This is a genomic window from Consotaella salsifontis, assembly GCF_900167365.1.
Lineage (GTDB): Bacteria > Pseudomonadota > Alphaproteobacteria > Rhizobiales > Rhizobiaceae > Consotaella > Consotaella salsifontis.
Map to the genome: position 1 here is coordinate 1 of NZ_FUXL01000008.1, position 110392 is coordinate 110392.

122 protein-coding genes and 1 tRNA gene (1 of these 123 cut by a window edge) are annotated in these 110392 nt (G+C 64.7%); 47 read left to right on the forward strand and 76 right to left on the reverse strand.

Annotated features, from left to right (window positions below; genetic code table 11):
- On the forward strand, positions 1–191 hold a 191-nt coding region (locus tag B5D38_RS12345), incomplete at its 5' end, for a type II toxin-antitoxin system HicA family toxin (protein WP_078708745.1).
- 11 nt (positions 192–202) lie between these two features.
- Entirely contained in the window at positions 203–601 is a 399-nt protein-coding gene (locus B5D38_RS12350; protein ID WP_078708746.1) for a type II toxin-antitoxin system HicB family antitoxin, read from the forward strand.
- Between the two features lie 12 nt (positions 602–613).
- On the opposite strand, the gene B5D38_RS22740 is transcribed toward B5D38_RS12350, so the two are convergent.
- From B5D38_RS22740 to B5D38_RS12365, 4 genes are all read right to left on the reverse strand, one after another.
- A complete protein-coding gene (locus tag B5D38_RS22740) occupies positions 614–745 on the reverse strand; it encodes a hypothetical protein (protein WP_280949389.1) in 132 nt (43 codons plus the stop codon).
- Positions 746–1195: 450 nt separating this feature from the next.
- Positions 1196–1786, reverse strand: coding sequence for a DNA cytosine methyltransferase (locus B5D38_RS22385; protein ID WP_245319170.1), 591 nt, complete (start codon positions 1784–1786; stop codon positions 1196–1198).
- The gene (locus tag B5D38_RS12360) at positions 1786–2133 is read right to left on the reverse strand and encodes a DUF6511 domain-containing protein (RefSeq protein WP_078708747.1); all 348 of its coding nucleotides are present in this window, start codon (positions 2131–2133) and stop codon (positions 1786–1788) included. Before B5D38_RS12360 ends, B5D38_RS22385 begins: the two co-directional genes overlap by 1 nt.
- The gene (locus tag B5D38_RS12365) at positions 2130–3176 is read right to left on the reverse strand and encodes a DNA-methyltransferase (protein WP_078708748.1); all 1047 of its coding nucleotides are present in this window, start codon (positions 3174–3176) and stop codon (positions 2130–2132) included. The genes B5D38_RS12360 and B5D38_RS12365 overlap by 4 nt, the downstream gene beginning before the upstream one ends.
- Before the next feature lie 239 nt (positions 3177–3415).
- On the opposite strand from B5D38_RS12365, the gene B5D38_RS22845 reads away from it, so the two are divergent.
- Positions 3416–3616, forward strand: coding sequence for a helix-turn-helix domain-containing protein (locus B5D38_RS22845; protein WP_078708749.1), 201 nt, complete (start codon positions 3416–3418; stop codon positions 3614–3616).
- On the opposite strand, the gene B5D38_RS12375 is transcribed toward B5D38_RS22845, so the two are convergent.
- The 17 genes from B5D38_RS12375 to B5D38_RS12455 form a co-directional block, all read right to left on the reverse strand.
- On the reverse strand, positions 3617–5017 hold the full coding sequence (locus B5D38_RS12375; protein WP_245319172.1) for a helicase: 1401 nt from the start codon (positions 5015–5017) through the stop codon (positions 3617–3619).
- 36 nt (positions 5018–5053) lie between these two features.
- The gene (locus B5D38_RS12380) at positions 5054–5320 is read right to left on the reverse strand and encodes a hypothetical protein (RefSeq protein ID WP_131829913.1); all 267 of its coding nucleotides are present in this window, start codon (positions 5318–5320) and stop codon (positions 5054–5056) included.
- Positions 5320–5775 (reverse strand): hypothetical protein, encoded by a 456-nt coding sequence (locus tag B5D38_RS12385; protein WP_131829914.1) that lies wholly within the window; start codon positions 5773–5775, stop codon positions 5320–5322. The genes B5D38_RS12380 and B5D38_RS12385 overlap by 1 nt, the downstream gene beginning before the upstream one ends.
- Positions 5775–6257 carry a siphovirus Gp157 family protein gene (locus B5D38_RS12390; RefSeq protein ID WP_245319174.1) on the reverse strand — a complete coding sequence of 161 codons (483 nt, stop codon included), beginning with the start codon at positions 6255–6257 and terminating at the stop codon, positions 5775–5777. Before B5D38_RS12390 ends, B5D38_RS12385 begins: the two co-directional genes overlap by 1 nt.
- A gap of 89 nt (positions 6258–6346) precedes the next feature.
- Positions 6347–7447 (reverse strand): RNA ligase, encoded by a 1101-nt coding sequence (locus tag B5D38_RS12395; protein ID WP_078708753.1) that lies wholly within the window; start codon positions 7445–7447, stop codon positions 6347–6349.
- The gene (locus B5D38_RS12400; protein WP_078708754.1) at positions 7444–8379 is read right to left on the reverse strand and encodes a phosphatase domain-containing protein; all 936 of its coding nucleotides are present in this window, start codon (positions 8377–8379) and stop codon (positions 7444–7446) included. Before B5D38_RS12400 ends, B5D38_RS12395 begins: the two co-directional genes overlap by 4 nt.
- 68 nt (positions 8380–8447) lie before the next feature.
- Positions 8448–10160: a DEAD/DEAH box helicase gene (locus B5D38_RS12405; RefSeq protein ID WP_078708755.1), complete on the reverse strand. Its 1713-nt coding sequence runs from the start codon at positions 10158–10160 to the stop codon at positions 8448–8450.
- Positions 10160–10504 (reverse strand): hypothetical protein, encoded by a 345-nt coding sequence (locus B5D38_RS12410; protein ID WP_078708756.1) that lies wholly within the window; start codon positions 10502–10504, stop codon positions 10160–10162. Before B5D38_RS12410 ends, B5D38_RS12405 begins: the two co-directional genes overlap by 1 nt.
- Entirely contained in the window at positions 10504–11004 is a 501-nt protein-coding gene (locus tag B5D38_RS12415) for a sigma factor (RefSeq protein ID WP_078708757.1), read from the reverse strand. The genes B5D38_RS12410 and B5D38_RS12415 overlap by 1 nt, the downstream gene beginning before the upstream one ends.
- Positions 11001–11930: a PDDEXK family nuclease gene (locus B5D38_RS12420; protein ID WP_078708758.1), complete on the reverse strand. Its 930-nt coding sequence runs from the start codon at positions 11928–11930 to the stop codon at positions 11001–11003. Before B5D38_RS12420 ends, B5D38_RS12415 begins: the two co-directional genes overlap by 4 nt.
- Positions 11930–12199, reverse strand: coding sequence for a hypothetical protein (locus tag B5D38_RS12425; protein ID WP_078708759.1), 270 nt, complete (start codon positions 12197–12199; stop codon positions 11930–11932). The genes B5D38_RS12420 and B5D38_RS12425 overlap by 1 nt, the downstream gene beginning before the upstream one ends.
- A gap of 2 nt (positions 12200–12201) precedes the next feature.
- Complete coding sequence (dnaN, locus tag B5D38_RS12430; RefSeq protein WP_078708760.1) at positions 12202–13269, reverse strand: DNA polymerase III subunit beta; 1068 nt, start codon at positions 13267–13269, stop codon at positions 12202–12204.
- A 129-nt stretch (positions 13270–13398) separates the two neighbouring features.
- The gene (locus B5D38_RS12435; RefSeq protein WP_078708761.1) at positions 13399–13992 is read right to left on the reverse strand and encodes a DUF669 domain-containing protein; all 594 of its coding nucleotides are present in this window, start codon (positions 13990–13992) and stop codon (positions 13399–13401) included.
- 183 nt (positions 13993–14175) lie between these two features.
- Complete coding sequence (locus B5D38_RS12440; protein WP_078708762.1) at positions 14176–14946, reverse strand: ATP-binding protein; 771 nt, start codon at positions 14944–14946, stop codon at positions 14176–14178.
- Positions 14947–15223: 277 nt separating this feature from the next.
- Complete coding sequence (locus tag B5D38_RS12445; RefSeq protein ID WP_078708763.1) at positions 15224–16567, reverse strand: hypothetical protein; 1344 nt, start codon at positions 16565–16567, stop codon at positions 15224–15226.
- Between the two features lie 2 nt (positions 16568–16569).
- Positions 16570–16845 (reverse strand): hypothetical protein, encoded by a 276-nt coding sequence (locus tag B5D38_RS12450; protein WP_078708764.1) that lies wholly within the window; start codon positions 16843–16845, stop codon positions 16570–16572.
- Positions 16845–17129, reverse strand: a complete 285-nt coding sequence (locus tag B5D38_RS12455) for a hypothetical protein (protein ID WP_078708765.1) — start codon at positions 17127–17129, stop codon at positions 16845–16847. Before B5D38_RS12455 ends, B5D38_RS12450 begins: the two co-directional genes overlap by 1 nt.
- 206 nt (positions 17130–17335) lie before the next feature.
- Here B5D38_RS12455 and B5D38_RS12460 point away from each other — a divergent pair, with 206 nt between their 5' ends.
- From B5D38_RS12460 to B5D38_RS22220, 7 genes are all read left to right on the forward strand, one after another.
- The gene (locus B5D38_RS12460; protein ID WP_078708766.1) at positions 17336–18133 is read left to right on the forward strand and encodes a LexA family transcriptional regulator; all 798 of its coding nucleotides are present in this window, start codon (positions 17336–17338) and stop codon (positions 18131–18133) included.
- A gap of 83 nt (positions 18134–18216) precedes the next feature.
- Complete coding sequence (locus B5D38_RS22060; protein ID WP_131829915.1) at positions 18217–18414, forward strand: hypothetical protein; 198 nt, start codon at positions 18217–18219, stop codon at positions 18412–18414.
- Positions 18411–18812, forward strand: coding sequence for a hypothetical protein (locus B5D38_RS12465; protein ID WP_078708767.1), 402 nt, complete (start codon positions 18411–18413; stop codon positions 18810–18812). Before B5D38_RS22060 ends, B5D38_RS12465 begins: the two co-directional genes overlap by 4 nt.
- The gene (locus tag B5D38_RS22555; protein WP_078708768.1) at positions 18812–19321 is read left to right on the forward strand and encodes an XF1762 family protein; all 510 of its coding nucleotides are present in this window, start codon (positions 18812–18814) and stop codon (positions 19319–19321) included. Before B5D38_RS12465 ends, B5D38_RS22555 begins: the two co-directional genes overlap by 1 nt.
- A complete protein-coding gene (locus B5D38_RS12475) occupies positions 19314–20183 on the forward strand; it encodes a hypothetical protein (RefSeq protein WP_078708769.1) in 870 nt (289 codons plus the stop codon). Before B5D38_RS22555 ends, B5D38_RS12475 begins: the two co-directional genes overlap by 8 nt.
- On the forward strand, positions 20180–20401 hold the full coding sequence (locus B5D38_RS12480) for a hypothetical protein (RefSeq protein WP_078708770.1): 222 nt from the start codon (positions 20180–20182) through the stop codon (positions 20399–20401). The genes B5D38_RS12475 and B5D38_RS12480 overlap by 4 nt, the downstream gene beginning before the upstream one ends.
- Before the next feature lie 917 nt (positions 20402–21318).
- Positions 21319–21903, forward strand: a complete 585-nt coding sequence (locus tag B5D38_RS22220) for a site-specific integrase (protein WP_165690850.1) — start codon at positions 21319–21321, stop codon at positions 21901–21903.
- 61 nt (positions 21904–21964) lie between these two features.
- Here B5D38_RS22220 and B5D38_RS12490 read toward each other — a convergent pair.
- Positions 21965–22039 (reverse strand) — tRNA-Thr (locus tag B5D38_RS12490).
- Positions 22040–22487: 448 nt separating this feature from the next.
- Here B5D38_RS12490 and rplU point away from each other — a divergent pair.
- The 15 genes from rplU to murA all read left to right on the forward strand — a co-directional run bounded on the left by rplU (position 22488) and on the right by murA (position 36116).
- Positions 22488–22901 carry a 50S ribosomal protein L21 gene (gene rplU / locus B5D38_RS12495; protein WP_078708772.1) on the forward strand — a complete coding sequence of 138 codons (414 nt, stop codon included), beginning with the start codon at positions 22488–22490 and terminating at the stop codon, positions 22899–22901.
- A gap of 33 nt (positions 22902–22934) precedes the next feature.
- A complete protein-coding gene (gene rpmA, locus B5D38_RS12500) occupies positions 22935–23204 on the forward strand; it encodes a 50S ribosomal protein L27 (protein ID WP_078708773.1) in 270 nt (89 codons plus the stop codon).
- Positions 23205–23333: 129 nt separating this feature from the next.
- Positions 23334–23909 (forward strand): GNAT family N-acetyltransferase, encoded by a 576-nt coding sequence (locus tag B5D38_RS12505; RefSeq protein WP_245319176.1) that lies wholly within the window; start codon positions 23334–23336, stop codon positions 23907–23909.
- Entirely contained in the window at positions 23906–24481 is a 576-nt protein-coding gene (locus tag B5D38_RS12510) for a DUF3833 family protein (RefSeq protein WP_131829916.1), read from the forward strand. Before B5D38_RS12505 ends, B5D38_RS12510 begins: the two co-directional genes overlap by 4 nt.
- Before the next feature lie 115 nt (positions 24482–24596).
- Positions 24597–25679 carry a GTPase ObgE gene (gene obgE / locus B5D38_RS12515; protein ID WP_078708775.1) on the forward strand — a complete coding sequence of 361 codons (1083 nt, stop codon included), beginning with the start codon at positions 24597–24599 and terminating at the stop codon, positions 25677–25679.
- Entirely contained in the window at positions 25676–26887 is a 1212-nt protein-coding gene (gene proB, locus B5D38_RS12520) for a glutamate 5-kinase (protein WP_078708776.1), read from the forward strand. Before obgE ends, proB begins: the two co-directional genes overlap by 4 nt.
- Positions 26880–28163, forward strand: a complete 1284-nt coding sequence (locus B5D38_RS12525) for a glutamate-5-semialdehyde dehydrogenase (RefSeq protein WP_425349332.1) — start codon at positions 26880–26882, stop codon at positions 28161–28163. Before proB ends, B5D38_RS12525 begins: the two co-directional genes overlap by 8 nt.
- 11 nt (positions 28164–28174) lie before the next feature.
- Positions 28175–28807, forward strand: coding sequence for a nicotinate-nucleotide adenylyltransferase (locus tag B5D38_RS12530; RefSeq protein ID WP_116002703.1), 633 nt, complete (start codon positions 28175–28177; stop codon positions 28805–28807).
- A gap of 86 nt (positions 28808–28893) precedes the next feature.
- Positions 28894–29301, forward strand: a complete 408-nt coding sequence (rsfS, locus tag B5D38_RS12535; protein ID WP_245319177.1) for a ribosome silencing factor — start codon at positions 28894–28896, stop codon at positions 29299–29301.
- Between the two features lie 122 nt (positions 29302–29423).
- Entirely contained in the window at positions 29424–29906 is a 483-nt protein-coding gene (gene rlmH, locus B5D38_RS12540) for a 23S rRNA (pseudouridine(1915)-N(3))-methyltransferase RlmH (protein ID WP_078708780.1), read from the forward strand.
- Positions 29907–30117: 211 nt separating this feature from the next.
- Positions 30118–31551 (forward strand): murein hydrolase activator EnvC family protein, encoded by a 1434-nt coding sequence (locus B5D38_RS12545; protein ID WP_131829917.1) that lies wholly within the window; start codon positions 30118–30120, stop codon positions 31549–31551.
- A complete protein-coding gene (locus B5D38_RS12550; RefSeq protein WP_078708782.1) occupies positions 31541–32893 on the forward strand; it encodes a S41 family peptidase in 1353 nt (450 codons plus the stop codon). The genes B5D38_RS12545 and B5D38_RS12550 overlap by 11 nt, the downstream gene beginning before the upstream one ends.
- Positions 32894–33000: 107 nt before the next feature.
- Positions 33001–34143, forward strand: coding sequence for a divergent polysaccharide deacetylase family protein (locus tag B5D38_RS12555; protein WP_078708783.1), 1143 nt, complete (start codon positions 33001–33003; stop codon positions 34141–34143).
- A gap of 68 nt (positions 34144–34211) precedes the next feature.
- Positions 34212–34718: an RNA pyrophosphohydrolase gene (locus B5D38_RS12560; protein ID WP_078708784.1), complete on the forward strand. Its 507-nt coding sequence runs from the start codon at positions 34212–34214 to the stop codon at positions 34716–34718.
- A gap of 87 nt (positions 34719–34805) precedes the next feature.
- Positions 34806–36116 carry a UDP-N-acetylglucosamine 1-carboxyvinyltransferase gene (gene murA / locus B5D38_RS12565; RefSeq protein WP_078708785.1) on the forward strand — a complete coding sequence of 437 codons (1311 nt, stop codon included), beginning with the start codon at positions 34806–34808 and terminating at the stop codon, positions 36114–36116.
- A gap of 50 nt (positions 36117–36166) precedes the next feature.
- Here murA and B5D38_RS12570 read toward each other — a convergent pair whose 3' ends face one another.
- Positions 36167–36760: a TetR/AcrR family transcriptional regulator gene (locus B5D38_RS12570; protein WP_165690851.1), complete on the reverse strand. Its 594-nt coding sequence runs from the start codon at positions 36758–36760 to the stop codon at positions 36167–36169.
- A gap of 69 nt (positions 36761–36829) precedes the next feature.
- Between B5D38_RS12570 and B5D38_RS12575 the strand changes: the two genes are divergently transcribed.
- Positions 36830–37306: a cupin domain-containing protein gene (locus B5D38_RS12575; protein ID WP_078708787.1), complete on the forward strand. Its 477-nt coding sequence runs from the start codon at positions 36830–36832 to the stop codon at positions 37304–37306.
- A gap of 85 nt (positions 37307–37391) precedes the next feature.
- Here the strand turns inward: B5D38_RS12575 and B5D38_RS12580 are convergent, their stop codons facing one another.
- From B5D38_RS12580 to B5D38_RS12630, 11 genes are all read right to left on the reverse strand, one after another.
- On the reverse strand, positions 37392–38096 hold the full coding sequence (locus tag B5D38_RS12580; protein ID WP_078708788.1) for an aspartate/glutamate racemase family protein: 705 nt from the start codon (positions 38094–38096) through the stop codon (positions 37392–37394).
- Positions 38097–38165: 69 nt separating this feature from the next.
- Complete coding sequence (locus B5D38_RS12585) at positions 38166–38570, reverse strand: F0F1 ATP synthase subunit epsilon (RefSeq protein WP_078708789.1); 405 nt, start codon at positions 38568–38570, stop codon at positions 38166–38168.
- Positions 38571–38603: 33 nt separating this feature from the next.
- Entirely contained in the window at positions 38604–40055 is a 1452-nt protein-coding gene (gene atpD, locus B5D38_RS12590) for a F0F1 ATP synthase subunit beta (protein WP_078708790.1), read from the reverse strand.
- A gap of 21 nt (positions 40056–40076) precedes the next feature.
- Positions 40077–40958 (reverse strand): F0F1 ATP synthase subunit gamma, encoded by an 882-nt coding sequence (locus B5D38_RS12595; protein WP_078708791.1) that lies wholly within the window; start codon positions 40956–40958, stop codon positions 40077–40079.
- Between the two features lie 40 nt (positions 40959–40998).
- Positions 40999–42528: a F0F1 ATP synthase subunit alpha gene (gene atpA, locus B5D38_RS12600; RefSeq protein WP_078708792.1), complete on the reverse strand. Its 1530-nt coding sequence runs from the start codon at positions 42526–42528 to the stop codon at positions 40999–41001.
- Positions 42528–43088 (reverse strand): F0F1 ATP synthase subunit delta, encoded by a 561-nt coding sequence (locus tag B5D38_RS12605; RefSeq protein WP_078708793.1) that lies wholly within the window; start codon positions 43086–43088, stop codon positions 42528–42530. The genes atpA and B5D38_RS12605 overlap by 1 nt, the downstream gene beginning before the upstream one ends.
- Before the next feature lie 243 nt (positions 43089–43331).
- Positions 43332–43727 carry an AGROH133_08824 family phage infection protein gene (locus B5D38_RS12610; RefSeq protein ID WP_245319178.1) on the reverse strand — a complete coding sequence of 132 codons (396 nt, stop codon included), beginning with the start codon at positions 43725–43727 and terminating at the stop codon, positions 43332–43334.
- 149 nt (positions 43728–43876) lie between these two features.
- Entirely contained in the window at positions 43877–44443 is a 567-nt protein-coding gene (locus B5D38_RS12615; RefSeq protein WP_078708795.1) for a hypothetical protein, read from the reverse strand.
- Between the two features lie 30 nt (positions 44444–44473).
- Positions 44474–46687 carry a primosomal protein N' gene (locus B5D38_RS12620; RefSeq protein ID WP_078708796.1) on the reverse strand — a complete coding sequence of 738 codons (2214 nt, stop codon included), beginning with the start codon at positions 46685–46687 and terminating at the stop codon, positions 44474–44476.
- Positions 46687–47844 carry an NAD(P)/FAD-dependent oxidoreductase gene (locus tag B5D38_RS12625; protein ID WP_078708797.1) on the reverse strand — a complete coding sequence of 386 codons (1158 nt, stop codon included), beginning with the start codon at positions 47842–47844 and terminating at the stop codon, positions 46687–46689. Before B5D38_RS12625 ends, B5D38_RS12620 begins: the two co-directional genes overlap by 1 nt.
- Entirely contained in the window at positions 47841–49124 is a 1284-nt protein-coding gene (locus B5D38_RS12630) for a cation:proton antiporter (protein WP_207552943.1), read from the reverse strand. Before B5D38_RS12630 ends, B5D38_RS12625 begins: the two co-directional genes overlap by 4 nt.
- Before the next feature lie 148 nt (positions 49125–49272).
- On the opposite strand from B5D38_RS12630, the gene B5D38_RS12635 reads away from it, so the two are divergent.
- The gene (locus B5D38_RS12635) at positions 49273–49581 is read left to right on the forward strand and encodes a PilZ domain-containing protein (protein WP_078708798.1); all 309 of its coding nucleotides are present in this window, start codon (positions 49273–49275) and stop codon (positions 49579–49581) included.
- A 53-nt stretch (positions 49582–49634) separates the two neighbouring features.
- Here B5D38_RS12635 and msrA read toward each other — a convergent pair whose 3' ends face one another.
- The 7 genes from msrA to B5D38_RS12670 form a co-directional block, all read right to left on the reverse strand.
- Positions 49635–50276, reverse strand: a complete 642-nt coding sequence (gene msrA / locus B5D38_RS12640; protein WP_078708799.1) for a peptide-methionine (S)-S-oxide reductase MsrA — start codon at positions 50274–50276, stop codon at positions 49635–49637.
- A gap of 166 nt (positions 50277–50442) precedes the next feature.
- Positions 50443–51663, reverse strand: coding sequence for an MFS transporter (locus B5D38_RS12645; protein WP_078708800.1), 1221 nt, complete (start codon positions 51661–51663; stop codon positions 50443–50445).
- Between the two features lie 207 nt (positions 51664–51870).
- Complete coding sequence (locus tag B5D38_RS12650; RefSeq protein WP_078708801.1) at positions 51871–52653, reverse strand: succinate dehydrogenase iron-sulfur subunit; 783 nt, start codon at positions 52651–52653, stop codon at positions 51871–51873.
- Positions 52654–52769: 116 nt separating this feature from the next.
- Complete coding sequence (sdhA, locus tag B5D38_RS12655; protein ID WP_078708932.1) at positions 52770–54599, reverse strand: succinate dehydrogenase flavoprotein subunit; 1830 nt, start codon at positions 54597–54599, stop codon at positions 52770–52772.
- Positions 54600–54607: 8 nt separating this feature from the next.
- Entirely contained in the window at positions 54608–54988 is a 381-nt protein-coding gene (gene sdhD / locus B5D38_RS12660; protein WP_078708802.1) for a succinate dehydrogenase, hydrophobic membrane anchor protein, read from the reverse strand.
- An 11-nt stretch (positions 54989–54999) separates the two neighbouring features.
- On the reverse strand, positions 55000–55392 hold the full coding sequence (gene sdhC, locus B5D38_RS12665; protein ID WP_078708803.1) for a succinate dehydrogenase, cytochrome b556 subunit: 393 nt from the start codon (positions 55390–55392) through the stop codon (positions 55000–55002).
- Positions 55393–55552: 160 nt separating this feature from the next.
- Positions 55553–56026, reverse strand: coding sequence for a GNAT family N-acetyltransferase (locus B5D38_RS12670; RefSeq protein ID WP_078708804.1), 474 nt, complete (start codon positions 56024–56026; stop codon positions 55553–55555).
- Positions 56027–56306: 280 nt separating this feature from the next.
- Here B5D38_RS12670 and B5D38_RS12675 point away from each other — a divergent pair, with 280 nt between their 5' ends.
- Positions 56307–57629 (forward strand): GGDEF domain-containing protein, encoded by a 1323-nt coding sequence (locus tag B5D38_RS12675; RefSeq protein ID WP_165690852.1) that lies wholly within the window; start codon positions 56307–56309, stop codon positions 57627–57629.
- Positions 57630–57764: 135 nt separating this feature from the next.
- On the opposite strand, the gene leuC is transcribed toward B5D38_RS12675, so the two are convergent.
- Positions 57765–59180, reverse strand: a complete 1416-nt coding sequence (gene leuC, locus B5D38_RS12680) for a 3-isopropylmalate dehydratase large subunit (RefSeq protein WP_078708806.1) — start codon at positions 59178–59180, stop codon at positions 57765–57767.
- 315 nt (positions 59181–59495) lie between these two features.
- Positions 59496–61325, reverse strand: a complete 1830-nt coding sequence (typA, locus tag B5D38_RS12685; RefSeq protein ID WP_078708807.1) for a translational GTPase TypA — start codon at positions 61323–61325, stop codon at positions 59496–59498.
- A gap of 444 nt (positions 61326–61769) precedes the next feature.
- Between typA and B5D38_RS12690 the strand changes: the two genes are divergently transcribed.
- A complete protein-coding gene (locus B5D38_RS12690; RefSeq protein WP_078708808.1) occupies positions 61770–62288 on the forward strand; it encodes a MarR family winged helix-turn-helix transcriptional regulator in 519 nt (172 codons plus the stop codon).
- On the opposite strand, the gene B5D38_RS12695 is transcribed toward B5D38_RS12690, so the two are convergent.
- Positions 62285–63406: a site-2 protease family protein gene (locus B5D38_RS12695; RefSeq protein WP_078708809.1), complete on the reverse strand. Its 1122-nt coding sequence runs from the start codon at positions 63404–63406 to the stop codon at positions 62285–62287. The genes B5D38_RS12690 and B5D38_RS12695 overlap by 4 nt on opposite strands.
- Before the next feature lie 39 nt (positions 63407–63445).
- Complete coding sequence (locus B5D38_RS12700; RefSeq protein WP_078708810.1) at positions 63446–64438, reverse strand: LLM class flavin-dependent oxidoreductase; 993 nt, start codon at positions 64436–64438, stop codon at positions 63446–63448.
- A gap of 204 nt (positions 64439–64642) precedes the next feature.
- Between B5D38_RS12700 and B5D38_RS12705 the strand changes: the two genes are divergently transcribed.
- On the forward strand, positions 64643–65023 hold the full coding sequence (locus B5D38_RS12705; protein ID WP_078708811.1) for a glucose dehydrogenase: 381 nt from the start codon (positions 64643–64645) through the stop codon (positions 65021–65023).
- 10 nt (positions 65024–65033) lie between these two features.
- Complete coding sequence (locus B5D38_RS12710) at positions 65034–67499, forward strand: pyrroloquinoline quinone-dependent dehydrogenase (protein ID WP_245319183.1); 2466 nt, start codon at positions 65034–65036, stop codon at positions 67497–67499.
- Positions 67500–67564: 65 nt separating this feature from the next.
- Here B5D38_RS12710 and B5D38_RS12715 read toward each other — a convergent pair whose 3' ends face one another.
- On the reverse strand, positions 67565–68605 hold the full coding sequence (locus tag B5D38_RS12715; RefSeq protein ID WP_078708812.1) for a sodium:calcium antiporter: 1041 nt from the start codon (positions 68603–68605) through the stop codon (positions 67565–67567).
- A 147-nt stretch (positions 68606–68752) separates the two neighbouring features.
- Entirely contained in the window at positions 68753–69973 is a 1221-nt protein-coding gene (locus tag B5D38_RS12720; protein ID WP_078708813.1) for an argininosuccinate synthase, read from the reverse strand.
- 183 nt (positions 69974–70156) lie between these two features.
- Here B5D38_RS12720 and B5D38_RS12725 point away from each other — a divergent pair, with 183 nt between their 5' ends.
- Complete coding sequence (locus tag B5D38_RS12725; RefSeq protein WP_245319185.1) at positions 70157–70534, forward strand: YidH family protein; 378 nt, start codon at positions 70157–70159, stop codon at positions 70532–70534.
- 75 nt (positions 70535–70609) lie between these two features.
- A complete protein-coding gene (locus tag B5D38_RS12730; RefSeq protein WP_078708815.1) occupies positions 70610–71251 on the forward strand; it encodes a LysE family translocator in 642 nt (213 codons plus the stop codon).
- A 27-nt stretch (positions 71252–71278) separates the two neighbouring features.
- On the opposite strand, the gene B5D38_RS12735 is transcribed toward B5D38_RS12730, so the two are convergent.
- The 8 genes from B5D38_RS12735 to B5D38_RS12770 form a co-directional block, all read right to left on the reverse strand.
- Positions 71279–71503: a BrnA antitoxin family protein gene (locus B5D38_RS12735; protein ID WP_078708816.1), complete on the reverse strand. Its 225-nt coding sequence runs from the start codon at positions 71501–71503 to the stop codon at positions 71279–71281.
- Between the two features lie 23 nt (positions 71504–71526).
- Positions 71527–71814: a DUF2218 domain-containing protein gene (locus tag B5D38_RS12740; RefSeq protein WP_078708817.1), complete on the reverse strand. Its 288-nt coding sequence runs from the start codon at positions 71812–71814 to the stop codon at positions 71527–71529.
- Between the two features lie 13 nt (positions 71815–71827).
- Positions 71828–72301: a hypothetical protein gene (locus tag B5D38_RS12745; protein WP_078708818.1), complete on the reverse strand. Its 474-nt coding sequence runs from the start codon at positions 72299–72301 to the stop codon at positions 71828–71830.
- Positions 72302–73555, reverse strand: coding sequence for a dual-specificity RNA methyltransferase RlmN (rlmN, locus tag B5D38_RS12750; RefSeq protein WP_078708819.1), 1254 nt, complete (start codon positions 73553–73555; stop codon positions 72302–72304).
- Between the two features lie 288 nt (positions 73556–73843).
- A complete protein-coding gene (locus tag B5D38_RS12755) occupies positions 73844–74350 on the reverse strand; it encodes an invasion associated locus B family protein (RefSeq protein WP_078708820.1) in 507 nt (168 codons plus the stop codon).
- A gap of 365 nt (positions 74351–74715) precedes the next feature.
- The gene (locus tag B5D38_RS12760; RefSeq protein ID WP_078708821.1) at positions 74716–75096 is read right to left on the reverse strand and encodes a YkvA family protein; all 381 of its coding nucleotides are present in this window, start codon (positions 75094–75096) and stop codon (positions 74716–74718) included.
- Positions 75097–75201: 105 nt separating this feature from the next.
- Positions 75202–75819 (reverse strand): RNA 2',3'-cyclic phosphodiesterase, encoded by a 618-nt coding sequence (gene thpR, locus B5D38_RS12765; protein ID WP_078708822.1) that lies wholly within the window; start codon positions 75817–75819, stop codon positions 75202–75204.
- Between the two features lie 178 nt (positions 75820–75997).
- On the reverse strand, positions 75998–76603 hold the full coding sequence (locus tag B5D38_RS12770; protein WP_245319186.1) for an arylesterase: 606 nt from the start codon (positions 76601–76603) through the stop codon (positions 75998–76000).
- Between the two features lie 110 nt (positions 76604–76713).
- Between B5D38_RS12770 and B5D38_RS12775 the strand changes: the two genes are divergently transcribed.
- From B5D38_RS12775 to B5D38_RS12790, 4 genes are all read left to right on the forward strand, one after another.
- Complete coding sequence (locus B5D38_RS12775) at positions 76714–77430, forward strand: ABC transporter ATP-binding protein (protein WP_078708824.1); 717 nt, start codon at positions 76714–76716, stop codon at positions 77428–77430.
- A gap of 74 nt (positions 77431–77504) precedes the next feature.
- Positions 77505–79991: an ABC transporter permease gene (locus B5D38_RS12780; protein WP_078708934.1), complete on the forward strand. Its 2487-nt coding sequence runs from the start codon at positions 77505–77507 to the stop codon at positions 79989–79991.
- Between the two features lie 218 nt (positions 79992–80209).
- Positions 80210–80983, forward strand: coding sequence for a Bax inhibitor-1/YccA family protein (locus B5D38_RS12785; protein WP_078708825.1), 774 nt, complete (start codon positions 80210–80212; stop codon positions 80981–80983).
- A gap of 115 nt (positions 80984–81098) precedes the next feature.
- Positions 81099–81662 carry a GNAT family N-acetyltransferase gene (locus B5D38_RS12790; RefSeq protein WP_078708935.1) on the forward strand — a complete coding sequence of 188 codons (564 nt, stop codon included), beginning with the start codon at positions 81099–81101 and terminating at the stop codon, positions 81660–81662.
- Between the two features lie 17 nt (positions 81663–81679).
- Here the strand turns inward: B5D38_RS12790 and B5D38_RS12795 are convergent, their stop codons facing one another.
- The 3 genes from B5D38_RS12795 to acnA all read right to left on the reverse strand — a co-directional run bounded on the left by B5D38_RS12795 (position 81680) and on the right by acnA (position 85924).
- Entirely contained in the window at positions 81680–82021 is a 342-nt protein-coding gene (locus B5D38_RS12795) for a DUF2794 domain-containing protein (RefSeq protein WP_165690863.1), read from the reverse strand.
- A gap of 188 nt (positions 82022–82209) precedes the next feature.
- Positions 82210–82986 (reverse strand): DUF1223 domain-containing protein, encoded by a 777-nt coding sequence (locus B5D38_RS12800; RefSeq protein ID WP_165690853.1) that lies wholly within the window; start codon positions 82984–82986, stop codon positions 82210–82212.
- A gap of 226 nt (positions 82987–83212) precedes the next feature.
- A complete protein-coding gene (gene acnA, locus B5D38_RS12805) occupies positions 83213–85924 on the reverse strand; it encodes an aconitate hydratase AcnA (RefSeq protein ID WP_245319188.1) in 2712 nt (903 codons plus the stop codon).
- Positions 85925–86245: 321 nt separating this feature from the next.
- Between acnA and ccmA the strand changes: the two genes are divergently transcribed.
- Positions 86246–86923, forward strand: a complete 678-nt coding sequence (ccmA, locus tag B5D38_RS12810; protein WP_078708936.1) for a heme ABC exporter ATP-binding protein CcmA — start codon at positions 86246–86248, stop codon at positions 86921–86923.
- Positions 86920–87579 carry a heme exporter protein CcmB gene (gene ccmB, locus B5D38_RS12815; RefSeq protein ID WP_078708829.1) on the forward strand — a complete coding sequence of 220 codons (660 nt, stop codon included), beginning with the start codon at positions 86920–86922 and terminating at the stop codon, positions 87577–87579. The genes ccmA and ccmB overlap by 4 nt, the downstream gene beginning before the upstream one ends.
- 216 nt (positions 87580–87795) lie before the next feature.
- On the opposite strand, the gene B5D38_RS12820 is transcribed toward ccmB, so the two are convergent.
- Complete coding sequence (locus B5D38_RS12820; RefSeq protein ID WP_078708937.1) at positions 87796–88188, reverse strand: excalibur calcium-binding domain-containing protein; 393 nt, start codon at positions 88186–88188, stop codon at positions 87796–87798.
- 167 nt (positions 88189–88355) lie between these two features.
- Between B5D38_RS12820 and tam the strand changes: the two genes are divergently transcribed.
- The 4 genes from tam (at position 88356) to B5D38_RS12840 (ending at position 90802) form a co-directional block, all read left to right on the forward strand.
- Positions 88356–89132 carry a trans-aconitate 2-methyltransferase gene (gene tam / locus B5D38_RS12825; protein ID WP_078708830.1) on the forward strand — a complete coding sequence of 259 codons (777 nt, stop codon included), beginning with the start codon at positions 88356–88358 and terminating at the stop codon, positions 89130–89132.
- A 98-nt stretch (positions 89133–89230) separates the two neighbouring features.
- Complete coding sequence (locus B5D38_RS12830; RefSeq protein ID WP_078708831.1) at positions 89231–89986, forward strand: heme ABC transporter permease; 756 nt, start codon at positions 89231–89233, stop codon at positions 89984–89986.
- 13 nt (positions 89987–89999) lie between these two features.
- A complete protein-coding gene (gene ccmD / locus B5D38_RS12835) occupies positions 90000–90179 on the forward strand; it encodes a heme exporter protein CcmD (RefSeq protein WP_078708938.1) in 180 nt (59 codons plus the stop codon).
- Positions 90176–90802 carry a DsbE family thiol:disulfide interchange protein gene (locus B5D38_RS12840; protein WP_078708832.1) on the forward strand — a complete coding sequence of 209 codons (627 nt, stop codon included), beginning with the start codon at positions 90176–90178 and terminating at the stop codon, positions 90800–90802. The genes ccmD and B5D38_RS12840 overlap by 4 nt, the downstream gene beginning before the upstream one ends.
- A 129-nt stretch (positions 90803–90931) precedes the next feature.
- Here the strand turns inward: B5D38_RS12840 and B5D38_RS22225 are convergent, their stop codons facing one another.
- From B5D38_RS22225 to B5D38_RS12860, 5 genes are all read right to left on the reverse strand, one after another.
- Positions 90932–91072 (reverse strand): VOC family protein, encoded by a 141-nt coding sequence (locus tag B5D38_RS22225; RefSeq protein WP_165690854.1) that lies wholly within the window; start codon positions 91070–91072, stop codon positions 90932–90934.
- Positions 91069–91299: a VOC family protein gene (locus tag B5D38_RS22065; protein WP_131829918.1), complete on the reverse strand. Its 231-nt coding sequence runs from the start codon at positions 91297–91299 to the stop codon at positions 91069–91071. The genes B5D38_RS22225 and B5D38_RS22065 overlap by 4 nt, the downstream gene beginning before the upstream one ends.
- A gap of 88 nt (positions 91300–91387) precedes the next feature.
- Positions 91388–92080: a helix-turn-helix transcriptional regulator gene (locus B5D38_RS12850; RefSeq protein WP_078708834.1), complete on the reverse strand. Its 693-nt coding sequence runs from the start codon at positions 92078–92080 to the stop codon at positions 91388–91390.
- A gap of 376 nt (positions 92081–92456) precedes the next feature.
- Positions 92457–93128, reverse strand: a complete 672-nt coding sequence (locus B5D38_RS12855) for a phosphoribosyltransferase (RefSeq protein WP_078708835.1) — start codon at positions 93126–93128, stop codon at positions 92457–92459.
- Between the two features lie 63 nt (positions 93129–93191).
- Entirely contained in the window at positions 93192–93869 is a 678-nt protein-coding gene (locus tag B5D38_RS12860; protein WP_078708836.1) for an orotate phosphoribosyltransferase, read from the reverse strand.
- Positions 93870–94099: 230 nt separating this feature from the next.
- Between B5D38_RS12860 and gnd the strand changes: the two genes are divergently transcribed.
- Positions 94100–95077: a phosphogluconate dehydrogenase (NAD(+)-dependent, decarboxylating) gene (gnd, locus tag B5D38_RS12865; protein WP_078708837.1), complete on the forward strand. Its 978-nt coding sequence runs from the start codon at positions 94100–94102 to the stop codon at positions 95075–95077.
- A gap of 94 nt (positions 95078–95171) precedes the next feature.
- Here gnd and B5D38_RS12870 read toward each other — a convergent pair whose 3' ends face one another.
- The 10 genes from B5D38_RS12870 to B5D38_RS12915 all read right to left on the reverse strand — a co-directional run bounded on the left by B5D38_RS12870 (position 95172) and on the right by B5D38_RS12915 (position 105568).
- Positions 95172–95789: a 2,3-bisphosphoglycerate-dependent phosphoglycerate mutase gene (locus B5D38_RS12870; RefSeq protein WP_078708838.1), complete on the reverse strand. Its 618-nt coding sequence runs from the start codon at positions 95787–95789 to the stop codon at positions 95172–95174.
- Positions 95790–95857: 68 nt separating this feature from the next.
- Complete coding sequence (gene dapB / locus B5D38_RS12875; RefSeq protein ID WP_078708839.1) at positions 95858–96667, reverse strand: 4-hydroxy-tetrahydrodipicolinate reductase; 810 nt, start codon at positions 96665–96667, stop codon at positions 95858–95860.
- Positions 96668–96742: 75 nt separating this feature from the next.
- Complete coding sequence (locus tag B5D38_RS12880) at positions 96743–98563, reverse strand: ABC transporter ATP-binding protein (protein ID WP_116002725.1); 1821 nt, start codon at positions 98561–98563, stop codon at positions 96743–96745.
- 19 nt (positions 98564–98582) lie between these two features.
- Complete coding sequence (locus B5D38_RS12885) at positions 98583–99605, reverse strand: glucokinase (RefSeq protein ID WP_078708841.1); 1023 nt, start codon at positions 99603–99605, stop codon at positions 98583–98585.
- Positions 99606–99691: 86 nt separating this feature from the next.
- A complete protein-coding gene (mepA, locus tag B5D38_RS12890) occupies positions 99692–100723 on the reverse strand; it encodes a penicillin-insensitive murein endopeptidase (RefSeq protein ID WP_078708842.1) in 1032 nt (343 codons plus the stop codon).
- 55 nt (positions 100724–100778) lie between these two features.
- A complete protein-coding gene (locus B5D38_RS12895) occupies positions 100779–101270 on the reverse strand; it encodes a bacterioferritin (RefSeq protein ID WP_078708843.1) in 492 nt (163 codons plus the stop codon).
- Positions 101271–101398: 128 nt separating this feature from the next.
- Positions 101399–102757, reverse strand: a complete 1359-nt coding sequence (locus B5D38_RS12900; protein WP_078708844.1) for a cytochrome P450 — start codon at positions 102755–102757, stop codon at positions 101399–101401.
- A gap of 273 nt (positions 102758–103030) precedes the next feature.
- Complete coding sequence (locus tag B5D38_RS12905) at positions 103031–103270, reverse strand: hypothetical protein (RefSeq protein WP_078708845.1); 240 nt, start codon at positions 103268–103270, stop codon at positions 103031–103033.
- A 289-nt stretch (positions 103271–103559) separates the two neighbouring features.
- Positions 103560–103769: a cold-shock protein gene (locus tag B5D38_RS12910; RefSeq protein WP_078708846.1), complete on the reverse strand. Its 210-nt coding sequence runs from the start codon at positions 103767–103769 to the stop codon at positions 103560–103562.
- Between the two features lie 314 nt (positions 103770–104083).
- Positions 104084–105568, reverse strand: a complete 1485-nt coding sequence (locus B5D38_RS12915; RefSeq protein WP_078708847.1) for a UbiD family decarboxylase — start codon at positions 105566–105568, stop codon at positions 104084–104086.
- Positions 105569–105687: 119 nt separating this feature from the next.
- Between B5D38_RS12915 and ubiT the strand changes: the two genes are divergently transcribed.
- The 3 genes from ubiT to ubiV are packed head-to-tail and all read left to right on the forward strand — an operon-like array spanning position 105688 to position 108128.
- Positions 105688–106227, forward strand: coding sequence for a ubiquinone anaerobic biosynthesis accessory factor UbiT (gene ubiT, locus B5D38_RS12920; protein ID WP_078708939.1), 540 nt, complete (start codon positions 105688–105690; stop codon positions 106225–106227).
- Positions 106224–107225 (forward strand): ubiquinone anaerobic biosynthesis protein UbiU, encoded by a 1002-nt coding sequence (gene ubiU, locus B5D38_RS12925; protein WP_078708848.1) that lies wholly within the window; start codon positions 106224–106226, stop codon positions 107223–107225. The genes ubiT and ubiU overlap by 4 nt, the downstream gene beginning before the upstream one ends.
- 3 nt (positions 107226–107228) lie before the next feature.
- Positions 107229–108128: a ubiquinone anaerobic biosynthesis protein UbiV gene (gene ubiV / locus B5D38_RS12930; RefSeq protein WP_078708849.1), complete on the forward strand. Its 900-nt coding sequence runs from the start codon at positions 107229–107231 to the stop codon at positions 108126–108128.
- Positions 108129–108158: 30 nt separating this feature from the next.
- Here ubiV and B5D38_RS12935 read toward each other — a convergent pair whose 3' ends face one another.
- Both B5D38_RS12935 and B5D38_RS12940 read right to left on the reverse strand, forming a co-directional pair.
- Positions 108159–109469: an arsenic transporter gene (locus tag B5D38_RS12935; protein WP_078708940.1), complete on the reverse strand. Its 1311-nt coding sequence runs from the start codon at positions 109467–109469 to the stop codon at positions 108159–108161.
- 122 nt (positions 109470–109591) lie between these two features.
- A protein-coding gene (locus B5D38_RS12940; protein ID WP_245319191.1) for an ATP-binding protein crosses the window boundary here: on the reverse strand, positions 109592–110392 show its 3' portion. 474 nt of this gene lie beyond the right edge of the window; only the last 801 of its 1275 coding nucleotides appear in the window; its start codon lies beyond the right edge, outside the window; its stop codon occupies positions 109592–109594.

The window sequence follows — 110392 nt, forward strand, 5'->3', positions numbered from 1 at the left end:
AAATGCCGAAGTTCGAAGACAACCGCCGCAAGATCGTCGCCCGGCTCCTCTCTGAGGGTTGGACTAGCATCGGCGGCGGCGAACATGAGAACTTTGTCAAAGACGGCCTCCGGATGATCCAAGTGCCTCGGCATCGCACCCTCTCGCAGGGCGTCGCCCGTTCGATCGCCAAGGCCGCTGGCTGGAAATAGGAGAGCTCACCATGACCACTCGATATCTTGGACTGCTCGATGGCGGGGACGGCGCATACGGCATTGCATTCCCCGACGCTCCAGGATGCACCGCGATGGGCAAGACGATCGACGAGGCGATCGCCAATGCCGCTTCGGCTCTTGCTGAATGGGCATCTCGTGAAGGCGCCCCGGCCGCTCGCACTGCGGCTGAAATGAAAGCCGATCCCGATGTCGTCGAGCAGTTGGAAGGCGGATCGGCCTTCGTGGTGGTTCCGTTGATCGCCGAAAGCGGACGGTCCGTGAGGGCCAATCTGTCGATCGATGCCGGCTTGCTGGCCGCAATCGACGAGGCGGCGAACGCGGTCAGGCTCACCAGATCCGCTTTCTTGGCGAGCGCGGCACGGGCAAAAATCCTTTCTGGGGTTTAAGCTGACAGTTGGTCATGCTGCCAACTTATCAGCTATGCCGTTGTCGTTGGCTGGGGCGAGTTCTTCGGCTTCAAGGAACGCCGCGATGAAGTCGCGCGTGGCTTCCGCGTCGACCGCGTTGCCGTAGGCGCGCAGTCGTCCCACTCGGGAGGGAGCCCCATGAGCCAGCGGGAATGTGCCGGGTTCAACTGGCCGCCACTTTCCATCCCGGCAGAAGAGCCAGTCAGCATCTCGCCAGAAGCCGTTAGTCGGGCCGGGCTCGCCATATCGGCAGCGGTCGGAAGGTTGCTCGGCGTCGCTCGGCCTTCCCGTAGCATCCGCGCTTCCTGTCGTTCGACGTTGCTGGTGCAGTCCAGAGCTTTCGGCGTTGGCCAGCCTGCCAGATGCACCGCCTGATTGTTCAGTTGTTCGCCCTTCTTCCCGCCACCTCTCTCCGACCACGGAAGGGCATTCGCGTGGCGGTAGTCGCGCTGTGTCGGCGTCGCCCATCCCGTCATCGCCGCATCCGCTGGCAGCGCTCCGCCCGATTGGTTCGGGCCGCCGTTCGATCCATCCGTCGCGCGGGGCGTGTTCCAGCCGGTCAGTTGCGCCGCGTCAGCTGGATTGAGGCCAAATCCCTTCGCCTTCCTCGCATCGGCTGTCTCGCCCTGACCGTGGTTTGTCACAGTTGGCGTCGGCCAACCGCTTCGCCGCGAATCGCAGTCTTTGCCGGATGTGCGGGGCGCCACTGCCCGCAGAGCAGGTATCGACCGCCCCGAAGGCGTAGCCCGCTCCTTCCATGTCAGCCGATACAAGGTCGAGCCAGCCAAGGCCGTCCTTGCTCGCAACCTGCTCGCCAAAGACGATTGCAGGGCGGCACTGGCTGATGAGGTGGAACCATGCGGGCCATAGGTGCCGCTCGTCAGCAAACCCGCCGCCTTTGCCTGCCGCGCTGAAAGGCTGGCAAGGACAGGAGCCGGTCCATACAGGACGGTCGTCGGGCCATCCGGCGTTTCGGAGAGCGTAGGACCAGACACCGATTCCGGCGAAGAAGTGGCACTGAGTATATCCAGAAAGCTCGTCTGGACGGACATCTTCGATGCTCCGCTCGTCAACGTCGCCCGGCGCGATGTGCCCGGCGGAAATAAGGTTGCGCAGCCATTGAGCCGCGAACGGATCGATTTCATTGTAATAGGCGTGAGGCATCAAAACGGCGCCTCCCCCTCGCTGAGCGTCTTGTGCAGCCGATCAGCGCAGCCGCGCCAGATCGTGCCGACGAACCGCAACACCTGATCTTCAGACCATTCGGAAAGGTCGGCGCCGAACTCCTCCACGAGCGGCGCGGCAGCATCCATGCCGCCCTCGCGCGCCTTCATCTCGTATGGATCGAACCGCCGCACCTCGCGGATGCGCTCCAAAAGCGTGAGGCATTCAGAGCACAGATAACGCGGATCGCCGGTAGGCTTGCCAATGCCGATGCCGACGGCATGCATGCCGCAGACATGGCAGACGGTCGGCGTGCCATCCTTGGCCGCTGTTGGAGTGAAGGTCACGCCGCCGCCCTCGCAGCGCCGTTGTCGTTGTCAGCCAAATGATCGAATAGATCGGCGGCTGGCTGCTTGGGCGTGCCAAGCGCGGCGATGTTTTTCGCTGCCTGGCGGAAATAGCTCGGCTTGAGCTCGAACCCGACGCCGCGCCGGCCCATCTCGACAGCGCTATAGACCTCGCTGCCGATGCCAAGGAACGGCGTCAGCACCGTCTCGCCGGGTAGTGACCAAAGGTCGATGCACCGCTCGATGACGTCGAGTTGCAGCGGCGAGATGTGCTGTTCGTCTTGCTCATCGCGAGCAGACCGATATTGCAGCGTACGCGTCTGGCGAATGTCGGACCAGACCGGCGAGGCGTAGCGCTGCCAGACCAACACCGACTTCCACATATCGAACGGCCAAGGCTTGCGGCCATTTGCGATGGTCTCGGCGGCGTGCCGGTCGTAAGCCTCGCGGCTGATGTCGAGGCTGCCGTCTCCGACCCACTGCTCAAGCATGCCGGCCACGGGCGCGTCGTTGTCGCCGGGTTTGCGAAAGCTCACGATGTAGTCGGCCAACCCCTGCCCCGAAATGCAACTGTCCCTCGTGAGCTGCTTGTGCAGGAGCCGGATGCTCTTCGTGCGCTGCTGGGCGACGACGGGATCTTTCCAAATGCAAACCTCGCTGTGGAAGATCCACCCCGCATCCTGATAGGCCCTGATGATCTCGCCGCGGAAGTCGCGCATACCGATGAAGCCGTCGCGCCGCTTGCTGGCCGGCAGTTGCATGCAATGGACGGAGTGGATTCGGCCCGGCTTGGTGACGCGCAGTAGCTCCTGAATGAGGAAGGCGTAGTGCTCCCAAAAGGCGCCGCCCTCATTGTTGCTGATGTCGCGGTCGGAAGCGCTGAATTTGTAGAGCCCCTCGAATGGCGGGGAGTGAATGCCGAAGTCGACGCTGTCGCCCGGCACCGCGCGAATGAGCTCGCAGCTATCGCCCTCGTAGATGGCATACTTGTCCGTCACGACCTGGTTGACGGCGCAAATGTCGGCTGTGGTGGTGGTCAGCATGGATTCTCCATCAAACGGCTTGACACTGTGACGTTGGCACAGTAAATTGAACCCAATAGAGCAAAGGGAAAGTCGATGTCTCCCCGGATGCAAATCGTTTGGTCAGTCCTCGAAGCCGCCAAAGACGCAGGTGATGAGCTGATTATCGCTGCGTGCCGCCGGATCATCGTGGCGGATCGCATCGGGTGGAGGAAGCATGGCAACCCCGCTGATTATCGGCTGGTGTTGGACTTCTACGGGTGAGCCCCGATGATTTTCGGTCTTGGCGTGAACGGCTGAATCTCACCCAGGCGCAAGCGGCGATGGCCCTCGGCCTCGCCCTGACCAAAGACGGCACAACCTCAGATGCGGTTCGTCATTATGAGCGAGGGAGCCGCGCAATCCCTGAGACCGTGGCGAAGCTCTGCCGATATATCGAACGGTATGGCGTTCTCGACTGATCATGCGGCAGCCCCAAGCCAATTGGGAATTTGCATCGGCATAGTCGGGCTGTAGACTGCCACGTCGCGGGCCTGAGCGTTGATGATGCCCTTCGTGATGTTGGCGGTATGGAGCACCATCGCCGCCGCCATGCGCTCGGCGTCGGCCTCCTTGCGCTTGATGTTGGCGACGACGGCGCCTTCGGTCTCGGCCGCGATGAAGTGGGCCGTTACCTCGCACTCCTGGCCAAATCGCCAGAAGCGGCGGACGGCCTGATAGATTTGCTCAAAGCTATCGTTGAGCCCGACAAATCCGGTATCGGCGCAGTGCTGCCAGTTCATTCCGAATCCGCAAATCGAAGGCTTTGTGATCAGGACGCGGATGCGACCTTCCGAGAAATCGACAAGCTTGCGCTCCTTATCGTCGTCTCGATCCGATCCCCTGACCTCGACAGCGCCGGGAATGGCCTTGGCCAGCGCCTCGCTCTCGGAATTGAGGTTGCACCACCAGACGAACTGACGATCCGTCGGCGTGATGCTGGCGGCAAATGCCACGCGATCGTCGACGCTCTCTCGCCGCGCCCTGATGCGCTCTTGCAGCGTCGCCGCCCGGCCGCCGAGAAGATAAGGCGCAAGCGACGGAACTTCGACAGTGTGATGGATCTGGTGAAGCGCCGGCAGCTGGTATGCGCCATCCTCGTAGCCAAGATCTGACGGCTTGCGCAGCATGACCGACCATGACGCCATCCACCGCCAGAAATCGTTCTCGGCGTGGCCCTTGAGCCGCCATTTCTGCGTCTCACCGCCGTCGTGGGTGAAGAACGTGGATAGCATGTCGGTGTAGCTCATCACGCCCAGGAACTCGGCGTGGTTGCCAAGCTCCATGAAGTCGTTTGGCGCCGGCGTCGCGGTTGCGGCCAGCCGAAACGGCACAGCGGAGCATACCGCGATGAGGTCGGTGCGATACTTGCCGGTCTCCGACTTTAGGATGCTGCTTTCGTCGAGGATGACCGCGATAAACTCGGCGAGATCGAAGTGTTCAATCTTCTGGTAATTGGTCACGTTGATGCCGGGACCGCAGTCGGCCTGGCATCGCACGAGCCGGGCCGGGATGCCGAACTTTGCGGCCTCGCGGATGATCTGCGTCGATACGGCCAGCGGTGCGAACAGCAAGACCATCCCGCCGTGCGCCGCATGGATGGCCGAGCCCCACGCCAACTCCATCAGCGTCTTGCCAAGACCGGTGCCAGCGAATAGCGCGGCGCGTCCGCGCTTGAGCGACCACCGCACGATGTCACGCTGGAACGGGAAAAGCGCCGACGGCAGGTCTGGGATGTCGGCCAGTCCGGTTGGCGGATCGACCATAGCTTTCTTGGCGAGGAACGCCGCATAGGCATCCTCGGCTGGCATGGTGGTGGTCATGCAGTCTCCTCGATGTGGTGGTTAGGCGGCGGGCGGCTAGATCAAATCCCACATGCCACGATGAAGCTTGTGGTCGTGCGGCACGGCTCGCCAATAGGTGTCGCCGCACCCTCCGAGCCCGCCCTTGTCGTTCATGGCGTTGGCGATCCTTTCCGCGAGCTTTCCAGAACGAACGTCCCGGCAAAGGATGAAGTCATCGACCGAATCGCGGTTGAAGTTATCCACGCCGATTACCATCCACCCCGTACCTGCTCGCTGTTCATCGTTGAGGCCGAAGGGTTCTGGTGGGGATTCATCGGACATCACGCGGCCTCGCGGGTGGCGTTGGGGTGAGACACGACGACATATTCGTCATTGCGCATGGCGCTCGATGTTCGACACGTGAAGACGAGCCCATGTGCCGCTTGCCATTCATCGCATGCTGCCTTGATCCGCGACGCTAGATCGACTTCTTGCTCGTGAGAGCATTCGAAGTACGGTCCTTCGTCGCCTTCATATCCCGTGCGGTCGCTCTCGCTCAGGTCCTCTTCGGCGCGCTCGATCAAGCATTCAACGTCGATCCAATCGGCCAGCCGCAGCGGATCGTTACGAGCCTCGACGACATGAACGCCGACCTTCCAGACGCCATCGGCGTCTTGGAATTCTCCCCCAGCGTCTTCCCGCCCCGCGTTGACGGCCTCTTCCTTGGTGTCGAAAGGCCCCCAAAGCATGGTTTCTTCGTCGTAACCAGCCCACCAATTCCAGCCATCGTTCGCCATCACGCCGCCCTCACACTGAGGACCTCACCAGGCTCACTCATTTTGGCGCCGCGCACTTTCTCGCCGGCATCGAGGGCTGACTTGATTGCGGTCTTGTCGGGTGTCGTCGTAACCTTCATGAACCGCTTCGGGACCTTCGTTTCATCGACGATCTCGACTGACGCGCGGCCCTTGCCGATCGACAGCGTCGCTTCTGCCAAGTTGACCTTGCTGAGAGCTCCGGCCTTCATCAGTCGAAACAGTAGCGCGCGCATGGCGTCCTTGCGCCGCTCGTATCGCGCTTTCCGCACTTGAAGGTCTTTGACGCGCTCGCCGACGGCCGCCATCATGCTGTTGGCGTCGCGCTCGATCGCCACGATCTTCGAAAGAACTCGGTGCGCGTCGGTCTCGCCCTCGATGGTGTCAGCCCGCAGCGTCTCGTCTTCGACGAGTTCGGGATATGCGGCGAGCAGGTCGGCGAACTCTCGCTCGAGCAGCGTCACGTCGTAGGCGAGATAATTGGGATTGGGCGCACGATTGTCGTTGGCCGGCATGGTGTCGGATCTCCTCATGATATGGTAAAATGGTGATTTTAGGCGCACCAACGCGCGCCGTGCAGAGTGCGGCATTCGTCCACGCCGCTTTGGCTGGTTGCCCTTGCGATCAGCCGTGCGCGGATCGCGGTGTCTGCGTTCATACCGCGCCGCACGAGGAAGGCGAGCGAACGCAGTTCTGGAGCGAGCAACTGAACAGGCCCAGTCGCAAAATCCTTCTGCGGCAGGTTGTCATTCGCCGCCACGAACCCGCAGAGTTCTGCGGCAGTGCGCCGGATGCCGGCCATAACGTCATCGCGATAGCGCCTGGCAGCATCGGCGTCGGCGTCATCAAGAAGGGGCAGAACGTCATCAAGCCCACCGCCGAGAACGAGCGCCAGGATGTTTTTCTCCTGCAAGATGCCGTCCTTAGCCCGGTGCTTGAGCACGTAATCTTCGCCCTTGGCCTTGACCATCGTGCCATCGTCCCACCGCACGACGAAGCCTTCCTTGCCGACGACGGCGCGTGCGAAGGCGATGAAGTCGGCGGCGGTGGAGTAGCTGGACTGGAAAACCGGAGCGCACGGCATGCCGGTTCGGACAATCGCGTCGTGTGGCCAATATGATCCGTCGACCGTGTTGCGCACAGCCAGCAGCGTCAGCGCGCTTTTCTCGTATCGCACGACGATTCGGTTGTCGGGCGCGGTCCATTCGAAGATCGGCGTCGCGCCGCCGAGCAAAAGGCCGCAGCAGAATTCACGGACGCTTGGCGTCAAGTGCCGCTCGGCTTTTTGGGCATGCTCGGTGCGCCCCATGCGCGTCATGAGCACAACCTCGCCATCGATGATGGCCGGGTGGATCATGGTGCCGTCGAGCTTCTCCAGGACAGTGTGTGGCCGGCTAAAATCAAGCATGCGCGGCAGTGTTTCGCGCCGCTCGCCGACGTTGAAGAACTTGTGGAGCGGCCGCGCCAGAACCGAACCGTCTGGCGAGAATTTGATGCCGCGGCACTCGCCCCGGATTGGATCGTCGAAACTGTCGTCGATCGCAAAGACGTAATCGATCACGGTGTAGTCGCCCTTGTCGGCGACAACGAACTCGGGGCGACCCTCAACATGGGGCAAAACGTCGTTGATGTGGCGGATCTTCGGAAAGGTCATGCGGCTGCCCTCATCCCAATCCCGCGAAGATCCACCACCGCCACATGCGGCAGGCCGTCACCGGCCAAAATGTCTCGCAACGCCGATTGCATCCGCTCGTGGTGAGCCTCGATCAACGTCTTGTCGCCAACCATCACGTCGTTGCGCCATCCGCCGTCGCGCGCCTTCTCGGCGAGCGGCCGGTCGATCACGATGTACCGCACACCAGCCCCAGCCGGCGCGAGAGCCACGCACGCCAGACGATCGCGTCGCCGTAGGTTGGTCGCGTCGATAGTAACCGGCAGACCGCTGTCGAGCCGCGCCTTAGCGATGCGATGCAGTGCCGTAAAAACGTCGTCATTGCGCGATTGGTCGGCGATGGACCCGGTGTAGTCGTAGCGGAGAAGATCGCTCGACAAGTATCCGGCCATGTCGCGAGCATAGCTCGTCTTCCCTGCCCCGCTCGGCCCCACCATAACGGTGAGCAGCGGGTTGCAAACCGGCGCGATAATGCGGCGATCGCCATCCCAATCGGCCACGACTTGAAAACACGGCACGCCCTCGGCGCGCCACATATCGACGATCCGTTGCCGGTCGTCATAGACGAGATCGGGTCGACAGTATTCTTGATTGAGCCAGAATCGCTTGAGCTCGACATCTGGCGTATTGTCCCATATCGCCCGCATGTGTCGGAGTAAGGACGGGTCGATCCCAACAGACGCGAGCCATGATTTCGTTTCGTCGCGAACGATGGCCGACCTGGCCGACCAGATCTCGACACGATGACCGGCGGCGATGTGCGCACGCAAACTGTCGATGACATGCGGCACCGGCAGATCGTCGACGCACGCTTTGAAGAATGCATCCCAATCAGGCTTGCGCGTGCCTCGCACGAAGTGGACGCGATGGCCGATATTGGCGATCGTGCCGTCGAGATCGAATATGACGAACACCGGTGCTCTCCTCAGTGGCAATGGGGTGGCGATTTCCTTACCCTATTACAATTTCACCATTTCGTCAATCAAAATGGTATCTCGTCAGCATCGTTCCACGGTACGTTGTCGTTTGCCGCGTCGTCGCCGACGACGCGCGCGCCTGGTCTATGCCCCTTGACATCGGGATATTTGCTCGACTGAGAGTAATCGAGCTGGATCTCGGCCGTTGGCAGAAGTTCGCCTTGCCTGCTCAGCCATTCGTCAACCGCCGTCGGGCAAGGCAATGCGCCGCCATGCTGACGCCAGAAGCGGTCAGCCTTGGTCTTCGGGAACTGCCGGCTGCGCGGGTTGGGATGCTCCATGTGCTGAGGGCACACCCACTCGTTTACCGTCTTCATTCCCACCATGTACGTGACCTTCACGCTTGGCGGGTTGCTCTCGATCTTGGGTGGGTGAAATCTGAAAGTGCGAGACTTGACGGTCGCCCACGCCGCGCCCTCGGTCGAAAGCACCGGCACATATTCGGCCTCGCGCGAAAGCTTCTCCTCCTTCTCCGGCTCGGGGAAGATGAAGCCGCAGTCAACGCACACCCTCGCGCTGGCGTGGTTGATCGAGCCGCATCCACATCTGCCGGTCGGATCGGTTCCGTCACGCGGGCAAAGCCGTACAGGCGCTTCGCCGGTGCCGCTGCGCGGCGCGCTTGGCGTCACCGCATCGATCGGCCCATGCTTGGAGACGTTGCCGGCGAAATCCAGCACAAGGCAGTTCTCCTTCCCTGGCGCCAGCCTGAGGCCGCGCCCGATCATCTGGACGTACAGGCTCGCCGAGAGGGTCGGGCGCATCATCGCGAGCAAGTCGATTCCAGGGATGTTCGTGCCGGTCGTCATCACGGCGTTATTGGTCACGGCCCTGATGCGTCCCGCCTTGAACTCTTCCAGGATGCGGCGGCGCTCATCCGATGGCGTCTCGCCGGCAACCGTCTCGCAGCTGATGCCGCGCGACCTGATCTCATCGCGAACGTGATATGCGTGCTCAAGTCCAGAGCAGAAAAGCAACCACGTTTTGCGGTCGTGGCCATAAGCGCAGACTTCGTCGATTGCCGCCCGCGTCACCTCAAACTTATCGACGGCGGCCTGCAGCGCATTCTGCTTATAGTCGCCGCCGAGCTTGCCGACGCCGGTCAGATCGTATCTGGTGGCCATGCCTTTGCTGATCGGGCGAGACAGCCATTTTTCCTCGATCATCTCGCCGATCGGCTTTTCATAGGCGATGGCGTCGAAGATTGCGCCATCGCCCTCCGTGAGCAGCCCTTCGCCGAGCCGAAATGGCGTGGCCGTCATGCCGACCAACCGCAAATCCTGGTTGATGGACCGCAGACCTGCGAGCAGCTGGCCATATTGCGTCTCGGCGTTACGCGGCAAGAGATGGGCTTCATCGACCATGACGAGATCGAAATGGCCGAGATTCGTCGCCTTGCGCGAGATCGTTTGAACTCCGGCGAAGAGGATCTGCGCATGGGCATCCCGGCGGCCGAGCCCGGCAGAGTAGATGCCGGCTGGCGCCAGTGGCCAGATGCCGACAAGCTCGCGGTAGTTGCTCTCGATCAGCTCCTTGACGTGCGTCACTATCATGATGCGCATGTCTGGATAATCGCGGATGAGCTCCTGGCAAATCGTGGCCAGGATGAGGCTCTTCCCGCCGCCAGTCGGCACGACGATGAGCGGCGAACCGCCTTCCCGACCCCAATAGTCATAGAGGGCATCGATGGCGTCTCGCTGGTAGTCTCGCAGCTTGAGCATTATTCGCCCCCTGCCTCGATACGCGCCATGAACTGATCGAAGTGCTCGCTCTCGCGCCGGCCTTCGCGCCACATGCGCAGGTACTCAGTGCGCGCGATCAAAAAATCTGGATCGTCGCGGCGGCTGTTGAAATAACGCGCGAGCGTCCGACGCCTGCGGGCGCGGTGCGCTGCCGCCCACTCTGGATCTTTTGACGCTTTCTCGCGCTCTCGCTCTTTGCGGCGCCTTGCGATGGCCGCCCGCTCATCTGGCGTCATCGCCGCATATCGCCTGGCCATCCGCTCGCGCGTAGCGGCACGCTCGCGCTCGCGGTGTGCATCGGAATATCCACTGCGATCGGCCATCAGGAGGCCATCCCAATCAGCCGGCGGCGCTCCTGCTTAATGACATAGCGAACGCGCGTCGGCGCCGTGCCATGCCTGTCGGCTATTTCTGCGTAGTGATCACCCATGGCCGACGCCATGAGCATGTCTCCGGGCACCCCCGACGATCGGCCCGCGATGATCGAAAGGTCTGCCGCTGCCTCTTGCGCTGGATTGATCGAGACGACAGTGGCTATGGCGTCATCCATGCTGATTGTCGTGATGGATTTGCGCCGCCGCTGGTTAGACGCGATCCCCCGCATGGTCACGGATAACCACGCCCAAAAACCGATATCCGTCGGGGAGCCGCGGAAATTCACCCACCGCTCACAGACGAGCGCGACCGTGTCGTTGACCAGATCATCGGCGTTGTGCGGGGCGATCCGCTTGGCCAGCCGCCGCAGGCCGGGCAAATAGGCGACAAGGCGATTGTCAAACTCGGCGGGTCGATCTGATGGGATGTTGTCGTTGGCGCTGATCATGACTTTCCCTCTCCGTCCACCCACGTCTCACCGTTGCGAAGGCGGTATGTGATGGTCTCGGATTCTTCGTTGACGTCGACTTGTTCGCCGGGCACGAGCGAGGGGATAAAAAGGTGGGCCTCGCATGCAACCTTCTGCTCATCGAATGAAAGCGGCTTGGCCCACCGCGCACATGACCAGTGTGCGTCTCCGCACGTCTCCGGCGTCGAGTGAATGCACGACCGGCACGTCACGCGTGGCCACGCGCCATCGTGGCAGGCAGATCGATGCTTGCAGAACAGGCACGGCGGGATGTCCGGGTTGTCGCTGACACGCGATGGCGGCTCTGGCGTGTTGATGATGCGATCGAGACGCGCCAACAGCCGCAGCGTGAATTCGGCGTCATAGGTGATGCGCTCGGCATAGAGGGTGTCGTCGTTCTTGCAGCTGACGAGGTATAGGCACCGCGACAGGCCAAAGGCGTGCATTCCAAGCTGGCACTGGCCAAAATGGAGAGGCTTCGCCTTCTGGCATCCGTGCTTGATGATCTCCTTCATGCCCTTCTCGTTGGAGCTCTTGAACTCCAGCAAGTGCTCGGTCTTCGGCGCCTCCGGCAGACCAGTGACCTTGCCGTCGCACTTGCCACGGACGTGGGAACCGACGAGGCGGATGCGGTCTTGCTGACCGTAAACATCGACGCCGATCCGCCGCAGATCATCGACGAGACGATCCTCTTCGATGTTGCCGGTCTCAAAGAGGCGCAGCTGGCGGCCGTGGTGCTTTTCAAGTGGCGATGCCCACCGGAAAGAGTACCAGAGCTGCCGATCGCATTCGGCGTTGGCCTCGCCGACCGATATGCCCAGGCTGTCCCATGATTCGGCCGCCGCCTCGTAGGCCGCGTAGATCGCGCGTACTGTCGAAGCCTGCGGCTTGGGAAGCGGGGCCATTAAGGCCGCCCCCGCTTCTCCTGCATCGCCGCTTGATAGGCGTGTTCGGCCGCAGACGAATCCATAAACTTCGGCGCGAACTCGCGATCAAGAGCAATGATGGCGTCATCGATCCGCCCCGCCCTTAAGTCTGCAATGGCGTCAATGACGACGGCGTCATTCCGGAGGTTGTAGCCACGGCGCGCAGCGGCGGAGACCAATTCGTCAGTGGTCATCTCCCGGATAATGTTGCTGAGCTTCGTGTTGATCGAGATGTAGCGGTCGCCCATCTTCACACCCTCATCGGCATGAGGACGCCGAGCCATTCCGGATCGGCCTGGCTGGTGAAGAGTGCTGGCGCTCCACCGTCGTCGAGCGCAATCTGAACGGGTCCTTCGGGAGCCGCGGCCAGCATCTCGCTCAGATACCGACTGGAAAAACCAATGCCGATCTCACTACCGCTGAATGCGATCGCGATCGCGTCCTCGGCGTCTCCGTCACCATGAGACGACAGAGCGCATTCATCGGATGCGAACGCGAGCTTAATGCCGCTCCCTTGTTGCTTTGACACCACCGAGACGCGATCGACCGCGGCGACGAGGTCGTCACGATCGACGGTTGCCACGCTCTCATTGTTGCGCGGGATAACGCGCTTGAAGTCAGGGTATGTCCCGTCGACCAGCCGCGAAGTGATGATGGTGCTGCCGGATGTCAGCCGAATCCTGGATTCGCTGACCGCAACGGTAATCCTCCCCTTCGGGATGAGCTTCAGCGTCTCGCGCGGGACAATGATCCCGGCGGACAGAACGCCTGGCGCAATCTCGCCGGCGGCAATCGCGTTGCGAGCCAGGCGGTGGCCGTCAGTTCCAACCGTGACGATCTTGCCTTCGTCGTGGTGAAGCAGCACGCCGTTGAGGTAAAAGCGGGTTGAATCCGTCGAGACCGCGAACGCCACCGGCGCGATCAAAGCCGCGAGGTCGATCTCGAATTCAGCGTCGAATTGCTGATCCGCGATATCCGGGAAATCCTCGGCAGGAAACGTCGGCAGCTTGTACCGGCTTCTGCCGGACTTCAGAATGAGCTGCGAATCCTTCAGCTCCAGGGTGATGGTCTCCGACGAGACCTTGCGCACGGCATCGGTGAGTGTCTTCGCGCTGACACAGACGGCGCCAGGTTCGCACTCAAGCGCGATTGAATTCTTGATTTCCACGTTCAGATCGGTTGATCTGATTTCCAATCCTTGGAAAGTCGCATTCAGAAGCACCGTCGCAAGGATTGGAATGGTGTTTCTCGACTGGACAACCAAAGAATTCGATGTTAACAGACGCATGAATTCGGTGCGCTCTATCTCAATTCGCATCGATTCTCCTCAGGGTCTAGCGGCCCTATGTGGTGAGACGGGGTAGGTCGTGGTGGGCTGATCCGTCAGGAATACCGGGCGACGTTTCTCGTGGTGGGGAAGCGTCGCCCTTTCATTATGGGTGAATTGTCACTTCCCCCATGGACGCTTCTTGGCCGGGCCTGATGAGGCACCCGCCTGCGCCGCGCGGCTGGCTGACTGACCATGGCGGGCCGGTGGTGTGGCGCCGCCATGGCTTGAAGGTCGCTCAGCCGCAGGCGATGCTGCCTCAGGTTCAGGCACATTACCCTCATCGGGGTAGAAGTAGCGCTTCACCTCGGCGCGCGCCGGGTACCTTGGATTCCCGCTTTCGTCCTTCTCCTTGGAAGGCTTGCCGAGGCCGATCTTTACGACGTAGCTGCGGAAGTGCAGCTCCTCGCTGTCCTCAACCTCAACCACGCCGATGGCGCGGCAGAGCTGGGCGAACTGGCGCTGGCCGATCTCCTGCGCCTGCGGGTTGCTGTGTTCGAGGTTGAAGGTGTCGAAGAACTTTCGATCCTTGAACTCTTCGGGGCGGAGGACGACCGCCGTCGTCTTCAGGATCGTCCCGTTGCCTTTTGAGTTTTCCTTGACTTCGGAAGCCTCGATTTCGAGCTCGTAGATGCCATCGGGCAATTCATCGTACTGCCCATGCGAGTCGGTATCGTGCTCGCTGGCATCGAATTTTCTGCCAAGATTTGCCATTTTCTCTCTGTGGTCTAGCGGTGATTGTGGTGGTTCGTGGTGGGTGGATAGGCTGTGGTCTGGTGATCGTCGTGGTGGTTGATGGTGTCCTAAAGTCCGCCTTCCTTATAGCAGCATGACCGTAGGTCACTTCGCGTTGCGCGCGTAAAAATCAAGTCACGGCTAACGATCTTTAGACGGCTGTTACTGGGCGCCAGTGGGATGGGGGAAGTGCTGGCAGAGCTTCGAGTAGCCCTCCCCCTTTCGGTATGGAATCACGTCCGGCATCCCGTACCGGTTCTTGGCCGTGAAGCCGGCGCGCTCGGCAAGATGGATCTGTCGCTCCTGCCCACCCTCGGCGTGCGCGACTTTTGTCTGCCGCGCCACTTCCTTTTCTTTGATGCTAATGCGGTAGTTCATGAAGGCGACGATGTCGGCCTTTTCGCGCACGAGAGCATTCGCCCGCTTGTGTAGCTTGATCCCATATCTGCTGTATGGATCGCTGATCGGACTGTCGAAGCGCACAATCTCGGGGTGCGCCAGTTGCACGACAGCAACACCCCTCGATTTCAGCGCCAGCACAGCCGACAGGTACTCCAACCATTCGGTATCGGCCTCGACATACCCCTTGCCGAATCCGGGCTCCTCGATCGACGATACGCCAAGCCGGCGGCACGTGGCCTGCCAGACGAGATTTTCCAGGCCGTCGAGGCTATCGACGATGGCGGTCTTGCGGTCGTGCTCCTCCGTGAGAAGCTCGGCGAAAAGATTGAGCAGATCGTCGAAACTCTCGATCGTTCCCGGTGTTGGCATCTCGATATCCGACGGCGGCTCCTCGCCTTCCGTCGGCAGGTAGATCGGATCGGGGAACTCGGCGGCAAGTGATGTCTTGCCGACACCATCGACACCGTAGATCAGGAACACGGGCGGCTTGTCGCTTTTGGTGGTCTTCATTCCGGCAAGGCTGATGGCCATGATGCCCTCTTGATTGGCTCTCGTAGTGGACTTTACGCCGGCACCGGCGAGCGGGGATAAGTCAGCCGAACGATCGACCGATCAGAACTCCTGCCCCATAGAAGGCAAGAAAAGACACCGCAGACACGGCGGCTATTCCCACGGCCACAGTGCGACCGACCATTTCGAAGCTGGCGGCGTGTCGTCATCGTCAGAGATGAAGTCTTCCAACGTGCATCCTCCGGTCCTGCCGGCAAGGCCGGCAGGGTTGATGGATTGATTGGGGTGGATTGGGTGATCAGGCGGCTTCGCGCTTTAGCCAATCATCTACGGCGTCTTTGGTCGTCGCGAGGCCCATGCCCGTCATCGATCGCAGCATCTTGATCGCTTCAATCTTTCTGCCGCACGCTGCGAGACGCTGCCATTCGTAATCATAGGTCTTTTCGACCTTGCGATTGGCGACCATCTCGAACACTGCGAACTCGGCGCCCTTGATCACGTTCGCCAGCCGGCTAGCTTCGGCTTCAGCCGCCGACTTCGATGGATGGACGCACGGGTGCAGCGACGGCTTGGGCTGTGTGCCGTCCATCTTGGCGACGATCCAGACAGGGCTGATTGCCGCCGCATCGTCATCGACGATGTCGAAAATTTCATTGTACACGAGCCGTTCGTCGCCGTCGTTGTCGCGGAAGAAGGCGCAATCTCCATTAACTCGTGTGATGGTAAGGACGTCTCCGGCGACATAGCCGTTGCACCAATCGCTATCCTTGGCGCGGATTTTCATGCCGACGCGGAAGGCGCTCACCGCGGGATCGGTCGGTTCGTTGTCGTTGGCCGGTGCCCTGTCCAGGCGGCTGGCAGGCAGCCACCACCCAGAATAGTCTGGCGTCTTGCCGCCACCAGAATGGCCACCAGTCCAGCCGTCGAAGCTGATCAGGTAAGACGAATAATCGACCTCGACGACCGTACCGACAGCGTCAGTCGGGTCGCCATCCCTGGATTTCACGCGATCGCCGACGCGGAATGTCGTGCCCCCGCTGGTCGCACCATCGCTGGCCAGCACGGGCGCGGCGATTCTTGGCATCACATACCATTTGCCGTCGCCCCTGATCTCCCTGTCGAAGCGAACGAGCAGAATGCCGGATTGGGTGATGTCGACGACCTCGCCCTCGTCACCCTCGGCTCCGAACCCGCCATTGTCGGCCGTCAGCCGAACGCGATCGCCGATCTTGAACGCATGATCAGGCCCTTTGTCCCACCCGACAAACGGGTCAACGACGTCGATATGCTTGTCGTCGACCCATCCGATCATGCCGGCGATATCGACGCCATAATTTATGCCGGAGCCTTCATCGCAGACAACAGAGATCACGCCGTCCTTGTGGTCCGTATGCGGCCCAAAGAACCAACTGCTAGAGCATTCGTCGGTGAATTTGACCTTTGCGCCGACCGGCAGAGTGACGGGCTCGAAGCAGTAGGTCGGCTGGCGGGTTGGGTCGCCGTCGTCGTCTGCAACGACGACCACGCAATTGTCGATATCGACATCTCCGACCTTATAGATCTTGCCTTCGGTGAACCATGAGATATCAGCCCTGACGCATCGCACGAGATCGCCGGACTTGAATTCGGTGTCGTTACCCATGCTTATGCTCTCCCCGTCGCTCGCACCTTGGCGAGATCGATGACGTTGTTGGATTCGCGATTGCCTTGGTCGATCGTTCCAGCCGCGTCAGCGGCGATCGGGGATGCAGTTGGCATCAGCTCGACGTCTCTGAACCAGATCTCCATCGTGGTTCCGGCGATACGGACGAGGTATTCGCATCCCCAGTCCCGTTCGTTGATGACCTGGCCAGTGACCATGCCTCCGTAGCCGACGAGATGCACCATCTCGCCGCGGAAGAACCCTTCATTCTCTTCCATCAGGCAGCGGCCCCATCTTCAGCGACGCCATCAATGGTCGGGACGCGTCGAAGGGTTACGGGAGCGAGGCCGGATGCGGTCGAGCATCCTCCGTTGAACGGCACGACCCGCGTCACGACATTGCGTCTGTCGATGTTCGAATTTGCTGCTACCGAAGGTCGCTTGGCTTTCCGCTGGCCGCCGAGGCGGTAGAACACCGCCTGGCGCGTGATCCCGGCCGATTGCGCGATATCGGCCAGCGACACGCGCATGCCTCGCATGCGGCGCATCTCCGCAGTTTGCATATGCATCTCCTCATGATGTGTGGCGCGACAACGGCTAATATGGTGGGCCGTCATCTGGTAAATTGGTAACGTAAACGCCCCACGTCGGGCAAGTGGGGAAAAATATCACGTGTGGATATCGCGTCGCGGGTAGCGCTGGACGGCCCTTGACCTCGCTCCAAACCACAGCCATCTACCATTGCAGTACAATGTTACGGGATATTCCGATGACCACTCGCTTGGCGGCCATGCTGCGTGATAGAATGAACGAGATGGGTCTCAGCCAGACTGAGTTGGCGGCCAGGATCGGATCAGCGCAACAGGCGATCAGCGCCCTGCTGAACGGCGATGTGGCGGCGCCCCGCAAGTGGCGCGATATCGCTCGAATCCTTCAGATCCCAGAGGAGCAAATGCGGGCCTTGATGATCGAGGCGGCGAGGGACACGGACAAAAACACTCGCATCCCGAAGTCGCTGAAGAGCAGGGAGTTTCTTCAGGTCGTTCCCACCCCTCCGCTCGGCGGCAATGTCGTGCCGTATCGCGATGATCGACGCGATCTTGCGAAGGCCGAGAAGAGCCGCAACATGGCTCGGCGGCTCAAGACCACGCCGCTAACGGAATGGGGCCGGGTGCAGCTACCCGTCCTCGGGCAAGCCGTCGCCGGCAGCGATGGCCGATACATCTTCAATGGCGACATCGTTGATTGGGTCCCGATGCCTCCTCAGCTCGACGGCGTCAAAGGCGCGTATGGCGTCTATGTCGATGGTGAATCGATGACGCCAAGGTATATGCCAGGTGAATTGGTGCACGTTCATCCAAACCGCCCGCCGCGACGCGGAGATGATGTTGTCGTGCAGGTGGCGTGTGACGACATGGAACACGGCGGCGCGCCGTGGGGCTTCATAAAGCGGTTCGAGGGCTTTTCCGGGAGTAAGCTCGTGCTGTTTCAATACAACCCCGCCATGACGCTCGAGTTCGATCGCGATGACGTCGTGAGCGTCCATACCATTGTCGGCCGCATGTAGCTCGCCTCTAAACGGTAAAATGGTATTGCATTTGTAAAATGGTGATCCTATAGTGAGGTCTCCCACCACGACGGAGATCCACTATGAGGACGTCCATCCCACCGAACGCAACCACCATCGAAGATGTCGTTCGCCACGCCATTCCGTGGTGGCGGCTCGCGGCTGTCGCCAACTGGCATTCAGCGCGCGCCGACGCTCGCGGCACCCGACGTAACTTCGATCTTGCACGGTACTATCGACGGCTGGCGGACGAGGTTCGCGGCGCCGGAACCCGGCCATGAGCAATGATCTGGTAGAGCGGCTGCGCGCTCGGGCAGACCGCTACATGCGGCTCATGGGCAACTGGTACATCTATTCAGGGGCCGACGCAGAGCTTGACCGCGAAGCCGCCGAAGCCCTCGCCCGCCCTGTGGCGGAGGGGTGGCTGCCGTCAAAGGCGGAAATCGAGCGTGCTCTGGCCGAAACTTGGCATCAATGGGGCGGCTGGCACGCGACCGAGAGCGGCTTGGTCAATATGACGGGGGTTTTGGCGGACAGCATGCTTGATCTATTCGCAGCGCCAGCCCCGGCAGCCGGGGAGAGGCAACTCCGCATTCTGACACCGGCAGAAAGAGACGGAATGGAAGAAGCCCTGTACGCATCTGCCGCCCCTTCCGCCCCGGCAGAGGGGGAGCGGTGATGATCGAGCTCCGGCCAATCACGCGTGACGAGGCGCAAGCTTTTGTCCGTGAGCATCATCGTCACCACGGCGCCCCGGTCGGCGACATATGGCGGCATGCCGTCCACGATGACAGCGGCGTTCTAGTGGGCGTCGCTATCGTCGGGCGACCGGTAGCGCGCGGCCTGGACGATGGACTGACCGTCGAGGTGACGAGGCTCTGCACGGTGGATGCGCCAAACGCAGACAGCATGCTCTATGGAGCGGCGCGGCGCGCGGCTGATGCGAAGGGGTACCGCCGTGGTCTGACGTACATCCTGGCAAGCGAATGGGACCGCCTCGACGAGGCAGGCCGTCGCATTGGCGGAGTTGGGGCACGAGCTGCCGGATACCGCTTCCTGTGGAGAGTTCGCGGCAGAAGTTGGGATTGCCCGTCTCGTCCGCGCGCCGACAAGCATCCGACCGAAGACAAGGTCGCGCTCGGCTGGGGCGCCTGGCCTGCACAGATCGAGGAGCCTCGCCATGACTGAAGCCATCAAGCAGGCCCGCGAGGCGCCGGAGCCGTTCGCTGACGCTTGGAAGCATTCAGAAAACGACTATACCGCGTCCAGGCCACGCCTGGAGCCTGTTACCGATCCGGAAGCATACGTCGCGGTTCTATCCGCATTGACCGCGATCGACGCCGCCCTCTCTGCCGAGCCGGGGGCGGGGCGGGTGATCGAACTGACCCTTCCAGAGGCTCCCAAAGGCTGGCCGACAGCCACAGACCAGCATCGCAAGCAGGAATCGTTCCGCTGGCTTCCGATCGTTGTAGCCCGCCCGACTGGCGTTTCTGATTATCTGGTTCTCACCCCAGACGGTACCCAGACCATTATCAGTGATGAAGACTACGAAGCGTCCGTTCCTATGGAGCCCAAGCCAGCGCGAGAGCCGGACACCGATGACCTCCTCGCCATCGCATACCAGCAAGGGTATGCCGAGGGTAAGGCGCGGGCAAAGCAGCCGGTGGCGGGCGAATGGATCGAATGGTGGCAGGGCTCCGGCCCGGAGCGGGGCGACCACATCATGCGGCTCAAGCCAAGCGGTCTCGGCTATGCCGGCGAGGTGGCATACATCGGAGACCAGCACCATGACGCAGCAGGTGCGATCGTAGCAGCGCACAACGCGGCCATCAGCGCCGCCGAGGCAGAGATAGCCGCGCTGAAGGAGGCGGTGGAGCGGCTGAAGCGTGAGAAGACCGCTGGCGCGGCTGAAGCTTTCGACGCTCTCGATGTAGCCGACCGGATCATTGGCCACGCCTACGGAACGGACACTCCTGCCGAATGGCATCGGGCTTACCGCAAAGTAGCCCGCGCCCGCGCCGCCCTCGGCAAGGGAGGCTCCCCAGAATGACCCCGAAGCAAATCGAGGCCCTTCGCGCAGTCGAGGCCGGCGAGGTCTATCAGCACAATTGCGGATCGGCGGCATGGCGCATCTTTGGCGCAAGCCCAACCGTCGTTGGCCGGCTGACCTCAATGGGGCTCGTACGGTGGACGAAGGTAATTGGCGGCAAAGCCGAGTTGACCGACGCCGGCAGAGCCGCCCTCGGCAAGGGAGGGGCAGAGGGATGAGCGACCTTGTGGAACGTCTCAAGAAAACTCGCGTCTGCATCCGATGCAAATGCCCCGACTGCACGAGAGGGGGATTCGGAGAGCTGCATGATCATGTCTGCACCGATGGTCCGAACTGCATCGAGAGCAGAGAGAAGCTTCGGGAGCGCGTCAAATATCTGCGGTGGTTGTGCTCTCAGGCGGCCGAAGCCCTCGGCAAGGGAGGCGAGTGAGATGGATCACGACGACATTCCCATGACGCTTGATCAGGCTTGCGCTGAGGTGTTCTCAGGGGCAATCCGTCCAGCAACATTGCGAGCCGAAGCGTCGCGGGGCAATTTGATCATGGAGAGAGTCGGCCGCCGCTACTTCGTGACCAGAGCCGCACTTAGAGAAATGAGAGAAAAATGCCGCGTCCAGCCAAAGGAATCCGGTTGTGGGCAGACAAGGCCGCCGGCTACTGGGTCATCCGAGATGGATCGCGCAAGCGCGGCACAGGCTGCCGCCTTGAAGAGCGCGAAGGCGCTGAGAAAGCCCTCGCAGAGTACATCGCGGAGCGGTACGAGCCGCCAAGCGACCATCGTGCGTCCAAGCTTCTCGTCGCGGACGTTCTGACCTATTACGCTCGCGAGATCGCCCCAGGGCAAAAATCAAGCGCTACGAGCTACGCCGTCGAAAACCTGATCGGCTGGTGGAAGTCTCGCCCGCTATCCGACGTGAGGCGATCGACATGCCAAGCCTATGTGATGCATCGAACATCGCAACCAATCCCCCAGGCGAAGACGGAAGAGGCCAAGAAGCGCAAGGTGAGCGCGGAGACAGCCAGGCGAGAGCTGACGGTCCTTCGCGCCGCCATCAACGCCTATCATGCAGAGACGCCGCTTGATGCATTGCCCGTAGTCACGCTACCGGAGGCATCCCCCCCACGAGACAGATGGATGACGAGGCAAGAGGCTGCCTCTCTCCTCCGCGCGGCTCGCAAACTGGATGACCGGGATTCCGGCCGCGCCTTGGCCCGCTTCATCATTCTCGGGATCTACACCGGCTCACGCTCTGGGGTGATTCGACGGCTCGGCTGGTTGCCGAACACCATCGGCGGGTGGATCGACTTGACGTCTGGTGTCATCCACCGCCGCGCCGACGGGGAGACGGAAACGAAGAAGCGAAGGCCGCCGGTCCGTATTCCTGGTAGGATGATCGGGTTCCTGAGGCGCTGGCGCGCCGAGGACATGCGTCAGTCAGAGGACCACAAGCCTATTCCGTTCGTGATCCACTACCGGGGAAAGCCGGTGGATAAGCAACGCAAGGCATGGGCCGAGGCCTGCCGCGTTGCCGGTCTTGGTAATGACGTGATGCCGCACATTCTTCGCCACACCGCCGTGACCTGGATGATGCAGGCTGGCAACGACCCATGGGACGTGTCCGGATACGTCGGGATGAGCCTGAAAATGCTTGAGGATGTCTACGGGCACCACCATCCCGACCATCAAAAAGGCATCGCTGGCCGCATCGGTCGGAAGTGAGTTTCTGTCAGGGTTTCTGTCAGAGGCAATTTGAGCGAAGCGCTGAAAACCCTGAAAGAAATGGTGCTGCGAGAGAGGATTGAACTCTCGACCTCTCCCTTACCAAGGGAGTGCTCTACCACTGAGCTACCGCAGCCCTTAACATGGTCGCGGCCAACGCCGCCGACCAGGATGCGTCTACCGCCCGAACCTTGCGCGAAAGCTTCGCTCCCGGCCATCGGTGGCGACGACGGATGGCCTTCTGCCACAGAGCGGGGACCGTTTCAAGGCGATGATCCATCGAAGCGTCGGAAATTCGGCGGGCATTGATCCACTCCCCCCACGTCCACCATACCCTCAATGCGAAGCCGCCGAAGGCGCCCCCGCGACCTTGCGCGGCTTGACGCTCGGCGCCACCTCCTGTAACAGGCGCGACAAAGGCACGGGAAACCGCGCCTCTTTTTGCGTGGGCACAGCGCCTCGCGCATTGGGCTGGCGACAGCCCGTTTCCTTCCGTCCGGCGCCTTAGCGGGACGGGCAACGAAACCGACTGACAAGAAGACGGCCCGGTCATTTGCCCGAGAGCCGGACGAACGAGGACCAGAATGTTCGCAGTCATCAAAACCGGGGGCAAGCAGTATCGCGTTGCGCCCGCCGACGAATTCACCATCGAGCGCGTTCCTGGCGAAGCCGGCGACAGCATCACCTTCAGCGAAGTGCTGATGGTCGATTCGACCGTCGGAGCACCGCTGGTGGACGGCGCCTCCGTCACTGCCGAGATCATCGAGCAGACCCGTGGCCCGAAGGTCATCTCCTTCAAGAAGCGCCGTCGGCAGAACTCCAAGCGTTCGCGCGGTCATCGCCAGGATCTGACGCTGATCCGCATCGGCGAAATCCTCACGGGCGGCGCAACGGCCAAGGCGGCCGCGGAGACGTCTGCCGAGGGCGAGCCCGCCAAGAAGCCGCGCGCCCGCAAGGCGAAGGCCGCCGAGAGCGAGCCCGCCGCAGCGGAAGAATAAGCCGGTATTTCGAAGAGATCAGGAGACTGAACCATGGCACACAAAAAAGCAGGCGGCTCCTCGCGCAACGGTCGCGATTCGGAATCCAAGCGCCTTGGCGTAAAGAAGTACGGCGGTGAAGCCGTTATCGCCGGCAACATTCTCGTTCGTCAGCGCGGCACGCGCTGGCATCCGGGCGTGAACGTCGGCATCGGCCGCGATCATACGCTGTTCGCCAAGGCCGACGGCAAAGTCAGCTTCCAGACCAAGGCCAATGGCCGCACTTTCGTGTCCGTCGCACCAGTGGCCGAAGCCGCCGAATGACGCCTGGCATGATTGCGCCGGCGTCCCAAGGCCCCGGCGTTTGAGTCAGCTTCGGATAGGCTGACTGAAATGGCTCGAAAGGGGAGATGGGACGCCGTCTCCCCTTTTTCGTCTTTAGGATAGCCCCCCGTGACCGAGGATGAAGTCGACCGCACCGAAACGATAGAGCTGCCGGTCCTGACGACCGAAAGGCTGGTGCTCCGCCCGCTTGTCACAGCCGATGCGCCTGCCATGGCCGCTCTGGCGAACGATCTGCGAGTCGCGGAAATGGTCGCTTCCATTCCCCATCCCTATAGCGAAGATGACGCCTTGGACTTCATCGCCAGCGTCGCCGGCCACCCCGCCTTCGCCATCACCTCACGGGACGAGGGAAGGCTGATGGGCGTCGTCAATCTGCGGCCCTGTTCCACGCCCGGCGCCGCCGAACTCGGCTATTGGCTCGGCCATGACTATTGGGGCGAGGGCTACGCCACAGAGGCAGCGCACGCGATCATCGACTTCGGCTTCCGCCAGTTCGGCCTGCCGCTGGTCGAAGTTGCCTGCCGCGCGGTCAACAACGCCTCGCGCCGGGTCATCCAGAAGTGCGGCTTCCAGTATATCGGCACGGGCATGACCCGCACGCTCGCGGCCGGCAGCGTCGCCACGGAGCGCTACCGCATGGACAAGCGGCTTTGGCAGGCGATCAAGGCGTGGGGTCGTTCGTGAGTTCGTTGCAGCACGTCCGTTGGCTGCGCCGCGCGGTGCTCAGCCTGTTCGCCTTCGTCATGCTCGCCGCCACGGCTGGGGCCAATGCAGCGGATTCGCAGAATGCGCCGTTCCGGCCCGAGACGTTTTTTCTCGGCATCACCCGCAGTACGGGCGAAATCCACACGCTGGGCTTCATTCGCCGCCCCTTCACCGCGCGCCTGAAGGGCCACATGGCGGGACACTGGCTGATCCTCGACGAGCGCTTCGCCTTTCCTGACGGCAACCGCCGCCAGCTCTGGCGGTTGAAGCGCGTCGGCGATGCCTATGAAGGCACGGTCCGCACGGAGACCGAAAACGGCGTGCTCGCGCCCGCTGTTCCGGTCAAAGGGAAGGTCACGGAGACAGGCGTCGTCCTCACCTACGAGGGCAGGTCTCCCGGCGGCAGCACGCGTCTTCATTTCCGTCACGAGATCGAGACCACCGGTCCAGGCAAAGCCAGCAACCACGTGGTGATCTCGCGCTTCGGGCTACCGATCGCCAGCGCCAACGTCACGTTTTCGAAGCCGAGGCATGGACGACCGCGACGCTGACGCCATCCGGTCCTCAAGCCGCCCCTGGCGGATCGATTTTCTGCCGCGATCCCTTTAAGACGAAGCCGAACAAGACGGCACTCGGGATCGCGAGCCTCCTCACAGAAGGAAGACCATGAAGTTCCTCGACCAGGCCAAGGTCTATGTCCGATCGGGCGACGGCGGCGCCGGCTCGCTCTCGTTCCGGCGCGAGAAGTTCATCGAGTTCGGCGGCCCCGACGGCGGAGACGGCGGACGCGGCGGCGACGTCGTGATCGAGGCTGTGGCCGGCCTAAACACCTTGATCGACTATCGCTATCAGCAGCATTTCAAGGCCAAGACCGGTGGCCATGGCATGGGGCGCAACCGCTCGGGCGCCCGAGGCGCCGACGTGATCCTGAAGGTTCCGGCCGGAACCCAGGTCTTCGACGAGGACAACGAGACGCTGATCTGCGACCTCACCGAGGTCGGCCAGCGCTTTGTCGTCGCGGCGGGCGGCAATGGCGGCTTCGGCAACGCCCACTTCAAGACCTCCACCAACCAGGCTCCCCGGCGCGCCAATCCCGGCCTGGAAGGGAAGGAGCTGACGCTGTGGCTGCGCCTGAAGCTCATCGCCGATGCCGGGCTCGTCGGCTTGCCCAATGCCGGGAAATCAACCTTCCTCGCGGCGGTGACGGCCGCCCGCCCGAAAATCGCGGACTACCCGTTCACGACGCTTCACCCCAATCTCGGCGTTGCCTCCATCGATGGCGCGGAGTTCGTCATCGCCGACATTCCAGGCCTGATCGAGGGCGCGCATGAGGGCGTGGGCATCGGCGACCGCTTCCTCGGCCATGTCGAGCGCACCCGGGTGCTGCTGCATCTCGTCTCCGCCGTCGAGGAAGACGTTGCCGGCGCCTATGCCACAGTGCGGAGCGAGCTCGAAGCCTATGGCGGTGGCCTCGAGGAGAAGCCCGAGATCGTCGCGCTTTCCCAGGTCGACACGCTCGATGAGGAAACCCGCTCGGAGAAGCTCGCGGCTCTTGCCAAGGTCTGCGGAAGCACGCCCCTTACCCTTTCAGCCGTGAGCCGAGAGGGCATGACGGAGGCTCTGCGCGCGCTGCGGCAGGCCATCGAGGGGATCAAGGCCGAAGAGGCCGACGATACGCCGGACCCGCGCTGGACTCAGCCGTCCTCGGGGGGCTTGAACCTTGATGCCTTCGAGGATGACGATCAATGATCGACAGTCTCGCCTCCTATCGCCGGATCGTCGTCAAGATTGGCTCGGCACTGCTGGTCGATCAGGCGCGCGGCCTCAAGACCAACTGGCTTTCTTCCCTCGTCGCCGATGTGGCCCGCCTTGCGGCGCAAGGCAGCGAAGTCATCATCGTCTCCTCCGGGTCGATCGCGCTGGGCCGCAAGATCCTGAAGCTCGGGCGCGGCGCGTTGAAGCTGGAGGAGAGCCAGGCGGCGGCCGCGGTTGGCCAAATCGCACTGGCGCGGGCCTATTCGGAGTCGCTCGGCGGCTTCGGCCTCAACGCCGGACAGGTGCTTCTCACCCTGACCGACACCGAGGAGCGGCGGCACTATCTCAACGCCCGCGCCACCATCGGCACGCTGCTAGCCATGAAAGCGGTGCCGGTGATCAACGAGAACGACACCGTGGCGACCACCGAGATACGCTACGGCGACAACGATCGGCTGGCCGCGCGCGTCGCCACCATGATGGCGGCCGATCTTCTCGTGCTCCTGTCCGACATCGACGGCCTCTATACGGCCCCTCCGGCGCTCGATCCCGACGCGAAACATATTCCGGTGATCGATCGAATCACTCCCGAGATCGAGGCGATGGCGGGCGACGCGGCCTCCTCACTGTCGCGCGGCGGCATGAAGACCAAGATCGAGGCGGGCAAGATCGCCACCGGCGCCGGCGTCGCAATGATCATCACCGCCGGCGAGCGCATGTATCCGCTCCAGGCGATCGAGTCCGGCGAGAGGCACAGCCTCTTCCTGCCGTCTGGCGATTCGGTCACGGCCAGGAAGCGCTATATCGCCGGGCACCTCACCACGGCGGGACGGCTCGTCATCGATGCCGGCGCGATCCGCGCGCTGAAATCGGGCAAGAGCCTGCTGCCGGCGGGCGTGAAGCGGGTGGAAGGACGGTTTTCGCGCGGCGATACCATCGACCTCGTGAGCGAGACCGGCCTGACCGTCGGCTGCGGCCTTGTCGCCTATGACGCCAAGGAGGCGCGGCAGATCGCCGGGCTGCGGACGGAGGCCATCGCCGACGTTCTGGGTCACGAACCGCGCGCCGCGATGATCCACCGCGACGATCTCGTGCTCGCTCCGGCGCTACGGCTGCCGGGTGGAAGCGGCGCGGCGGATCGTGCCCCGGCCTCGGAACGGGCGACCCAGACGGCAGAGGAAGGGAGAGAGCACCATGGATGACGGTATGATCGCGAGCGAGGCGCTTTCCCGGCTCATGCTGGATATGGGCCAACGTGCCCGCGCCGCGGCGAGGGTTCTCGCTCTCGCCGACACAGAAACCAAGAACAAGGCGCTTATCGCCATGGCCGAAGCCGTCGAGGCGGCGGTGCCGGCGATTCTGGCTGCCAACGCGGCGGACCTCAACGAGGCGAAGGCGCGTGACATGGCAGCGTCGTTCATCGACCGCCTGACGCTAACGGAAGCGCGCATCGCCGCTATTCCGGAGGGACTGCGCGCCGTCGCCGCCCTGCCCGACCCCGTCGGCTCGGTCATCGCCTCGTGGGAACGGCCAAACGGCCTCAGGATCGACCGCGTGAGGACGCCGCTCGGCGTCATCGGCGTCATCTACGAAAGCCGGCCCAACGTCACGGCGGACGCCGGGGCGCTCTGCCTCAAGGCCGGCAACGCCGTCATCCTGCGCGGCGGCTCGGACTCGGCCGCCTCGTCGGGGGCCATTCACGAGGCGCTGCAGAAGGGGCTGGCGAGCGCCGACCTGCCGGAGGACGCGATCCAGCTCGTTCCGACGCGTGATCGCGCGGCCGTCGGCGAAATGCTGAAGGGTCTTGCCGGCGCTATCGACGTTATCGTGCCGCGCGGCGGCCGCTCGCTCGTCGCCCGTGTCCAGGAAGAGGCGCGCGTTCCGGTTTTCGCCCATCTAGAGGGTCTCTGCCATGTCTATATCGACGCGGCGGCTGACCTCGACATGGCAGTGTCGGTGACGGTCAACGCCAAGATGCGACGCACCGGGATCTGCGGCGCGGCGGAAACCCTGCTCATCGATCGCGCGGTGCTCGGCACCCACCTCGTGCCGATCCTGTCGGCGCTCGAGGACAAGGGCTGCGAGATCAGGGGCGACGAGACCATTTGCGCGATCTATTCCGCCGCCAAGCCGGCCACGGAAGAGGACTGGCGCACCGAATATCTCGACGCCATCATCTCGGTGAAGGCGGTCGACGGCGTCGACGGCGCGGTCGAGCACATCGAGCGCTATTCCTCGCACCACACCGAGGCGATCATCACCGACGACGCGGCGGCCGCGGAGAAGTTTCTTTCCTCGATCGACTCCGCGATTCTCCTCCACAACGCTTCCACCCAGTTTGCCGACGGCGGCGAATTCGGCATGGGCGGCGAGATCGGCATCGCCACCGGCAAGATGCACGCGCGTGGCCCCGTCGGCGTCGAGCAGCTGACTTCGTTCAATTATCGTGTCCACGGCTCGGGTCAGGTCCGCCCGTGAGGCATCGGGACGTGACTGTGACGGAGGGCGTTCCCGCCGACGCCCTCAAGCTTCCCCATACCGAGCCCGGCCTTCGCGTCGGGCTCTTCGGCGGCTCGTTCAACCCGCCCCATGCGGGCCATCTGCTCGTCGCCGAAACCGCGATGAGAAAGCTCGGGCTCGACCGCCTATGGTGGATGGTGACGCCTGGCAATCCGCTAAAGAGCCATGGCGAGCTCGCGCCGCTGGCCGAGCGCCTTGCCGCCTCCAGGATCGTCGCGCGCAATCCTCGCATAGATGTGACCGCGTTTGAGGCGGCCCACCGCATCCGCTACACCGCTGATGCCCTCGCCCTGATCAAGGCCAAAAAGCCGGATATCGCATTTGTCTGGATCATGGGGGCGGACAGTCTGGCCACCTTCCATCTCTGGCAGCGCTGGCGCTGGATCGCGAGAACCTTCGCGTTGGCTGTGGTCGATCGCCCCGGCGCGACGCTGTCGTTCCTGTCCTCGCCGATGGCGGTAACGTTTCAGCGATCGCGCGTCGACGAGGAGCAGGCGGCCTCCGTTCTCTCGCGCGAGCCGCCGGCCTGGGTGTTTCTACACGGCCCGCGCTCCGCGCTTTCTTCCACCGCCTTAAGAAAGAGCAACGTGCGACACTCTTGAAACTGTCATACTTCACTGCCACACTTAATACTGGCTGGTGGTAGACACCCGCCATTGCCACGAAAGGGGAAATGACACTGCGAGAAATGGCTGAAGCGAAGGTCGTGACCAAAACCACACCTTCTGAAGCGCCCTCCGTCGACCGCGCGTCGGCCGAAAACGCGCTCGAAACCGTCCTAGCCAGTCTGGAAGACTCCAAGGGCGAGGATATCGTCTCCATCGACATGAACGGAAAGTCGGCGCTGGCCGATTTCATGGTGGTCGCGTCCGGCCGCTCGCACCGTCATGTCGGCGCTGTCGCCGAAAGGCTCCTGCGCGACCTCAAGGACGCCGGCCACAAGACCAAGGTGGAAGGCCTCCAGAACGGCGATTGGGTTCTGATCGACACGGGCGACATTATCGTCCACATCTTCAGGCCCGAAGTGCGCGCCTTCTACAACATCGAAAAGATGTGGTCGGTCGGCGGCATGGGCGAGGCGGCGACGATCCATTGATCGAGGGCGTGGCCGGGGCCTGCCCGGAGCGGTCCTCCTGACGCTTGAGCTTCAAGCGGAAATTTGACCCGGAAAGCCTCTGCTTTCCGGTGAGCCGCGTTTTGCGCGGCACGAGCGAATTAATGAAGTTGACCATCGCGGCGGTCGGCCGCATGAAATCCGGCCCCGAGCGCGAACTGGCAGAGCGATATCTGGCGCGTCTGAAGAAGACCGGCGGAGCGGTGGCGCTCGACTATGCCGGTCTCGTCGAACTGCCCGAGGGACGCGGCGGCACGGCCGACGAGCGCAAGCGCGACGAGGCGGCGCGGCTCGCCGCAGCCGTGGGCGAGAGCGCCGTCGTGATCGCCCTCGACGAGCGGGGAAAGACCTTGTCCTCCGAGGAATTCGCCAGCGACCTCGCGGGCCGGCGCGACGCGGGGGCCCGCGATCTTGCTCTTTTGATCGGCGGCCCGGACGGTCTTGCCGATAGCCTGAGGCAGCGCGCTGACCTCACCCTCTCCTTCGGCCGCATGACCCTGCCGCACCAGCTGGTGCGCGTGGTGCTCGCCGAGCAGCTCTACCGCGCTGTCACTATTCTTTCCGGCCATCCCTACCACCGCGCCTGATTCGATCCCGCGCCGGCAAGGCGTGGCAGCCGCGCCACAGTGCGGCGAAATCGGCACGGATCACTCCCAGCCATCCGAGTTCCGCCGCATGGTTGATGTTTCATTAGGCGGTCGATCTCTATCCTCGCCCAGCAATGCGGGAGTTTGTGTGACCGAGGCCAAGCGGAGAGTGGGCAAGCCGTTTTGTCGCCGTGCGCGGGGCCGCGCTGCGGTGCTCTTGGCGTTCGCCATCGCTTTGGCCACGCCAGCCGCCTCGCCCATGGCCAAGGCCGCGCCCGCCGACACCGAATCACTGGCCGCCGTGCTCGACCGCCTCTCCCTCATCGAGGAGCAGCGCGCGGCCCGCTCGAAGGAACTCGATCAGCTTTCCGAGGAGCTGACGCTCACCGGCGAAACCGTGCGCAAGCTCGACGAGGAAGTCGCCGCGCTCGCCGAGGACCGGGAGAAGATCAGAACCGCCATCATCGATGCCGCCGCTGCCCAGCAGCAGGCCAGCGCCAGGATCGGCGAGAGCGAGCAGCGAATCGGCGAACTGGCCGGGCAGGAGGCGAGCCTCAAATCATCCCTTCTGGAACGCCGCGGGCTTCTGGCCGAGGTTCTGGCGGCGCTGGAGCGGATGGGCCGCGCGCCGCCCCCGGCCCTCCTCGTCAAGCCGGATGACGCTCTCGGATCGGTGCGCAGCGCCATTCTTCTGGGCGCCGTTGTGCCGTCGATCCGCACCGAGACGCAGAAGCTGGCCGACGATCTTTCCAAGCTCGCGAGCGTACGCCAGGACATGGAGGTCGAGCGCCAGCGCTTCGTGGCCGCCCTGACGCGCCAGCGCGAGGAAGAGGCGCGCCTCAAGAAGCTCTCCGAGGAAAAGGAACGGCTGGAGGCGGAAAGCCGGGATCGGCTCGGCAATGCCAACCGCCGGGCGCAGGACCTCGCCGCCAAGGCGACCAGCCTCAACGAGCTCATCGCCTCCCTCGACGCCGACCTCAAGAAGACGCGGGCCGCCGAGGATGCCGCGCGCCAGCGCGCCGAGGAGGCGCGCCTCAAGGCCGAGGAAGAGCAGAAGCGACGCGAGGCGGCGGAGAAAGCGGCCGGTTCCGACACCAACGATGCGCGGCCGGAGCCAAGCGCGGAAGGGGAAGAACCTTCCTACGATATCGCGTCACTTCGGCGTGACATGATGCGCATTGACGAGCCCGCCGCCCCATTTTCGACATTGAAAGGCCGTTTGTCGGCACCGGTGACAGGTGGATTGCGCAGTCGCTTCGGCGCCGAGGACAGCATGGGACGGCCGGCTTCCGGCGAAACCTATGCGGCGGCGCCAGGTGCTCTGGTGACGGCGCCGGCCGATGCCTCGGTGCTTTATGCCGGTGCGTTTCGTTCCTACGGTCAACTCTTGATCCTGGACGCGGGCGACGGGTATCATATCGTCTTGGCCGGGTTGGACGAGATCGACGTGGACGTCGGCCAGTTCGTGCTCACCGGCGAGCCCGTGGGCGCCATGGGCGCAAAGCGGTTGGCGAGCGCGGCAAGCGATGGGTTTGATGCGGCCACGCCCTCGCTTTATGTAGAGTTTCGCAAGGACGGGAACCCGGTCGATCCGTCCCCCTGGTGGACGGCAGGACCTTCTGGAAGGACGAGGAATGATCCGTAAGCTCTCGATCTTGTTCGCTGGCGCGCTGATGGGCGCGACGGCGATGACCGTCATCGCGACGGAGCAGTCGGGCGTCGCCAATGCAGCCGGCTCCGACACCTATCGCCAGCTTGCGATCTTCGGCGACGTCTTCGAGCGCGTGCGTGCCCAGTATGTCGACCAGCCCGACGACCAGAAGCTCGTCGAGTCGGCCATCAACGGCATGCTCACCTCGCTCGATCCCCATTCGAGCTACATGAACGCCGAGCAGGCGGCCGACATGCGCACCGAGACGCGGGGCGAGTTCGGCGGACTCGGCATCGAGGTGACCATGGAGAACGAGCTGGTCAAGGTCGTCTCCCCCTTCGAGGGCACCCCGGCCGACAAGGCGGGCATCCTCGCTGGCGATCTCATCGCCGAGATCGACGGGCAGCAGGTGCGCGGCCTCACCCTTTCCGATGCCGTCGACAAGATGAAGGGCGACATCGGCACCAAGGTCGAACTGACGATCCTGCGCGAGGGCGCCACCAAGCCCATCCGAATCAGCCTCGTCCGCGACGAGATCAAGGTGCCGTCCGTCCGCCACTCGGTGGAAGGCGACGTCGGCTATATCAAGCTCATCAAGTTCAACGAGCAGACCACCGTCGGCCTCGAGGACGCCATCAAGGACATCAAGTCCAAGCTGCCGGGCGACAAGCTCAAGGGCTACGTCCTTGATCTTCGTCGCAACCCCGGCGGTCTTCTCGACGAGGCGGTGAGCGTTTCCGACGCCTTCCTGAAGAGCGGGGAGATCGTCTCGACGCGGGGCCGCAACCCCGAGGAGACCCGGCGCTACAACGCCCGCTCGGGCGACGACATCGACGGCAAGCCGCTGGTGGTGCTCGTCAACGGCGGTTCTGCCTCGGCCTCGGAGATCGTCGCCGGCGCCCTTCAGGATCAGCGCCGCGCGACCGTGGTCGGCTCGCGCTCTTTCGGCAAGGGCTCGGTGCAGACAATCATCCCGCTCGGGGCCAACGGCGCGCTCCGCCTGACGACGGCGCTCTATTACACGCCATCCGGCCGCTCCATCCAGGGCCGCGGCATCGAGCCGGACATCGCCGTCGAGCAACCGCTGCCCGACGAGATCAAGAAGCAGATGGGCCTTGATGCCGATGAGCAGGTCGTGCGCGGCGAATCCTCGCTGCGCGGCCACATCACCGGCGAAAGCGAAACCGAGGAGGGCTCCGGGTCGCTCGACTACGTGCCACCGGAGAAGAAGGACGATCTCCAGCTTCAGTACGCGCTGGACCTTCTGCGTGGCGTCAAGACCAATGCCGCCTTCCCGCCCCATGGCGACACGGCAGAGGCGACAACCGCCAACTGACGGTCAATTCCTGACGAGACATTCCGCCCCGGCCTTTCCTCGCGAAAGGTCGGGGCTTTTTGCATTCTGGTGAGGCTCGCGCCAGTTGGTTTGTCTAAAGAACGATCATGCCGATTGATCTCTACCGCCCTCTCGGCCTCGAAGAGCCGCAGCCGCCCCGCCCTCCCCGCCGCTTCACCGCGAGGGGTGTCGGCGTGGCCGTGCTGTTCGTGATGCTCGCGGCCGGATCGGCGGCGACAGCCCTTCTGCAGCCGGAGCGGCGCGAGGCGCGCTACGACCCGACGGCGGCATCGGCAACGCCCGTCGCGGTGGAACGCGAGGCGATGCCCTCGCTTCCCTCGACGCCCGTCCCCACCATCCAGCGCGGCCCGGAGGATATCGGCACGCCGGCGGTCGGTGCGGCACCCCTCGTGGTCAGCGAGCCGGGTTCGCTGCGGCAAGCCCCACAGCAGGCGCACATCCCGGACGACGCTCTCATCGAATCCTCGCCCTTCGGGCCGCTGCCGGTGCGCGGACCGGACGGCCGACGCCCTCTGGACGTCTATGCCGGCGCGCCGGCGCAAAACCTTGGCACGAGGATCGCCATTGTGGTCGGCGGCCTCGGCATCAGCCAGACCGGCTCCCAATATGCCATCAACCGCCTGCCAGCGGGTGTCACCCTAGCCTTCGCCTCGGCAGGAAACAGCCTTTCCCGCTGGATGCAGGACGCGCGCCGGGAAGGCCACGAGCTCATCCTTCAGGTGCCGATGGAGCCCTTCGGGTATCCCAATGTCACGCCCGGCGAGCACACCGTGACGGTCGACGACGTCAACGCCGGGCAAATGGACGATCTCGACTGGTCGCTCGGGCGAATGACCAACTATGTCGGCATCATGCCCTTCATGGGCGCGCGAGTGACCTCTGACGAGGCAGCCACGAAGGCGCTTCTGGACGAGACGGCGCGCCGGGGGCTTCTGTTCTTCGACGACGGGGCTTCCGCGCGCAGCCTTGCCCAGGAAACCGCGGTCAATGAGCAGGCGCCTTTCGCACGGGCCGATATCCAGATCGATCAGAGCCGCACGGCGGCCGACCTCCAGTCCCAGCTCGACGCGCTGGAGCGCACCGCCAGGGCCAAAGGCTCGGCCATCGGCATCGCCTCCGCCTTCAGGGAGTCGGTGGACGCCATCGCATCCTGGATCGACGAGGCGCGCGAGCGGGGCGTCGAGGTCGTGCCGGTCTCGGACCTCGCTCTCGACCCGGAACGGCGCTGACGCCTGTCTTTCCTTTGTGACGGCGGCGCTATAAGTCCGAGGGCACGTCGTTCAAAACCGGTTCATTCATGCCCGCCACCCAACTCCCCTACCGCCCCTGCGTCGGCATCATGGTCCTTAATCGTGAGGGGCTCGTCTGGGTCGGCCGCCGGAAGGTCGGGGAACAGCACGAGCTGTCGGGCTCGACGCAGCTCTGGCAGATGCCCCAGGGCGGCACTGATTCAGGCGAGGAGCCGCTCGTCGCCGCCAAGCGCGAGCTCTACGAGGAGACCGGCATCCGCTCCGTCGAGCTTCTGGCGGAAACCAAAGGCTGGATCAATTACGATCTGCCGCCGGAGCTGGTCGGTGTCGCGCTGAAAGGCCGGTTCCGTGGACAAACCCAGAAGTGGTTCGCTTTCCGCTTCCATGGCGAGAACAGCGAGATTGAGATCGATCCACCCCCCGGCGGCCACGAGACGGAGTTTCAGGCCTGGGATTGGAAGTCGATGGATGAGGTCCTGGAGCTGATCGTGCCGTTCAAGCGCCCGGTCTACGACGCCGTCATCGCCGAATTCCGCCATCTGGAGCACGCATAGCAAACCGCCAACCGGTCCGGTCGCGGCGCGCCCCATCGGCCGCCCAGCGCCTCCCGATTCTCAATTCCGGAAACGACGTCGCTCCACATGGCTGTTCCCAAACCCGCAGAGAGAATTGAGTACATCGTCGAGGGCGGTCATCGCCTCTCCGGGTCAATCGAGCCCTCGGGCAACAAGAATGCGGCCCTACCCATCATCGCGGCCGCCCTGCTCACGGATCAGCCGGTAGAGCTCTCCAACGTGCCGCGGATCCGCGATGTCGAGGCTCTGGTGCAGTTGTTGTCCTCGCTCGGCGTCGAAGCGGAATGGACTGGCAGAAACGCCTTACGCGTTCATGCGCGCGAGGTTCACCCAACGGACCTCGACCCGGATCTGTGGTCGCGCATCCGCGCCTCCATCCTCCTCGCCGGCCCGGTTCTGGCCCGCTGCGGCCAGATTACGTTGCCGCCGCCGGGCGGAGACGTGATCGGCCGGCGGCGCCTGGACAGCCATTTCCTCGCGCTCCGTCAGCTCGGGGCCGAGATCAACCTCGAAGGCGTATACAATTTCCGTGCGGGCAAACTCGTCGGCGCGGACGTCTTTCTCGACGAGCCGTCCGTAACGGCGACGGAAAACGCGATGTGCGCCGCCGCTGCCGCCGAGGGAACGACCGTCCTGCGCAATTGCGCGTCGGAGCCGCACGTGCAGGACCTGGCCCTCTTCCTCGTTGCGATCGGTGTGCGGATCGAAGGCATCGGCACCAATTGCATGACGATCCACGGAGGCGGCCAGCTGTCGGGAGCAGCATACAGGATCGGTCCCGACCACATCGAGGTGGGGTCGCTCATCGGTTTGGCGGCCGTGACCAATTCGGAAATTCGAATCACCAATGCCGGCGTACGCCACTTGCGCTCGACCCTGATGGGATTCGAGCGGCTGGGAATCGTGTGCGACATCGATGGCGACGACTTGGTCGTCCACGCCGACCAATCGAAAAAGATCGTGCCGGACTTCGGGGGCCACGTGCCGAAGATCGAGGATCAGCCTTGGCCGGCTTTTCCAGCGGACACCATGTCGATCGCCATCGTCACGGCGACGCAATGCGACGGCATGGTGCTGATGTTCGAGAAGATGTTCGAGTCGCGAATGTTCTTCGTCGACAAGCTGATCGCAATGGGCGCGCGCATCGTTCTCTGCGATCCGCATCGGGCGGTCGTTTCGGGCCCCACCCAACTGAAGGCGGCTCGCCTGGAAAGCCCGGACATCCGTGCCGGAATGGCGATGCTGATCGCGGCGATGGGCGCGGAAGGCACGTCGACGATCAACAACGCGCAACAGATTGAGCGGGGTTACGAACGTATCGAGGAGCGGCTGAACGCCATCGGCGCGCGAATCAAACGCGTCCCGGCTCGCCAATAGAGCATCTAAGGGAGGCCAAAGCCCGCGCGGCTCTTGCGCGTTCGCGCGGTTCACCCGCCGGCGCGGCACTGGGCCAGGACAGCACGCGTCAGCCAGCGCGCGGTTGCGTGGATTTCCTCCTCGTCCAGACCGCAGACGTCTTTGAAGACGATGATCGTCTCGATGCCGACGGTCAGCGAGAGAGCATTCACGGCACGCGCGAATGCGGCCTCTCCCAGCGCTTCACGCATCGGCTCCATCGCCTCCTTCAGCCATCCGATACGGCGTGCGCCTCGGCGTCGGGCAGAACCGCTTCCCAACGTCACGCCGAGGTAGGTGCGGAACATTTTCTCGTTTTCGATGACCATCCCCAATACCGAGGAGACGACTTCTTCCACCCGCGTCTCGGCATCTTCGATCCGCATGACGGAGCTCAGGTCGACCTTCTCCAGCTCGCCCGCGATCGCGTCGAGAACGGCCTCCTCCGCCAACTCCTCTGGGTTGGAGAAATAGCGATAGGCCGTGGCCCGTGAGATTTCGGCCCGGTCGGCCGCTTCAGGAACAGTCGGCTGATGTCCCTCCGCCAGGAGCTCCCGTGTGGCGGCCAGGAGGGCGCTGCGGGTACGGCGCTTCTGCGCCACACGCTCGCCGGTGACTTGACTCATGCTGCTCATCCAGTTATGAGACGATTGTCTCGTTAAGCGACATCAATATCATAACGTAAGGAGCAGGTCATGACCATCGCAGTCTCATACGCTCCGCCCAAGGTCGGAGACATCGTCCATCTTCTCGGAACCCTCATCACGTTCAAGGCCACGGCAGCGGAAACGGAAGGCGCGTTCTCCCTGGTCGAGGTAAAGACCGGCACCGGCCAGGGAACCCCTCCCCACCTCCAGCGCGACGACGCCGAGGCCTTCTATGTCCTGGAAGGGCACTACCGTTTCTTCCTGGACGGGAAGACGCGCGTGGCCGGGCCGGGAGAGTTCATCTACGTCCCGCGCGGCACCCCGCACGGCTTCTGGAACGATGAAGACACGCCTTCGCGCATGCTCATCATCAATGTGCCCGCTGGCATTCACGACCGCTTCTTCATCGAGGCGGGTGATCCGGTCGAGAGTGCTGATGCCGCCCCGCCGATGGCCCCGCCCGACATCCCGAGGCTGATGACAGCGGCGGGCCGGTACGGAATCGAGATGCTGCCTCAGGAGTAGCAGGCGACGCTCCGGCGAGGACGATCCGCCGGAGCGCCCAGTGCGGGACGCGTTCGCGCGGTTCGGAAGCGACGGGCATCGCCTTTCAGTCAGTCGTTGCGCCAAGCGCCATCTCAACCGCCGCCTCGGCGTGGAGCGTCGTCGTATCGAAGAGCGGAACGGCGCTGTCCTCCGGCTTCACCAGCAGCATGATCTCCGTGCATCCAAGGATGATCGCCTCGGCGCCCTCTGCGATCAGTCGCTCAATGATCTCACGATAGATCGACCGCGATTGCGGGTTCACGATGCCGGCGACGAGCTCGCGATAGATGATCTCGTGAACGCGCGCGCGATCGTCGGCTTCAGGAACTAGCACCTCCAGTCCGTGAGAATCGGTAAGGCGATCCTTGTAGAAGGGCTGCTCCATGGTAAAAGCCGTGCCGAGCAAACCGACTCTGCGAAGCCCGGCCTTGCGGATCGCTTCGGCCGTCGGGTCGGCGATATGGAGCAGCGGAATTGCGACCGCCGAGGCAACCTCCTCGGCCATTCGGTGCATCGTGTTGGTGCAGATCAGAAGGAAATCCGCCCCACCGCGCTCCAGCGCCCGCGCCGCGCTGACCAGCTCATCCGTCAGGGCGGACCAGTCGCCGGCATGTTGCAGCCGCTCGATCTCGCCGAAATCGACCGACAGCATGAGGCTGCGCGCCGAATGGACGCCGCCGACACGTTCGCGCACGCGGCGGTTGATGATCCGGTAGTATTCGGCCGAGCTCTCCCAGCTCATTCCGCCGATCAGGCCGATGGTCTTCATGTCAAAGCTCCCAAATGCAAAAGGCCGGCGCTAGGCCGGCCCTTCTCACGCTTCGTTATTGAAGCCGCGTCACATGCCGAGAACATCGCGCACGTTGCGGAGCTCGGCAAGCTGAAGCTGCGCCTTCATGCGCGCCTCGTCCGTCGCGGCGTCGGCGACATCCTCTTCGGTGTCCCGGATCTGCTGCTCGATATCGGCCTCGCTGAACTCCTCCATCGGGACCGCCTGCTCGGCAAGCAGAGTGCAGGACTCCAGCGTCACGTCGGCGAATCCACCGCGCACGTAGAACCGCTTCTCTCCACCGCTGGCGAGTGTGCCGACGACAAGCCCCGGCTTCATGGTCGCGATGAGCGGCTGATGATGCGCCATCACGGTCATGTAGCCCTCGCTGCCGGGGACGATGACCGCCGTCACGTCCTCCGACAGAAGCAGCCGCTCGGGAGACACCAGCTCCAGACGAAACGCATCAGCCATCGGTGTTCCTCCGTAGCAGCGCCGCAGCCGCCATTAAGCCGCCTCGGCGGCCAGCTTCTGGGCCTTTTCCACCGCCTGCTCGATTGTGCCGACCATGTAGAAGGCAGCCTCGGGCAGGTGATCGTACTCGCCGTTCACCAGTCCCTTGAACGAGCGGATCGTGTCTTCCAGCGGCACGAGCTGACCGGGCGAGCCGGTGAACACCTCGGCGACGAAGAAGGGCTGCGAAAGGAAGCGCTCGATCTTGCGGGCGCGCGCGACGGTGAGCTTGTCCTCTTCCGACAGCTCGTCCATGCCCAGAATGGCGATGATGTCCTGCAGAGACTTGTACTTCTGAAGCGTCTGCTGGACCTTGCGCGCCACCGTGTAGTGCTCCTCGCCGAGGATCATCGGCGAAAGGATGCGCGAGGTCGAATCAAGCGGGTCCACCGCCGGGTAGATGCCCTTTTCCGAGATCGCGCGCGACAGCACCGTGGTCGCGTCCAAGTGCGCGAAGGAGGTCGCCGGCGCCGGATCGGTCAGATCGTCGGCGGGCACGTAGATCGCCTGAACCGAGGTGATCGAGCCCTTCGTCGTGGTGGTGATCCGCTCCTGCATGTCGCCCATGTCGGTGGCGAGCGTCGGCTGATAGCCCACCGCCGAGGGAATGCGGCCGAGAAGCGCCGACACCTCGGAGCCCGCCTGGGTGAAGCGGAAGATATTGTCGACGAAGAAGAGAACATCCTGTCCCTGGTCGCGGAAATGCTCCGCCACAGTGAGGCCCGAGAGAGCGACACGGGCGCGGGCCCCCGGCGGCTCGTTCATCTGGCCGTAGATCAGTGCGGCCTTGGAGCCCGCCGCGGAGCCATGCTCGTGGGGATCCTTGTTCACGCCCGATTCGATCATCTCGTGATAGAGATCGTTGCCCTCGCGGGTGCGCTCACCGACGCCGGCGAATACCGAGTAGCCGCCATGGGCGCGCGCGATGTTGTTGATCAGTTCCTGGATCAGCACCGTCTTGCCGACGCCGGCGCCGCCGAACAGGCCCACCTTGCCGCCGCGGGCGTAGGGAGCAAGGAGGTCGATGACCTTGATGCCCGTTACCAAGATCTGCGATTCTGGCGACTGCTCGATAAAGGCAGGCGCCGGCTGATGGATGCCGCGCTTCTCGGCCGCGTTGATCGGCCCGGCCTCGTCGATCGGCTCGCCGATAACGTTCATGATGCGGCCGAGGGTCTCGTCGCCCACCGGCACCAGGATCGGGCTACCGGTGTCCACCACCGGCTGACCGCGCACCAGGCCCTCGGTGAGGTCCATGGCGATGGTGCGGACGGTGTTTTCGCCGAGATGCTGCGCGACTTCCAGCACCAGACGACGGCCGCCATTGTCGGTCTCGAGCGCATTCAGAATTGCGGGCAGATGATCGTCGAACTCGACGTCAACGACGGCGCCGATGACCTGGGCCACACGGCCAGTCGCTACGCCTTTGGAAATCGTGTCAGCCAAGGCTGGCCTCCTTCTCAAACGTCAGAGCGCTTCCGCGCCCGAGATGATCTCGATGAGTTCGGTGGTGATCTGCGCCTGACGCTGCCGGTTGTACGAGATCGTCAGCTTGTCGATCATGTCGCCGGCGTTGCGGGTGGCGTTGTCCATCGCGCTCATGCGCGCGCCCTGCTCGGACGCGGCGTTTTCCAGGAGCGCGCGGTAGATCTGGATCTTGATGTTGCGCGGAATGAGATCTTCGAGGATCGCGACAGGATCGGGCTCGTAGTCGTAGACCGCGCCCCCTGCCGTTGCCGTCTGCGGCGCCTCCTCCGTCTCCACCACCGCCGGGATCACCTGCAGCGCCGTCGGCACCTGCGTGATGACGTTCTGGAAGGTGGCGAAGAAGATGGTGCAGACGTCGAACTCCCCGGCGTTGAATCGCTCGATGATGCGGCTGCCAATCTGGTCGGCGTTCGAAAAGCCGATCTGCTTGACCTCGCGCATGTCGGTGCGGTCGACGATCTTGTCGGTGAGGTCGCGCCGCATCAGGTCGAACGCCTTGCGTCCGACAGCGACGAACTTCACCGTCTTGCCCTCCGCCTCGAGCCGGCGCTGGTGCGCCCGCGCCAGCTTGACGATGTTGGCGTTGAAGCTGCCGGCCAGACCGCGGTCGGAGGCGAAAACGACCAGAAGATGGGTGTCGGACTTGCCCGTCCCCGTCATCAGCGTCGGCGCGTCCCCCTCCATGGCGCCGGCGATATTAGCCAGCACCTTGGCCATGCGTTCTGCATAGGGCCGCGCCGCCTCGGCCGCTTCCTGGGCACGGCGGAGCTTGGCCGCCGCGACCATCTGCATGGCCTTGGTGATCTTCTGCGTCGCCTTGACCGAGGCGATGCGGTTTCGAAGGTCCTTTAGCGAAGGCATGGCGAGGTGCCGTCTCCCCTTTGAGCTGCAGGTTCAGCGATCAGCTGAACTTCTTCGCGAAGGAATCGATCACCTTCTTCAGACGCGCGCGAATGTCGTCGGTGAGCTGCTTCTCGCTGGCGATGGCGTCGAGCACGTCCTTGTGCTCGGTCCGCAGCATGGAGAGCAGACCCTGTTCGAACGCGCCCACCTGGGAGACCTGAAGCTTGTCGAGGTAGCCCTGCGTGCCGGCGAAGATCACCGCCACCTGCTCCTCCGTCTTCAACGGAGAGAACTGAGGCTGCTTCAGGAGCTCGGTGAGGCGCGCGCCGCGATTGAGAAGACGCTGCGTCGCCGCATCGAGATCCGAACCGAACTGCGCGAAAGCCGCCATCTCGCGATACTGCGCGAGCTCGCCCTTGATGGAGCCGGCCACCTGCTTCATCGCCTTGATCTGCGCGGCGGAGCCGACGCGGCTGACCGACAGGCCGACGTTCACCGCGGGACGAATGCCCTGGTAGAACAGATTGGTCTCCAGGAAGATCTGGCCGTCCGTGATCGAGATCACGTTGGTCGGAATATAGGCCGACACGTCGTTGGCTTGGGTCTCGATCACCGGAAGCGCGGTCAGCGAACCGGCGCCGTTGGCATCGCTCAGCTTGGCGGCACGCTCCAGAAGGCGCGAATGGAGATAGAAGACGTCGCCCGGATAGGCCTCGCGCCCCGGCGGGCGGCGCAGAAGCAGCGACACCTGACGATAGGCAACCGCCTGCTTGGAGAGATCGTCATAGGCGATCAGGGCGTGCATGCCGTTGTCGCGGAAATACTCGCCGATGGCGCAGCCGGCGAAGGGCGCGATGTACTGCAACGGCGCCGGATCGGACGCCGTCGCGGCCACGACGATGGAATACTCCATCGCACCGCGCTCCTCGAGCACGCGAACGAGCTGCGCGACCGTCGAGCGCTTCTGACCCACGGCGACGTAGATGCAGTAGAGCTTGTCCTTCTCGCGATTCTCGTCGTGCGCCGGCTTCTGGTTGAGGAAGGTATCGAGGATGATCGCGGACTTGCCGGTCTGACGATCGCCGATCACCAGCTCGCGCTGGCCGCGCCCGATGGGAATCAGCGCATCGATGGCCTTGAGGCCGGTCGACATCGGCTCGTGCACCGATTTGCGCGGAATGATGCCCGGCGCCTTCACGTCGACGCGGCGGAACTCGGCCCCTTCGATCGGGCCCTTGCCATCGATCGGATTGCCGAGGCCGTCGATGACGCGGCCGAGCAGGCCCTTGCCCACCGGCACCTCGACGATGGCGCCGGTCCGCTTGACCGTGTCGCCTTCCTTGATCTCGCGGTCAGAACCGAAGATGACGACGCCGACATTGTCGCGTTCGAGGTTGAGCGCCATGCCGCGCACGCCGCCGGCAAACTCCAGCATCTCGCCCGCCTGACACTGGTCGAGGCCATAGACGCGGGCGATGCCGTCGCCGACCGAGAGAACCTGACCAACTTCCGAAACCTCGGCCTCCTTGCCGAAGTTCTTGATCTGGTCCTTCAGGATTGCGGAGATTTCCGCAGCGCGGATATCCATCAGCCGACCTCTTTCAGTGCGAGCTTAAGGGAATTCAATTTGGTGCGAATCGAGGTGTCGATCTGGCGCGAGCCAACACGAACCACGAGCCCGCCGAGAATATCGGGATCGACACGCTCACGAAGCGTGACGGACTTGCCGGAATAGGCCGCGATGGCCTCAGCCAGATCCCGGCGCTGCACATCGGTGAGCGCCTCGGCGCTGACGACCTCCGCCTCGGCCTCGCCCCGGCCCTCGGCTGCGAGGCGGTGGAAAGCCTTGATCATGGAGGGCAGCGCAAAGAGGCGCCGATTGGCGGCGATGACCTTGAGGAAGTTGCTGGTCAGCTCGCTCGAACCGATCTTGACGGCGATAGCCGAGACGGCGCGAAGCTGCTCCTCGGAAGAGAAGACAGGACTTTCCACCAGACGGCGGAAATCCTCGCTCTCTTCCACCAGCCGACCGAACGCGTCGAGTTCAGTCTCGACGGCACTGATCCTGTTCTCGTCACGAGCGAGTTCGTAGAGCGACTGGGCGTAGCGTTCTGCAACTCCCGATACCGGAGAGGATGACTGTGACACGGACGATCGTTTCTCTTCATTCCATCCCAGGCGCCACCTCGTCGAGCGGAAGTGACCGACCAGCGCCTTGAAGCCTCGACCCTTTTTCCGCCTTCCGACTGCCAAGTGGGCATATTCTCTTACGGAAATGAGGACCGTCTAGCATAGGCATTTGCCCGCGACAACACGCCAAAAGCCTCATCCAACAGGCTCTTGGTGCAGCTGGCGCGATCATGCGTCAGGCCGTTGCCAGATGCGCTGAAATCAGACCGGAAGATAGCCGAGCGGCGGGGCGAGACTGAGACCCGCCAGGGCGAGACTGACGAGCAGCCGAACGGCGTTCTCGAACGCGAAGCTGCGGTCCGCGGCCAGCGAGACGAGGCGGCCGAAGGCAGCGATCAACCAGCCCGCGCCGAGGGCGAGCTGGAGAAAGGGCTGGTCGTACATGGCCAGAACCATCAGCCCGACGCCGAGGTGAAAGCCGCCGATGTCACCCCGTGCGCTCGCGAGGGAGCGGGCATGATAGCGGCGGTCGCGCTCGCCGATGGTCTGGAACGCCATGCCCGGCGCGATCAGCACCCAGAGTCCGTAGAGCACCGTCACAAGAGCGGCGGCGAAAGGCAGCCAATCGGCCAAGGACTGAGGCAGCACGAATTGCATGGCGTGACGCATCCTTCACGATCATGAGCCGGGCCGCTCAAAGGCAAGGGGCGGCATCGACGCCGTCTTCGGCGGGTCGCTTATAGCGGGCTTCCTGACACAAAAGGAAGGCGCCCGTCGGCGCTGTGACGCTAGCGCGTTCGAAGCCCTCAGTTCTGGCAGCGGCCGAGAACGTCGAGCACCTCTTTCTTGTCGCCCCAGAAGAGCGTCATCTGTCCCTTGAAATTCACCACATTGCCGGATTTTCCGTCATCGATGAGCTTCATGTTGACGTTGATGCGCGGCTCGCCAGCGCTTCGCCAAACGGTGACGGTGTTGCCCTCGCCATCGGGGGCCGACTTCACCTTTTCCAGCTCGCGCAAGAGCCCGTTGGTCATGACGTAGCCGTGTTCAAGCGGCTGGGCGTCGCCTTTCGCGCCGCGCGTCTCACGCATCGTGATGAAGACGAACTGCCAGGTGTCCGGCTGATTCTCGGCGAAGGCCGCGTGCCCGTCGGCGGTAAAGAAGGTGCACGCGGCATCCACGGGATACCAATGGATCTGACCGATGGCGAGCGGCCCGGTGGCCTGTCCCTCGTTCGTCGGCTGCTGCTCCTGCCCCGGCTTGGCCGCCGCATCCTGAGCCGCCGCCGGCAGCGCCGTCATGTTTGTCATCAGGAACGCCGCCATGGCGCTCGCCGCCCATCCGATTCGCATCACGCTCGCAATTCGCCGCATTGGTCCTCCGCCCTTTCTGGCGCGACCATCTCATAGAAAGCTCTGTGGGTCGACATCGATCGCCACGTCCACCGAGCCGCGCGGGCGCGGGGCCTGCCGGATCATGGCGCGCAGGTAGGCCTGAAGAGGCGCCTTGCGAGGCGCCTGGCACAGGAGGCGAAAACGATAGCGCCCGCGCAGCAGCGCCAAAGGAGCCTCCGCCGGGCCGAGAACTTCGATGCCCTCGACCGTCGGCGCGGCTTGGCGCAGGGCGCGCGCTTGTTCCTCGGCTTCGCGCCGGCTGCCGGCGGAGACGATGAGGCTGGCGAGGCGCCCGAAGGGTGGCAGACCGGATCGCTGGCGCTCCGCGATCTCGCGGGCATAGAAAAGCTCGGGATCGCCCGAGGCGATCGCCTGCATCACCGGATGCTCCGGCTGAAAGGTCTGAATGAGGCCGCGGCTTGCCCGCCCGCTTCGCCCGGCGCGCCCCGTCACCTGATGGAGAAGCTGGAACGTGCGCTCAGCGGCGCGCGGATCGCCGTTCTGAAGCCCGAGATCGGCGTCCACGGCCCCGACCAGCGTCATCTTGGGAAAATGATGCCCCTTGGCGACGAGCTGGGTCCCGACGACGATGTCCGCGTCTCCCTCCGCGATCGCCTCCAGCTCCCGCCGCAGCCGCCGCGTACCGCCCGGCAGGTCCGACGAGAGGAGAATCGTGCGAGCATCGGGGAAGAGCTCCAGCATCTCCTCCGCCACCCGCTCAACGCCGGGGCCGCAAGCGACGAGATGGTCGAGCGTGCCGCATTCCGGGCAGGCCTCGGGGCGCGGCGTGCTGTAGCCGCAATGGTGGCACTGGAGCTGGCCGCGCAGGCGGTGATCCACCAGCCAGGTCGAGCAGTTGGGGCATTCGAAGCGGTGGCCGCAGACCCGGCAGAGGGTCAGCGGCGCATAGCCGCGTCGATTGAGAAACAGCAGCGCCTGCTCGCCCCGCGCGATCGTCTCGCCGATGGCGGTCGTCAAGACCGGCGAAATGAACCGGCCGCGCGGCGGCGGCGAGCGGCGCATGTCGACGAGGCCGAGATCGGGCAGCGCCGCCTCGGCATAGCGCCCCGACAGGCGAACATGGGCATAGCGGCCCGACGAGGCGTTCACCCGGCTTTCGATGGAGGGTGTGGCCGAGGCGAGAATCACCGGAAAGTCGGAGAGCGATCCTCGCACCACCGCCATGTCGCGCGCATGATAGATGATGCGTTCTTCCTGCTTGTAGGCAGGGTCGTGCTCCTCATCGACGATGACGAGACCGAGATTCTCGAACGGCAGGAACAGCGCGGACCGGGCACCCGCGACGACGCGCACCCGCCCTTCCGTCACCTGACGCCAGATTCTTTCGCGCGTTCTGGGGGCGATGTCGGAATGCCATTCGGCGGGCGGCGCGCCGAAACGGGCATGGAAGCGGTCGAGAAAGCTCTGCGTCAGTGCGATCTCCGGCAAGAGAATGAGCACCTGCCGCCCCTTCTCCAATGCCTTGGCCACCGCCTCGAAATAGACCTCGGTCTTGCCGGAGCCGGTGACACCCTCGAGGAGCGTCACCGAAAAGCCGTCGTTGGCGACCGCATCGGCGAGTCTTGAGGCCGCCTCCCCCTGCTCCCCGCTCAGCTCCGCCCGGCCATAGGAGACGTCGGGAGCCGCAACCACCGGCGGCGGCGGCATTCTGACCCGCTCGAAAGCCCCCGCCCCGATCAGCCCGTCCACCACGGAGGCGGAAACGCCGGCGGCGTGAACGAGGCCGAGGCGTGACCAGGAGGGTGCATCTTCGGCCGTGTCGAGAACCCGGCGCCTTGCCGCCGTCAGCCGCTCGGGCACCGCGCCGGTCAGCCGCAATCCCTCGATCCAGGGTTCGGGATCGAAGGCCGCCGGGGCGCGCAGCGCCATGCGCGCCACCAGACCCGGCGGCGAGATCGTGTACTCGGCCACCCAGTCGATGAAACGGCGCATCGACTCTGCCAGCGGCGGGCAATCGAAGACCTGGGTGATCGGTCTCAGTTTCTTGGGATCGACCTCGTCACCATCGCCATCCCAGACGATGCCGGCCACCTGGCGCGGCCCGAGCGGCACCTGGACGATGGAGCCCGGCACGACCGTCATGCCTTCCGGCACGGCATAGGAATAGGGCCGCTCCGTCGGCAGGGGCACGAGCACACGCACCGTCGCCACGGGAGAAGGCGCGGGGTCACGATCGAACAACTGGGAATCGGGCGGATGCATTATCCGGAGGTGTCACGGCCGCGCGCCGATACGCAAGCCCTTTGGTATTTTGCGAGGAAAACGCCGTCGAGCCGGCGCTTCCACCATCCCATCGCCCGCCCAGGAAACCACAGCCGACCGCGGAGGGCGAGGCCCGCGCCGTCGCCGAGGTCGAGGATCGACAGGAAACGGCGCTGCGGCCGATAGGAGCGAAGGGGGGCGCCGGAAAGGCTGGAGAGGAGATTGGCGAGGAGGACCGGCGCGGCACGAACGCCATAAACGCCAACCTTGGGAAGCGGATGGCCGTCGATTGCAGCGCAGTCGCCCGCCGCGAAGACACGCGCGTCGGCAAGGGAGGCGAGAGTGGGCGCGACGAGAAGGCCGCCGGCGGGATCGACCGGCAGTCCCAGCCGGCCGACCAGCGGCGCGGCGACCAGGCCCGTTGCCAGCACACAATGATCGAAGGCCAGCGCCCCGCCATCGTCCAGAACCACCCGCTGCCCCTGAACCGAGTCGACCTTTCGGCCAAGGACGAGCCGGCACCCTCCCGCGCGCAACCGCCGCTCCATATAGGCACCGGCGCCGCTCGGTGCCGAGGGGAGGAGCCGCTCCCCCCGCCCCACTAGCGTGATGTGAAGGTCGAGGCGCCGACGCTCCGCGAGTCCGGCGAGGTTGGCCGCAATCTCGCAGCCGCTGGCCCCGCCTCCGACGACGATGATGGAGATGGGCCGGCGCGCCGCCTCCAGGGCCTGGCGCAGCCGCAGCAAGCCAGAGACCGGCTTCACCGGCCAGACATTGTCCGAGCGGACGGGAAACGGCGCGCCGACGACGCTGCCGACATTGAACGAAGCCAGATCGTAGCCGACCGGTTGACCCTCCTCAAGGAACACCGTCCGCTCACGACCGTCGAGGCCGACGGCCCGCCCCGTTATCAGGCGAACCCCACAAGCGGCGCACAGCTCTCCGATGTTCACCGTATCTTCGTCTGCCTCGATCGTGCCGCCGAGGAGCGCGGAGGCGCGGCCCGAATACCAAAAGCGTCCGGGATCGACGATCACCAGTTCGGCGCCGGCTGAGCGGAAGCGATCGGCGGCAAGGATCAGCGCGAGATGCGCATGCCCCGCTCCGACCAGCACGACGCGACGCGCATCTGGCTTGGCCTTGGACGCGACGTTCAATGCGCTGCGGCCGCTTCGCCGCCCTCATCGGGACGGACCACGCGGCGCACCAGGCGCGCCAGCGTCAATCCCTGAACAAGGATCGAGAAGATAACGACGACATAGGTGGCCGTGACGATCAGATCGCGCTCCGGCCCGCTCGGCAGCGACAAGGCGAGTGCCACCGAGATACCGCCGCGCACGCCGCCCCAGACCAGCACGGCGACCGTGCCGGGGGAAAAACTCTCGCGAAGCCGCACCACCTGGAACGGCAACAAGACCGAGAAAAAGCGGGCCAGAAGCACGATCGGGATGGCTGTCAGCGCCAGGTAGATACGCCCGATCTCGAACTCGATCACCAGAAGCTCCAACCCGATGAGCATAAAGAGAAAGGCGTTGAGGATCTCGTCGATCAGCAGCCAGAAGCCGGTGATGTAGCGCTGGGTGGTCTCGCTCATGGCGTAGGCAAAGCCGCGCTCGCCGATGAGCAGACCCGCCACGACCACCGAGATCGGCCCCGAAAGATGCAAGCTTTGTGCGGCCGTATAGGTGCCCATCACCAGCGCGAGCGAGATCAGGACCTCGACCGCGAACTCGTCGATGGCATGCATCATCCGGTAGGCGATATAGCCCATGGCGAATCCGAACGCCGCTCCTCCCAGTGCCTCGACGACGAAAAGCTCCGCGACGTCCGCCACCCCGGGCGTCTCGCCGGTTGAATCAGCCGTGGCGAAGGTCAAAAGGATGGTGAAGACCACCACGCCCACGCCATCGTTGAACAGTGATTCGCCGGCCATATCGAGTTCGAGGCGCTTGGGGACCTGAACCGCTTTAAGCGTTGCGAGCACCGCGACCGGATCGGTCGGGCTGATCAGCGCGCCGAAGACCAGAGCCCAGGAATAGGAGATGGGCACCCCGGCAAAGCTTAGGATGCCGTAAAAGGCCGACCCTACAATGACAGTGGAGATCAAGACGCCGAAGGTGGCCATGAGCCCGACCGAGAGTCCCCTGCCCTTCAACCCCTGCCAATCGACGTGCAGCGCCCCGGCGAAGAGCAGGAAGCCGAGCATCCCATTCATCAAGGTCTCGTTGAAATTGATCGCGTCGACCGTCCGCGCGAGGTCGGTGGGAAAGCTGAGGCCGGGCGCGAGCGCGTGGAGCGCGACCAGAAGAAGCGAGGCCGAGAGCCCGAGTACCAGCAGCCCGATACTGACCGGCAAGCCGATGAAGCGTCGGTTGGCCCAGGCGAGGACGGCCGTGATGGTCAAAAGCAGGGCGATGAACTGATTGAGCGACAGCATCAAGCCATGATGGCGCTATCGACGGGACTCTCAAGGAGCATCAGCCCAAACGCAGCCGCTCGTTAAGCCTTCCGAAGGGTTCGGCTTGCCCGCTCGCGGCTGATCCGTATCATCGTCAGCCGACGAACGAAATTTAGGTCGTAAGCCCATGCTGGAACGTCGCCGCAGAGATCGCCGCCGCGTCTGCCTCGGCGCGACCATGACCACTTCGCTCGCGGGACCGCCGATCACCGTCAGGCTGCGCAATCTCAACGAAAAGGGCGCCGAGGTGGTGGTGCCCGGAGGGACGATCGACGCCGAGGAGGTGGAGATCAAGCTGCCCAACGAGGATCGCGTGCGGCGCGCCCGGGTTGTCTGGCGGCGGCTGGATCATTTCGGCCTCAAGTTCCTCAGCCTCTATGAGGAGGCCAAGGAGGACGAGGCGTTCGAAACGCTTTCGCTGAGGATGTCCGACTGATCAGGCGCGAGTGAGCACAATCGCGCCCTCGACAAGGGGGACGGCAACGGGACTCAGCTTCCGTGGTTCTGAAGCCCGAGATGGGCCTTGTCGCCCCAGAGTTCCTTGATGCGCTGGTCGCGCCCGCAGTTCCAGCGATAGTATTTGTAGCGCAGCGGGTTCTTCTCGTAATAGTCCTGGTGATAGTCCTCGGCCGGGTAGAAGGCGCCCGCCTTGGTGATTGTTGTCGCCACCGGCTGCTTGAGCTCGTTCTCGATCGCCTTCTTGGAGGCCTCCGCCTCCTTCAGCTGCTCGTCGTTCTCGGCAAAGATCGCCGTGCGGTAGGACGCGCCCCGGTCGCAAAACTGGCCGCCAGCATCCACCGGATCGACCGAATGCCAGAAGGCCGTGAGCAGCTGCTCGTAGCTGACCTTCGAGGGATCGAACGTCACTTCCACCGATTCATAGTGACCCGTGCCGCCGGCCGAAACCTGATGATAGGTCGGGTTCTTCAGGCTGCCCCCGGTGTAGCCAGAGATCGTCTTGAGGACCCCAGGGACGCGGTCGAAGTCCGATTCCACGCACCAGAAGCAGCCGCCGGCGAAGATCGCCTTTTCGGAGGCCGCGAGCGCGGGACGAGACGAGAACCCGCCAAAGGCCGACACCATGGCGGCGGCAAGCGCCAGCGCGCCTATCCTGCTTGCGTGAAACCTCATGCGGCTCTCCCTTGGCGCTGCGGCGGCCGGCAGGTTCTGAGCCCTGCGTTCCGCGAAGTTGGAGAAGAAAACGTGCCGCGCCCTCGCCACGAGAACAAGTCACGGCTGCGCGCGGCTGGTGACGCTTTCGTGAGGGAACCCCGGATGCGGTTGCCCCCGCCCGGCATCAAGCCGCAACGCGCTCCGCCATGAGCCGGCGGGAAACCAGCGCCATCAGCGCGGCGGCGGCGAGGCTGTAGATTCCCATCACAGCCAGCTGGAACTCGAAATCGACGCCGATATCGATGAGCCAGCCCGTGAGGCCGGGGCCGATCGCCGTGGCGATCACCATGGCGGAAACCACGAGCGAGCGGATCGCTCCGAGATGCCGGGTGCCATAGATTTCCGGCCACATTGCGCCGGAAAGGGTCGAGGAAAAGCCATAGCTGATGCCGAGCAGAGCCATGAACAGGAAGATGGTCCAGTCCGCCTTCATCCATGCGACGACGAAGCAGGCGAGCGCCATGGGCAGCAGAAACGACGGAAGAAACCGCACCGACGAATAGCGGTCGATCAGCCAGCCCGACAAGAGCGAGAAGAACACGTTCGTCACCGACATCACCGCGAAGCCGGCGGCAAAGAGCTGGAGGGACCAGCCCTTGATTTCCGTCAGATAGACCTGATGGAAGAAGACGGTCGTGCCGATGAAGGCCGGGGCGAGGACGCCGAGGCAAATCGCATAGAATTTTGGGTCTCGCAGCACTTCGCTCGCCGTCCAGTCCCTGGCGCTCAGGTGTTCGTGCGAACTGGCCTCCCCCTTGGGATTGCGCTCCCGCCGAACCAGCCAGCCGATCAAGGGAAGCGCGAGCGCCAGCACCGCCACTGCGGCCGCAAGCCACGCGTTGCGCCAGCCGATCGCCGCCGCCACCGCGACAAAAACGAAGGGGAGCAGGCCTTCCCCCGCCCTTTGCCCGAGCGTGGCGAGCGCGACCGCGCGGCCCCTGTTGGCGGCAAACCACCGCCCCGTGGCGGTGAAGGCGATCTCGGTCATCATGCCCTGGCCGAACAGGCGAAGGAGATAGAGCGCGAAGACGAGGCTCGGAATGCTCCAGACCAGACCGAGGGCAAGTGCCGCGGCGGCCAGCGCGATAAGCGAGCCGACCGTCACGGCGAAAGTTGAATACCGATCGAGAAGACGACCCATGAAAGGCAGCGTCGCGGCACTGCAAAGGGTCGCGATCATGTAGAGGCCGCCGAACCCGCCATTGCTGAGCGCAAAGGCACTCCGGATTTCGGCGTTCGACAGGGCGATAAAGAATGTCTGCCCGACGGACGAGAAGAACGTGAGAAGAAATCCGGCGGCGATCCAACGCAGGTTGATCACCACGAAGCGGCCGAAAGATTGCATCGAATGCTCTTGAGATGGTCCGCGCAATGCGGCCTCGGGAAAAGTACACCTGGCTTAGATTGGCCGCATGGCATTCCGTCAAGGGTTGGGTCGACGCTTTCTTCCGATCTTCCGCTTCGCTCGATTGTTCTCCCCGCATCTCTCAAACGAAAGAAGCGGCCACCAGGGCCGCTTCTTCGGTCTTGATCGTCTGCCGGAGACCTGCGCTCAGAAAGCGCTGCGCTTGACCATCATGGCGCGGATGGCGTTGATCGCCAGCGCCGGGTTCAGCCCCTTCGGGCAGGTCTGCGTGCAGTTCATGATGTTGTGGCAGCGATAAAGACGGTACGGGTCCTCGAGGATTTCGAGGCGCTCGCCGGTCGCCTCGTCGCGGCTGTCCGCCAGCCAGCGATAGGCCTGGAGCAGAATGGCCGGGCCGAGATAACGCTCGGGATTCCACCAGTAGGACGGGCACGAGGTCTGGCAGCAGAAGCACAGGATGCACTCGTAGAGGCCATCCAGCTTGGCGCGGTCCTCATGGCTCTGGCGCCATTCCTTTTGAGGCTCCGGCGTCTCCGTCTGGAGCCAAGGCTGGATCATGGTGAGCTGCGCGTAGGGCAGCGACAGATCCGGCACCAAGTCCTTGATCACCGGCATGTGCGGCAGCGGATAGATGGTGATCGTTCCCGACACCTCTTCCATGCCCTTGGTGCAGGCCAGCGTGTTCTCGCCGTCGATGTTCATGGCGCAGGAGCCGCAAATGCCCTCGCGGCAGGAGCGGCGCAGCGTCAGCGTCGGATCGACATTGTCCTTGATCCACAAAAGGGCGTCGAGGATCATCGGCCCGCAATCTTCGGTGGGCACGGTGAACGTGTCCATCCGGGGATTGGAGTCGTCGTCCGGCGACCAGCGGTAGATCCGAAACTCGCGCGTCTTCGTGGCACCGGCCGGCTTGCCCCAGACCTTGCCTTCGGTGAGCGTGGAATTCTTGGGAAGAGTGAACTCGACCATCTGTCTTGCCTAATCCCGTTTGGTTTGGCGTCCGCCGGGAGACGGCGCCATCTTCGCCCCTCACCCCGGCACTCGAAAACCTGCCGGCGCTCCCAAAAGAGCGCCGGTCGGCACGCTCAGTAGACGCGTTTCTTCGGTTTGATGTACTCGATCTCGTTGGACATCGTGTAGGTGTGCACCGGCCGGTCTTCGAGGCGGATGGCCTTGTTGTCGGTGTCGCAATAGACGAGCGTGTGCTTCATCCAATTGGCGTCGTCCCGGTCGGGATAGTCCTCGCGGGCGTGGGCGCCGCGTGATTCCGTGCGGGCCTGGGCTGAATCCATCGTCACCACTGCCTGGATGATGAGGTTCTCATATTCCAGGGATTCCACCAGATCTGTGTTCCAGATCAGGGAGCGGTCGGTGGTGGCGATGTCGTCGGACCCCTGCCAGACCTTGTGGATCAGCGTGTGGCCCTCGTCCAGCACCTCGCCCGTGCGGAAGACGGCGCAGTTGGACTGCATGGTCTTCTGCATGTCGAGGCGAAGCTTGGCCGTGGGCGTGCCACCGGAAGCATAGCGCACCCGGTCGAGGCGCGAGACTGCCAGATCGCCGGCGCCGGCGGGAAGCGGAGCCTGCTCCTCGTTGGCGTCGATAGTCTCGGCGCAGCGCTGACCTGCCGCGCGCCCGAAGACGACGAGGTCGATCAGCGAGTTGGAGCCAAGCCGGTTGGCTCCGTGGACCGACACGCACGCCGCTTCGCCCACCGCCATCAGGCCGGGCACGACAGTGTCGGCGTTGCCATCCTTCTTGGTCAGAACCTCGCCGTAATAGTTCGTCGGGATGCCGCCCATGTTGTAGTGGACGGTCGGCAGAACCGGGATCGGCTCCTTGGTGACATCGACGCCGGCGAAGATCTTGGCCGACTCCGAAATGCCCGGCAGACGCTCGTGCAGGATCGCCGGGTCAAGGTGGTCGAGATGCAGGAAGATGTGGTCCTTGTTCTTGCCAACGCCACGACCCTCGCGGATTTCAACCGTCATCGAGCGTGAGACGACATCGCGCGAGGCAAGGTCCTTGGCCGAGGGCGCATAACGCTCCATGAAGCGTTCACCCTCGGAATTGGTCAGATAACCACCCTCGCCGCGCGAGCCCTCGGTGATGAGGCAGCCGGCGCCATAGATGCCGGTCGGGTGGAACTGGACGAACTCCATGTCCTGGAGAGGCAGGCCGGCACGCAGCACCATCGCGTTGCCGTCGCCCGTGCAGGTGTGGGCCGAGGTCGCAGAGAAATAGGCGCGGCCATAGCCGCCGGTGGCCAGGATCGTCTGCTTGGCGGCGAAACGATGGAGCGTCCCATCCTCGAGGCAGAGCGCGACGACGCCGCGGCAAGCGCCCTCCTCGTCCATGATCAGGTCGATGGCGAAGTATTCGATGAAGAACTCGGTCGAATAGCGCACCGACTGGCCGTAGAGGGTGTGCAGCATGGCGTGGCCAGTACGGTCGGCGGCCGCGCAGGTGCGCTGGGCCGGCGGCCCCTCGCCGAACTCGGTGGTCATGCCGCCGAAGGGCCGCTGATAGATGCGCCCGTCCTCGGTCCGCGAGAAGGGCAGTCCGAAATGCTCCAGCTCGTAGACGGCGGCCGGCGCGTTGCGGACGAGATATTCAATGGCGTCCTGATCGCCCAGCCAGTCCGACCCCTTGACGGTGTCGTACATGTGCCAGCGCCAGTCGTCCCGACCCATGTTGCCGAGCGAGGCGGCGATGCCGCCCTGTGCCGCCACGGTGTGCGAGCGCGTCGGGAAGACCTTGGTGATACAGGCGGTCTTGAGGCCCGCCTGGGCGCAGCCGAGAGTGGCGCGCAAGCCGGCGCCGCCCGCCCCCACGACCACGACGTCGAAGCGATGGTCGACAAAGGGATAGGCGCGGCCGTTGATACCGGGCGTGGAACCGGCGGAAGACTTCATCTCAGCCATCACAAAACTCCGAAGCTCATCTTGATGAGCGCGAACAGGCAGGCGGCGGCGATCATGAGACAGAAGCCGGTGTTGGCCAGGGTCAGGCCGAGCTTCCATGTCTTGGGACCGTATTCCATGATGACTTCCTGCGCCCCGATATACATGTGGTAGACGAAGGAGATCACGGTGAGCGCCATCCAGCCGCCGACGAGCGGATTGGCGAAGGTAGCCCTGACTTCAGCGTAGGTGCTGGTGGCCAGTGTCAGCAGGATGAAGATCATGCCGATGGCCAGCACGAGGCTGGTGACGGAGGTGACGCGCTGGTGCCAGAACTCGCCGACGCCGTGGCCTGCGGCGCCCATGCCGCGGGCGCGACCCATTGGGGTGCGAATGCTCATGGTAAACTCCTTCAAGCGACGATCAGCACGACGAGCCACAGCAGGATGGTGATCGCGACCGATGCGATGATCGTGCCGATCGCCCACCGCATCGACGCTTCCTTGGAAAGCCCGATGCCCAGATCCCAGATGAGATGGCGCACGCCACCGACAGCATGGTGGATAAGGCCCCAGGAAAACCCGAGCATCACGATGTAGCCGAGGAAGGAGCCGAAGAACCACGAGGCCCAGCCGAAAGCATTCGGGCCCGATGCCGCCGCCACCAACCACCAGGTGAGGAAGACCATGCCGAAATAGAGGGCGAGGCCGGTCGCTCGGTGGAAGCCCGACATCAGCATGGTCATGCGCAGCCGGTAGATCATGATATGCGGCGACAGAGGCCGCGGCTTCTGAATTTGGGACATGCAAACCTTCCCGTCGCTATGCGGCCTAAAACGATTTGGGCTGCCATATACGGCCCATTCGCTTTAGCCGACCTCCGTTACTGCGCAAGGCGCGCCTTCCGCAAGTACGCCAAATGTTCCATTTTGTCCCACCACTCCTCTCAGCGGCGAGACACCCCCATCAATTCGGCTCGCGATCGACGAAGCGAATCACATAGGTTGTCCAGTCTGCCGGCTCAGCCACCCGCGCGTAAAGGTTGCGCGCAATTCCGGGATGGCGCGGCGAACGCAGAACGAGGCGCGACCATCCGCGACGATCGGCCTGCTCCGCCAGAAGATCGATCATCGCCTTGGCGATGCCCATGCGCCGGTTCTTGTGCTCGACGAAGATGTGCTCCGCCAATCCCGACCGCATTCCGGTCCAAGGGTCTGGAAGATCGTAGAACATCAGAAAGGCGACGAGGCGTCCATCGAGGCGCGCGCCAAGGATTTCGGCTGCGGGGTCCTGGAGCAGCGCTTCGGCGTAATAGCTGTCGGGCGCGGGCGGCGCACCGCGGAAAATATCCTGATTGTATGCCGAAAGAAGAGGCGCAAGCTCTCGTGCGTCGTCCAAACGCAACAAGGCGATCTCGATATCGGGCGCAACTCGTTCCATGGAACACGCCTTTCTCGCGGATTCCGCTCCGCGTCAAGCCATGCCTTCGCCGCAGGGCTGTCGCGAGACGCATCGTTTGCGCGCAAGCAGGAGCGCGCGGCATCGAAATAGAAATCTGCGAGAATTTTATCCGTCCGGCAGTCAAATCCTATCGGCTTCAACGATTGCGACTTGCCATCATTGCGCGCGGGCGATTATTTGCTTGGCGAATCGATTGGCAGTCTGCTCGATCGGTTATCCTATGACCGAATCGGGTTGCCTCCCGCCTTGGGAGAAAGCGATGAGCCAAGCCGAAATTCTTGCCTGGACACTGCCCGCGGCGTTCGTGGGAATATCGCTGATCTTCTTCCTCGTGCATCTCCAGGTGCGCGGCGCCTTCTGGTGGGGTATTGCCTATATCGTCGCCGCTGCGGGCTTTGCCGTGCTGATCACCGATCTTCCGTCGGTGGACGACGCCAAGTCCGTCACCGAGGACGTGCTGCTGCTGAGCGCGCTGGTGGCAATGGCACGGGGGATTTCGCAGCGATTCGACAGGCCGTCACACGACGGCCTTCTGCTCGCCTTGGTCGCGGTCACGGGCGTCGGGCTGGCAGTCGCGTTGTTCAAGTATCATAGCGATCCGGCGCAATACGTGATCGGCCAGCTTTGTGCGGGGATCATTCTTCTGTTCTGCGCCTGGCAGATGCGCGGCGGGCTGCGGAAGACGATCAACAAGGCGCTCTTCGTCGTCATTCTGCTTCTGGCCATGAGCATGATCCTGCAGCAGGGCTACTATCTCATGTCGCCCTTCGACACGCTGCTGGACCCGAACTGGCGCAAGACGCAGTGGATGTTCTTCTTCCAGTTCGGCTCGGGGCTCTTCGGCCTTGCCTTTGCCTTTCTCGCCCTCATCGCAATCTGCCTCGACGCGATCGAGAGCTTCCGCACGTCTGCCCGCACCGACCCGTTGAGCGGCCTTCTAAACCGGCGCGGCTTTGAAGAAAGGATCGATCAGCTTCCAGCTCTGAGCGCTACGGTTGCCTCGGTCGCCATCGTCGACATCGACCACTTCAAGAAGATCAACGACACTTTTGGCCATAACGCCGGCGACATGGTCATCGTGGCACTGGGCACACTGCTGAGCGAGCTCGTCGGGCAAGGCGGGTCCGTCGCGCGGATCGGCGGCGAGGAGTTCGCGCTACACTTCAAGGACTTGGACGCGCAGAGTGCCGCAGAGGCAGCCCAGACCATTCGCCGCGCCTTCGCGGCGATCGAATGGCCGCGGCCCCTCACAGCCCAACGCCTGACGGTCAGCGCGGGCGTGGCCGAGATCGCAAGCGGCGGAACCCTGGCGGATGCGCTCGGCCGCGCCGATGCCTGTCTCTATCAGGCAAAGCGCGGCGGGCGCGACCGCGTGGTGGCGGAGCGGCGCGCAGATCGCGAAAATTCCGAACGCTCGTCACTGCGATCCGACGGGGCATCGGCCAGCGGCGACCATTCCGCCACGGACGGGCGACCGAGCCTTTTCAATCCGTTCCCAATCCTGGGGCGTCTTCTCGGAAAATCGCTGAGCGTCACGCCCCGGCGTCGTTCCGGTGACCTGACGTCCGGCCAAGCGCTCTGATGGGTCTCGGACGAGCGCCGCATGATCGCGGCGGCTATAAGGCCGGCAGGGAAAAGCCCCGCCGGCCGAGGTGCGCCATCTCAGAGAGGCAGCAAAAAGCACGGATGCGGTGAGCTGTGCCGCGTTCTCAAGCCCTCAACGCCACTCCCTGACGTCGACAAAGCGCCCCGCGATAGCGGCCGCCGCCGCCATGGCGGGAGAGACGAGATGGGTGCGGCCCTTGTAGCCCTGCCGCCCCTCGAAATTGCGGTTGGAGGTGGAGGCGCAGCGCTCGTGCGGCGCGAGCCGGTCCTCGTTCATGCCGAGGCACATCGAACAGCCGGGCTCACGCCAGTCAAAGCCGGCATCCTTGAACACCTTGTCGAGGCCCTCTGCCTCGGCCTGCGCCTTCACGAGGCCCGATCCGGGCACCACCATGGCCGAGACGCGCTCGGCGATCTTCTGGCCACCGATCATCGCTGCGGCGGCGCGAAGATCCTCAATGCGCCCGTTGGTGCAGGAGCCGATGAAGACGCGATCGACCGGAATGTCGGTCATCCTCGTTCCCGGCTTCAGCCCCATGTAGTCGAGGGCGCGCCATTTCGACGCCCGCTTGACCTCGTCCGCGATATCGTCCGGATTCGGCACGACTCCGTTGACGGACACGACATCCTCCGGGCTGGAGCCCCAGGAGACGATCGGCGGCAGGTTGGCGCCGTCGAGGCGCACGATCTTGTCGTAATGGGCACCCTCGTCGCTCTTCAGCGTTCGCCAATAGGCCAGCGCCTTCTCCAAAGCGGCGCCCTGGGGGGCGCGCGGCCGCCCCTGGATATAGGCGAATGTCGTCTCGTCCGGCGCCACCAGGCCGGCGCGCGCGCCGCCCTCGATGGTCATGTTGCAGACGGTCATGCGCCCTTCCATCGACAGCGAACGGATCGCCTCGCCGGCGAACTCGATAACATGGCCGGTGCCGCCCGCCGTGCCGATCTCGCCGATGATGGCGAGAATGACATCCTTGGCGGTGATGCCATCGGGCAGCGCGCCATTGACCTCCACCAGCATGTTCTTCGCCTTGGCCTGGATCAGCGTCTGGGTCGCGAGCACATGCTCGACCTCGGACGTGCCGATGCCATGGGCGAGCGCGCCGAAAGCGCCGTGGGTCGAGGTGTGGCTGTCGCCGCAGACGATGGTCATGCCCGGCAGCGTAAAGCCTTGTTCGGGACCGACGATGTGGACGATCCCCTGCCGCCGGTCCGCCTCGTTATAGTATTCGATGCCGAAATCGGCGGCGTTCTTCGCCAGCGTCTCGACCTGGATGCGGCTTTCGTCGTTCTTGATGCCGAACACGCGAGAGGGATCGGTCGGCACGTTGTGGTCGACCACCGCCAGCGTGCGTTCCGGCTGGCGCACCTTGCGGCCGGCGAGCCGCAGTCCCTCGAACGCCTGCGGGCTCGTCACCTCATGGACGAGGTGGCGGTCGATATAGATGATGGAGAGGCCGTTTTCCTCGCTGGAGACGACATGGTCGTCCCAGATCTTGTCATAGAGGGTGCGGGGCTTTGCCTGTTTCATGGGAGGCTGTCCTTCCAACGCCGGCTCCTCGAGCCGGTCCTTCAGCAGTCGTCAAACCAGATGGATGGATACGGGCCGCAGCGCGGCCGCTATCCGGTCAGGCGCTGCCGGAGGCAATGAAGCGGTAGAAGAAGCGGCCCGGCAGACGCGCATGGTCCGACAGCGGGGCAAAGCCCTCGCTGGTCGGCAAGCGTCGGCGCGCCTTGTTTTTTCGGACAGCCGTCATGAGCGACAAAATAGCAATGGATCGCCGTCGCGGCAACGGCGGCGGGAGACCCGCCGCCGTTGCTTCCGTAAAAGGCCGAAGTTCGGCGCTTATCCCGCCTGACGCGTCTTTTCGAAGCGCTTTCTCTCGTGGGTGTCGAGATAGATCTTCCTGAGGCGCATGGACTTCGGCGTCACCTCGACGAGCTCGTCGTCCTCGACCCAGGCGAGCGCACGCTCCAGCGTCATGCGGATGGGCGGGGTCAATCGCACCGCTTCGTCTTTGCCGGCGGCGCGGACGTTGGTGAGCTTCTTGCCCTTGAGGACGTTGACCTCGAGATCGTTGTCGCGGGTGTGGATGCCGATGATCATGCCGGCATAAACCTTGACGCCCGGATCGATCAGCATCGGGCCGCGGTCCTCCAGGTTGAACATGGCGTAGGCCACCGACTCGCCCGCCTCGTTGGCGATGAGAACGCCGTTGGTGCGCCCCATCAGATCACCTTTGTAGGGCTGGTAATCGTGGAAAAGACGGTTCATCACCGCCGTGCCGCGCGTATCGGTCAAGAGCTCGGACTGATAGCCGATGAGGCCCCGCGTCGGAGCATAGAAGACGAGACGCTGGCGCCCGCCGCCCGAGGGACGCAGCTCGACCATCTCGGCCTTGCGCTCGCTCATCTTCTGGACCACGACGCCGGAATGCTCCTCGTCGACGTCGATCACCACCTCTTCGATCGGCTCCAGCCGCTCGCCGTTCTCGCCTTCACGGAAGACGACGCGCGGACGCGACACGGCGACCTCGTAGCCTTCGCGCCGCATCGTCTCGATGAGGACGGCAAGCTGCAGTTCGCCGCGGCCTGAAACGTAGAAGGAGTCCTTTTCCTCGGTTTCCTCGACCTTGAGAGCGACGTTGCCCTCCGCCTCCTTGAGAAGGCGGTCGCGAATGACGCGAGACGTCACCTTGTCGCCTTCCGTACCGGCCAGCGGCGAATCGTTGACGCGGAAGGTCATGGTGACGGTCGGCGGGTCGATCGGCTGGGCGTGCAGGGGCTCAGTCACCTGCGGGTCGCAGAACGTGTCTGCCACCGTTCCCTTGGCAAGCCCGGCGATCGCGACGATGTCGCCCGCCTCTGCATAGTCGATGGGCTGGCGCTCCAGGCCCCGGAACGCGAGAATTTTCGAGATACGGCCGTTCTCGATGAGGTCGCCGTCACGCGAGAGAACCTTGACCGACTGGTTGGAGCGCAGCTTGCCCGACTGGATTCGGCCGGTGATGATGCGGCCGAGAAAGGGATTGGCCTCGAGGATCGTGCCGATCATGCGAAACGGCTCGTCGACGGAGCCGGTACGAGGCTCCGGCACGTGGGAAAGGATGAGGTCGAAGAGCGGCTGAAGCCCACGGCTTTCGTCCATCCCGCTCGGCTCCTCGGCCATCCAGCCAGCGCGGCCCGAGCCGTAGACCACGGGAAAGTCGAGCTGCTCCTCGGTGGCGTCGAGCGAGACGAAAAGGTCGAAGATCTCGTTCAGGACCTCCTGGTGGCGCTCGTCGGGCCGATCGATCTTGTTGATCGCGACAATGGGCCTCAAGCCCACCTTCAGCGCCTTGCCGAGCACGAACTTGGTCTGCGGCATCGGACCTTCGGAGGCATCGACCAGGATGATGGCCCCGTCCACCATGTTCAGAATGCGCTCCACCTCGCCGCCGAAATCGGCGTGACCGGGCGTATCCACAATGTTGATGCGCGTGTCGTTCCACACCACCGAGGTCGCCTTGGCGAGAATGGTGATGCCGCGCTCGCGTTCGAGCTCGTTGGAGTCCAGCGCGCGCTCGGCGACGCGCTGATTATCGCGCACCGCGCCGGACTGCGCGAGGAGCTTGTCCACCAGCGTGGTCTTGCCATGATCGACATGCGCGATGATCGCGACGTTGCGAAGGTTCATAAATCACCGAAAAAAGGTTAGCGCGCTCAACAGGAGCGTACGGGGAGCCGAAAGCCATGCGGCTCGCAAATCGAGACCGACATACCGGTTCTTCAGCGCCGGCGAAAGCCCCGACGATGCATGGCAGCCTCCGCGCGATGTGAAGTTTTTGCATCCACATTCCCACCCCGTGAATAAGTATGGAGCCGTGAAATAGAGGCAACCTTCATATTCTCGCCGGGACGGGCCGCGACACACAAGCGTGTGAATACGTATTCTCACGTACTTTTATTCATCGCGCTTCAAGAATTATAGCATGATATTCAGAGGACCACGCCCGTTCACGAGCCACGTGGCCGACCGAAATCGGGCTGAACCTTGAGGACCGACAGTGCGTTGACCTTTAGATTGCGCCGCGCAGCCCGGCGGCGCCAAGTACTCGAAAGCCATTCCAGGAGGAAAATCATGAGCGATCATCTACCCAACAACAATTCCTTCGGCTTCCTCCTGACCGACGTCTCCCGCCTGTTCCGGCAGACCTTCGAGAAGGCCATCATGGAGGCCGGCATTGACCTGACGCCGGGCGAGGTGCGCGCCCTCGCCCATGTGGCGCGCGCCCCTGGCTCGCGACAGGCGACGATAGCCGAGCGCATGGGCGTCGAGCCCATGACGCTCTCGGCCTACCTCGATCGCCTGGAATCGCGGCGCCTGATCAACCGCGAGACCGATCCGAGCGATCGCCGCGCCAAGATCGTGACGCTGACGGACGAGTCCGAGGAGGTTTTCAAGCGCGTCCAACCGGTCGCCGAGGCGATCTACCGCCAAACGGTCGATGGCATTGATCCGGCCGTTCAGGACGCCGTGGGCGCGGCACTGGCCCGGATGCGGGGCAATCTGGCGAGCAGCGATCCCCTGCTGCGCCAGCCCTGGTCGTCACGGGCCGAGCACGTCCGGAGCGATTCGCGCCCGGCCTCGGCCGACTAGAACGGTCCAGGCTCCGTCTGGCGCGGTGTCCGCTTGGCGAGCGCGCCAGTTTGAGCCAACATCATGAACTCGCCGAGATTTTCCGGCGTCACATAACCGACGAGCCGATTGTCGCCATCGACGACGCCGATGGCCGGCTTCCCCGCCTCCTGCATGAGGCGCGTCGCCTGCGACAGTGCGATGTGGCCGCGCACCAGAGGGATTTCGGTGTCCATGGCCTCAATCGCCGGCGTATCGCGTCCACTTCGGGCAAGCGCCCTCATCATGCCTTTGCGCGTGAGAATGCCGCGCAACTGGCCTGCTCCGTCGACGATGGGAAACTCGTGCTGCGTCGTGCGCAGCAGAGCATCGGCTGCCGTCGTCAGGGTCGCGTTCGTCGCCAAAGTCTCGAACTCGGTGATCATCACGTCGCGTACGCAGACGGAGCGCGAGGCGTCTTCCATGCCGACCTGATAGCTCTCCCCGGCGGCGGCCATGTAAACGAACACGGCGATGAAGACGAGAAGGACATTGCCGCTCATCAGCCCGAGAAAACCGAGCGCGAAGGCCAAGGCCTGGCCGGCGCGGGCGGCATACCGCGTTGCGTCGGCGCGCGGATATTTCAGCGCGAGCAGCGCCCTCAGCACCCGGCCGCCGTCCATGGGAAAGGCCGGGATGAGGTTGAATACCACCAGGAAAATGTTGAGCGAGGCGAGGCGCACGAGGAAGCCGGCGCCGGAATTTTCCAGCGATGCCAGCGTCTGCGCATCGAAACCCACGCCCGCGATCAGCATCAGCACGCCGGCGATGACCACGTTGACCGCCGGGCCGGCCAGGGCGACGATGATCTCCTGAACCGGCCGCTCAGGCATCTTTTCCAGCCGCGCCATGCCGCCGATGGGCAGAAGGGTGATGTCCGGCGTCGCGATGCCGTAGCGCCGCGCGGCCAGCGCGTGGCCGAGCTCATGGGCGACGACGCAGGCAAAGATCGCAAGGACGAAGCCGACGCTGTCGACGGCCGCCACCGCGCCGCCCGCCCCATAGGCCGCGACGCCCACCCACACCAGCAGGATGAGAAAGGTGATGTGGATGCGAATCTCCGAGCCGAAGAGACGGCCGATGGAGAGAGACCAGGGCATCGAGAGCGCTCCTTATCCTGCGATCAAACCCGGCAGATTTCAGCCGGGCAGGGAGCCGAAGATATCCGCGGCGATCTCGAACGATCTCAGCCGCGCCGCGTGATCGTGGATCTGGCCGGTGACGATCACCTCGTCGGGCCGCGTCCTCTCGATAAGCGCTATCACTTGGCTTCGGACGGTATCGGGAGAGCCCGCCGCCGAGCAGGCGAGCGCGTGGGAAACCTGGGCGATCTCGGCGGGGTCCAGCACATCCTCAATCCGCTCGACCGGGCGCGGCAAGAGTCCCGGCCGGCCGCGCCGCAGATAAGCGAAAGCCTGCTGCATCGAGGTCTGGAGATAGCGGCCCTCCTCGTCGCTCGCGGCGGCGAAGATGTTCATCGCCAGCATGAAGTGCGGCTTTTCCAGAAAGATCGAGGGCCGGAACGTCTCGCGATAGATCGCCAGCGCCTCGTCGAGGGCGGCGGGGGCGAAATGGGAGGCGAAGGCGTAGGGCAGGCCGAGATGGGCCGCGAGTTGGGCGCCGTAGAGGCTCGATCCCAAAATCCAGATGGGAACGCGCGTGCCGGCGCCGGGAATGGCCCGGATGCGCTGGTCGGCGGTCGGTTCCTCGAAATAGGTGAGCAGCTCGACGACGTCGTCGGGAAAGCGGTCGGGAGCGTCGAGATTTCGTCGCAGCGCCCTGGCTGTGGCCATGTCGGTTCCCGGCGCACGGCCGAGGCCGAGATCGATGCGGTCGGGATAAAGGGTCGCCAGCGTACCGAACGCCTCGGCCACGGTCAGCGGCGAGTGGTTGGGCAGCATGATGCCCCCCGCCCCGACCCGCATCGTCTTGGTCGCGGCGGCGACCGCGCCGATGACGACGGCGGTCGCGGCGCTGGCGATGCCGGGCATGTTGTGGTGTTCGGCCAGCCAATAGCGCCGATAGCCCCAATCCTCCGCATGGCGGGCGAGATCGAGCGTGTTGCGGAGCGCCGTCGCCGTATCCGAGCCATCCGGAACCGGCGCCAGGTCGAGAAGAGAAAAGGGGATCATGGGGGTCATCCGTCGACTGGTCACCCGTCTCATATGGTTCGGCGCGAAGCGGCGGCAAAGCCCCCCGTCCCCGCAGCCGCCATGATCCGCTTCATCCGGCGGCAAACGTTGAGCCATCCATCGTTGTCGTCACGCAGACGTGTTGAAGACGCGCGCCGCTCCCTTAGGTGCAAGGGCATTCCTTCTGTGACGCGAGATCATGATATGTCAGTGGATCTTCACGGCCGGCCACGCGGCGCCGGTTACGTCAGCGTCGTCATCCTGGCGCTCATTCTTCTTGTCTTCGGCCTGCCCATACTGGGCGGCGGCCTCTACCTCATCGTGCTGGGCGGCTCCTGGTACTACGCCCCGGCCGGTCTTGGCCTCGTGCTCACGGCCGTGTTCCTGATCCGACGATCCATGACCGCCGTCTGGATCTACCTCGTCACCTATGCCGGCACGGTCATCTGGGCGTTCTGGGAGGTCGGCACCGATTGGTGGGCACAGGTGCCGCGCCTCGTGGCGCCATCGGTCGTGCTCATTCTCGTTCTTCTCACGATCCCACTGCTTCGCCGCTGGGCGATCCTTCGCGAAATCTATGCTTGAGGCCGCCGCCATGGAAACCAATCCTCTCTCGGCTCCTCGCGAGCATTCCCGGGTGCGTGTGACGGCTCGTCTCTTGGCTGCCGGCCTTTTCGCCGCGCTGCCGTTCCAGAGCGCCATGGCGCAAAACGCTGCGGCACCGGGCACAGTGGCCCCCGCACCCGCACCGGCGGAGCAGCCAGAATCGCAACCCGCCGCTCCCGCGCAGCAGCCGACAACGCCCGCGCCCACCGATCAGCCAGCCCCTGCGGCACAATCGGCGGAGCCCTCGGCGCAGCAGGCGGCGCCCGCCGACCCGGCGCCCACCGATCAGCCGGCCAACGACGCTCCGACCGCCCAACCCGCTGCCGAGCCGCCAGCAGGCGCCCAGCCCTCGCCGACGCAACCGAGCTCGGAGCCCAACGCCGAGGCGCCGGAGCCGATGCCGGCCAACCCGTCGCCCGAATCGGGCTCCTCGCAGCAGACACCGCAAAACGCGGGCGAAGCCGGCGCCGCCTCCGCGCCGCAACAAGCTCCCGCGCCGAATGCCGCGTCGATGGCTCGCCCGGCGGCGCCGCAGATGGAAGTCGGCGCCGACTGGCCCTTCTGGGGCGGCGGCCCGCAGGCCCGGCGCTATTCACCCCTCAGCCAGATCACCCCGGAGAACGTCAAGAACCTCGAGAAGGCATGGACCTATCGCTCCGGCGATATGCCGACGGAGAAGACCGAAGGCAAATATTCCCCCGAGAACACGCCACTCAAGGTGGGCAACGTCCTCTATCTCTGCTCGCCGATGAACATCATGATCGCGATCGATGCGGCCAGCGGCAAGGAAGTCTGGCGCTACGACCCCAAGGTTTCGCCGGATGCGATTCCTTACGGCGCCTCTTGCCGGGGCGTTTCCTACTATCAGGTGCCGGATGCGGCTGAGACACAGGCTTGCGCCGCGCGCGTCATCGAAGGCACGATCGACGCTCGCCTGATCGCCGTCGACGCCAAGACCGGCAAGCCTTGCGAGGATTTTGGCGAGGGCGGTCAGGTCGATCTGTGGGAAGGCATTGGCGAGAAAGTGCCGGGCTGGTACTCGGTGACGGCTTCTCCCGCGATCGTGCGCGGCATCGTGGTGACGGGCGCGCAGGTCAAGGACGGACAGGCCGAGAACGCGCCTTCGGGCGTCGTTCGCGGCTATGACGCGGTCACGGGCAAGCTCGCGTGGGCCTGGGATCTCGCCAATCCCGAGCTTACCGGGATGCCCCCGGAGGGCCAGACCTATACGCGCGGCACCCCCAACATGTGGACGACGGCCACGGGCGACGAAGAGCTGGGCTATGTCTATCTGCCACTCGGCAACTCCTCGGTGGACTATTGGGGCGGCAACCGCTCGGAGGCCGAGAACGAGTGGTCGACCTCGCTGGTGGCGATCGACGTCACCACGGGCAAGCCGGTTTGGCGCTTCCAGACGGTGCGCTACGATCTTTGGGACTACGATCTCGGCTCGCAGGTGAGCCTCATCGACTTCCCCAAGGACGGCGGAACGGTGCCGGCGGTGATGCTGCCCTCCAAGCAGGGCGACATCTACATCCTCGATCGTCGCACCGGCGAATCGCTGGTGCCGATGAAGGAGATCAAGGTGCCCGGCGGTGGCGTCGAACCGGAGAACCTGTCGCCGACCCAGCCTGCCTCGGGCTACCACACGTTGCGCAAGCGCGATCTGGTGGAATCCGACATGTGGGGCGTGACGCCGCTGGACCAGCTCGTCTGCCGCATCCAGTTCCGCCTGGCCTCCTATGACGGCATCTTCACGCCGCCGACGTCCGATCGCCACTGGATCGAGTATCCCGGCTACAACGGCGGCTCCGACTGGGGCAGCATGGCCGTAGATCCCGAGAAGGGCATCATCATCGCGAACTACAACGATGTCCCGAACTACAACCGCCTGCTCACCCGCGACGAGGCCGAGAAGCGGAACCTCAAGCCCATCAACGAGGAGGAATCGGGCGGCAAGGCCGGATCGAACGCCGAGGGCGCGGGCGACGCCCAGGCCGGCGCGCCTTACGCCATCGACGTCAACGCCGGCTGGCGCGCGCCCTTCACTGGCATCCCGTGCAAGAAGCCGCCGCTCGGCGGCATCCAGGCGATCGATCTGGCGACCGGCAAGACGCTGTGGGATCGCCCACTCGGAGAGGCGCGGCGGAACGGCCCCTTCGGCATTCCCTCCTATCTGCCGCTGTCCATCGGCACTCCCAACAATGGCGGGCCGGTGGTGACGGCGGGGGGCATCGTCTTCATCGCCGCGGCGACGGACGATCTCATCCGCGCCATCGATGTGAAGACCGGCGAGACGCTGTGGACCGATACGCTGCCGGCAGGCGGCCAGGCGACGCCGATCGTCTACGAGGCGGACGGGCGGGAATATCTGGTGATCATGGCGGGCGGCCATCACTTCATGGAGACGCCGGTGGGCGACTACTACATCGCCTACGCCCTGCCCGAGCAATAACCAGAAAAGTTCGCGCCGGGCGGAGACGTCCGGCGCGAGCCATAAGAAAATACCGGACGTATCGGTCAGGAGGCCCTGACGAGAACCTGGACGAGGACGGCCCCGGCATAGATGACCAGAAGCGCCGTGCTCTCCAGACCGATCGCGGCAAACCCGCGCCGCTCGCGCAGGATCAAGCCCGCCAGCAGCACCACCGTCATGACGATGGCGATGACGACCCAGAAATAGTCGTCCATCGCCACGGCGTGATAAAGCGAGCCGTCGCGATAGGACACATCCGCCGCCGGCAGGAACAGGGTGTCGAAGGTATTGCCGCCGATGATGCCGCCAATGGCCAGTTGCAGCGCGCCGCGCCGCACGGCCGATATCGTCGTGACGAGTTCGGGCAGCGAGGTCACGGTGGCGGTGGCCAGCGCGCCGACCAGAGATTCCGAAAGATCCAGCCTTTGCGTGATCTGTGACGCAGTCTGGGCGATGCTCCAGCCGCAAACCCCCATCACCACCATGAGGCCGACAAAGGAAAGCAGGAGCCGTCCCGTGCTGCGCCTTCCGCCGGACCTTTCGTCCTCAGGCTGATCCTGCCGCGTGTCGGGCGTCACGACCGGCCGCCACATCGGCCTGTCATGGATCGCGCGGCTCGCGAAGAGCGACCCCACATAAACGAGAGGAATGACGAAAGACACCGGATGCATCGCCCAGATCGAGACGTTGGGCAGGGTGAGCGCGACGAGGGGAAGCGAAAGCAGTCCGACGAGAACGACCGCCTGGAAGATGTTGATCAGCTCGGCGCCGGCATGCTCCAGGTTCGACCGGCGATAGACGAGATCGGCGACCGCGAGAAAGGCCGTCTGGGCCGCGATGCCGCCGATGCTGTTGGAGAAGGCGAGCGAGGCGTGGCCGTCGAGAGCGGCCGTGATCGACACGACCGTCCCTCCGAGTGAGGTCGACGCACCCAGCAGCACCGCGCCAGAAATCGCCTCGCCAAGCCCGGTTCGGTCGGCGAGCGTATCGGCCAGATGCGTCAGACGGGTGCCGCTGACCAGAACGACGGCGGCGGCCAGGGCGAAGCTTGCGAACAGCCAGGCCAGGGACAACTGCTCGAACATCGCCGCAAGTCCTTTTGGCCCGTGCCCCCTGGATGGCAGCGAAAGGAAACTCCTTGCCGCCGGCATCGTCACCCCTCCCTGATAACGAAGAAAGCCCGCCGGTGCGACCCGGCGGGCTCGTCTCTGTTCAGGAAATGCCGAGGCGGCTTACTTGCCGTCGCGCTTGGCCAGCGTCCTGAGGCGCAGGGCGTTCAGCCGGATAAAGCCCGCCGCATCCTTCTGATCATAGGCGCCGTGATCGTCCTCGAAGGTGACGAGCTGGTCGGAATAGAGCGACTTCGCGCTCTCGCGGCCGATGACGATGACGTTGCCCTTGTAGAGCTTCAGCCGAACGGTGCCCTCGACATGCTCCTGGCTCTTGTCGATCGCCGCCTGGAGCATCAGGCGCTCGGGCGCGAACCAGAAGCCGTTGTAGATGAGCTCGGAATAGCGCGGCATCAGCTCGTCCTTGAGGTGAGCCATGCCGCGATCGAGGGTGATGGATTCAATCGCCCGATGCGCCTGGAGCAGGACCGTGCCGCCCGGCGTCTCGTAGATGCCGCGCGACTTCATGCCGACGAAGCGGTTCTCCACGAGGTCGAGACGGCCGATGCCGTTGTCGCGGCCAAGATCGTTAAGCGCGGCCAGCAGTTCATGCGGGCGCAACGACTTGCCATCCAGCGAAACCGGATCGCCCTTCTCAAAGCCGATCTCGATCACGGTCGCCTTGTCCGGCGCCTCCTCGGGGCTCACCGTGCGCTGGAAGACGTAGTGCGGCGGCTCCTCCGCCGGATTTTCCAGCACCTTGCCCTCGGAAGAGGAGTGCAGAAGATTGGCGTCGACCGAGAACGGAGCCTCGCCGCGCTTGTCCTTGGTGACGAGAATCTGGTTCTTCTCGGCGAAGTCGATGAGGTCGGTGCGCGACTTGAAGTCCCATTCGCGCCAGGGCGCGATGACCTTGATGTCGGGATCGAGGGCATAGGCCGACAGCTCGAAGCGAACCTGATCGTTGCCCTTGCCGGTTGCGCCATGGGCGATGGCGTCCGCCCCGGTCTCGTGGGCGATCTCGACCAGCCGCTTGGAGATCAGCGGCCGGGCGATGGACGTGCCGAGCAGATAGAGCCCTTCATATTGGGCGTTGGCGCGGAACATCGGGAAGACGAAGTCGCGGCAGAATTCCTCGCGCAGGTCCTCGATGTAAATTTCCTTGATGCCGAGGGACTCGGCCTTGCGGCGCGCGGGCTCCAGCTCTTCGCCCTGCCCGAGATCGGCGGTGAAGGTCACGACCTCCGCCCCGTACTCGTTTTGCAGCCACTTCAGGATGATCGAGGTATCGAGCCCGCCCGAATAGGCGAGGACGACTTTCTTCACGTCGCGCTTTGCTGCCATCGCTTCCGTCTTTCGGAGAATTTCGTTCGTCCATGGGCTCTACACCAGGAGAAGCGGCCATGGGAAGCGGCTCCGCCCCTCTCCGCTGCACAACTGATGAGCAATCGACGAGCGCCGTGGAACCGCGAAGGAGCGAGATCGCTTTCTTGAACGCTTCAGGCACCAAGGCCGATGGGGGGCGAGATGAGCCAGAATGCCGACGGGCCGGACCGACGAACGGAGCTTGCCGCGGACCGCACAGTCTTCGCGGCCGAGCGCACCTATGCGGCGTGGGTGAGGACGGGACTGGCCGCCATGGCCAGCGGCATCGGCGCCAAGACCCTTCTCAAGGGCGTGGTTCCCGAGTGGATGATCGTCCTGACAGGCTCGGTTCTCGTCCTCTTCAGCGCCTTCTGCTTCGGCGCCGCCGTCTTCCGCCAGCTCTATCCGGGAGCGCCGCCGCCCTCGCCCGACACCAAGCCCATTCCGCGCTGGCTGCTCCTCTCGGTCAACGGCTTCCTCATCGTCGTGGCGCTGGCCGCTCTCCTCGGCGTCTGGTTCGGCAGAACCGGCGGCAACTGAGATTTCCATAAATCGGGTGGAAAAGTCCGCCCGCCCACCATAATGCTGAGCACGTTATCCTGGTGGACCTCAGCCATGACCTTTCTGCCCGATCTTGCGACCCTCGCCGCCTTCACGCTCGCCGGCTTCGTGCTGACCATCACGCCGGGGCCGGACATGGCGCTATTTATCGGGCGCACCTTAGCGGAAGGGCGATCAGCCGGGTTCGCCGCCATGCTCGGCGCGGCCAGCGGTGTCGTCGTCCACACGACGTTGGCGGCGTTCGGCCTTTCGGCGCTCCTCGCCGCCTCCCCCAACGCCTTTTTCGCGCTGAAGCTCGCCGGCGGGCTCTACCTGCTCTGGCTGGCCTTCCAGGCGGTACGCCATCGCTCGGCGCTGAAGTTCGACACTCAATCGGGCGCGGGCCGGCGCTCGCTTCGCCGGCACTGGCTGACCGGGCTCGGGATCAATCTCCTCAACCCGAAGATCATCCTGTTCTTCGTGACCTTCCTGCCGCAATTCGTCTCGGCGGGGGATGCGCACGCGGCGGGCAAGCTGTTCTTTCTCGGGCTTTATTTCATCGCGCTCGCCGTGCCGCTCTCAAGCCTGATGATCCTCGGCGCGGAGCGGCTCGCGGCCTCACTGAAGCGTAGGCCGAGGATCATGCGCGGCCTCGACTGGCTGTTCGCCTCGGTGTTCTCGGCCTTCGCCGTCAACATCCTCTTGGCGCGGACCTGATACGAAGGGGGCGCGTTAGCCCCTTCCTTATGGCTCCAGCCCTGCGGCTTTTCGCAGCGCCGCGTTGATGCGGTCCTGCCAGCCGGGTCCATCGGCCTGAAAGTGCTCGAGAACGTCCTGGTCGAGGCGAAGCGATACCGTCTCCTTGGCCTTCGGGACGGCAGGGCGCTCGGCGACGCGTTCATGCTTGGTCGTCACCGCCTTGAAAGCGGCTTCGGCGGCGGAGCGGGCATCGGTGGGGCGGCGAACCATGGATCAATCTTTCCCGATCGGTTTCATCGCGTCTGCCAGACGATATCGAGCGTTTCGCGGAACGCGAAACGGACGAGATGGTCGGCCACGACCTTCTCCACGCGAGCGAGCGTCTCCTCGTCGCCCGCGGAGACTTCCATCAGAAGCTCGCCCTCGCGCGCGGCGAGTTCCGCCTTGGTGCCGTCCTGAAAGACGATCGACCCCTTCGTTTCGTCGAAGGCCACATCGAGCTTGTGGCTCCAGTGCTTGCAAAGCTGCTGGAGATAGCGGCTGGCATGATCGGTTTTGACCTCGGAATACCCTGTCGGCATGGATTTCGCTCCTTTATCCCTGCGAAGAGGGCTCGCCCGCCTGCGGCTCCGTGCCCTCGTCTCGGCTCGGCGGGACGCGCCGCCAGGATCCGGCGCCGCGTCCCGCGATCACCCAATAGACAAGCGCAAACGCGACCCCCGAGACGATCACCGCAGTGATGACGTTCCGGTCCGGCATGGCGCCGGCATAGGCGAGCCTCGTTAGAAGATAGGCGCCGAGCGCGCCCGCGGCTGCGTGAAGCAGCAGCGAGGAAAGGCCAAGAAGCTCCGTCAGCACCATGAAGGCCGCCCAGGGAACGAAGGTCGCCGAGCCCACCATGACCACCTGCGCAACGAACGTCGCGCCCGCCTGGAGCCAGAAAAACAGGTCGGCATCGCTCGCCGCCTGGCTGTTGAAGAACGGCCAGAGCAGCGCGAAGGCCGCCGCAAGGCATGCGGCGATGTAGCCGAAGGGAACGACGAAGAGAAAGCGCAGAACCGTCGTCATTTAGCGGGCGTGCTCATGCCCCCAGTCTGCCGGCATGGCGATCCCTTCCAGCGCGACGCGCTCCGTCTTCCGCAGCCTCTCCGACTCCGACTTGAGCTGCCCGCAAGCGGCGAAGATGTCGCGGCCGCGGGGCGTGCGGATCGGCGAGGCGTAGCCCGCCTGGTTCACATAGTCGGCGAAGCGCTCGATCTGATCCCAGTCCGAGCATTCATAAGGACTACCCGGCCACGGATTGAACGGGATGAGGTTGATCTTGGCGGGAATGCCCTTGAGCAGGCGCACCAGTTCCTTGGCGTCGGCCATGGAGTCGTTGACCCCCTTCAGCATTACATATTCGAAGGTAATGCGGCGGGCATTGGAGAGCCCCGGATAGGCCCGGCACGCGGCGAGCAGCTCCTCCAGCGGATATTTCCGGTTGATGGGCACCAGCTTGTCGCGCAGCTCGTCCGTCACAGCATGAAGCGAGATGGCCAGCATCACGCCCATCTCCTCGCCGGCGCGGGGGATCATCGGCACGACGCCGGAGGTCGACAGCGTGATGCGGCGCTTGGAGAGCGAAAGCCCTTCTCCATCCGAAACGACGGAAAGAGCCTGCTTGACGTTGTCGTAGTTGTAGAGCGGCTCGCCCATCCCCATCATCACGACATTGGAGATCAGCCGCCCTTCGCTGGGGACGATGGCGCCCGCCGGCGTCGCCGCATCGGGAAAATCGCCGAGCCGATCGCGCGCGGTCAGCACCTGGCCGACAATCTCGTCGGGGAAAAGGTTGCGAACCAGCTTCTGCGTGCCCGTGTGGCAGAAGGTGCAGGTCAGCGTGCAGCCGACCTGGCTGGAGACGCAGAGTGTGCCCCTGCCCTCCTCGGGAATGTAGACGGTTTCAATCTCCACCGGCCGACCGGCGCCGCGCGAGGCAAAGCGAAACAGCCATTTGCGCGTACCGTCGGTCGAAATCTTCTCCTCGACGATCTCGGGTCGCGCGATGGAATAGGCCTCGTCCAGGCGTTGTCGCAGATCCTTGGCGACGTTCGCCATGGCGGAGAAATCGGAGACGCCGCGCACGTAGAGCCAGTGCCAAAGCTGGGTGACGCGCATCCTCAACTGCTTTTGAGGAACGCCCACATCCTCGAGCGCCTTGGCCAGCCCTTCGCGATCGAGGCCGATCAGCGACGGCTTGTCGCCAGCGCGTTCGGCGGGCGCCGGTGGGGCCACGCGCGGACGGGAGTCGGGCGAGGCAAGGTCGAGGGAAAGGGCCATGGTGTCCTTGTCCGGGCTAGAGCACGATGCCGAAAAGCCGCATGACTTTCCGAATAGCATCATGCGAAACCAGAATGTTAGGGTCGGACTTCGAGTCCGAATAGTCTCAATTCGTTCCAAGCGTCCGTGTCGGATGCATCGGGCCTGATGGGCGCGTATAGCGCCGCTCGCCCTGAGATGATCGCTTTTGACGTCAAAGACAAGGCGACGGATCATAAAGTCGATCGGGCAAAATGCAAAACGCCGGGCCAAGGCCCGGCGTTTGATCAGCCAGCAGGCGCGGACGCGCTACTTGCAGTTCTTGATGGAATCGATGGCGGCTGTCACGCCCGACAGCGAATAGGTGTAGTGGGTGGCGGTGCCGCGCTGCGAGGTGGCGTCCACCTGCATTCCGCGGCCGGCCTTGAGCGCGGCGACGAGTTGAGGCTCCTCGGCGGCATTCTCCATCCAGGCGGATTCGCCCTTGGTGAACATGGAGAACTTCTTGCCGTCGACATCGACCACGACCTTGCTGCCCTCCTTCAGGGGGTAGCCCATCACGGCCTGCGGCTCATAGGAAATGCCCTGCCCCGGCTTCTGCGAAATCAGGAAGAAGATGTCGCCGTGGTCGACATTGGCAGGCTCCATCTTGGTCGGCGTCGACAAAACGTAGCAGATCTTGTCGTTGCCGCTCTGGTAGGAATAACTGCCCCAATAGTTGAACTGGCTCATCCGGGTCGGTGTTTGAGCCCCGGCCGCCACGCTCGAAAGGGCGAGAATCGCCGCCGTTGCCGTCAGGACCTTTTTGAAAGTCATGGCTCCCCGCTTTTCCTGATCTCGGTCATTTCGCTGATGCTGCCCGAACCTCGGCCGGACGGTTCGCGAATTTACCGTAACTTATCTTTATCCATCATTAACAGAACCCGAATCCGTCTGCGAAAATCGTGGATGCCACCCCCGCGACCGGGGAATGACCGCGTGAGCGGCAAGCGGCAAAAGGATGAGGGAACCGGATGAAGGCGCGTTCGAAGAGCCGTGCTTCACCGAAACAATCTGGCGAGAATTGGGCATCCCGCCTCAATTGCACGACCGTGACCGCTCCGTGAGAGGCCGAAAGCGCAAGATGACGATGGATGGGGAAGGTTGCGAACCGGGCCTTGCGCCCCGTCACTCAAGACCGTTCAGGCTGTTCGGCGCAGATCGCCCAGCGTCTCGCGGGCCTGCTCGTAGTGTTCGGGCTTGATGTTCTGGCGCACCGCCGAGAACGCAGCCCAGAGCACGGCAAGATCGTCGGAGAATCCGAGGCCCAGCAGGAAATCGGGGATGAGATCCATCGGGATGACGAAATAAGCCAGCGCCGCCAGAAGGATACCGCGAGTCGAGGCCGGCGTCTGACGGTCGATGGCGCAGTAATAGGCCGCGACCACGTCCTCGATGAAGGGGATGTATCGCAGCGCGCGGCGCACCGTTTCGAAGAAGGAGGCACGAACCCGGCTTTCCTGCCGCTCCTGCTCCTCCGGATTTCCCGGAACCAGAATTTCGCCGATCCGTGCCTTATCCATTGCCAACTCGCATAATATTGATCGCCAAGGCGAAAAATGGTTGCGCAGCGGCAGCTCGGCAAGGGCACGGACGCAATCCTCTCCGGCAGGAGGAGCCCCTGCCTTTCACGCGCCGCCGCCGGCAAAGCCCTCGGCGCGCGTCCAGTCCTCCCTCTCGTCGTCGCTACCCCACGGGCCGGAACGCGAACGCGACGTCAGCGGAAATGCCTCCTCGAGCACATAAGGGCCGCCTCCCACCGAATCCTTGGAGGAAAAGAGCCCGAAGCGCGTCACCTCGAAGGGTGCCGTTCGAAAGTTCCCCCGGCTGGCGAGATAGCGCGCCACGTCCTCCGGCTTCGGCTGCTTGAGGCGTGCGATCGTCACGTGCGGCGTGAACTTTCGCTGGTCGAGCGGAATGCCGAGGCGGCGCAGCGTGCGCTCGATGTCGCCCTGAAGGTCCTCCAGCGCCGACGATGGTTCCACGCCGGCATAGAGCGAATGCGGCTTCTTGTTGCCGAAGACGTCCACGCCCTTCAGCGCCAGGGTGAAGGAGGGACGCTCGATCCGGTCCAGCGCGGCGACCACCTCGTCGGCGAGCCGCGCCTCGATATCGCCGATGAAGGCGAGCGTCAGGTGGTAGTCCTCCGGCTCGATCCAGCGGGCCGAGAAAAGCCCTCCGCGCAAAAAGGAGAGCGAGAGCGCGGCCTCGCGGGGAATCCCGAGAGCGGTGAACAATCGAGGCATGGGAAAACTCCTTCCGCTCAGATGGTCCGCTTCCGCGAAGACTTTCACCTCAACTCGCGCGAATCAAGGATAGGGCGACCCTCGCTGCGCCGGAGAAAGGCGAAAGATTCCGGAAATCAACAGGTTTCTCTTGGCGATCAACTTGTTGCGCACGATGTGCCGCAGGCGGCGGAAAAGCTCATGGCTGTCGCGCCGTCTCGCCCGACAGCGCCGCCTTCACGGCCGGCAGCATGCGTTTCACGATGATCTTCACCCCTTGCGGATTGGGGTGCATGCCATCCGCCTGGTTGAGGGTCCGGTCGGCGGCGACACCGTCGAGAAAGAAGGGATAGAGCGGCACGCCGTGCTTTTCGGCAAGCTTGGGATAAATCGCATTGAAGCGGGCGGCGTAATCCTGCCCCATGTTGGGCGGCGCCATCATCCCGGCGAGCAGAACCTTGAGGTGGCGCTCGCCGAGGCGTGTCAGAATGGCGTCGAGGTTCTTTTCGGCGATCGCTGGATCGACGCCGCGCAGCGCGTCGTTGGCGCCGAGTTCGACAATGACGAGATCGACGTCCTCCGGCACCGACCAGTCGAGGCGAGCGAGCCCGCCTGTCGTCGTATCGCCCGACACGCCGGCATTGATCACCTTCGCGTCAACGCCGTCGGCCGTAAGCGCCGCCTGAAGCTGCTCGGGAAACGACTCGCCGGGGCCTACTCCGTAGCCAGCGGACAAACTGTCGCCGAACGCCACGATCGTCTGCGGCGCGGCGCGCGCATCGAGAGGAACAAGCACGACCGCCATCAAGGCGAGAAGTCCGGAAAAAGCGAATTGGAACGGCGGCATCGCGAACCCATATAGCGGACGGCCTTTCACCGAAGGCCTCGTTTCCCTCGATATAGGAAGGCGCGGCCTTGGCGGCACCGGTGATCGTTCTTGAAGATGTCCACCTCACCCTCGGATCCGCGCGAAACGCCGTCCATGTGCTGAAGGGCGTCGATCTTTCCGTCCGGGCGGGGGAATCCGTCGGCATCGTCGGCCCCTCCGGCTCGGGCAAATCGACGCTCCTGATGGTGCTCGCCGGTCTGGAGCGCGCCGACTCTGGCCTCGTTCAGATCGCCGGCCAGGCGCTGGAAGGGCTCAGCGAGGATCGCCTCGCCGCCTTTCGCGGGCAGAATGTCGGCATCGTCTTCCAGTCGTTCCACCTCATTCCCAACATGACGGCGCTGGAGAATGTCGCCGTGCCGTTGGAGCTCGCCGGCGCGGCGAATGCCTTCCACCGCGCCGAGGCAGAGCTTGCCAGCGTCGGTCTCAAGGAGCGCGTCCACCACTATCCGGGCGAGTTGTCGGGCGGCGAGCAGCAGCGCGTGGCCATCGCGCGCGCCCTTGCGCCGGAGCCCGCGATCCTCATCGCCGACGAGCCGACAGGCAATCTCGATCAGGAAACCGGCCGCCAGATCGCCGATCTGCTCTTTGCCGAGCAGCGGCGACGCCAGATGACCCTCGTCCTCGTCACCCACGACAAGACGCTGGCCGACCGCTGCGACCGGGAGGTGGCGGTGCGCGCCGGACGGATCGTTCCCGAGGCACCCACGTCCCACGCTCGCCCCGCGGTGGAGCCGGCGCTTTGAGCGCGTTCGCCGGACAGAACCGGCCCGCGGCGCTCCAGCAGTTTCGCCTTGCAACGCGCTTCGCCTTCCGCGAGATGCGCGGTGGTCTTCGCGGCTTTGTGATCTTCCTGGCCTGCATCGCGCTCGGCGTCGGTGCCATCGGCGCCGTCAACTCCGTCTCCACCATGATGAACCAGGGGATCGAGCGCGAAGGGCGCGCGATCCTGGGCGGCGATCTGCGCTTCGCCCTGGAGCAGCGACAGGCGAGCGCCGAGGAACTTGCGTTCCTGAAATCCCTCGGCGCGGTTTCCGAGACGATCGAGATGCGCTCGATGGCGCGCCTGCCCGACGGCAGCGATCAGTCGCTGTCCGAGGTGAAGGCGGTGGACGACGCCTATCCGCTTTACGGATCGATGGAGACGAAGCCGGCAGGGCCTCTGACCGACCTGCTGGCGGAGCGAAACGGTCGCTTCGGGGCCGTCGCGGCAGAGGAGCTGTTCTCACGGCTGGGACTATCGCCCGGAGCGACGATCCGCATAGGAGACGCGGAATTCGAGCTGCGGGGCGTCATCACCCATGAGCCCGATCTCCTGTCGGGAGGGCTCGCCTTCGCGCCGCGCCTCGTGGTGTCGCAAGAGGCGCTGGCGAGCACCGGTCTCGTCCAGCCCGGTAGCCTCGTCCAGTACGCCTATAAGGTTCGCCTCGCCCCGGGCACTGATGCCGCGCGGGCCACCGCCGATGCCAAGAGCCGCTTCCCCGAAGCCGGCTGGAGCATCCGCAGCTTCGAGAATGCCGCCCCCTCCCTTCAGCGCAACATCGAGCGCTTTTCGCAGTTCCTGACGCTGGTGGGGCTGACGGCGCTCATCGTCGGCGGCGTCGGCATCGCCAACGCCGTCAACGCCTACCTCGACTCCAAGCGCCTGGTGATCGCGACGTTGAAGAGTCTGGGCGCCAGCGGACGCTTCATCGTCACCCTCTATCTGATCCAGATTCTGTCGCTGGCCGCGCTCGGCATCGCCATCGGTCTCGTTCTTGCCGCCATCGCCCCCTTCGCCACCGCGCGCTTTCTCGAAAGCGTGATCCCCGTGGGGGCCGAGGCCAGCATCTATCCCGGCGCGCTGGCGCTAGCGGCCGTCTTCGGGCTGCTGACGGCCCTCGTCTTCGCCCTTCTGCCGCTCGGCCGAACGCGAGACGTGCCGGCGACTGCGCTCTTTCGCGACGCCTCGGCGGGCATGGCGCGGATGCGCTGGGTGTATCTTGCGACGAGCGTCGGCCTTGCCCTGATTGTCGCGGCGCTCGCGCTGCTCATCGCCGACGACCGGCGTGTCGCCGCGATCTTCCTCATCGCCATCGCCGCCGCCTTCGTTATCCTGCGCGTGGTCGCCCTGGGCATCCAGTGGGCGGCGCGGCGGGCGCCGCGCGTCTCCTCGACGCCTTTGCGCCTCGCAATTGGCAATATTCATCGTCCCGGCGCGCTGACGTCCTCCGTCGTTCTGTCGCTCGGCCTCGGCCTGACGCTGCTCGTTACCATCGCCATCATCGACTACGACCTGCGCCAGGAGATCGGCACCAGCATCGCCGAGCGCGCGCCGAATTTCTTCTTCGTCGACATCCAGGCGGCGGAGATCGACGCCTTCAAGGCAAAGATTGGCGAACTCGCGCCGGAGGGGCGGCTTGCCGCCGTGCCGATGCTGCGCGGGCGCATCACCAAGCTGAATGGCGAGGACGTGTCGACGATGAAGGTGCCGCCCGAGGGCGCCTGGGTGCTGCGGGGCGACAGGGGCATCACCTATTCCGCCACTCTGCCGGAAAATGCGACGGTGACGGAGGGAGAGTGGTGGTCAAAGGACCATGCCGGCGGCCCTCTCGTCTCCTTCTCGGCGGAAGAGGGCCACGCTCTTGGCCTGAAGCTCGGTGACACCGTCACCGTCAACGTTCTCGGGCGCGACGTGACCGCCAAGATCGCCAATTTCCGCGCCGTCGAATGGCAGAGCCTGTCCATCAACTTCGTCATGGTGTTTTCCCCGGACGCTTTCGCCGGCGCGCCCCACGCCTGGCTTGCCACGCTTTCCATGCCGAACGCCTCGGCCGAGGAGGAAAAGACGCTGCTCAACGCCGTGACCAACGCCTTTCCGGCGGTGACGACCGTGCGGGTGAAGGATGCGCTCGACGCCATCAACCAACTGATCGCCCAACTGGCTCTGGCGATCCGGGCCGCGGCCGCCGTTGCGCTCGTCGCTTCGGTTCTGGTGCTGTCGGGCGCGCTGGCGGCTGGCAATCGTGGACGCATTCACGACGCGGTGGTGCTGAAGACGCTTGGCGCAACACGAAGGACGCTGATCCGCGCCTACAGCACGGAATACCTTATCCTCGGCGCGGCGACGGCGCTCTTCGCCATTGCTGCCGGCGCCCTCGCCGCCTGGTTCGTCGTCTCGCGCATCATGGCGCTGCCCTACCGCTTCGACGCCTCGGTGGCGACGGTCACGCTCGTCGCCGCGCTGGTGCTCACGGTTGGCTTCGGCCTGCTCGGCACGTGGCGGATTTTGGGCCAGCGGGCGGCCCCGTTCCTGCGCGAGCTGTGAGGTGCGGTGCGGCAAATAACGGAAATTTAACCTCGCGGCCTTGGTTTTCAGGCCTTTGCGGCAAGGTCGCGCACTTGTAACGAGCTTCATCCGCCCGCATATTATCGCACAGGCTTGCTGGGCGTCCCGCCAGCGGCGCCTCGGCCATCTTCTCCCGGCGGCTCCGCCCCGGGATGAGCCGACACCGGACGGGACACGCAGAGAGGAAAGTTCTCAAGATGGCTGACTTCAGAAATTACGGCGCGCGCATGCCGGCGGCCGGCACCCGAGCGGATGCCGCCATCGACCAGGGCCTGCGCAGCTACATGCTCAAGGTCTACAATCTGATGGCCGGTGGCCTGGCGATTACGGGCCTGGCCGCCTACGCGATCTACATGATGGCGGTGAGCGGGGACCCGACCCCCTATCAGGTCGGCGCCAACGCCTATCTCACCGACTTCGGCTATACTCTCTTCGTCTCGCCGATGAAGTGGGTGCTGATGCTCGCTCCTCTTGCCGTCGTCTTCTTCCTGTCCTTCCGCGTGCACAAGATGAGCGTTGCGGCGGCGCAGGGCACGTTCTGGCTCTATGCCGCGCTGGTGGGCGCCTCGCTGTCGACGATCTTCCTCGTCTACACGCTCGAGTCGATCACCCAGGTGTTCTTCATCACCGCCGCCTCCTTCGGCGCGCTGTCGCTCTACGGCTACACCACCAAGCGTGACCTGACGGGCCTGGGCTCGTTCATGTTCATGGGCCTCATCGGCGTCGTCATCGCCATGGTGGTCAACATCTTCCTCGCCTCCTCGGCCCTCGCCTTCGCCATCTCGGTGGTCGGCGTCCTGGTCTTCGCCGGCCTCACCGCCTACGATACCCAGCAGATCAAGGAGATGTACTACGAGGGCGACGGATCGGTCGTCATGGGCCGCAAGGCCATCATGGGCGCGCTTCGCCTCTATCTCGACTTCATCAACATGTTCGTCATGCTGCTCCAGCTCTTCGGCAACCGGAACTGATCCGGCAACCCGAACTGAGGCGGAAAATGGTGGGCGGCCCTCGGACCGCCCTTTTCTTTTGGCCGGCACCGGGGCAAGCATGGCGTCATTCGCCTCCAACCGAACCATCCCGACAATGACCGAAGTGCTGATCCGTCCCGCCGTCGCGGCCGATATTCCGGCGATCACGGCGATCTATGCCGATGCCGTGCTCTACGGCACCGCATCCTATGAGCTGACGCCGCCCGACGAGGCCGAGATGGCCCACCGCTTCGAGGGCCTCGTCAACCAGTCCTATCCCTATTTCGTGGGGGAAACGGCGGACGGCGCCCTTCTCGGCTATGCCTATGCCGGGCCGTTCCGCACGAGACCCGCCTATCGCTGGATTGTCGAGGATTCGGTCTATCTGGCGCCGCAGGCGCAGGGGAAGGGCGTGGGTCGCAAACTGCTAACGCACCTCATCGCGGTCTGCCGTGACAAGGGCTTTCGCCAGATGATCGCCGTCATCGGCGGCTCTGACCATATCGCCTCGATCCGCCTTCACGAGCGCACCGGCTTTGAGCCGATCGGCATCATGCGCAATTCCGGCTTCAAGCACGGCCGCTGGCTCGACACGGTCCTGATGCAGCTTTCGCTCGGCGAGGGCGGAGCGACGCCGCCCGACGAGACGGTCTATCCGGGTACGCTCTTCAAGGGCTGATCGGCGGGCAACGCCGGTCAGGCGTTTTCGATCACCTTCAGGTGCCGGTCGAAGACGTTGAGCACCACCGCTAGGTCGTGACCGCGCTTCAGGATCTGGCCGCCGGCGGCGACGACCGAGTACGCGCCCTGGCGGCGCGCCAGCTTCGGGTCCTTGACCACCCGGAAGAGCGGCATTTCGCTGGTGCGGCGAAAGATCGAGAACACGGCGCGGTCCTTGAGCGCGTCGATGGCATAGTCGCGCCACTCGCCGGCGGCCACCATGCGTCCGTAGACCTTCAGGATTTGGGAGAGTTCGCGCCGATCAAACGACACCAGGGGGACGGGGGGAGAGGAGCGCACCAGCGAGATGTCGATCACCGCGCTGGCGCGCTCGGGCTCGGGCCAGAAGTCGTCCACAGGCTTCGTTCCTTCTTTTGGTGTTCCACCCGAAGGTCATGGTCGCACGAAAGCCGCCCTGTCGCAAAACCTTTACGAAGGACGGCCGAGGCCCTTGCCAGAAAGGCGTTTCAGGCCGGCAAGCGCATCGCGAGACGTCGTTCAGGCGGCTATTTCAGGAGAGAAAGAGCGACCGCCGCGACGATCGGCCCCGGCGCGCCGGCCGGACCGACCTCCTGAAGCAGCGCCGCGCAGCCGGTCTTGCCGCCATCGTCATCGACGAGCGAGACGATGGGAATGTCGATCTCCATCGGCTTTCCGGCCCACATGCCCAGCACCCGCCAGTCGCGCACCGGATGGCTGTTCAGCAGCGTGCGACCGGCGTTCTCGCCATGCTTGACCGCCACCTTCACCTCTTCCTCGTAGGTCGCGAGGATGAGCAGGGTGTTCTGCCCGCTGCGCGCCGCTGCCCCGTCCGCGCGGATGTGGAGGCGGTCGCCGATGATCTCCAGCTGCAGGCGCGGCGCCTCCGCCACCGACCCGAGATGGGTGGAGGCCAGGGCGTCCTCGATCTTCTTGCGCTTCGAGCCGACCACCTGTCGGCGTCCGTTGACCACCGCTTGGGGCGTATAGACCGTCGCCGTCTTGAAGGCCTTGGCGTAGTCGCGCTGGCGATCCGTCGTCTGGGGCGAGGCGAAGGTGTCGCGCCAGCCGATGTAGTCCCAGTAATCGACGTGATAGGCGAGCGTGACGAGGTTCTCCTTGCGCGAGAACTCGGCGAAGAGCGCATCGGCGGGGGGGCAGGACGAACAGCCCTGGGCGGTGAACAGCTCGACGACGCCGGAGAACATGGTGCTGTCGGCCACTGTCGTCGCCCGCTGGGCGAGAGCGTTGCCGCAGGCAAGGAGGCTGGCGCCAAGGATCAGCAGACCGGTCTTGGCTCGCACGTCTCGCTTCTCCCTGCTCCGCCTGTCGCTCGGCGCGGCGCGCTCGCCGCCCGGATCGATATGGGATGCGATCATTAACACGGCGAAGGCGGCGTGCGAGTCAATTGCAGGTGAGGCTCAAGTCACGGCTCATGACGAAAGTGCGACGGCGCCGCAGCTTGATGCTGCGGCGCCGCCAATGTTTCCTATCGTCTCATGGACGGGAGAAAGGCTTCGAGAGCCTGCCTCAGGCGGCCAAACGCCGCAGCACGTACTGCAGGATGCCGCCGTTCTTGTAGTATTCGAGCTCGTCCAGCGTATCGATGCGGCAGTAGAGCGGCACCGTCATCACCGTGCCGTCCGCCTTCTCGATCTTCGCGTCCAGCGTCTGGCGCGGCTGGATTTCGGTCAGTCCCTCAATCGTCACCTTCTCATCGCCCTTGAGGCCGAGGCTCTGCCACGTCGTTCCCTTTTCGGCGAAGAGGAAGGGCACGACGCCCATGCCCACGAGGTTCGAGCGGTGGATGCGCTCGAAGGATTCGGCGATCACCGCCTTGACGCCCAGAAGCACGGTGCCCTTGGCCGCCCAGTCGCGCGAGGAGCCGGTGCCGTATTCCTTGCCGGCGAAGATCACCAGCGGAACGCCCTCGTCCTTGTACTTCATGGCCGCGTCGTAGATCGGCATCTTGTCGCCCGAGGGATGGTGGACGGTGACGCCGCCCTCGACCCCCGGAACCATCTGGTTCTTGATGCGGATGTTGGCAAAGGTGCCACGCATCATCACCTCGTGGTTGCCACGCCGCGAACCGTAGGAGTTGAAGTCCACCGGGCGCACCTGGTGGCTCACCAGATACTCGCCCGCCGGGCTCGCCGCCTTGATGGAACCGGCCGGCGAGATGTGGTCCGTGGTGATCGAATCCAGGAAGAGCCCAAGGATGCGCGCGCCCTTGATGTCGGTCACGGGCGGCGGCGTCTCGGTCATGCCCTCGAAGTAGGGCGGGTTCTGGACATAGGTCGAACGGTCGTCCCACTCATAGGTGAGGCCGCCGGAGACCTGGATCTTCTGCCAGTGGGCGTCGCCCTTGAAGACGTCGCCGTAGCGGCTCTCGAACATGTCGCGCGTCACCGTCGCCCGGACGATCTCGGCAACCTCCTTGGTCGAGGGCCAAATGTCCTTGAGGTAGACGTCGTTGCCGTCCTTGTCCTTGCCCAGCGGCTCCTTGGTGATGTCGACGAACATCGAGCCGGCGATGGCATAGGCGACGACCAGCGGCGGCGAGGCGAGATAGTTCGCCCGCACGTCCGGATTGACGCGGCCCTCGAAGTTGCGGTTGCCCGACAGCACCGAGCAGACGACGAGGTCGTTCTCGTTGACGGCTTCGGAGATCGGCTCCGGCAGCGGCCCGGAATTGCCGATGCAGGTGGTGCAGCCATAGCCGACGAGGTTGAAGCCCATGGCGTCCAGGTCCTTCTGGAGCCCGGCCTTCTGAAGGTACTCCGTCACCACCTGGCTGCCGGGAGCGAGCGAGGTCTTCACCCACGGCTTCACCGTCAGCCCCTTGGCGTGGGCGTTGCGGGCGAGAAGGCCCGCCGCCACCAGCACGTTGGGGTTGGAGGTGTTGGTGCAGGAGGTGATGGCCGCGATCACGACGTCGCCATGGGCAAGGCCATGATCCGCGTCGCTCACGGCAACGCGGGTCTTGGCGGCGACGGCGGCGTCCACCGCTTCCTTCTTCGCCGGGCCGACGATCTCGCCGATGGCCGACTTGAAGGCCGGGGCGGCGTCGGTCAGCGCCACGCGGTCCTGCGGGCGCTTCGGGCCGGCGAGCGAGGGAACGACGGTTGCAAGATCGAGCTCCAGCGTGTCGGTGAACACCGGATCGGGCGTGCCGTCCTCGCGGTACATGCCCTGCGCCTTGGCATAGGCCTCCACCAGCGCGATACGGTCCTTGTCGCGGCCCGTCGCCTCCAGATAGGCGATCGTGTCCTTGTCGATTGGGAAGAAGCCGCAGGTCGCGCCATATTCCGGCGCCATGTTGGCAATGGTCGCCTGATCCTCGAGCGAGAGGTTCGACAGGCCGGGGCCGAAGAACTCGACGAACTTGCCGACGACGCCCTTCTTGCGCAGCATCTGCGTGACGGTGAGCACGAGATCGGTGGCGGTGGTGCCATCGGGCAGACGGCCCGTGAGACGGAAGCCGATGACCTCGGGAATCAGCATGGAGATGGGCTGGCCGAGCATCGCGGCCTCGGCCTCGATGCCACCGACGCCCCAGCCGAGAACCGACAGGCCGTTGACCATGGTGGTGTGCGAATCGGTGCCCACCAGCGTATCGGGATAGGCGATGGTCTCGCCGCCCTCTTCCTTGGTCCACACCGTCTGGGCGAGGTATTCGAGGTTCACCTGATGGCAGATGCCGGTGCCGGGGGGAACGACGCGGAAGTTCTGGAAGGCTTCCTGGCCCCAGCGCAGGAACGTGTAGCGCTCGCCGTTGCGGTCGAACTCGGCGTTGACGTTCTTCTCGAAGGAATCCGGCTGGCCGAAATAGTCGACCATCACCGAGTGGTCGATGACGAGGTCCACCGGAACCAGCGGGTTGACGCGCTTCGGATCGGCGCCGAGCGCCTTCGTGGCGTCGCGCATCGCCGCAAGATCGACCACCGCGGGCACGCCGGTGAAATCCTGCATCAGAACGCGCGCCGGCCGATAGGCGATCTCATAGCCGGCCGCTCCCTTGTCGGAGAGCCAGGCGGCGACCGCGCGGACATCGTCCGCCTTGACGGTGCGCTCGTCCTCGTTGCGCAGGAGGTTCTCGAGCAGCACCTTCATGGAGAAGGGCAGGCGCGAAACCCCTTCGAGCCCGTTCTTCTCCGCCTCTTTCAGGTCGTAATAAACATAGGACTTGCCGTTCACCGACAGGGTCTTGCGGCTTTTGAACGTATCAAGTTTTTGTGCCACGGATTCTCTTTCCTTCCCGAACCAAGTTTCAGTCCGAAGGGCGAACGCCCGTCGCGCGAAGAAGGCACGCGAGGAAAGCGGGTACGACCATTTCCGCCTGTCCGCCCCGACGCCGCCTCCCCCCGATGACATGGATCAAGGCAGGCGTCGCGTGATCGGCGCTCAAAAAGTGCCCACGCCGGTCGCTGGTGTGGTTGTCGTGGTTATAGGTAACTTTGTAATGGCTAGGAAGAGCTTGGAACGGCTCAAATATGAGAAACCTTGATCAATCGTGACGCCGTTGAGACACAGCCGCCGATTGCAGCCCGGGAGCACCCTTTGATCACGGTCACGGCGGCCGGCCTTTCGGCCGGGCGGGGCAGCGAAACGGTCGTTCCCCCACAGGATTTCACGGTCTCTTCCGGCGAGGCGCTGGTCGTCACCGGAAAGAACGGCATCGGCAAATCAACCCTGCTGCGCACCATCGCGGGGCTTCTACCGGCCATGGGCGGCGCGATTTCGGTCGACGGCGCGCTGACGCCCGAGGGCGAGCCGGCCGAGCATGTCTCGGAGATCGCCCATTATCTCGGGCACCGCCACGCGATGAAGGCAAGCGTCACCGTGCGCGGCAATCTCGCCTTCTGGCAGAGCTTTCTCGGCGGCGTCCGGCACACGGCGGAAGAGGCGCTGGAGGCCGTTGATCTCTCCCACGTGCTCGATCTTCCCTTCGGCTACCTCTCGGCGGGGCAGCAGCGGCGCGCCGCGATGGCTCGCCTTCTCGTCGTCGAGCGGCCTCTCTGGATCCTCGACGAGCCAACCTCGGCGCTCGACGTCCACGCCCAGGCGCGCTTTGCCGTGCTGATGACGGCGCACCGGGCCAAGGGCGGGTTGATCATCGCCGCCACCCACCACGCGCTCGGCCTGGAGGATGCCCGCTCGCTTCATCTGGAAAGAGACGCGACGCCCGCCTTCCACGGCTTCACGGAAGAAGACCTTGCCGCCGAGGAGGGCTGGTCATGATCGCCATATTCCGGCGCGACCTTTCCCTCGCCTTCTCCTCGGGCGGAGGAGCGACGACGGGCGTCATCTTCTTTCTCGCCGTGGTTGCAACGATCCCCTTCGGCGTCGGCCCCGACCTCAATCTCCTATCGCGCATCGGCCCGGCAATCCTGTGGATAGGGGCGCTGCTCGCCACCCTTCTCACCCTCGATCGCCTGTTCCAGGCCGATCGGGAGGATGGCACGCTGGACCTTCTCGTCGCCGGCCCGACGCCGCTCCCCCTCGTCGTGCTTTCGAAGTGTCTTGCCCATTGGGTGGCCGGCGGCCTGCCGCTGGTGATCGCTGCGCCGGTGCTCGGCCTCTTCCTGGCGCTGTCACCGACGGCCATCGGCGCGGTGATGGCGACCCTCCTGGTCGGCACCCCGGCGATCACGCTGATCGGCGCGGTGGGCGCGGCCGTCGCCGTGGCGCTGCCGCGCGGCGGGCTCCTCGTCTCGGTGCTGGTGCTGCCGCTGGCGATCCCGGTGCTGATCTTCGGCGTGCTCGCCACCTACGGCGCCGTCAACGACCCCGACCCGTTCCTGCCGCCCTTCCTCATCCTTTGCGCCCTCACCCTCTTCTTCAGCGCCATCGGCCCCATCGCGGCCGCGGCGGCGTTGCGGGCGAGCGGGGATTGAGGAGGGCGCTTGGCGGCTAGGTCGCCGATCCGGCGATCCCATTAGTTGATAACGCGGTCAATGATCTGCCCAGCAGGACACTCAACCGGGCTGCAGATGGATCACGGCGTTTCCCCGTCATCCTCGGCCGTCAGGCCGGGGATCCATGCCGAAAGCGCTCAAGCCGCCAATTCGTCAACGGACTGCCGCGCCACCGCCGAGGCATGGATCCCCGCGCTATCGCGCGAGGATGACGCGGCGGCTATATGGCTCGCACGCGATCCCATCGCCGTCACTGTCGAGCCAGGGCCAATATCCCGGCCCGCCACGATAGGCGGGCGCGAGGCCAACCGCCCTCGCAGCGGCACAATTTGGCAGGGAAGCGAGGTGACGCAAAGTGGTGCTCGGCGGCCATGGGCTGGCGAAAAAACCAAGCCCCACAATCACGATGAGAATGACGGGCAATGCCGCCACGCAAAGCTTCCTGAGGCGCCGGTTGCGCGCCGGCCGGAAGAGATGTCGCGAGACGCGAGCAAAGCGACCCCGAAGGTGGCGCACTCGTTCTTCACGATGGTCTTCAGCGGCGCGGTGAGAGAGCAAGGAGATCGGCAATTGAGTCTCTCTGATCATCAGGAGTAAGACGTTGCCACCGTTCCGCTGATCGATCGCTAAATCCAATCCGCAAACTTTATAAAAACGCCTGTTATCCCTGTATCGATCTGGCCCTTCGACTTGCGTTGCAGGCTTGCGACGAGGCAAATACAAGCCGCCGCTTGGCCGCCGAGGGAGTATCCACCATGACCGACTGGAACGCCGATCTCTATCTGAAATTCGCAGATGAACGGACGCGGCCGGCGCGGGAGCTTTTGGCGCGTGTGCCGCTGGAGAGCGCGGCGACGGCGGTCGACCTCGGCTGTGGGCCGGGCAACTCGACGGCGCTCATCGCCGAGCGCTTTCCCGAGGCGGCGATCACCGGCGTCGACACCTCCCCCGCCATGCTGGAGAAGGCGCGCGCCGCCCTGCCCAACTGCACCTTCATCGAAGGGGACGTTGCGACCTATGCGCCCGAGTGGCCGGCCGACCTGATCTTCGGCAATGCCGTGCTGCAGTGGCTCGGCGACCACGAAAGCCTGTTTCCCTTGCTCATGCAGCGCCTTGCCCCCGGCGGCGCCCTCGCCATCCAAATGCCCGACAATCTCGGCGAGCCCTCGCACCGGGCGATGCGCGAAACGGCGGCGGACGGACCCTGGGCGGGCAAGCTCTCGCGAGCGGCGGCGAGCCGCACGAAAATCCTATCCACCGAGGCCTATTATGATCTCCTCGCGCCGCTGGCAGACGAGATCGACGTCTGGCGGACGACCTATAGCCACGTCATGGAAGGGCCGGCCGCCATCGTCACCTGGCTGAAGGCGACAGGGCTGAGGCCCTTCCTTGCCCCCCTCGACGAAAGCGAGCAGACCGGTTTCCTCGCCGCCTACGAGGCCCGCCTTTCCGAGAGCTACCGGCCGAGAGCGGACGGCAAGGTGCTTCTTCATTTCCCGCGCCTGTTCATCGTCGCGCGCCGCAAAGCGTGATCCCTCGCCGGCCAAAACTTGACCTGGAACAAAGGCTTCAGGCCTCATTCGTGAGACACGATTTGCCGTTGTCCGAGAACAGTTCTAGTGTGCGCCGCATGAGCAATGTCGCAACCTCGCCGTCGCGCTTTGCGGCGCTCGCCAATCCGACGCGGTTTCTCCAGCTTTCGGGGGCCATCCAGCCATGGCTCTACGGGCTGGCGCTCGTCGTTCTGGCGGCGGGGCTCTTCCTCGCGCTGACGGCGCCGGACGACTACCAGCAGGGCTCCACCGTCAGGATCATGTTCATCCACGTGCCCTTTGCCTGGATTGCCATGATGACGTGGACGGTGATGAGCGTCTCCGCCCTCGGCACGCTGGTCTGGCGGCATCCGCTGGCCGACGTTTCCGTCAAGGCGGCGGCGCCCATCGGCGCGGTCTTCACCTTCCTGTCGCTCGTCACCGGCTCCATCTGGGGGCGGCCCATGTGGGGCACGTGGTGGGTGTGGGATGCCCGCCTCACCTCGGTCTTCATCCTGTTCCTGATGTATCTCGGCCTTATCGCGCTGACGCGCGCGCTGGAGGACCCCGGCCGTTCGGCGCGGGCGGCCGCCGTTCTGGTGCTGGTCGGCTTCGTCAACATCCCGATCATCAAGTTCTCGGTGGACTGGTGGAACACGCTGCATCAGCCCGCCAGCGTCATGCGCGTTGACGGCCCCGCCATGCCCGCCGCCTTCCTGGTGCCGCTCCTGGTCTGCGCCGCCGGCTTCACCCTTCTCTTCTTCGCCATGCACCTCACGGCCATGCGCACCGAGGTGCTGCGGCGGCGCGTCATGGCCCTGTCGCGCCTTGCCGCCCGCGCCTCCGGCGCCTGAGACGGACCTTGCCATGCAGAACGAGTATTTCGCCTTCATTTCCGCTGCCTACGGCGTCTCGGCGCTGTCGCTCCTCGGCCTCGCGCTCTGGCTCTTCCTCGATGCGCGTGGACGCCAGCGCGAGTTGAAGGCGCTCGAGGCGCGCGGCATCCGCCGCCGTTCCGACGCCTCGGCGCGGGGGACGGCCGCGTGAGCGAGACCGCCTCTGGCAACGATGCGGGCCAAGCCGAGGCGCCGCGCCGGCGCACCGGCCTCTGGGTCGCGCTGCCGCTGCTCTTCTTCTTCGCGCTGGCCGGCGTCTTCCTCTACCAGCTCTCCTTCGGCCAGGACCCGCGCGAGGTCCCGTCCGTCCTCATCGGCAAGCCCGCGCCACGCACGGTGCTGCCGGCATTGGCGGGCATCGCCGCGCCCGGCGGCCAGCCGGTAAAGGGCCTGGATCTGCCCGCCCTGCTCGCCGAGGGCAAGCCGGTGCTGGTCAACGTCTTCGCGTCCTGGTGCGTCCCCTGCCGCGTCGAGCACCCGATCCTTCTCGATCTCGCCAAGGATCAGCGCTTCACGCTGGTCGCCATCAATTACAAGGACAAGCCCGAAAACGCGCGCGGCTTCCTCGACGGCCTCGGCAACCCCTTCTCCGCCATCGGCGCGGACGAGAAGGGCACGAGCACCATTGACTGGGGCGTCTATGGCGTGCCGGAAAGCTTCCTCGTTTCGCCCGACGGCACCATCGCGTGGAAGCAGACCGGCCCGTTCACGCCCGAGGTGGTCAAGGGACCGCTGGAGCAGGCGCTCGGCAAGGTTCTGGCCGGCGCGAAATAATCTTCAGGCGCCGCTGCGTCGTTTGATCTGCATGAACCCTTCCGACCGCCCCCGCCGAACCATGAACCCTTCCGACCGCCCCCGCCGAACATGGTTGGCAGGGGCGACGGAAATTCATATGGCAAAGGCTCAGCCTTCATCGATGGACCAGACCCGAATGCGGTGGCCATCGGGATCGAGCGCCAGAAAATTGAGCCCGAAGTCCGCGGCCTGAGGTCCTTGCGCGATGGCGATCCCATCGGCTTTCCATGTCTCGTGAAGCGCTTTCACCGCCCCGGCCGTCTCCAGGCGAAGGCCGAGTTCGACGGTGCCCGCGCCGGTGCTGACGGCGGGCTTTCCCTTGGCCCAAAGCCCGAGGCGCAGCCCCGTGGACAGGATGAAGAGCGCGAATTGTCTTCCACCACGGTCGGCGCGACATCGAAGAGCTTGCCGTAGAAGGCAGCGCTTTTCGCCGAGTCGGCGACGTGAAGAAGAACGTAGCTGGGATGGGTGGTCATGGGTCGTCCTTTCCTTTGGGAAGAGGAGCAGACCCTACGAGCCTCCACTGCCAGATTGTGTCAGCAGCGTTCAGTGGCGGGGCAACAATCAATCGAAGGTGCGTGTGATGCCTTGGCTGTCTCTCCAGGCTTTCATGAGCGCCGGCCGGGAGGACGGATAGCGCTCCCCCGACATCTCAGCCGCCCCGATGCGGTCGGCGCGGAAATGTCGGAAGTCCTGGCGCAGCTCGCACCAGGCGACCAGCATTCTCACCTGATCGAAGAAGGCGAGCACGAAGGGCCAGACGGTGCGCCGCGACTCGGCGTCGCCGCCATCGCGATAGTGGATCGTCAACTTGCGGCGCTCGCGCACGGCCTGCCTCAGCAGCGCAAGAGGCACAGCATGGTGCTCGATCTCCATCGAAGCGACCACGAGGCCCGAGGTTTGCAACTCGGTCTTAAGGTCTTCCGGCAGGACCGCCGCGATCTTGGCGAGCGCCCCTCTGGCTGCGGCCGACAGCGCCCCGTCGCCGCGCTCCGCCACCCATCGCGAGCCGAGAACCAGCGCTTCGATCTCCTCGCTCGAGAACATCAGCGGCGGCAAGAGAAACCCAGGCTTGAGCACATAGCCGACGCCCGCCTCACCCTCGATTGCCGCGCCCTGCGCCTGCAGGCTCGCGATGTCGCGATAGAGCGTGCGCAGGGAGACGCCCGTCTCTTCGGCCAGGAGACGGCCGCTGACCGGCCGGCGATGGGCGCGAAGGACTTGAAGGAGGCGCAACAGGCGCTCGGAGCGAGACATGGCCTCCACTATATCCCGATACTGACAGTTCGTGGCAGCAGTATCGCCTATCCATTCAGCGGAAGGAGCGCCTCCCCAGCACGCGCGAGGTGTGACGATCCAGCATCAGTTAATGCCGACCTTCAAACGTTAACCTTTCGTTAACCATTCAAGGCCAGATTCAGCTTTGCGGGTACGGAGCATGATCCAGGAAGCTCCCGAGGCTCTCTGGGAACATGCATAAAACAAGAAGATCGAGTGACGACGCGGTCCAGCGGGAACGCGCTTCGCTCAGGAAGAGAGACGGCAAAAGACCGCCCTCTTCGTCGATATCGCGGGCGGGTCGCGGCTTTCGAGGGGTGTTAAGCCGCGCCCGCCCATCTCCTCCGCACTTCTCTCATTTGGGATCGCCGAGGGACCGCGCCTGATCGAGAAGCGCGATCACCTCCTCGTCCGACGTCTGATCGAAATCGACATAGGCTTCGCCGACCGAGCGAAAGTCCTCGGGCTGCCTCAGGCAGAAGATCTCGCTCGCCGCCTCCGAAAGACCTGCAAGCGCGGAGGACGGCGCCACCGGCACGGCGAGGATGAGCCGGCTGGCCCCTGAGCGCGCCAGAGCCGTCAGGGCCGCGCGGGCCGTTCCGCCCGTCGCGATCCCGTCATCCATCAGGATGACCGTGCGCCCTTTCAGGTCGGGCCGAACGCGGTCGCGGCCATAGAGCGCCCGCCGGTGCTCGATCTCCGCCACCTGCCGCCGGGCCTCGGCCTCGACATAGGCGGGAGACGCTTCGACGAAGGTCGTGACCTCGTCGTTGAGGACGATTTCCGCCGGCTCCCCCTCGACCACGGCGCCGAGCCCAAGCTCAGGCTCGCCGGGCGCGCCGATCTTGCGCACCAGGAGAACGTCGAGCGGAGCCTTCAACGCGCTTGCCACCTCGAAGGCGACGGGCACCCCGCCGCGCGGCAGGGCGAGGACAACCGGGCGCGACGCCGCCAAAGGGACGAGCACCTCCGCCAGCATTTGGCCGGCATCGCGGCGATCGGCAAAGGGCTTTTCGGGAATCGTCATTCGAACCTCCCGGCCGGAATGCGCCCCGCGCGGCAAGGAAAAGGCCCACCGCAAACTCGATTCTCAGTTGGTGCCGCCGTGCGACCTCGACCATTCCTCGGGGGCATGGAGGAAAGCTTCAACCTCGCTGAGCGTTCGCTCATCGAAATATGACTTGTCGCGAGCGACCTTCAAGACATCCCACCAGCTGGCGAGCCAGTGAAGCTCAAGGCCGAGCTCATCGAGGCGCGTCTTCGCCCTCAGGAAGATGTCGTAGTAGAAGACCACGAACGAGTGATCGACCTTGAGGCCTGCGTTGCGCATGGCCTCGCAGAACTTGATCTTGGAGCCGGCGTCGCTGGCGAGATCCTCGACAAGGAGCGTGCGCGCGCCCTCGCTATAGGCGCCCTCGATCTGGGCGCCGCGTCCGAAGCCCTTCGGCTGCTTGCGGATATATTGCATCGGCAGCGCCATACGATCGGCGATCCAGGCCGCGAAGGGTATGCCCGCTGTCTCGCCGCCTGCCACGGCGTCCAGCGATTCGAAGCCAACTTCCGACAGAATGACGGAGGTGGCGAAATCCATCAGCGTGGTGCGCAGACGCGGGAACGAGATGAGCTTTCGGCAGTCGATATAGACAGGACTCGCCGCGCCGGAAGTCAGACGAAAGGGCTCGTCCGCGCGAAAATGCACGGCCTGCACCTCGATCAACATCTTGGCCGTCATCTCGGCGATCAGGGTCTTGTCGGGAAAGCTCGTCACGTCCGGCCTCTTCGCGTGCGACAGAAGGAAACGGCGCCGTTCCTCCGTTCGGGAGGACAGGCCGCTGATGGTGGGGCATCTAGCCTTCAGCCGCGCGTGGCTTCAAGTACCGCCGGCGAGCAGAATGGACTTGCCAGTCGCTTCTCGACCGCCAATTGTTGCGAAGGAACCCGCTCCCTTCAGGCGTCACTCGTCGATGGGGCAATCCGACCAATCAAGGGGAAGCCATCATGCGCTTAGGGATCATCGGCCTCGGCCGAATGGGCGGAAACATCGCCCGCCGCCTGGTACGCGGCGGCCACGAATGCGTGGTCTACGACCGCAGCGAAAAGGCGGTCGCCGCCCTGGCCAAGGAGGGCATGACGCCCGCAACTTCGCTGGAGGACATGGCGGCCAAGCTCGACGGGCCGCGTATCTTCTGGGTGATGCTGCCAGCCGGCGCACCGACCGAACAGACCGTCACCGATCTTTCGGGCATCGGGCAGGCCGGCGACGTCATCATCGATGCCGGCAACACCTACTACAAGGACGACATGCGCCGGGCGAAAATGCTTGGCGAGAAGAATATGCACTATATCGACATCGGGACTTCGGGCGGCGTCTGGGGCCTCGAGCGCGGCTATTGCATGATGATCGGCGGCCCAAAGGAGCAGGTCGACCTTCTCGATCCGATCTTCGATACGTTGGCGCCGGGCTATGGCGACATCGTGCGCACCCATGGACGGGACGAGCCCGATGACCGCGCTGAACGTGGCTATATCCACGCCGGACCGGCGGGCGCCGGCCACTTCGTCAAGATGGTCCACAACGGCATCGAGTACGGCATGATGCAGGCCTATGCCGAGGGCTTCGACATCCTCGCCCAGAAGGCGTCGGACAAGCTGCCGGAAGAGGAGCGCATGGAGCTCTTCCTGCCCGACATCGCCGAGGTCTGGCGGCGCGGCTCGGTCATCTCCTCCTGGCTTCTCGACCTCACCGCCCAGGCGCTCGCCAAGGACAAGGAGCTCTCGCAGTTCTCCGGGCACGTCAGCGATTCGGGCGAAGGGCAGTGGACCATTGAGGCCGCGATGGAGGAGGCCGTGCCGGCCCACGTGCTGACGGCGGCGCTCTACGCGCGCTATCGCTCCCGCATGGACCATACGTTTGGCGAAAAGCTGCTCTCGGCCATGCGCTTCGGCTTCGGCGGCCATGTCGAGATGCCGCAATAACTGGCGCTGAGAAGCAAGCGCGAAAGCTCGCAAAAAACAAAAGGCCGGGCGCCCTTGGCGGCCCGGCCTTCTCATGCATTCGAATCGAGGGCGATCAGCCCATGACAGTCTTTTCAGCAACGCTGGAATCGGCGTTCAGCCGGTAGACGATCGGCACGCCGGTCGCCAACTCGCGGCTGACGATCTCCTCGCCCGTCAGCCCATCGAGCGCCATGATCAGGGCGCGCAGCGAGTTGCCGTGGGCCGCGACGATCACCGACCCGCCCTTGAGCACATGCGGCTGAATGGTGTGGATGTAGTAGGGCCAAACGCGCGCGCCGGTGTCCTTGAGGCTTTCGCCGCCGGGAGGCGGAACGTCGTAGGACCGGCGCCAGACATGCACCTGCTCCTCGCCCCATTTGGCGCGGGCGTCGTCCTTGTTGAGGCCGGAGAGGTCGCCATAGTCGCGCTCGTTGAGGGCCTGATCCTTGAACGTCTCAAGGCCTGTCTGGCCAAGTTCCTCCAGGATGAGGCCGAGCGTGTGCTGGGCGCGGGTGAGCACGCTGGTGAAGGCGATGTCGAACTTGAGGCCGGCTTCCTTGAGCTTGCGGCCCGCTGCGTGTGCCTCCTCGACGCCCTTCTCGGAAAGGTCAGGGTCGCGCCAGCCGGTGAAGAGGTTCTTGAGGTTCCAGTCGCTTTGTCCGTGGCGGACGAGAACGAGGGTGCGTTCCATGTGAGAGTTCTCCGTTTGCGTTCGTCAAAGGGAGGGCCGAACCGGCCCATGTTGCGACGCGCCGTCGGCTAAAGCCCCAGCACGTCCTTCATAGAATAGAGGCCGGGGGCGCGGCCCCTGGCCCAGAGAGCGGCGGTCAGGGCACCTCGCGCGAAGATGGAGCGGTCGCTCGCCTGGTGGGAGAATTCTATGCGCTCCCCCTCCCCGGCGAAGATCACGGAATGGTCGCCCACCACCGAGCCGCCGCGCAAAGTGGCGAAGCCGATGGCGCCGGACGGACGTGGCCCCGTATGGCCGTCGCGGGCCCTGACGCTGTGGTCGCCAAGATCGATGCCCCGCCCGTCCGCCGCCGCCTTGCCCAGGAGCAGCGCCGTGCCCGAGGGAGCGTCGACCTTGTGACGATGATGCATCTCCAGCACCTCAATGTCGAAGGCATCGGGGCCGAGCGCCTTCGCCGCCTTCTCCACCATGACGGCGAGCAGGTTGACGCCGAGGCTCATATTGCCCGACTTGACGATGGCGACGCGCCGCGCGGCCTCGGCGATCGCCGCCTCGTCCTCGGCGGACAGGCCCGTCGTGCCGATGATGTGGGCAACGCCCGCCGCCGCCGCTGCTTTCGCATTAGCGACGCTCGCCGCCGGCGCGGTGAAATCGATCATGGCATCCGCACCTGCGAGCGCGGCCGCGACTTCGCTGGTGAGCTTGACGCCGTTTTCGCCAAGGCCGGCGAGAACGCCAGCGTCGCTTCCCAGAGCCGCGGCTCCTTCACGCTCCAGCGCCGCGACAAGGCGGACGCCTTCGGTCGTGGCGATGGTCTGGACGAGGGTGCGCCCCATGCGCCCGGAAGCCCCCGTCACCACCAGCTTCATCTCGCTCATCTCGCTCTCCTTCGCGCGCGGCAGGGAGCAGGGCCACGCTTTGCCCGCAAGCCGGCGCATTGCCGCACCAGGCTCTCACCCTCGGCCATGGACGGTCTCCGCCAGGGCCTCGGCGTCGGACCCGACACGGTTCTGCAGGCTGTAGAACCGTGCGTAGAGGCCGCCCGGCCGATTGACGAGGTCATAATGGCTGCCTTCCTCGACAACCTGACCCTTGTCCATCACCAGAATGCGATCGGCGCCGATGACGGTCGACAGGCGGTGGGCAACGACAACGACGGTGCGGTTCCTCGCCGCCTCCTCCAGTGCCGTCTGGACCAGCGTCTCCGAGCGGGAATCAAGCGCCGACGTCGCCTCGTCGAGAAGCAGGATCGGCGCGTTGCGAACCAGGGCGCGGGCGATCGACAGACGCTGCCGCTGGCCGCCCGAAAGAGTGATTCCGTTCTCTCCGAGAGGGGTATCGTAGCCCTGCGGCTGGAGAAGGATGAATTCCTCCGCCTGGGCGAGCCGGGCGGCCTCCTCCACCTCCGCGTCGGTCGCCTCCGGGCGGCCGAAGCGGATGTTGTCTCGGATCGTTCCCTGGAAGAGATACGGCTCCTGCGGGACATACGCGATCCTGGAACGCAGCGAGCGCTTCGTAACCTCGGAGATGTCCTGATCGTCGATGAGAATGCGCCCGCCCTGGAGGCTGTAGAAACGCTGGATCAGGGCGATTACGGTCGATTTGCCGCTACCCGAGGCGCCGATGATGGCGGTCGTCTTGCCCGCCGGCGCCGTGAACGAGAGGTCGCGCAACACCGGCTCGGTCGGATAGTAGTTGAAGTCGGCATGCTCGAAGCGGATCTCGCCACCCGCAACGGCGAGCGCCGGCGCGTCGGGCGCGTCGGGCTGGCGCGGCTCGATATCCAGGATCTCGTAGATCATTTGGGCGTTGACCAGCGCGCGCTCCAGCTGGACCTGAAGGCGCGCGAGACGGCGGGCCGGATCGTAGGCGAGAAGCAGGGCGGTGATGAACGAGAACATCGAGCCCGGCGAATAGCCGTAGACGACCGCGCGATAGCCCGAATAGGCAATGATCGCGGCGATCGCGATGCCCGCCACGATCTCCGTTACTGGTCCGGAGCGCTCGGTGATCCGGGCGATGCGGTTGGAGCGTTCCTCCGCCTCGACGATCAGCGCCTCGATCCGCTGGCGCAACACCTCCTCCATGGTGAAGGCCTTGACCACCGTAATGCCGCGCGCGGCCTCCTGGATGGAGGCCAGCACGCGGGAGTTGACGTCGACGGACTTGCGCGTCGCCGAGCGCAGCTTGCGCGACAGCCTCATAATCATCACGCCGATGAAGGGGCCGCCGACCAGGGCAATGGAGGACAGGAGGGGGTCCTGATAGACCATCACGCCGATCAGGAAAATGAGCGTCAGAAGATCGCGTGCGATCGAGGTGATGGTCAGGTTCAGCGTCGAGCGGATGCCCGTCACGTTCTGGTTGATGCGCGCAGCCAGCTGCGCCGAGCGGTTCTCGTGGAAGAAATCGACGGAGAGGTCCGTGAGATGCGAGAAGAGGCGCCGCTGGTAGCGCGCGACGATGTTGTTGCCGATCCTCTCCAGGATCACGCCCTGCTGATAGCCGGAAAGGCCGCGCACAACGAAGGAGACGAAAACCGCGAAGGGCAGCGCCACGAGAAGCGAGCGATTCTGGGCGACGAAGATCTCGTCGATGACGTCTCGCATGATCCACGCCATGAAGGCGGTGGAAAGCGACCCAAGGACCAGGCAGACGGCGGCGACGCTATAGAGCCCGAGATATTCGCGCCCGTTCTCGGCGGCAATCCTCTTCAGGAGGCGGATCACCTGCCCGCGCTCCGCCTTGCCGCCGGTCAAAATCGGAGCCTTCATGCTCGGCCGGTCCTGCATGTCACGCCATCCATCGGCGCTCGGCCGTCTCGATGCCGTATCGGCGCGGCGCGCGGGCGTAGGCCGCCAGCCCGGTCAGTGCCGCCAGGGACGCCGTGACCACGAAGAGCGGCACCTGCCGCATCAGATCGGTGTGCGGCGCCTTGTTCTCGAACTCGGCGCGGATCGCTCCGACATCGAGAATCGGGATCAGGCGCTGGAAGATGCCGCCGCCGATATAGACGCCGCCGCGCGCCATGAAGATCAGCGCCAGATCGCCCGCGTAGCGCCCGACATAGAGCGTGAAAAGCCTCACCGCCTCGACGGCCTGGGCGTTGGCAGCGGTGCTGGCCGCTCCGGACACCTCGGCTGGTTCACTGAGAATGGGCATGACTCCATCGGCCGCGCAGATCGCACGGTAGAGGTTGACGAGCCCGCGCCCGCACAGCACCTGCTCTCCGGAAACGCGGCCCTCGATGGTCTCGAGATGAGGCCAGATGGCCTGGTCGCGCGCCGTGCGCGGCCCGAGATCGACATGCCCGCCCTCGCCCGCGACAGGCACCCAGATGTCACGCACCTTGACGAGCCCGGCGACGCCGAGGCCGGTTCCGGGGCCGAGCACGACGCGCGAGGCCGTTTCATGGACGTGGCCGCCGCCGATGGCATGATGAACGCTTGGCGGCAGGGCGGAAACGGCCAGCGCCTGGGCCTCGAAATCGTTGAGGACGACCACCTCCCGAAGATCGAGGGAGGCGAGCATCTGGCGCGGCTTGATGACCCAGGGCGCATTGGTGAGGTCGATCTCATCGCCGTCCACCGGCCCGGCCACAGCGAGCAGCGCGGACTTTGGGCGGCCGCCCGCCGCGATCACAACCGCGCGAATGGCATCGTCAATCGTCTTGTGATCGGCGGTGCGAGCGATCTCGTAGTGCTTCGGCTCGGCCGTTTCATTTTCCAGCACGGCAAAGCGGGCATTGGTGCCGCCGATGTCGCCGATCAAGACCGGAAAGGTCAGTCCCGGATCGCTGTCGAGAGTGCTGATCATGCCTCAACCCGCTTCGCGCCAATCTGTCCGGCCCGCCAATACGCTATCGCGGGGCCGGACGCAAAGGCAGGGCGGTACGCCGCCCCTCAGTTCGAGGGGCGGGCTCCGGGCCTCGGACCGGCGACGGGAAGCGGCGGAACCGGTCCGGCCTCCGGGAACATCGCGGCGGGTGGCGCCGCTGAGGGAACCGGCGGGGCCGTCACCGCGACAGGCTGCGAGGCACCGCCGCCGGCCGAAGGCGCGGCGAGGACGGCGGCGCAGGCCGCAGGCAGATCCGCCACCCGCATGGGCGGCTTGGGCTTGGCCGGCTTGGCGCCCGGCTTCGGCGGCTGAAGCGCGACATTGAACCACCAGCCAAGGTCGCCGCAGCCGTCTCCCGTGCCTGTCGAGGCCTGGGGCTTGCAACCGTCGGACCCCGGTTGGCAAGACAGGCGGACGTGGAAATGTTCGTTGTGGCCGTAATAGGGGCGCACCTTGTTGAGCCAGCCGCGATCGCCGCGCGTCGTCTCGCAAAGCTTCTTCTTGATGCCCGGATGAACGAAGATGCGCTCGACCTCAGGGTCCTCGGCCGCGAGCTTGACGAGCCCGGCATAGCGCTTGTCCCAGATGGTGTCGTCGACCTGGAACGTGCCCTTCTTGAGCACCGAGCGGAAGGGATAGTCCTCCCGCTGCTCGACCGTGAGCCGCTTTTCCGGCATCGGACGGAACCAGATGTCGACATCGAGCCCGATCTGATGCGACGCATGGCCATAGGGCAGCGGCCCGCCGCGCGGTTGCGACATGTCGCCGACAAGAAGCCCCGGCCAGCCATCTTCGCGCGCCGCTCGCTCCGCCAGCTTCTCGACGAAGGCGACAGTCGCGGGATGCCCATAGTGACGATTGCGGGAGGTGCGCATGACCTGCCAGTCAGGCCCGTCGATCGGCAACGTCGCGGCGCCGGCAAGGCATCCCTTGGAATAGAAGCCGATGCTCCGCGTCGCCATCGCCGCCGGCTCGCGCGCCGCCGAGAAGGCTTCCTTGGCCAGCGGCGAGGCCGCCCCGCTGGGCGAGGCGGCCGCCATCAACACGCTCGAAGCAAGCATAAGGCCGGCGGAGAGCCGGCACGAGAATTTCACCATCCCCACCTCTTGTCGTCATGCGCCGGGCGGGGCGTGGTGAAACAGCCCGCCGGCGCTATTCTTCGTCTTCCCCGGCCGCGGAGGAAACCTGACGGGAGATGTAGAGCTGGTCGCCCAGCATCTCCATCAGACCAAGCTGCTCCTCGCAGAAATCGACATGCTCCTCCTCGTCGCCGAGGATGGTCATGAACAGGTTGAAGGTGCCGACGTCGCCGGCCGCCTCACATTCGCGCGCGGCCTTGTTGTAATAGGCGCGCGCCTCATTCTCCATCTCCAGCTGCGTCTCGAAGATGTTCTTGACCGACTTCGGCTGCTCGATCTTGTCGAGTGTATGAACATCGGGCTCGCCCTCCAGGAGAATCAGGCGGGACAGATAAAGATTGGCGTGCTCACGCTCCTCGCCGATCTCCTCACGCATGCGCTTGGCCAGACGGTCGATGCCCCAATCGTCGAGCTTGCGCTCCTGAAGCAGATAGGTGTTGACCGTCGTAAGCTCCATCGTGAGGGCACGCTGAAGATGCTTGAGGGAAACCTCTGGGCCTTTCATGGCAGAATCGTCCTTGTTGCGATGCAGAATGATTGCGTCGGCATTGCGACGTCGCCCTAAACACGTAGGGCAAGCGGACCTTCACTCCAGCCCACCATCCAGGCCGCGACGATTCGTCCGCGCCGCGCCTAGGCCCGCGTCACCGCGAGACGAACGCCCGGATCGGGGCGCAGCGTCATCGCCATGACAGGCTTCGGCAGGGCGAAGCTCGCAAGGTCGAAGCGGAAGCGCGAAATGAGCGTCGCAAGGATAATCTCGGCCTGCATCATCGCGAAGTTGGCGCCGACGCAGACGCGCGGCCCCGCCCCGAACGGCAGATATTGATACTTGTCGATCTTGCGCCGCGCCTCGGGTGAGAAGCGGTCGGGATCGAAGCGATCGGGACGCTCCCACAGGAGATGGTGGCGATGGAGCGCATAGAAGGGCAGAAACAGGACCTCGCCGGGATTGATGTCGCGGCCGGCCAGCACATCCGCCTCGCGCGGATCACGCGCCAGCATGCCCACCGGCGGATAAAGGCGCATCGCCTCCTCGATCACCTGGCCGATGAAAGGCATTTTCGAAAGATCGTCGGCGCCCGCCGCGCGGCCGGCAAGGACGGCGCGGGCCTCCTCTCGCGCCCTTTCCTGCGCATCGAGATCGAGCGCAAGGAGGAGAAGCGACCATGACAGCGCCAGCGCCGTCGTTTCGTGACCGGCGACGATGAAGAACTGCATGTTGTGCAGCACATCTTCGGCCGACATGGAGTGCCCCGTCTCCGGGTCCTTGGCCTTCATCATATGGTCGAGCAGGTCATCCGCTCCGCCGGGTGCCTCGGCGCGCCGCGCGGCGATCGCTTCCGCGACCATGGCATGCATGGTCTTGACTGCGCCACGCCCGGCAATGGCGCCGGGGCGCGGCACCCAGTCCGGAACATGCAGGAAATCGAGGAGAGAGGCCCGTCCGACGGTTTCGAAATAACGGGAGATGGCCGCCGCATAGACCTCTCCGTCGAAATGCTCCCGCCCGGAGAGCGCGACCTCGCAGATGACGTCGAACGTCGCCGACAGCATTTCCCGCACCATCTCGGCGGCGCCACCGGCGGCGTCCAGCCTCTCGCTGGCGCGCTCGGCGGTCGCCGTCATCATTGGCGCGAGCGCGTTGACATTGCGCTGGGCGAACACCGGGGCCACCGCCCGTCTCTGCCAGCGCCAGGCCTCGCCCTCCGAGGTGAAGAGGCTGTCGCCCACCGCCGGGCGCAGCATGCGCACCATCGTCTGGGACTTCGGGTAGTTGTCGACATTGTCGAGGAAGATGCGCTTCAGGGCAGCCGGGTCCTGGATCATGTGCCAGCGCGACGTCGCGCGCCCGGTGACGATCGGCTGCTGATAGGCGATCTCTGGAATCAGCTCGAGGACGTTGCGCCGCGCTGCCCTGACCGACTGGAGGATGGTGAGCGGGCGCGTGTGCGGGGTGATCGTTGGCGGCAGCGTGGGCCGATCGAGCATGAAAAGTCTCCTGCCGGGATCGATGACCGGACGACGGCGCCGGCCTCTATGCAGGAGAGTTGGGCCCAGGAAGACCGCATGCAAGGGCCTCGCCAAGGGTTGATCGGCCGGCTCCATGCGATTTCATGGCAAGCCCGCATCAGGAGCGAGCTTTCTTTCCGAGCGTTCGGTTGATGCGACAGGCAGCCGGTTTGGCGGTCATGATACCTGTGGCCGGCGGTAAGGCTCTGTCAAAACGAGAAGCAACCACCCTTTTCGCGGTGAGCCGTAAGCTCAGGCCGAGCGCCGGGCCCTGGTTTTCTTCTTTGGGCTCGCTTCCGTCTTCGCATCGGCGGCCTTGCCCGCATCGGCGGCTTCCCGCTCGAGCCTCAGGGCACGAAGACGGGCCGTCTTCTGCTGGACAGCGGTGGCGTCGGCCTTGATCAGCCCCATGGCGGAGCCCTTTTCGTGGCGCGGCGATTCCGAACGAAAAACGGAATTGGCGCGCCTTTCGGCCTGACTGGTGTTGTTCATGAGATATGCTTTCGGTCAGCCGAGGTCGTGATCGCGTCACGCGGGTGCGTGGAAAACTCGGCGGAGCAGCTTGCGTGATAGATAGCGCCGAAGCGGCACACGCACAGTGCAGTCTGATCGAGGATAGCCCCGAATGCAAATCGGGCTCCTTCCTCGCGGAAGGAGCCCGATCCTGTGGCAAGCGCCGATATCGTGTTCATCGCATCGCAAGCGCGGGTTCGCCAGTACATCCGTGGTCGACCCGGCTTCGATGCGGACCACCCGCAGCCCTAACGGCTACCGGTGAAGCTCAAGCGAGCGAGAGATTGTCGGCGGACTTCTTGCCGGAGCGGCGGTCCGAGACGAGCTCGTAATTGACCTTCTGACCGTCCTTCAGCTCGCTGAGGCCGGCGCGCTCGACGGCGCTGATGTGAACGAAGGCATCCGGGCCGCCATCATCAGGAGCGATGAAGCCGAAGCCCTTCTGCGAATTAAACCACTTAACGGTTCCCGTCGTCATGGGAAACCCTTTCAAAGACGAGTGTAGACAGGCCCGAGAACGGACCATTGTAGATCGATTTTGTCAGGAGAGAATTATTGAACAGAGCGCTTTCATTCCGCGCCAAGGCCAAAGTCCCGGCCGTCTATCGACTTCCGGAATATGGAGGATCGGCGCGGAAAATGCAAGCTCGGCACAGATTTTTAATTTAGACAGCAAAAGCGCAACCCGTGCGACTTCCCGTTAGATCCCCAAGCGGCAGCTCACCAAGATGAACTTTAGCCGCCTCGGAGACGGTCGAACGGGGGCAGCACAGGAGGAGCGCGAAGCTACGCCTACGCTCCGAACAGGTCGTTCCAACGCTCCGTCACCCGCCGCGCGATATCCGGATCGGTACGCATAACGGTGCCCCATCCCCGGCTCGTCTCCGCGCCGATCTTGTTGGTGGCGTCGATGCCGAGCTTGCCGCCCAGCCCCTCCAGGGGCGAGGCGAAGTCGAGATGGTCGATGGGGGTGCGGTCAACCGTCAGGAGGTCGCGCGAGGGGTCCATACGGGTCGCCACCGCCCACATCACGTCGCTCCATGAGCGGATGTCGATATCGCCATCGACGACGATCAGCATTTTCGTCATGGTGAACTGCGGCAGGAGCGACCAGAATCCCATCATCACCCGGCGCGCCTGACCGGCATAGCGCTTGTCGATGGCGATGACGGCGACGCGATAGGAGCAGGCCTCCGGCGGTAACCAAACATCGAGCACCTCCGGCATCTGCTGCTTGAGGAGCGGCTTGAAGACCTCGAGGAACGTGTCGGCGATGACGGCGGGCTCGTCGGGCGCGCGGCCGGTGAAGGTCGACAGATAGACGCCGTCGCGGCGCACGCGCATGTGCTTCAGATTGAAGACGGGAAAGGTCTCGGGCGGATTGTAATAGCCGGTGTGGTCGCCGAACGGCCCTTCCTGCGCCGTCTCCGTCAGGGACACCGTCCCCTCGAGAACAATTTCGGCGCTCGCCGGCACATGCAGCGGAATGGTGCGGCAGGGGACCATGGCCGGCCGCCCCCCTGAGAGAATGCCGGAGAGCGAGAGTTCGGTGGTCCCTTCCGGCGCCGGCATGACCGCTGCCATCATCGTCGCCGGATCGGCGCCGATGACCACGGCGACCGGCATCTCCTTGCCGGCCTTGACCCATTGGCGATGATGAACCGCTCCGCCCCGCATCTGAAGCCAGCGGGCGATGGCGCGCCGCTTGTCCAGGACCTGCATCCGGTAGACGCCGAGATTGTAGGTGGAGAAGTCGTCGCGGCCCGGCGCGCGCGTCACCACCAGCGGCCAGGTGATGAGCGGGCCGGCGTCGCCCGGCCAGCAGGTCTGGACCGGCAGAAGTGAAAGATCGGGAGCGAGTTCCTCCCATTTCGCCCCGTCGCGCGCCGATCGCGGACGTGAGTTCAGCGCCGCCTTGGCCGCCGGCATAAGGTCCAGCGCGGCCCTGGCCGATTCGGGCGGCTTCGGCGAGCGCAGCCAGGCCATCATCTCACCGAGCCCTTTGAGTCCCTCCAGGTTCGTGCCGAGCGCTGCCGCGACGCGTTCCCTCGTGCCGTACAGATTGGCGACGACGGGCAGGCCAAAGGATCTGTCGCCCGAGACTGGCCGGTCGAATCGCAACACCGGGCCGCCCTGGGCGATGACGCGGCGGTGGATCTCGCTCATCTCCTGGGCGACATCGACCGGGGCCGTCACGCTCTTCAGCTCGCCCTGGCGCTGGCAGTGGTCGAGAAAGGCGCGAAGGTCCGCGAAAGCCGGTTGCGAGCGCTGGTACATGGGATTCTCCGAGGTCGGAACCGGCTGACTGCCACCCCAAATGCACCCAAACTTTGCGATGGATCAAATTTTGAATGGCGTCGGCCGCCTATGGCGGGAGACCGATGACAGGAAACTCCATGGTCGACCAACCGAACGGCGAACTTCCAAAAGTTCTGCAAATTCTGGCGCGTCCCGCGGGGCTGCTGCCTCTCGGCATCGTATTGACGCAGGCCGTGCGGCGCATGGCGCGCCGTCGCCCGACCCTGTTCGAACGCCTGGACGAACACCGTCATGCTTCTTTCCTGGTGGAGCCGAGCGACCTCGATTTCGCCTTCGTGCTGGTTCCGGACGGCGAGCAGGCGAGCGTGCGTTCCTATTCGAAGCGCGCCCTGCCCTCCGCCGACGTTCACGTCAAAGGGCCGATCCTGATGCTGCTCGGCCTTCTCGACGGCACGTTCGACGGCGACGCCCTCTTTTTCAACCGCGTCCTTTCTGTTTCCGGCAAGACCGACGCCCTGGTGGCGCTGCGCAACACCATCGAGGACGCGGAACTCAAGCCCTCCGATCTCCTCGGCGTCACGGGACGCGGCGCCGCCTTTCTCGACAGCGCCGTTCTGAGGGCGCTCGCCTCGGCCCGGCGCGTTGTTGGCGCGCCGAACATGGGAGCCATGCCATGAGCCTTGAACTCGTCTGCCCGGCGGGCACGCCGTCGGCCCTTCGCGCCGCCGTCGATGCCGGCGCGCATTCCGTCTATTGCGGCTTTCGCGACGAAACCAACGCCCGCAACTTTCCCGGCCTCAATTTCTCGCCGGCCGAGCTAAAGGAGGGCGTGCGCTACGCCCATCAGCGCGGCGCCAAGGTGCTGGTCGCGGTCAACACCTTCGCCAAGGCGGGGGCGATGGAGCCGTGGAAGAAGGCTGTGGCCAATGTCGAGGCCGCGGGCGCGGATGCGATCATCGTCGCCGATATCGCCGTGCTCGACCATGCGGCGCGTCACCACCCCGATCTTCGCCTCCACCTTTCGGTGCAGGCGGCGGCCGCGACCCCGGAGGCCATCGCCTTCTACGCCGATACGTTCGGCGTCAGGCGCGTCGTGCTGCCGCGCGTGCTCTCCGTGGAGGAGATCAAGAAGCTCAACAGTGCGGTCGCGTCAACCGGCGTCGAAACGGAAGTCTTCGTCTTCGGCGGCCTCTGCCCGATGGCTGAGGGGCGGTGCGCCCTGTCCTCCTATGCCACCGGCAAGTCGCCCAATCTCGTCGGCGTCTGCTCGCCGCCCGATTTCGTCGAATATTGCGACGAAGGGGCCGACGGCACGGCAACGCGCCTCGGCGGCTTTACCATCGACCGTTTCGCGCCCGGCGCGCCCGCTGGCTATCCGACGCTGTGCAAGGGCAGCTTCGTTGCCGGCGGCAAAACCTCGCACCTTTTCGAGGACCCGGTGAGCCTCAATGCCGCGAGCCTCCTGCCGCGCCTGAGGGAAGCCGGCGTCACGGCCCTGAAGATCGAGGGCCGCCAGCGCGGCAAGGGATACATCGCCGAGGTGGTGAGGACCTTCCGCAAGGCGGTGGATGCGCTGGAGGCGGGCCGCCCGCAGGTCGAAGCGGAGGCGATGCTCGCCGGCCTCGTCGAAGGCGGACGCCAGACGTCGGGCGCTTATCAGAAGACTTGGAGATAAGAGATGGCCCGCATCGGTCTTACCCTCGGCCCCTGTCTGTTCAACTGGTCGGCCGAGCGCCTTCTCGCCTTCTATCGCGGCATCGCCGAGAACTCTGTCTATGATCGGGTCCATGTCGGCGAGGTCGTCTGCGGCAAGCGCATGCCCTTCTCCGATCCGGTGTGGCCGGAGGTGATCGAGACGCTGCAAAGCGCCGGCAAGGAAGTGGTGATCTCAACGCTCGCGATGCCCTCCACCGTGCGCGAGCGCAAAGCCCTGGCCGAGCTGGTCTCGGGCGACGTCATGGCCGAGATCAACGACATCACCGCCCTTGCCTCGTTGGAGGGCCGGCCCTTCACTGTGGGCCCACTGATCAACGTCTACAACGAGGCGTCGGCCGCCTTTTTCGCCGGGCGCGGCGCAAAGTCCATCTGCCTGCCGGTGGAACTGCCGCTATCCTCGGTCGCGGTCATCGCCAAGGCCTGCGAGGGACTGGAAGCGGAGGTCTTCGCCTTTGGCCGCCTGCCGCTGGCGCTCTCCAGCCGCTGCTACCACGCCCGGCTGCATGGCCTTCACAAGGACTCCTGCCAGTTCATCTGTGATCGCGATCCCGATGGCCTGGCGGTCGACACCGTGGATGGCCAGAAGTTCCTCGCCATCAACGGCATCCAGACGCTGTCCGACGGCGTCCAGCTCTTCCTGCCAACGGCGGGCGAGGCATCCGCCCACGGCATCAAACGGCTGCGGATTTCGCCCCATACGCTGGACATGGTCACGGTGGGGGCGACCTATCGCCGGCTTCTCGACGGCGAGATGAGCCCGACAGAGGCGAAAGAATCGCTGCTGGCCCTTGGGCTCCCCGGCGCGCCGGTCAACGGCTATCTCAGCGGCGGCGTGGGCGCCTCGCAGCTCGAACTCGCCTAAATCCCCGCTCTCGCCCCGTGGCCGCGCCCCTCAATGGAGGCGCGCGACGACAGGGACCCAGAAGGCGAGCGTGAGCAGCGCCACCAGGAGCACCGGTGGCGTCAGGATGAGCCCGATCCGGCAGTACTGAGCCCAGCCGATATGGCGGCCCTTGCGGGCCAGCCCGTGCAGCCAGAGCAGCGTCGCCAGGCTGCCGATGGGCGTGAACTTCGGCCCGAGGTCGTTGCCAATGACGCTCGCGTAGATCATCAGCTCGCGCGTGTGCTCGGAAACGGCGGCGCTCTTCACCGCGAGCGCCGAGAGGAGCGTCGCCGGCAGATTGTTCATCACCGAGGCGAGGATCGCCACGGCAAAGCCTGTGCCCACGGTCGCGATCACGTCTCCCTGCCCGCCGAGATAGGTCAGGACAGCGGCCGTGCGCTCGGTCAGGCCGGCGTTGCCGAGACCGTAGACCACCACATACATGCCGACAGAAAACCAGACGATCTGCCAGGGCGCGCGCTGGATCACCGTCTTCAGCGGCACGACGGCGTGACGCCCGCCGAACCAGCGTCCTGCGACCGCCACCAGAATGAGCGCCGCGCTGCCCGTCACGACAGAGACGGGAATGCCGAAGGAGGGCGCCAGGAAGAAGGCGAGGATCAGCGCCGCCAGGAGCGGCAACGCGAGCCCCGCAATGGCGGGATCGCGAATAGCCGAACGTGGCCGCTTCAGCGAGGAGACGTCGTAGCGGCGGTCCACCACCTTGCGGAAGTAGAGCCACAGGACAAGGAGGGTGGCGGCGACGGAGGCAAGGTTCACCACCGCCATGACGCCGGCATAGCGGCCGAAGCCGATGCCGAAATAATTGGCGATAACGATGTTGACGAGGTTGGAAATGATGAGCGGCAGGCTCGCCGTGTCGGCGACGAAGCCGATGGCGATGGCGAAGGCAAAGGCCGCCTCGCGCTCGAAATCGAGGCTGAGCAGGATGACGAGCACCAGCGGCGTCAACAGCATCGCCGCGCCGTCATTGGCGAAGACCGCCGACACGATCGCCCCGAGCAGAATGATGAGCGGAAACAGCCGCCGGCCAGAGCCACCTCCCCAGCGGGCGACATGAAGCGCCGCCCAGTGGAAACAGCCGGCCTCCTCCAGCACCAGCGAGATGAGGACGAGACCGACGAAGGTGAAGGTCGCGTCCCAGACGATGTGCCAGACAACGCCTATGTCCTGGAGATCGACCCCTCCAAAGATAAGGGCGAGAGTGGCCCCGCCCATGGCGGTCCAGCCGATGCCCAGGCCCTTCGGCTGCCAGAGCACGAGGACGAGCGTCGCGAGAAAAAGCAGAAAGGAGAGCAAGGAGCGGGACCGCGAAAGGGCGCCGGGGGCGCGGGCGAACTCCTTTGCCACAACCCGATGACGGGCAAAAGATGCCGGCGCGCAATCCTCCTTCGGCGCCGGCGCAAGCCGAGCCGAAAGCCCTAAGCCGGCGCCAACACGATCCCCTTCTCCGCGACGGCTCGCGCGGGCAGGCGAAGTTCCTGATGCAGCCCGCCCTCGCTCCGATTGGCGATCTCAATGGTGCCGCCGGCCTGGGTGACGATCTCGTTGGCGATGGCAAGGCCGAGGCCAGCACCGGGATGGAACTGGCGGCGCGCGGGATCGGCCCGAAAGAAGGGCTCGAACACCCGGCCGAGAAGCTCCTCGGGAATGCCCGGACCCTCGTCATCGACAGTGACGACCGCCACGTCGTGCTCCATGCCGGTTCCAACCAGTGCCCCGCCACCATGGGTGGCCGCGTTCTGGACGAGGTTGCGGATGGCCCGCTTCATCGCCAGCGGCCGGCAGCACACCTCGGCCGGAGCGAGAGGTCCGAGCGCCACCTTGCGGCCGATTTCCTCCATCTCTCCGGCGATTTCCGCCACCATCCGATCAATGCGCAGCCACTCGACGCTCGTCTCCTCGACCTCCTCGCGCACGAGGCGGATGGCGCTGTCGGCGATGCGCTCCAACTCGCCGAGATCCTTCAGCCACGTTTCGCGGTCCTCCTCGGGGAGGAACTCGGCGCGAAGACGCATCCGCGTCATTGGAGTCCGCAGGTCGTGCCCCGCCGAGGCCACCAGCCGCATTCGGCTCTCCATCGCCGCCCTGAGGCGCGACGACAGGCGATTGATGGCGCGGGCCGTCTCACGCACCTCGACCGGCCCGGTCTCGGGCAATGCGGCGATGCTGCCGCCGGGACCGATGGAAGCGGCCGCTTCCTCCAACATGCGCATCGGCCT

Coding starts and splice junctions, on each gene's coding strand:
- B5D38_RS12350 (WP_078708746.1), top strand. CDS start 203: ATGACCACTCGATATCTTGGACTGCTCGATGGCGGGGACGGCGCATAC.
- B5D38_RS22385 (WP_245319170.1), bottom strand. CDS start 1,786: ATGCCTCACGCCTATTACAATGAAATCGATCCGTTCGCGGCTCAATGG.
- B5D38_RS12365 (WP_078708748.1), bottom strand. CDS start 3,176: ATGCTGACCACCACCACAGCCGACATTTGCGCCGTCAACCAGGTCGTG.
- B5D38_RS12375 (WP_245319172.1), bottom strand. CDS start 5,017: ATGACCACCACCATGCCAGCCGAGGATGCCTATGCGGCGTTCCTCGCC.
- B5D38_RS12380 (WP_131829913.1), bottom strand. CDS start 5,320: ATGTCCGATGAATCCCCACCAGAACCCTTCGGCCTCAACGATGAACAG.
- B5D38_RS12385 (WP_131829914.1), bottom strand. CDS start 5,775: ATGGCGAACGATGGCTGGAATTGGTGGGCTGGTTACGACGAAGAAACC.
- B5D38_RS12395 (WP_078708753.1), bottom strand. CDS start 7,447: ATGACCTTTCCGAAGATCCGCCACATCAACGACGTTTTGCCCCATGTT.
- B5D38_RS12405 (WP_078708755.1), bottom strand. CDS start 10,160: ATGCTCAAGCTGCGAGACTACCAGCGAGACGCCATCGATGCCCTCTAT.
- B5D38_RS12410 (WP_078708756.1), bottom strand. CDS start 10,504: ATGGCCGATCGCAGTGGATATTCCGATGCACACCGCGAGCGCGAGCGT.
- B5D38_RS12415 (WP_078708757.1), bottom strand. CDS start 11,004: ATGATCAGCGCCAACGACAACATCCCATCAGATCGACCCGCCGAGTTT.
- B5D38_RS12420 (WP_078708758.1), bottom strand. CDS start 11,930: ATGGCCCCGCTTCCCAAGCCGCAGGCTTCGACAGTACGCGCGATCTAC.
- B5D38_RS12425 (WP_078708759.1), bottom strand. CDS start 12,199: ATGGGCGACCGCTACATCTCGATCAACACGAAGCTCAGCAACATTATC.
- dnaN (WP_078708760.1), bottom strand. CDS start 13,269: ATGCGAATTGAGATAGAGCGCACCGAATTCATGCGTCTGTTAACATCG.
- B5D38_RS12435 (WP_078708761.1), bottom strand. CDS start 13,992: ATGGCAAATCTTGGCAGAAAATTCGATGCCAGCGAGCACGATACCGAC.
- B5D38_RS12440 (WP_078708762.1), bottom strand. CDS start 14,946: ATGGCCATCAGCCTTGCCGGAATGAAGACCACCAAAAGCGACAAGCCG.
- B5D38_RS12445 (WP_078708763.1), bottom strand. CDS start 16,567: ATGGGTAACGACACCGAATTCAAGTCCGGCGATCTCGTGCGATGCGTC.
- B5D38_RS12450 (WP_078708764.1), bottom strand. CDS start 16,845: ATGGAAGAGAATGAAGGGTTCTTCCGCGGCGAGATGGTGCATCTCGTC.
- B5D38_RS12455 (WP_078708765.1), bottom strand. CDS start 17,129: ATGCAAACTGCGGAGATGCGCCGCATGCGAGGCATGCGCGTGTCGCTG.
- B5D38_RS12460 (WP_078708766.1), top strand. CDS start 17,336: ATGACCACTCGCTTGGCGGCCATGCTGCGTGATAGAATGAACGAGATG.
- B5D38_RS22060 (WP_131829915.1), top strand. CDS start 18,217: ATGAGGACGTCCATCCCACCGAACGCAACCACCATCGAAGATGTCGTT.
- B5D38_RS12465 (WP_078708767.1), top strand. CDS start 18,411: ATGAGCAATGATCTGGTAGAGCGGCTGCGCGCTCGGGCAGACCGCTAC.
- B5D38_RS22555 (WP_078708768.1), top strand. CDS start 18,812: ATGATCGAGCTCCGGCCAATCACGCGTGACGAGGCGCAAGCTTTTGTC.
- B5D38_RS12475 (WP_078708769.1), top strand. CDS start 19,314: ATGACTGAAGCCATCAAGCAGGCCCGCGAGGCGCCGGAGCCGTTCGCT.
- B5D38_RS12480 (WP_078708770.1), top strand. CDS start 20,180: ATGACCCCGAAGCAAATCGAGGCCCTTCGCGCAGTCGAGGCCGGCGAG.
- B5D38_RS22220 (WP_165690850.1), top strand. CDS start 21,319: ATGACGAGGCAAGAGGCTGCCTCTCTCCTCCGCGCGGCTCGCAAACTG.
- rplU (WP_078708772.1), top strand. CDS start 22,488: ATGTTCGCAGTCATCAAAACCGGGGGCAAGCAGTATCGCGTTGCGCCC.
- rpmA (WP_078708773.1), top strand. CDS start 22,935: ATGGCACACAAAAAAGCAGGCGGCTCCTCGCGCAACGGTCGCGATTCG.
- obgE (WP_078708775.1), top strand. CDS start 24,597: ATGAAGTTCCTCGACCAGGCCAAGGTCTATGTCCGATCGGGCGACGGC.
- proB (WP_078708776.1), top strand. CDS start 25,676: ATGATCGACAGTCTCGCCTCCTATCGCCGGATCGTCGTCAAGATTGGC.
- B5D38_RS12525 (WP_425349332.1), top strand. CDS start 26,880: ATGGATGACGGTATGATCGCGAGCGAGGCGCTTTCCCGGCTCATGCTG.
- rsfS (WP_245319177.1), top strand. CDS start 28,894: ATGGCTGAAGCGAAGGTCGTGACCAAAACCACACCTTCTGAAGCGCCC.
- rlmH (WP_078708780.1), top strand. CDS start 29,424: ATGAAGTTGACCATCGCGGCGGTCGGCCGCATGAAATCCGGCCCCGAG.
- B5D38_RS12550 (WP_078708782.1), top strand. CDS start 31,541: ATGATCCGTAAGCTCTCGATCTTGTTCGCTGGCGCGCTGATGGGCGCG.
- B5D38_RS12555 (WP_078708783.1), top strand. CDS start 33,001: ATGCCGATTGATCTCTACCGCCCTCTCGGCCTCGAAGAGCCGCAGCCG.
- B5D38_RS12560 (WP_078708784.1), top strand. CDS start 34,212: ATGCCCGCCACCCAACTCCCCTACCGCCCCTGCGTCGGCATCATGGTC.
- murA (WP_078708785.1), top strand. CDS start 34,806: ATGGCTGTTCCCAAACCCGCAGAGAGAATTGAGTACATCGTCGAGGGC.
- B5D38_RS12570 (WP_165690851.1), bottom strand. CDS start 36,760: ATGAGTCAAGTCACCGGCGAGCGTGTGGCGCAGAAGCGCCGTACCCGC.
- B5D38_RS12575 (WP_078708787.1), top strand. CDS start 36,830: ATGACCATCGCAGTCTCATACGCTCCGCCCAAGGTCGGAGACATCGTC.
- B5D38_RS12580 (WP_078708788.1), bottom strand. CDS start 38,096: ATGAAGACCATCGGCCTGATCGGCGGAATGAGCTGGGAGAGCTCGGCC.
- B5D38_RS12585 (WP_078708789.1), bottom strand. CDS start 38,570: ATGGCTGATGCGTTTCGTCTGGAGCTGGTGTCTCCCGAGCGGCTGCTT.
- B5D38_RS12595 (WP_078708791.1), bottom strand. CDS start 40,958: ATGCCTTCGCTAAAGGACCTTCGAAACCGCATCGCCTCGGTCAAGGCG.
- atpA (WP_078708792.1), bottom strand. CDS start 42,528: ATGGATATCCGCGCTGCGGAAATCTCCGCAATCCTGAAGGACCAGATC.
- B5D38_RS12610 (WP_245319178.1), bottom strand. CDS start 43,727: ATGCAATTCGTGCTGCCTCAGTCCTTGGCCGATTGGCTGCCTTTCGCC.
- B5D38_RS12615 (WP_078708795.1), bottom strand. CDS start 44,443: ATGCGGCGAATTGCGAGCGTGATGCGAATCGGATGGGCGGCGAGCGCC.
- B5D38_RS12620 (WP_078708796.1), bottom strand. CDS start 46,687: ATGCATCCGCCCGATTCCCAGTTGTTCGATCGTGACCCCGCGCCTTCT.
- B5D38_RS12630 (WP_207552943.1), bottom strand. CDS start 49,124: ATGCTGTCGCTCAATCAGTTCATCGCCCTGCTTTTGACCATCACGGCC.
- B5D38_RS12635 (WP_078708798.1), top strand. CDS start 49,273: ATGCTGGAACGTCGCCGCAGAGATCGCCGCCGCGTCTGCCTCGGCGCG.
- msrA (WP_078708799.1), bottom strand. CDS start 50,276: ATGAGGTTTCACGCAAGCAGGATAGGCGCGCTGGCGCTTGCCGCCGCC.
- B5D38_RS12645 (WP_078708800.1), bottom strand. CDS start 51,663: ATGCAATCTTTCGGCCGCTTCGTGGTGATCAACCTGCGTTGGATCGCC.
- B5D38_RS12650 (WP_078708801.1), bottom strand. CDS start 52,653: ATGGTCGAGTTCACTCTTCCCAAGAATTCCACGCTCACCGAAGGCAAG.
- sdhA (WP_078708932.1), bottom strand. CDS start 54,599: ATGAAGTCTTCCGCCGGTTCCACGCCCGGTATCAACGGCCGCGCCTAT.
- sdhD (WP_078708802.1), bottom strand. CDS start 54,988: ATGAGCATTCGCACCCCAATGGGTCGCGCCCGCGGCATGGGCGCCGCA.
- sdhC (WP_078708803.1), bottom strand. CDS start 55,392: ATGTCCCAAATTCAGAAGCCGCGGCCTCTGTCGCCGCATATCATGATC.
- B5D38_RS12670 (WP_078708804.1), bottom strand. CDS start 56,026: ATGGAACGAGTTGCGCCCGATATCGAGATCGCCTTGTTGCGTTTGGAC.
- B5D38_RS12675 (WP_165690852.1), top strand. CDS start 56,307: ATGAGCCAAGCCGAAATTCTTGCCTGGACACTGCCCGCGGCGTTCGTG.
- leuC (WP_078708806.1), bottom strand. CDS start 59,180: ATGAAACAGGCAAAGCCCCGCACCCTCTATGACAAGATCTGGGACGAC.
- typA (WP_078708807.1), bottom strand. CDS start 61,325: ATGAACCTTCGCAACGTCGCGATCATCGCGCATGTCGATCATGGCAAG.
- B5D38_RS12690 (WP_078708808.1), top strand. CDS start 61,770: ATGAGCGATCATCTACCCAACAACAATTCCTTCGGCTTCCTCCTGACC.
- B5D38_RS12695 (WP_078708809.1), bottom strand. CDS start 63,406: ATGCCCTGGTCTCTCTCCATCGGCCGTCTCTTCGGCTCGGAGATTCGC.
- B5D38_RS12700 (WP_078708810.1), bottom strand. CDS start 64,438: ATGATCCCCTTTTCTCTTCTCGACCTGGCGCCGGTTCCGGATGGCTCG.
- B5D38_RS12705 (WP_078708811.1), top strand. CDS start 64,643: ATGTCAGTGGATCTTCACGGCCGGCCACGCGGCGCCGGTTACGTCAGC.
- B5D38_RS12710 (WP_245319183.1), top strand. CDS start 65,034: ATGGAAACCAATCCTCTCTCGGCTCCTCGCGAGCATTCCCGGGTGCGT.
- B5D38_RS12715 (WP_078708812.1), bottom strand. CDS start 68,605: ATGTTCGAGCAGTTGTCCCTGGCCTGGCTGTTCGCAAGCTTCGCCCTG.
- B5D38_RS12720 (WP_078708813.1), bottom strand. CDS start 69,973: ATGGCAGCAAAGCGCGACGTGAAGAAAGTCGTCCTCGCCTATTCGGGC.
- B5D38_RS12725 (WP_245319185.1), top strand. CDS start 70,157: ATGAGCCAGAATGCCGACGGGCCGGACCGACGAACGGAGCTTGCCGCG.
- B5D38_RS12730 (WP_078708815.1), top strand. CDS start 70,610: ATGACCTTTCTGCCCGATCTTGCGACCCTCGCCGCCTTCACGCTCGCC.
- B5D38_RS12735 (WP_078708816.1), bottom strand. CDS start 71,503: ATGGTTCGCCGCCCCACCGATGCCCGCTCCGCCGCCGAAGCCGCTTTC.
- B5D38_RS12740 (WP_078708817.1), bottom strand. CDS start 71,814: ATGCCGACAGGGTATTCCGAGGTCAAAACCGATCATGCCAGCCGCTAT.
- B5D38_RS12745 (WP_078708818.1), bottom strand. CDS start 72,301: ATGACGACGGTTCTGCGCTTTCTCTTCGTCGTTCCCTTCGGCTACATC.
- rlmN (WP_078708819.1), bottom strand. CDS start 73,555: ATGGCCCTTTCCCTCGACCTTGCCTCGCCCGACTCCCGTCCGCGCGTG.
- B5D38_RS12755 (WP_078708820.1), bottom strand. CDS start 74,350: ATGACTTTCAAAAAGGTCCTGACGGCAACGGCGGCGATTCTCGCCCTT.
- B5D38_RS12760 (WP_078708821.1), bottom strand. CDS start 75,096: ATGGATAAGGCACGGATCGGCGAAATTCTGGTTCCGGGAAATCCGGAG.
- thpR (WP_078708822.1), bottom strand. CDS start 75,819: ATGCCTCGATTGTTCACCGCTCTCGGGATTCCCCGCGAGGCCGCGCTC.
- B5D38_RS12770 (WP_245319186.1), bottom strand. CDS start 76,603: ATGGCGGTCGTGCTTGTTCCTCTCGATGCGCGCGCCGCGCCGCAGACG.
- B5D38_RS12780 (WP_078708934.1), top strand. CDS start 77,505: ATGCGCGGTGGTCTTCGCGGCTTTGTGATCTTCCTGGCCTGCATCGCG.
- B5D38_RS12785 (WP_078708825.1), top strand. CDS start 80,210: ATGGCTGACTTCAGAAATTACGGCGCGCGCATGCCGGCGGCCGGCACC.
- B5D38_RS12790 (WP_078708935.1), top strand. CDS start 81,099: ATGACCGAAGTGCTGATCCGTCCCGCCGTCGCGGCCGATATTCCGGCG.
- ccmB (WP_078708829.1), top strand. CDS start 86,920: ATGATCGCCATATTCCGGCGCGACCTTTCCCTCGCCTTCTCCTCGGGC.
- B5D38_RS12820 (WP_078708937.1), bottom strand. CDS start 88,188: ATGATCAGAGAGACTCAATTGCCGATCTCCTTGCTCTCTCACCGCGCC.
- tam (WP_078708830.1), top strand. CDS start 88,356: ATGACCGACTGGAACGCCGATCTCTATCTGAAATTCGCAGATGAACGG.
- B5D38_RS12830 (WP_078708831.1), top strand. CDS start 89,231: ATGAGCAATGTCGCAACCTCGCCGTCGCGCTTTGCGGCGCTCGCCAAT.
- ccmD (WP_078708938.1), top strand. CDS start 90,000: ATGCAGAACGAGTATTTCGCCTTCATTTCCGCTGCCTACGGCGTCTCG.
- B5D38_RS22065 (WP_131829918.1), bottom strand. CDS start 91,299: ATGACCACCCATCCCAGCTACGTTCTTCTTCACGTCGCCGACTCGGCG.
- B5D38_RS12850 (WP_078708834.1), bottom strand. CDS start 92,080: ATGTCTCGCTCCGAGCGCCTGTTGCGCCTCCTTCAAGTCCTTCGCGCC.
- B5D38_RS12855 (WP_078708835.1), bottom strand. CDS start 93,128: ATGACGATTCCCGAAAAGCCCTTTGCCGATCGCCGCGATGCCGGCCAA.
- gnd (WP_078708837.1), top strand. CDS start 94,100: ATGCGCTTAGGGATCATCGGCCTCGGCCGAATGGGCGGAAACATCGCC.
- B5D38_RS12870 (WP_078708838.1), bottom strand. CDS start 95,789: ATGGAACGCACCCTCGTTCTCGTCCGCCACGGACAAAGCGACTGGAAC.
- dapB (WP_078708839.1), bottom strand. CDS start 96,667: ATGAGCGAGATGAAGCTGGTGGTGACGGGGGCTTCCGGGCGCATGGGG.
- B5D38_RS12880 (WP_116002725.1), bottom strand. CDS start 98,563: ATGAAGGCTCCGATTTTGACCGGCGGCAAGGCGGAGCGCGGGCAGGTG.
- B5D38_RS12885 (WP_078708841.1), bottom strand. CDS start 99,605: ATGATCAGCACTCTCGACAGCGATCCGGGACTGACCTTTCCGGTCTTG.
- mepA (WP_078708842.1), bottom strand. CDS start 100,723: ATGGTGAAATTCTCGTGCCGGCTCTCCGCCGGCCTTATGCTTGCTTCG.
- B5D38_RS12895 (WP_078708843.1), bottom strand. CDS start 101,270: ATGAAAGGCCCAGAGGTTTCCCTCAAGCATCTTCAGCGTGCCCTCACG.
- B5D38_RS12900 (WP_078708844.1), bottom strand. CDS start 102,757: ATGCTCGATCGGCCCACGCTGCCGCCAACGATCACCCCGCACACGCGC.
- B5D38_RS12905 (WP_078708845.1), bottom strand. CDS start 103,270: ATGAACAACACCAGTCAGGCCGAAAGGCGCGCCAATTCCGTTTTTCGT.
- B5D38_RS12910 (WP_078708846.1), bottom strand. CDS start 103,769: ATGACGACGGGAACCGTTAAGTGGTTTAATTCGCAGAAGGGCTTCGGC.
- B5D38_RS12915 (WP_078708847.1), bottom strand. CDS start 105,568: ATGTACCAGCGCTCGCAACCGGCTTTCGCGGACCTTCGCGCCTTTCTC.
- ubiT (WP_078708939.1), top strand. CDS start 105,688: ATGGTCGACCAACCGAACGGCGAACTTCCAAAAGTTCTGCAAATTCTG.
- ubiU (WP_078708848.1), top strand. CDS start 106,224: ATGAGCCTTGAACTCGTCTGCCCGGCGGGCACGCCGTCGGCCCTTCGC.
- ubiV (WP_078708849.1), top strand. CDS start 107,229: ATGGCCCGCATCGGTCTTACCCTCGGCCCCTGTCTGTTCAACTGGTCG.